The sequence below is a fragment of the Alphaproteobacteria bacterium genome (assembly GCA_024244705.1).
In the GTDB taxonomy this organism is placed as follows: domain Bacteria; phylum Pseudomonadota; class Alphaproteobacteria; order JAAEOK01; family JAAEOK01; genus JAAEOK01.
On the sequence record JAAEOK010000098.1, the window covers coordinates 1 to 115,343 of the forward strand.

General features: G+C 63.7%; 102 protein-coding genes, 3 tRNA genes and 2 pseudogenes (1 of these 107 running past the window's edge). 53 read left to right on the forward strand and 54 right to left on the reverse strand.

What is annotated here, in order from left to right; translation table 11 throughout:
- Positions 1-184: 184 nt before the first annotated feature.
- The gene (locus tag GY791_18010) at positions 185-610 is read right to left on the reverse strand and encodes a hypothetical protein (GenBank protein ID MCP4330325.1); all 426 of its coding nucleotides are present in this window, start codon (positions 608-610) and stop codon (positions 185-187) included.
- 355 nt (positions 611-965) lie between these two features.
- Between GY791_18010 and GY791_18015 the strand changes: the two genes are divergently transcribed.
- Both GY791_18015 and GY791_18020 read left to right on the forward strand, forming a co-directional pair.
- Positions 966-2,279, forward strand: a complete 1,314-nt coding sequence (locus GY791_18015; GenBank protein ID MCP4330326.1) for an IS1380 family transposase — start codon at positions 966-968, stop codon at positions 2,277-2,279.
- Between the two features lie 196 nt (positions 2,280-2,475).
- On the forward strand, positions 2,476-3,105 hold the full coding sequence (locus tag GY791_18020) for a nuclear transport factor 2 family protein (protein MCP4330327.1): 630 nt from the start codon (positions 2,476-2,478) through the stop codon (positions 3,103-3,105).
- A 529-nt stretch (positions 3,106-3,634) separates the two neighbouring features.
- On the opposite strand, the gene GY791_18025 is transcribed toward GY791_18020, so the two are convergent.
- Both GY791_18025 and GY791_18030 read right to left on the reverse strand, forming a co-directional pair.
- Positions 3,635-4,597 (reverse strand): AEC family transporter, encoded by a 963-nt coding sequence (locus GY791_18025; protein ID MCP4330328.1) that lies wholly within the window; start codon positions 4,595-4,597, stop codon positions 3,635-3,637.
- Between the two features lie 588 nt (positions 4,598-5,185).
- On the reverse strand, positions 5,186-5,611 hold the full coding sequence (locus GY791_18030) for a nuclear transport factor 2 family protein (GenBank protein ID MCP4330329.1): 426 nt from the start codon (positions 5,609-5,611) through the stop codon (positions 5,186-5,188).
- 277 nt (positions 5,612-5,888) lie between these two features.
- Here GY791_18030 and GY791_18035 point away from each other — a divergent pair, with 277 nt between their 5' ends.
- Positions 5,889-6,260, forward strand: coding sequence for a DUF4440 domain-containing protein (locus GY791_18035; GenBank protein MCP4330330.1), 372 nt, complete (start codon positions 5,889-5,891; stop codon positions 6,258-6,260).
- Positions 6,261-6,557: 297 nt separating this feature from the next.
- On the forward strand, positions 6,558-7,814 hold the full coding sequence (locus tag GY791_18040) for an MFS transporter (GenBank protein MCP4330331.1): 1,257 nt from the start codon (positions 6,558-6,560) through the stop codon (positions 7,812-7,814).
- 342 nt (positions 7,815-8,156) lie between these two features.
- Here the strand turns inward: GY791_18040 and GY791_18045 are convergent, their stop codons facing one another.
- The 11 genes and pseudogenes from GY791_18045 to GY791_18095 form a co-directional block, all read right to left on the reverse strand.
- The gene (locus GY791_18045) at positions 8,157-8,621 is read right to left on the reverse strand and encodes an L-2-amino-thiazoline-4-carboxylic acid hydrolase (protein ID MCP4330332.1); all 465 of its coding nucleotides are present in this window, start codon (positions 8,619-8,621) and stop codon (positions 8,157-8,159) included.
- Positions 8,622-8,945: 324 nt separating this feature from the next.
- Positions 8,946-9,581 carry a tyrosine-type recombinase/integrase gene (locus GY791_18050; protein ID MCP4330333.1) on the reverse strand — a complete coding sequence of 212 codons (636 nt, stop codon included), beginning with the start codon at positions 9,579-9,581 and terminating at the stop codon, positions 8,946-8,948.
- Positions 9,582-9,761: 180 nt separating this feature from the next.
- Positions 9,762-10,889 (reverse strand): PLP-dependent cysteine synthase family protein, encoded by a 1,128-nt coding sequence (locus GY791_18055; GenBank protein MCP4330334.1) that lies wholly within the window; start codon positions 10,887-10,889, stop codon positions 9,762-9,764.
- Positions 10,890-11,092: 203 nt separating this feature from the next.
- Positions 11,093-12,100: pseudogene (locus tag GY791_18060) on the reverse strand (IS1380 family transposase).
- A 716-nt stretch (positions 12,101-12,816) separates the two neighbouring features.
- Entirely contained in the window at positions 12,817-15,270 is a 2,454-nt protein-coding gene (locus GY791_18065) for an FAD-dependent oxidoreductase (GenBank protein MCP4330335.1), read from the reverse strand.
- 40 nt (positions 15,271-15,310) lie between these two features.
- Positions 15,311-17,638: a xanthine dehydrogenase family protein gene (locus GY791_18070; protein ID MCP4330336.1), complete on the reverse strand. Its 2,328-nt coding sequence runs from the start codon at positions 17,636-17,638 to the stop codon at positions 15,311-15,313.
- On the reverse strand, positions 17,635-18,123 hold the full coding sequence (locus GY791_18075) for a (2Fe-2S)-binding protein (GenBank protein ID MCP4330337.1): 489 nt from the start codon (positions 18,121-18,123) through the stop codon (positions 17,635-17,637). Before GY791_18075 ends, GY791_18070 begins: the two co-directional genes overlap by 4 nt.
- Before the next feature lie 26 nt (positions 18,124-18,149).
- The gene (locus GY791_18080) at positions 18,150-19,010 is read right to left on the reverse strand and encodes a xanthine dehydrogenase family protein subunit M (protein MCP4330338.1); all 861 of its coding nucleotides are present in this window, start codon (positions 19,008-19,010) and stop codon (positions 18,150-18,152) included.
- Positions 19,011-19,051: 41 nt separating this feature from the next.
- Positions 19,052-19,834 carry an SDR family oxidoreductase gene (locus GY791_18085; protein ID MCP4330339.1) on the reverse strand — a complete coding sequence of 261 codons (783 nt, stop codon included), beginning with the start codon at positions 19,832-19,834 and terminating at the stop codon, positions 19,052-19,054.
- Between the two features lie 24 nt (positions 19,835-19,858).
- Entirely contained in the window at positions 19,859-21,448 is a 1,590-nt protein-coding gene (locus GY791_18090) for a hydantoinase B/oxoprolinase family protein (protein ID MCP4330340.1), read from the reverse strand.
- Positions 21,445-23,457: a hydantoinase/oxoprolinase family protein gene (locus GY791_18095; protein ID MCP4330341.1), complete on the reverse strand. Its 2,013-nt coding sequence runs from the start codon at positions 23,455-23,457 to the stop codon at positions 21,445-21,447. Before GY791_18095 ends, GY791_18090 begins: the two co-directional genes overlap by 4 nt.
- 200 nt (positions 23,458-23,657) lie before the next feature.
- Here GY791_18095 and GY791_18100 point away from each other — a divergent pair, with 200 nt between their 5' ends.
- The 5 genes from GY791_18100 (at position 23,658) to GY791_18120 (ending at position 29,823) form a co-directional block, all read left to right on the forward strand.
- A complete protein-coding gene (locus GY791_18100; protein ID MCP4330342.1) occupies positions 23,658-24,614 on the forward strand; it encodes a LysR family transcriptional regulator in 957 nt (318 codons plus the stop codon).
- Between the two features lie 253 nt (positions 24,615-24,867).
- On the forward strand, positions 24,868-26,325 hold the full coding sequence (locus tag GY791_18105; protein MCP4330343.1) for a hypothetical protein: 1,458 nt from the start codon (positions 24,868-24,870) through the stop codon (positions 26,323-26,325).
- Positions 26,326-26,372: 47 nt separating this feature from the next.
- Entirely contained in the window at positions 26,373-27,056 is a 684-nt protein-coding gene (locus GY791_18110; GenBank protein MCP4330344.1) for a cobalamin-binding protein, read from the forward strand.
- 500 nt (positions 27,057-27,556) lie between these two features.
- Complete coding sequence (locus GY791_18115) at positions 27,557-29,056, forward strand: IS21 family transposase (GenBank protein MCP4330345.1); 1,500 nt, start codon at positions 27,557-27,559, stop codon at positions 29,054-29,056.
- A complete protein-coding gene (locus GY791_18120; protein MCP4330346.1) occupies positions 29,053-29,823 on the forward strand; it encodes an ATP-binding protein in 771 nt (256 codons plus the stop codon). Before GY791_18115 ends, GY791_18120 begins: the two co-directional genes overlap by 4 nt.
- Positions 29,824-30,141: 318 nt before the next feature.
- Here GY791_18120 and GY791_18125 read toward each other — a convergent pair.
- A tRNA-Ser gene (locus tag GY791_18125) sits at positions 30,142-30,232 on the reverse strand.
- A gap of 218 nt (positions 30,233-30,450) precedes the next feature.
- Between GY791_18125 and GY791_18130 the strand changes: the two genes are divergently transcribed.
- Genes GY791_18130 through GY791_18140 form a run of 3 tightly spaced genes read left to right on the forward strand, consistent with a single transcriptional unit; the run spans position 30,451 to position 31,430 of the window.
- Positions 30,451-30,996 (forward strand): DUF2975 domain-containing protein, encoded by a 546-nt coding sequence (locus GY791_18130; GenBank protein ID MCP4330347.1) that lies wholly within the window; start codon positions 30,451-30,453, stop codon positions 30,994-30,996.
- A 7-nt stretch (positions 30,997-31,003) separates the two neighbouring features.
- On the forward strand, positions 31,004-31,222 hold the full coding sequence (locus GY791_18135; GenBank protein ID MCP4330348.1) for a helix-turn-helix transcriptional regulator: 219 nt from the start codon (positions 31,004-31,006) through the stop codon (positions 31,220-31,222).
- Complete coding sequence (locus GY791_18140; protein ID MCP4330349.1) at positions 31,215-31,430, forward strand: hypothetical protein; 216 nt, start codon at positions 31,215-31,217, stop codon at positions 31,428-31,430. The genes GY791_18135 and GY791_18140 overlap by 8 nt, the downstream gene beginning before the upstream one ends.
- A 1-nt stretch (position 31,431) precedes the next feature.
- On the opposite strand, the gene GY791_18145 is transcribed toward GY791_18140, so the two are convergent.
- The 4 genes from GY791_18145 to GY791_18160 all read right to left on the reverse strand — a co-directional run bounded on the left by GY791_18145 (position 31,432) and on the right by GY791_18160 (position 35,084).
- Positions 31,432-31,923, reverse strand: coding sequence for a pentapeptide repeat-containing protein (locus GY791_18145; protein MCP4330350.1), 492 nt, complete (start codon positions 31,921-31,923; stop codon positions 31,432-31,434).
- A gap of 22 nt (positions 31,924-31,945) precedes the next feature.
- A complete protein-coding gene (gene choV / locus GY791_18150; GenBank protein MCP4330351.1) occupies positions 31,946-33,184 on the reverse strand; it encodes a choline ABC transporter ATP-binding protein in 1,239 nt (412 codons plus the stop codon).
- Between the two features lie 3 nt (positions 33,185-33,187).
- Complete coding sequence (gene choW / locus GY791_18155; protein MCP4330352.1) at positions 33,188-34,036, reverse strand: choline ABC transporter permease subunit; 849 nt, start codon at positions 34,034-34,036, stop codon at positions 33,188-33,190.
- Between the two features lie 112 nt (positions 34,037-34,148).
- On the reverse strand, positions 34,149-35,084 hold the full coding sequence (locus GY791_18160) for a choline ABC transporter substrate-binding protein (GenBank protein ID MCP4330353.1): 936 nt from the start codon (positions 35,082-35,084) through the stop codon (positions 34,149-34,151).
- Positions 35,085-35,385: 301 nt separating this feature from the next.
- Here GY791_18160 and betA point away from each other — a divergent pair, with 301 nt between their 5' ends.
- From betA to GY791_18175, 3 genes are all read left to right on the forward strand, one after another.
- A complete protein-coding gene (gene betA / locus GY791_18165; GenBank protein MCP4330354.1) occupies positions 35,386-37,146 on the forward strand; it encodes a choline dehydrogenase in 1,761 nt (586 codons plus the stop codon).
- 29 nt (positions 37,147-37,175) lie between these two features.
- Positions 37,176-37,769 (forward strand): transcriptional regulator BetI, encoded by a 594-nt coding sequence (gene betI / locus GY791_18170; protein ID MCP4330355.1) that lies wholly within the window; start codon positions 37,176-37,178, stop codon positions 37,767-37,769.
- Positions 37,770-37,914: 145 nt separating this feature from the next.
- Positions 37,915-38,226 (forward strand): hypothetical protein, encoded by a 312-nt coding sequence (locus tag GY791_18175; protein ID MCP4330356.1) that lies wholly within the window; start codon positions 37,915-37,917, stop codon positions 38,224-38,226.
- Between the two features lie 7 nt (positions 38,227-38,233).
- On the opposite strand, the gene GY791_18180 is transcribed toward GY791_18175, so the two are convergent.
- From GY791_18180 to GY791_18195, 4 genes and pseudogenes are all read right to left on the reverse strand, one after another.
- Positions 38,234-39,667, reverse strand: coding sequence for an amidase (locus GY791_18180; GenBank protein ID MCP4330357.1), 1,434 nt, complete (start codon positions 39,665-39,667; stop codon positions 38,234-38,236).
- A gap of 1 nt (position 39,668) precedes the next feature.
- Positions 39,669-41,477, reverse strand: a complete 1,809-nt coding sequence (gene lepA / locus GY791_18185; protein ID MCP4330358.1) for an elongation factor 4 — start codon at positions 41,475-41,477, stop codon at positions 39,669-39,671.
- Positions 41,478-41,561: 84 nt separating this feature from the next.
- Complete coding sequence (budA, locus tag GY791_18190; GenBank protein MCP4330359.1) at positions 41,562-42,341, reverse strand: acetolactate decarboxylase; 780 nt, start codon at positions 42,339-42,341, stop codon at positions 41,562-41,564.
- Positions 42,342-42,367: 26 nt separating this feature from the next.
- Positions 42,368-43,190: pseudogene (locus tag GY791_18195) on the reverse strand (formate transporter FocA).
- Between the two features lie 180 nt (positions 43,191-43,370).
- Here GY791_18195 and GY791_18200 point away from each other — a divergent pair.
- Positions 43,371-44,309 carry an AEC family transporter gene (locus GY791_18200; GenBank protein MCP4330360.1) on the forward strand — a complete coding sequence of 313 codons (939 nt, stop codon included), beginning with the start codon at positions 43,371-43,373 and terminating at the stop codon, positions 44,307-44,309.
- On the opposite strand, the gene GY791_18205 is transcribed toward GY791_18200, so the two are convergent.
- Together GY791_18205 and GY791_18210 are read right to left on the reverse strand one after the other, a co-directional pair.
- Positions 44,306-45,262, reverse strand: a complete 957-nt coding sequence (locus GY791_18205; GenBank protein MCP4330361.1) for a CPBP family intramembrane metalloprotease — start codon at positions 45,260-45,262, stop codon at positions 44,306-44,308. The genes GY791_18200 and GY791_18205 overlap by 4 nt on opposite strands.
- A complete protein-coding gene (locus tag GY791_18210; protein ID MCP4330362.1) occupies positions 45,262-45,855 on the reverse strand; it encodes a helix-turn-helix domain-containing protein in 594 nt (197 codons plus the stop codon). Before GY791_18210 ends, GY791_18205 begins: the two co-directional genes overlap by 1 nt.
- Positions 45,856-46,049: 194 nt before the next feature.
- Between GY791_18210 and GY791_18215 the strand changes: the two genes are divergently transcribed.
- Positions 46,050-46,943 carry a DMT family transporter gene (locus GY791_18215; protein ID MCP4330363.1) on the forward strand — a complete coding sequence of 298 codons (894 nt, stop codon included), beginning with the start codon at positions 46,050-46,052 and terminating at the stop codon, positions 46,941-46,943.
- A 10-nt stretch (positions 46,944-46,953) separates the two neighbouring features.
- Here GY791_18215 and GY791_18220 read toward each other — a convergent pair whose 3' ends face one another.
- The 4 genes from GY791_18220 to rpmI form a co-directional block, all read right to left on the reverse strand.
- Entirely contained in the window at positions 46,954-49,356 is a 2,403-nt protein-coding gene (locus GY791_18220; GenBank protein MCP4330364.1) for a phenylalanine--tRNA ligase subunit beta, read from the reverse strand.
- Entirely contained in the window at positions 49,353-50,429 is a 1,077-nt protein-coding gene (gene pheS / locus GY791_18225) for a phenylalanine--tRNA ligase subunit alpha (protein ID MCP4330365.1), read from the reverse strand. Before pheS ends, GY791_18220 begins: the two co-directional genes overlap by 4 nt.
- A gap of 79 nt (positions 50,430-50,508) precedes the next feature.
- On the reverse strand, positions 50,509-50,874 hold the full coding sequence (gene rplT, locus GY791_18230) for a 50S ribosomal protein L20 (protein MCP4330366.1): 366 nt from the start codon (positions 50,872-50,874) through the stop codon (positions 50,509-50,511).
- Between the two features lie 11 nt (positions 50,875-50,885).
- Positions 50,886-51,083, reverse strand: a complete 198-nt coding sequence (rpmI, locus tag GY791_18235) for a 50S ribosomal protein L35 (protein ID MCP4330367.1) — start codon at positions 51,081-51,083, stop codon at positions 50,886-50,888.
- A gap of 202 nt (positions 51,084-51,285) precedes the next feature.
- On the opposite strand from rpmI, the gene GY791_18240 reads away from it, so the two are divergent.
- The 4 genes from GY791_18240 to GY791_18255 all read left to right on the forward strand — a co-directional run bounded on the left by GY791_18240 (position 51,286) and on the right by GY791_18255 (position 53,818).
- Entirely contained in the window at positions 51,286-51,855 is a 570-nt protein-coding gene (locus tag GY791_18240) for a paraquat-inducible protein A (protein ID MCP4330368.1), read from the forward strand.
- The gene (locus tag GY791_18245; protein MCP4330369.1) at positions 51,852-52,256 is read left to right on the forward strand and encodes a GFA family protein; all 405 of its coding nucleotides are present in this window, start codon (positions 51,852-51,854) and stop codon (positions 52,254-52,256) included. Before GY791_18240 ends, GY791_18245 begins: the two co-directional genes overlap by 4 nt.
- 138 nt (positions 52,257-52,394) lie before the next feature.
- The gene (locus tag GY791_18250; GenBank protein MCP4330370.1) at positions 52,395-52,733 is read left to right on the forward strand and encodes a helix-turn-helix transcriptional regulator; all 339 of its coding nucleotides are present in this window, start codon (positions 52,395-52,397) and stop codon (positions 52,731-52,733) included.
- A 41-nt stretch (positions 52,734-52,774) separates the two neighbouring features.
- Entirely contained in the window at positions 52,775-53,818 is a 1,044-nt protein-coding gene (locus GY791_18255; GenBank protein ID MCP4330371.1) for a permease, read from the forward strand.
- Positions 53,819-53,941: 123 nt separating this feature from the next.
- Here GY791_18255 and GY791_18260 read toward each other — a convergent pair whose 3' ends face one another.
- The 3 genes from GY791_18260 to thrS form a co-directional block, all read right to left on the reverse strand.
- Positions 53,942-55,246 (reverse strand): MHS family MFS transporter, encoded by a 1,305-nt coding sequence (locus GY791_18260; protein MCP4330372.1) that lies wholly within the window; start codon positions 55,244-55,246, stop codon positions 53,942-53,944.
- 178 nt (positions 55,247-55,424) lie between these two features.
- Complete coding sequence (locus tag GY791_18265) at positions 55,425-55,946, reverse strand: translation initiation factor IF-3 (protein MCP4330373.1); 522 nt, start codon at positions 55,944-55,946, stop codon at positions 55,425-55,427.
- A gap of 119 nt (positions 55,947-56,065) precedes the next feature.
- Positions 56,066-58,027, reverse strand: a complete 1,962-nt coding sequence (gene thrS / locus GY791_18270) for a threonine--tRNA ligase (protein MCP4330374.1) — start codon at positions 58,025-58,027, stop codon at positions 56,066-56,068.
- Between the two features lie 140 nt (positions 58,028-58,167).
- Here thrS and GY791_18275 point away from each other — a divergent pair, with 140 nt between their 5' ends.
- Positions 58,168-58,950 (forward strand): alpha/beta hydrolase, encoded by a 783-nt coding sequence (locus tag GY791_18275; protein ID MCP4330375.1) that lies wholly within the window; start codon positions 58,168-58,170, stop codon positions 58,948-58,950.
- Here GY791_18275 and GY791_18280 read toward each other — a convergent pair.
- The gene (locus GY791_18280) at positions 58,935-59,834 is read right to left on the reverse strand and encodes an SDR family oxidoreductase (protein MCP4330376.1); all 900 of its coding nucleotides are present in this window, start codon (positions 59,832-59,834) and stop codon (positions 58,935-58,937) included. The genes GY791_18275 and GY791_18280 overlap by 16 nt on opposite strands.
- A gap of 76 nt (positions 59,835-59,910) precedes the next feature.
- On the opposite strand from GY791_18280, the gene GY791_18285 reads away from it, so the two are divergent.
- Both GY791_18285 and GY791_18290 read left to right on the forward strand, forming a co-directional pair.
- The gene (locus GY791_18285) at positions 59,911-60,681 is read left to right on the forward strand and encodes a hypothetical protein (GenBank protein MCP4330377.1); all 771 of its coding nucleotides are present in this window, start codon (positions 59,911-59,913) and stop codon (positions 60,679-60,681) included.
- A 104-nt stretch (positions 60,682-60,785) separates the two neighbouring features.
- Complete coding sequence (locus GY791_18290) at positions 60,786-61,289, forward strand: MarR family transcriptional regulator (GenBank protein ID MCP4330378.1); 504 nt, start codon at positions 60,786-60,788, stop codon at positions 61,287-61,289.
- A 213-nt stretch (positions 61,290-61,502) separates the two neighbouring features.
- Here GY791_18290 and GY791_18295 read toward each other — a convergent pair whose 3' ends face one another.
- From GY791_18295 to GY791_18305, 3 genes are all read right to left on the reverse strand, one after another.
- Positions 61,503-62,171: a glutathione S-transferase family protein gene (locus tag GY791_18295; GenBank protein MCP4330379.1), complete on the reverse strand. Its 669-nt coding sequence runs from the start codon at positions 62,169-62,171 to the stop codon at positions 61,503-61,505.
- A 78-nt stretch (positions 62,172-62,249) separates the two neighbouring features.
- Positions 62,250-66,791 (reverse strand): glutamate synthase large subunit, encoded by a 4,542-nt coding sequence (gltB, locus tag GY791_18300; protein MCP4330380.1) that lies wholly within the window; start codon positions 66,789-66,791, stop codon positions 62,250-62,252.
- Between the two features lie 14 nt (positions 66,792-66,805).
- Complete coding sequence (locus tag GY791_18305) at positions 66,806-68,263, reverse strand: NAD(P)-dependent oxidoreductase (GenBank protein ID MCP4330381.1); 1,458 nt, start codon at positions 68,261-68,263, stop codon at positions 66,806-66,808.
- A gap of 291 nt (positions 68,264-68,554) precedes the next feature.
- On the opposite strand from GY791_18305, the gene GY791_18310 reads away from it, so the two are divergent.
- Positions 68,555-69,388 carry an undecaprenyl-diphosphate phosphatase gene (locus GY791_18310; protein MCP4330382.1) on the forward strand — a complete coding sequence of 278 codons (834 nt, stop codon included), beginning with the start codon at positions 68,555-68,557 and terminating at the stop codon, positions 69,386-69,388.
- Here GY791_18310 and GY791_18315 read toward each other — a convergent pair.
- Complete coding sequence (locus tag GY791_18315; GenBank protein MCP4330383.1) at positions 69,366-70,373, reverse strand: complex I NDUFA9 subunit family protein; 1,008 nt, start codon at positions 70,371-70,373, stop codon at positions 69,366-69,368. The two genes, GY791_18310 and GY791_18315, sit on opposite strands and share 23 nt — an antisense overlap.
- Positions 70,374-70,533: 160 nt before the next feature.
- On the opposite strand from GY791_18315, the gene GY791_18320 reads away from it, so the two are divergent.
- The 9 genes from GY791_18320 (at position 70,534) to ptsN (ending at position 77,415) form a co-directional block, all read left to right on the forward strand.
- A tRNA-Leu gene (locus GY791_18320) sits at positions 70,534-70,620 on the forward strand.
- A 16-nt stretch (positions 70,621-70,636) separates the two neighbouring features.
- Positions 70,637-71,248 (forward strand): ribonuclease D, encoded by a 612-nt coding sequence (locus GY791_18325; GenBank protein MCP4330384.1) that lies wholly within the window; start codon positions 70,637-70,639, stop codon positions 71,246-71,248.
- 187 nt (positions 71,249-71,435) lie between these two features.
- The gene (locus tag GY791_18330) at positions 71,436-72,407 is read left to right on the forward strand and encodes a KpsF/GutQ family sugar-phosphate isomerase (protein ID MCP4330385.1); all 972 of its coding nucleotides are present in this window, start codon (positions 71,436-71,438) and stop codon (positions 72,405-72,407) included.
- Complete coding sequence (locus GY791_18335) at positions 72,404-73,087, forward strand: LPS export ABC transporter periplasmic protein LptC (GenBank protein MCP4330386.1); 684 nt, start codon at positions 72,404-72,406, stop codon at positions 73,085-73,087. The genes GY791_18330 and GY791_18335 overlap by 4 nt, the downstream gene beginning before the upstream one ends.
- Positions 73,084-73,917 carry a hypothetical protein gene (locus tag GY791_18340; GenBank protein MCP4330387.1) on the forward strand — a complete coding sequence of 278 codons (834 nt, stop codon included), beginning with the start codon at positions 73,084-73,086 and terminating at the stop codon, positions 73,915-73,917. The genes GY791_18335 and GY791_18340 overlap by 4 nt, the downstream gene beginning before the upstream one ends.
- The gene (gene lptB / locus GY791_18345; GenBank protein MCP4330388.1) at positions 73,892-74,782 is read left to right on the forward strand and encodes an LPS export ABC transporter ATP-binding protein; all 891 of its coding nucleotides are present in this window, start codon (positions 73,892-73,894) and stop codon (positions 74,780-74,782) included. The genes GY791_18340 and lptB overlap by 26 nt, the downstream gene beginning before the upstream one ends.
- Positions 74,782-76,215: an RNA polymerase factor sigma-54 gene (gene rpoN / locus GY791_18350; GenBank protein MCP4330389.1), complete on the forward strand. Its 1,434-nt coding sequence runs from the start codon at positions 74,782-74,784 to the stop codon at positions 76,213-76,215. The genes lptB and rpoN overlap by 1 nt, the downstream gene beginning before the upstream one ends.
- Before the next feature lie 126 nt (positions 76,216-76,341).
- Complete coding sequence (raiA, locus tag GY791_18355; GenBank protein ID MCP4330390.1) at positions 76,342-76,941, forward strand: ribosome-associated translation inhibitor RaiA; 600 nt, start codon at positions 76,342-76,344, stop codon at positions 76,939-76,941.
- Positions 76,942-76,950: 9 nt separating this feature from the next.
- A complete protein-coding gene (ptsN, locus tag GY791_18360; GenBank protein ID MCP4330391.1) occupies positions 76,951-77,415 on the forward strand; it encodes a PTS IIA-like nitrogen regulatory protein PtsN in 465 nt (154 codons plus the stop codon).
- A gap of 161 nt (positions 77,416-77,576) precedes the next feature.
- Here ptsN and GY791_18365 read toward each other — a convergent pair whose 3' ends face one another.
- The gene (locus GY791_18365) at positions 77,577-77,801 is read right to left on the reverse strand and encodes a DUF1150 family protein (GenBank protein MCP4330392.1); all 225 of its coding nucleotides are present in this window, start codon (positions 77,799-77,801) and stop codon (positions 77,577-77,579) included.
- A 2-nt stretch (positions 77,802-77,803) separates the two neighbouring features.
- On the reverse strand, positions 77,804-78,286 hold the full coding sequence (locus tag GY791_18370; protein MCP4330393.1) for an Hsp20 family protein: 483 nt from the start codon (positions 78,284-78,286) through the stop codon (positions 77,804-77,806).
- A gap of 449 nt (positions 78,287-78,735) precedes the next feature.
- On the opposite strand from GY791_18370, the gene GY791_18375 reads away from it, so the two are divergent.
- Positions 78,736-79,518, forward strand: a complete 783-nt coding sequence (locus GY791_18375) for an OmpA family protein (GenBank protein ID MCP4330394.1) — start codon at positions 78,736-78,738, stop codon at positions 79,516-79,518.
- Between the two features lie 238 nt (positions 79,519-79,756).
- Here GY791_18375 and GY791_18380 read toward each other — a convergent pair whose 3' ends face one another.
- Both GY791_18380 and GY791_18385 read right to left on the reverse strand, forming a co-directional pair.
- The gene (locus tag GY791_18380; protein MCP4330395.1) at positions 79,757-80,263 is read right to left on the reverse strand and encodes an EF-hand domain-containing protein; all 507 of its coding nucleotides are present in this window, start codon (positions 80,261-80,263) and stop codon (positions 79,757-79,759) included.
- 368 nt (positions 80,264-80,631) lie between these two features.
- Complete coding sequence (locus tag GY791_18385) at positions 80,632-81,456, reverse strand: carbon-nitrogen hydrolase (GenBank protein MCP4330396.1); 825 nt, start codon at positions 81,454-81,456, stop codon at positions 80,632-80,634.
- Between the two features lie 230 nt (positions 81,457-81,686).
- Here GY791_18385 and GY791_18390 point away from each other — a divergent pair, with 230 nt between their 5' ends.
- A complete protein-coding gene (locus tag GY791_18390) occupies positions 81,687-83,450 on the forward strand; it encodes a tetratricopeptide repeat protein (GenBank protein ID MCP4330397.1) in 1,764 nt (587 codons plus the stop codon).
- A 47-nt stretch (positions 83,451-83,497) separates the two neighbouring features.
- On the opposite strand, the gene GY791_18395 is transcribed toward GY791_18390, so the two are convergent.
- From GY791_18395 to GY791_18405, 3 genes are all read right to left on the reverse strand, one after another.
- Positions 83,498-84,376: an EamA family transporter gene (locus tag GY791_18395; GenBank protein MCP4330398.1), complete on the reverse strand. Its 879-nt coding sequence runs from the start codon at positions 84,374-84,376 to the stop codon at positions 83,498-83,500.
- Positions 84,377-84,571: 195 nt separating this feature from the next.
- Positions 84,572-84,647: transfer RNA gene (locus GY791_18400), tRNA-Ala, on the reverse strand.
- Between the two features lie 109 nt (positions 84,648-84,756).
- Positions 84,757-85,128, reverse strand: coding sequence for a TIGR02300 family protein (locus GY791_18405; GenBank protein ID MCP4330399.1), 372 nt, complete (start codon positions 85,126-85,128; stop codon positions 84,757-84,759).
- A 191-nt stretch (positions 85,129-85,319) separates the two neighbouring features.
- On the opposite strand from GY791_18405, the gene aroA reads away from it, so the two are divergent.
- From aroA to GY791_18475, 14 genes are all read left to right on the forward strand, one after another.
- Entirely contained in the window at positions 85,320-86,651 is a 1,332-nt protein-coding gene (gene aroA / locus GY791_18410; GenBank protein MCP4330400.1) for a 3-phosphoshikimate 1-carboxyvinyltransferase, read from the forward strand.
- On the forward strand, positions 86,648-87,283 hold the full coding sequence (locus GY791_18415; protein ID MCP4330401.1) for a (d)CMP kinase: 636 nt from the start codon (positions 86,648-86,650) through the stop codon (positions 87,281-87,283). The genes aroA and GY791_18415 overlap by 4 nt, the downstream gene beginning before the upstream one ends.
- 122 nt (positions 87,284-87,405) lie before the next feature.
- Positions 87,406-89,334, forward strand: a complete 1,929-nt coding sequence (rpsA, locus tag GY791_18420; GenBank protein ID MCP4330402.1) for a 30S ribosomal protein S1 — start codon at positions 87,406-87,408, stop codon at positions 89,332-89,334.
- A 247-nt stretch (positions 89,335-89,581) separates the two neighbouring features.
- The gene (locus GY791_18425; protein ID MCP4330403.1) at positions 89,582-89,863 is read left to right on the forward strand and encodes an integration host factor subunit beta; all 282 of its coding nucleotides are present in this window, start codon (positions 89,582-89,584) and stop codon (positions 89,861-89,863) included.
- 40 nt (positions 89,864-89,903) lie between these two features.
- Positions 89,904-90,272 (forward strand): LapA family protein, encoded by a 369-nt coding sequence (locus GY791_18430; protein MCP4330404.1) that lies wholly within the window; start codon positions 89,904-89,906, stop codon positions 90,270-90,272.
- A 5-nt stretch (positions 90,273-90,277) separates the two neighbouring features.
- A complete protein-coding gene (locus GY791_18435; protein ID MCP4330405.1) occupies positions 90,278-91,396 on the forward strand; it encodes an FAD-dependent oxidoreductase in 1,119 nt (372 codons plus the stop codon).
- Positions 91,393-92,106, forward strand: a complete 714-nt coding sequence (gene pyrF / locus GY791_18440; GenBank protein ID MCP4330406.1) for an orotidine-5'-phosphate decarboxylase — start codon at positions 91,393-91,395, stop codon at positions 92,104-92,106. Before GY791_18435 ends, pyrF begins: the two co-directional genes overlap by 4 nt.
- A gap of 103 nt (positions 92,107-92,209) precedes the next feature.
- Positions 92,210-93,034 carry a hypothetical protein gene (locus GY791_18445; GenBank protein MCP4330407.1) on the forward strand — a complete coding sequence of 275 codons (825 nt, stop codon included), beginning with the start codon at positions 92,210-92,212 and terminating at the stop codon, positions 93,032-93,034.
- A 76-nt stretch (positions 93,035-93,110) separates the two neighbouring features.
- Positions 93,111-94,019 (forward strand): hypothetical protein, encoded by a 909-nt coding sequence (locus GY791_18450; GenBank protein MCP4330408.1) that lies wholly within the window; start codon positions 93,111-93,113, stop codon positions 94,017-94,019.
- Positions 94,016-94,663, forward strand: a complete 648-nt coding sequence (locus tag GY791_18455) for a phosphoribosylanthranilate isomerase (GenBank protein ID MCP4330409.1) — start codon at positions 94,016-94,018, stop codon at positions 94,661-94,663. Before GY791_18450 ends, GY791_18455 begins: the two co-directional genes overlap by 4 nt.
- Before the next feature lie 58 nt (positions 94,664-94,721).
- Positions 94,722-95,936, forward strand: a complete 1,215-nt coding sequence (gene trpB, locus GY791_18460; GenBank protein MCP4330410.1) for a tryptophan synthase subunit beta — start codon at positions 94,722-94,724, stop codon at positions 95,934-95,936.
- Entirely contained in the window at positions 95,933-96,766 is an 834-nt protein-coding gene (locus GY791_18465) for a tryptophan synthase subunit alpha (GenBank protein ID MCP4330411.1), read from the forward strand. Before trpB ends, GY791_18465 begins: the two co-directional genes overlap by 4 nt.
- A gap of 45 nt (positions 96,767-96,811) precedes the next feature.
- The gene (locus GY791_18470) at positions 96,812-97,774 is read left to right on the forward strand and encodes an acetyl-CoA carboxylase carboxyltransferase subunit beta (protein ID MCP4330412.1); all 963 of its coding nucleotides are present in this window, start codon (positions 96,812-96,814) and stop codon (positions 97,772-97,774) included.
- Positions 97,771-99,081 (forward strand): bifunctional folylpolyglutamate synthase/dihydrofolate synthase, encoded by a 1,311-nt coding sequence (locus GY791_18475; GenBank protein ID MCP4330413.1) that lies wholly within the window; start codon positions 97,771-97,773, stop codon positions 99,079-99,081. Before GY791_18470 ends, GY791_18475 begins: the two co-directional genes overlap by 4 nt.
- A gap of 69 nt (positions 99,082-99,150) precedes the next feature.
- Here the strand turns inward: GY791_18475 and trxA are convergent, their stop codons facing one another.
- The 7 genes from trxA to GY791_18510 form a co-directional block, all read right to left on the reverse strand.
- Entirely contained in the window at positions 99,151-99,471 is a 321-nt protein-coding gene (trxA, locus tag GY791_18480; GenBank protein MCP4330414.1) for a thioredoxin TrxA, read from the reverse strand.
- Between the two features lie 84 nt (positions 99,472-99,555).
- A complete protein-coding gene (gene addA, locus GY791_18485; GenBank protein MCP4330415.1) occupies positions 99,556-102,966 on the reverse strand; it encodes a double-strand break repair helicase AddA in 3,411 nt (1,136 codons plus the stop codon).
- Entirely contained in the window at positions 102,963-105,962 is a 3,000-nt protein-coding gene (addB, locus tag GY791_18490) for a double-strand break repair protein AddB (protein MCP4330416.1), read from the reverse strand. Before addB ends, addA begins: the two co-directional genes overlap by 4 nt.
- Positions 105,959-106,669: a nucleotidyltransferase family protein gene (locus GY791_18495; GenBank protein ID MCP4330417.1), complete on the reverse strand. Its 711-nt coding sequence runs from the start codon at positions 106,667-106,669 to the stop codon at positions 105,959-105,961. The genes addB and GY791_18495 overlap by 4 nt, the downstream gene beginning before the upstream one ends.
- The gene (locus GY791_18500; protein ID MCP4330418.1) at positions 106,666-107,790 is read right to left on the reverse strand and encodes a phosphotransferase; all 1,125 of its coding nucleotides are present in this window, start codon (positions 107,788-107,790) and stop codon (positions 106,666-106,668) included. The genes GY791_18495 and GY791_18500 overlap by 4 nt, the downstream gene beginning before the upstream one ends.
- Entirely contained in the window at positions 107,673-108,158 is a 486-nt protein-coding gene (gene tsaE / locus GY791_18505) for a tRNA (adenosine(37)-N6)-threonylcarbamoyltransferase complex ATPase subunit type 1 TsaE (GenBank protein MCP4330419.1), read from the reverse strand. Before tsaE ends, GY791_18500 begins: the two co-directional genes overlap by 118 nt.
- Before the next feature lie 328 nt (positions 108,159-108,486).
- A complete protein-coding gene (locus tag GY791_18510; GenBank protein ID MCP4330420.1) occupies positions 108,487-109,395 on the reverse strand; it encodes a LysR family transcriptional regulator in 909 nt (302 codons plus the stop codon).
- Positions 109,396-109,505: 110 nt separating this feature from the next.
- Between GY791_18510 and GY791_18515 the strand changes: the two genes are divergently transcribed.
- From GY791_18515 to GY791_18525, 3 genes are all read left to right on the forward strand, one after another.
- On the forward strand, positions 109,506-109,988 hold the full coding sequence (locus GY791_18515; GenBank protein ID MCP4330421.1) for a DUF4437 domain-containing protein: 483 nt from the start codon (positions 109,506-109,508) through the stop codon (positions 109,986-109,988).
- Positions 109,989-110,226: 238 nt separating this feature from the next.
- A complete protein-coding gene (locus GY791_18520; protein ID MCP4330422.1) occupies positions 110,227-110,598 on the forward strand; it encodes a winged helix-turn-helix transcriptional regulator in 372 nt (123 codons plus the stop codon).
- Positions 110,591-111,094, forward strand: coding sequence for an SRPBCC domain-containing protein (locus GY791_18525; GenBank protein MCP4330423.1), 504 nt, complete (start codon positions 110,591-110,593; stop codon positions 111,092-111,094). Before GY791_18520 ends, GY791_18525 begins: the two co-directional genes overlap by 8 nt.
- A 129-nt stretch (positions 111,095-111,223) precedes the next feature.
- On the opposite strand, the gene GY791_18530 is transcribed toward GY791_18525, so the two are convergent.
- From GY791_18530 to ptsP, 3 genes are all read right to left on the reverse strand, one after another.
- Complete coding sequence (locus GY791_18530; protein ID MCP4330424.1) at positions 111,224-113,659, reverse strand: PAS domain-containing protein; 2,436 nt, start codon at positions 113,657-113,659, stop codon at positions 111,224-111,226.
- 91 nt (positions 113,660-113,750) lie between these two features.
- On the reverse strand, positions 113,751-115,151 hold the full coding sequence (locus GY791_18535) for an adenosylhomocysteinase (GenBank protein MCP4330425.1): 1,401 nt from the start codon (positions 115,149-115,151) through the stop codon (positions 113,751-113,753).
- A gap of 77 nt (positions 115,152-115,228) precedes the next feature.
- Positions 115,229-115,343, reverse strand: partial view of a phosphoenolpyruvate--protein phosphotransferase gene (gene ptsP, locus GY791_18540; protein ID MCP4330426.1) — the 3' portion only. The gene runs 1,691 nt beyond the window's last position; 115 of the gene's 1,806 nt are visible here — the last part of the coding sequence; its start codon lies beyond the right edge, outside the window; the stop codon is at positions 115,229-115,231.

Genomic DNA, 115,343 nt, shown 5'->3' on the forward strand with positions numbered 1-115,343 from the left:
GAAGTCCGGCCGCACCAAAATCGTCTCGAAGTGAAACCGGAGAACCCATGGCAAACCTCCATCCGTTTGCCATCTTGAATCAGAAAAACACCGTTCCGGAAAGCCCCTATATGAGTCCCACTCACAGAGACTTGGTATAAGGCCTCGCTGATCTACAGGCGTGAAGACAAGCCAAAGTATTGAACTAGTTACGCTTTACTCCAGACGCGAAGCCGGGCCTGGATTGCTCTGATGGCTTCCCTTTCTTTAGCCAACATTTGTTTGGAGGTTCATAGGCCCACGCTTTACATTCCGGTATATCTCTGCATTTGTCCTGGCACTGTCCTGGAAATCGCGTTGGCAAGGCAGGGCCATCAAAGTCGTCCCCATGTCGATCCATATCGTAGCTAATTGGGCTCATTTCCTGCCCGGCGCCCATGTCCGCCGCTTTTTCCTCCAGGATCTTCAAATCTTTGCGCAAAGCGGTAAGTTCGTTTCTTGAGACAGTCGTCTGATTGGAAATCTCCAACACGGTCTGATAGGCACTTATGCCGGCAAGGAATCCTAGGACGATCGCTCCGAGGAAGAAGACCGCGGGATGGTTCTCGATCCGTTCTTTCAGGGTTGCCATTGTGGAAGTCCTGAGTTGCCAGTGTCGTTCATTTTTTTGGATTTTGAATTCTTATAGGAACCCGGAGAACGCCGCTCCCATAGCACGATTTGTTCCTTCTCGGTACGGGGTCTGGCGATCGACAGAAAGGGATAGCGCATTGTAACGAATCCTACGCCTCGATTTCATGCGACTTGGGTCCACAAATTTCTAAGTCTTTGGCAGAAATTTCAGAGCGGTCAGCGTTAGACGCGGCGTCGGAAATTTCAAAACAAATCTGAACCCGCATTCGCCGGATGACATGGTAATTTTCTGTGATTTTGCGGCGATTCAGATATAATAATCAACATCTTAATATGGATCGCGCGAGGACATCATGGCGAACCCGGCGGGTGAATCTGGGAACCAGCCTTTGCGACTCGATTTCGACCGCCGCCTGAAGCTTGAATTCCACGGTTCGAGGATCACCACCGACGCCGGATTGCTTGCCTACCGCGAGCTCGATGACGCGCTCCGATTAACGAACATGGTCGGCGATGAACTCGTTGATCCGCGCACCGGCAAGAACGGCCAGCACGCGATGACGGGATTGTTTCGCCAATCCGTCTTCGGCCGCCTCGGTGGCTACGAGGACGTGAACGACGCCGACCGTCTGGGACGTGATCCGGCGATGCGATGGATTGTCGGCGGCCGGGCTGTTGCGAGATCAGCGGCATCGACCAGCCAGATGGCGCGCTTCGAGACGGAGTTTCTTGCCGCCGACGAGAACCTCGCCGCACTGGCCGATCTGTCAGGACAATGGATTGACCGGGTGCACGCCCGGCATCCGCCCAAAGCAATCGTGCTCGACATGGATTCGAGCGTCAGCCCGACCCATGGCGATCAGGAAGGCACCGCCTACAACGGGCACTTCGCCTGCACCTGCTACCATCCGCTGTTTGTGTTCAACCAATTCGGCGATCTGGAACGCAGCGAACTTCGTCCGGGCAACGTTCACAGCGCCGACGGCTGGCGCGGCGTTCTGGAGCCTGTCGTTGAGCGTTACCGGGAACGGGACCTGCGCCGCTACTTCCGAGGCGATGCCGCGTTCGCCTCACCGGACATCTATGCGTTTCTGGAGGCCGAGGGCTACAAGTACACGATCCGTCTCAAGGCCAACGCGATCCTTCAGCAAAGCATCGCCTACCTGCTGACGAGGCCTGTCGGCCGCCCACCAAATCATGTGGTTTGCACCCATGCCAGCTTCAGCTACCAGGCAGGGTCATGGGACAAGAAGCGCCGCGTCGTCGCCAAGGTGGAATGGCATCCCGGCCAACTCTATCCGACCGTCGGCTTCATCGTCACCAACCTGACCCGACCGGCCAAGCGCGTGGTCGCCTTCTACAATCAGCGCGGCACGGCCGAGCAGCACATCAAGGAGGGCAAGAACGCGATTGTGTGGACCCGGCTGTCGTGCCGGCGGTTCCAGAACAATGCCGTGCGGCTTCAGCTTCATGCGCTCGCCTACAATCTCGGTAACTTCATGCGGACGCTGGCTCTGCCGGAGGCGGTCGAACAGTGGTCGCTGACCAGCCTGAGGGAGAAGCTGATCAAGATCGGCGCCAGGATCGTCACGCACGGCCGCTACGTCACATTCCAGATGGCCGAGGTCGCGGTGCCGGGGGATTGTTCGCCGAGATCCTGCGACTGATCGCGGAACTCCGGCCACAGCCACCACCAGCGCTGGCGTGACGCGTCCGGTTGTCATGAACTCCAGCAAGAACCACGGGAGAGGTGCGACTTGTTAACGGAAAATAGAGCCGTCAGCGGCCGGGCAGGGCCATGCTTGACGCCAGCGGCAACATCGGCGGCTCATATCGTATTCCGGATTGCCGCGGGGAGCCCAAATGGCTACCCTGATGCTGCAACTGGCGTTCATCTGGGAAATGTCGGTTGAACTTCGTGCCCGCTGGCATCAGGCTGTCCTGAAGCAACGCAACTGGGGAAACTCAGGCAAATCATTCACCGGGGGCGACATGGACCAGACCGCCAAATACATCGAAATGATGAAGATCTATGAGCTTCTGTTTGCTTATACGCACGCGCTTGACCACACGGAGCCCCTGGACTTCGCCAATTGCTTCAGTCCGGACGGCATGCTGGGTCACGGCAATCATAGCATTCGGGGACGTGAGAAGCTGCGCGACCATGCCGAAGTGCATCGGGCAATTCCAACACGTCACTTGTCGGCCTCGCCTGTCTATCGCATCGCGGACGACGGCATGTCCGCAAAGGGTCAATCAACCGTCGTTGTCACCGTGGCTACGCGCCGAGGCTATAAGATATTCTTCTCAGGCCACTTCGACGACGAGTTGACGAAGGTTGATGGGACCTGGCTGCTGAACCGACGTTGGGCAGTGGATTCGCGCCTGCCAGGTGAGCCGGACTTTTCCGTCGGACCCGCAGACCCGGACGTCGCCGAGTTGCTTCAACAGGTCTATGACTCGTTCCATCGGCTGGGCCGCAAGACTGCTTGATCTGTGAAGCAGTCTTCGTGGGCGGCACCGTGGCAGCCGACGAGGCGCCGACGATTCACGAGGGTGTCACTTGGCAATCCAATTTAGAGCAAGGGCGCGATCAAGTGGACGCGGTTGTCGTGCCGGTCATTCACGGCCAACGCGGTGCGGCTCCAGCTTCATGCGCTGGGCTACAATCTCGGCTGAATGTACTTAGGTCTGTTTGTGGCACGATTCCGCCTATCTGGGTAGGACCTAGCCACGGCAGCAATACCCCCAGCTCTAGCCGTCCCAATCTGATGGTCCGCTTTCTCGCTGATGTCGTCGGCTTCACCCGTGGCAGCCGACCTAGCCGGTGCCGGACGAGATAGGCCGGAGATGACCCCAAGCGGACGTCCTAAACTGGAGCGTGGTCTAATCATCGCTTCTGGCTGCTGTTTGGAAGCTTGTTCAAGCAAAAGCTCTATATGGATGCCATATACAAACCGCGACCCTCTTACTCTATGAGGCGTCAAACTCCAAAAAGCAGGTCGTCGGACGGCATCAGGGCTCACAGGTCGCCGTGGAACACCGAAGGATAGATCGCTGCGAGCACCATGAGCCAGATCGTCATGGTGACAATCGCCGCCACGGTGGTGGCGGAAATCATGACCGCGGCACTTTTCTCCGCGACGTGATACTCATTCGCCAGGAAAAAGACACTCTTTGCGGTCGGCACCGCAGCACAAATGGTGGCGGCAATCAGATAGAAGGGCGCCATGTCAAGCGCGAGTCCGATGCCGAGCACAACTGCTGGCAGGGCGAATAGCTTGACCATCGAAAGAACGACGATGCGCCTGATGTCGTGCAGCATCTCCTTGAAATCGATCGATGCACCGATGGCAAACAGCGCGCAGGGCGTGAGCGCTGATCCCAGAATGACGAGGAAGTCTTCGACCGGCTTCGGCACGGGGATCGCGAAGACAACAAAGATAATGCCGAGCACCGTTGGCCACACCATTGGACTTAAGACGACATTTCGCGCGAGACGCCAAGGCGCTCTCTTTTCACCGTGTTCGCCAACACGCGTTGTCTCCAGGATCGCAGCCAACACCGGAAACAAAATGGCGGCATTGATCATGTTGGCGATAGCGGCGGGAGGGACGCCCTTGGCGCCGAAGAGAACATGCAGGATCGGCAAGGCAATAAACCCCGAGTTGATCCACACCGCCGCAAACGCCAGGATCGCGCGGTGAGCCAGATCGCCCCCCAGCCAGGACCGACCAACAAGGAAGACCAGCACGAGGACCAGGAGCGAACCGCCGCCAAAAGTGATCCAGAAATCCCAGTTCAAAAACGCCATGATCGGGTCGCCGGCAATGATGTGGAATATCAAGGCGGGCAGAGAGATGTGGTAGACGAACTGGACTAGGGGCGGCGCGATCGACGCGGGCACGACCCCGAAGCGCACGGTCAGGTACCCCACCGCGACAACTGCAAATACAGGCAATATCAGCCCAAGTAGTTCGAGCATGGCTTAGATTGAACCTAGCTTCTCCGGATAACCACCGTCTTGGGGCGAAGACCGTAGCACATTCGGCCTTTGTGGGAGAGGTTGACGGCGCGCCAAAGCCAGTAGCGTATGCCGTAGACCGTCAGGGCATCTAGTCAATGTGCCAGTGGTCGCTGGCCGGGGATCGCATGCGTTTCAGGTTCGCGGCGATGTTCGGAGCAAACTTGAGCACCTATCGACTTGCGGTTTCGTAGGAGATATCAACACTGCGCTCCGTCATCATCCCTTCGATATCACAATCGAGATGCATGAACCGGACATATAGCCAATGTACTTATGACCGAAGGAAGTTGTAGCTCTCGAGCGCGCCACTGCATGAAGTCTGCCTTTGGCTACTGTGTGAAAACGTTTGCTTAAGTCCCAGCGACGACAGATACATTCACAGAGCCATCGTTTTCAGCAATTTCAATATCAAACCGCGATCGTGTGGATTCGATTGTTGCGCGAGCTCATCAATTTTCAACGTTTTCACACAGTCAAGACCCAGTGCGGTCATGCCAGCGATCTCGTTAGCGTCGGCCAAGTAAACCGGCGGCTCCGAGTTTGAAACTAGGTCTTCGAACGGTTCAATGCTTCGAATATGCCCGGAGATTTGTCGCCGTGATGATGGACGACCTTCCAATTTCCGGCCTGCCGCCGATAGATATTCGTAACACGCGAATTCAAGCTTAACGGCTCCCCGGAAATGGAAAACTGCGCACGCTCGACACCCAGCTCGTAAGCGAACTCTCCGGCAATCCGAATTAACTGTTCCGTTAGTTCAACCCGACCACCTGTCGAAGACCGAGCGACTTGCTCAAACGATGCTCTGACCTGTTCCCACCCGATCTCCCGACCGCCAATCGGGTGCATGGTCGAAACAGTCGAACTGTGTGACCAGATGTCTCCCAACGAACTAGCATCTCCACCGAGCATTCGGTTCAGCGCTGCGTAGAATTTTCTCGATGCCGCGCGGACTTCGTCTTCTGCCGCCATGAATTGTAACCGCTCCCTGGCGAAAAATCTTGAAGTGGTCCCTTCTTCAGTGGTTCAGCGTGACTCCGTTTCATTCGAATCGCAAGTCGGTGGGCCTCTTCCACGCCCCGGCAAATTTGGCTTCAGCTTTTCCTTGATAATCGCTTTCGGCGTCGGGGCTGTGCAAGATGCTAATCACGCGGAGGGCTATGGTGTTGAGGGCGACATGGCCTACCGAATTGGTACTTTTGCCAACACAATCCAGTTTGTCGCAAACTACGACTGAAAGGAGAAACCCATGGATATGAAAAAGTTTCTAGAAGACTTTGACGCTGCGTATAACGAGGCTTTTAACCGAGGTGATGCCGCAGGCTGTGCCGCATTTTTTTCCGAAGATGTTATCTTGATGGCACCTGATCAACCGATGACTCGTGGCAAAAAGGCATTTGAAGAAACCTACCTTTCTCGGATGGAGCAAAGTACCGGCGGCACGCATAGCAATGAACTGGTGGAATACGGTGTCGAGGGTGACCTGGCCTATCAGATAGGAACCTACGCCGTGACAGGCACGAATCCACCGGAGCAGGGCAAGTTCCTCAATATTTTGAGACGCCAGGCAGACGGCACATGGAAGGTCACCGTGTCCATCTTTAACAGCGACGGGCCGTAGGATGATGCGGTGCCAACCTTGGCCGATGACCGTTCGTGGCTACTAGCGAACTAAACCAGTGGTCCAGACTTGGATCTGCTTTTGACCCGAAGGAGTCATCAAGCGATAGAGTCAATTGACCTTCTCGTTTTGCGCGCCGACCAGACGTTGCGCGCGTAACGGATCTGTTCCGGCGAGGAGTGACCCAACGAAATACTGAGGGCGCTTTGGTCCTACGACTTGACTCGCCAGACCTGACAATGACGAGTCGAAGGAAGAAAGACCGGGTGACGTGAAAATCATGGGCGAGGGGACGCAATGACGACGATCGCTAAGATCACGCTGATGTTCGTGGTCTTTGTCGACCTGATCGGGCAAGGGCTGGTTTTCCCGATCATCAACACTCTGATCATGGACCGGTCGTCCGGCTTTCTGCCCGAGAGCACGTCAATGGGCTTGCGCCATTTCGACTATGGCTTGGTCATCGGCATCTTCTTCCTCGCCTGGTTCCTCGGCGTGGTTTACGTCGCCAAAGTTTCCGATTCGATCGGCCGCAAGAACGCCCTGCTGATCTGCCTCGGCGGTGCTCTGACCGGCTATGCGATAACCCTTGTCTCGCTCTACGTAAACAGCCTCTGGCTGCTGATTCTCGGCCGGGCGATTACCGGCTTCACCGCCGGCAACCAACCGATCGCCCAGGCGGCGATGATCGACGGGAGCACCGACGATGCCGACCGCGACCGAAACATGGGCTTCATCGTCACCGGCATCAGCTTCGGTCTGGTCGGCGGTCCCATCATCGGCGGCATTCTGTCCGATCCCGACTTGCTCGGCAGTGTGGCGAGCCTCAAGCTGCCGTTCTACGCGGCGTTTGTACTGGTGCTGCTCGCAATCGCGCTGGTGATCGTTTTCTTCCGCGACATTCGCACGGAGCGCACACCCTTTGTCTTCCGGCCACGCGACATTACCGACAGCCTGTGGCGGGTCACCCAATTTCCGATCGTCATGCGGATTATGCCGGTCTATGCCCTGTTCATGGTCGCAAACGTCACTTTCTACATCTTCGTCGACAATTACCTGACGAGCGCGTTCGGATATGGCGTGCTTGGTGGCAGCGTGGCCATGTTGGTGATCGGCGTCGCTTTGGCGACAAGCAGTACTTTCCTGGTCAAGCCGGCGCAGTGGCGGTTCGGCAAGCAGCTCATCGTCGGCATGAGCCTGGTGACCATGGTGATCTGCTCGCTTGCTTTTGTGCTGATTCCGGTGGCGTTCCTGACATTCGTTCCGATCTTCTTCTTCTACTTTTTGTTCGGGGTGTCGTATCCGACGCTCCTCGGCATGTTTTCGGGCAGCGTGAGCGAGGCCGATCAGGGCTGGGTCATGGGTGTCACGACCGCGGTCTTTTGCCTCGCCGGCGGAATCATGTCGCTGTCGGGCGGCGGGCTGATGAGCGTCGACATCCGCTCGCCGTACTATATCGCGTCGGCGGCAGCAGCTCTTGGGTTGCTGTTCATGGCGACGACATGGGGCGCACCGGCGATGCGCAAATTATTGGCGCGACCCGGCGCATCATGAGGCCGCTAACGATGCGGGGGATGCCTAGAGTATGCTTTAGGCGTACGGAGGGCGCCTGGGATGAGGACCGGACATCCCGACGCCGCTGCTTTCCGCTTCTGGCACGATTCCGCCTATTTGGGCAGCACCTAGCCACGGCAGCAATACCCCCAGCTCTAGTCGTCCCAATCTGATGGTCCCCTCTCTCGCTGATGTCGTCGGCTTCACCCGCGTCAGCTGACCTAGCTGGTGCCGGACGAGAAGGGCGGGAGATGACCCGAAGCGGGCTGGCTGAGCAATAGGCGCGCAGGGCGCGCTTGTCCTGGAAGAAGCTGGTCCCCATCACCGTGTCCTCGCAACACGTCACTCATTGCCTGAGCGCCAGTTGTAGCAAAAGTCACAATGATCCGCTCCTTCAGCCAAAGTCTGATTCCGAGAGAATTCGATGCCGTAACCTTTGGCGAAAGGAGCGTCACGAGCGCAAGAAAGCAGCTTAACGAGTTCAGGTGGTAATCCGATCTTCTCGTAGAACTTGATATAATGACAACGCACTACCTTGAACTGTAATGTGCCCCCATCCTCCTCGATGTCCTCGATATCCATTGCATCCCCCCAGTAGTCCAAGATCGTTCTAAAATGATCAAGGCTGGGGCCGCCTTTTGCTTTGGCCTCGAACGCTTGGCCCTCTTCAAATGCCGCATTTTCGATTACAGTGGTCAAGACTTGTAATGCTGTCTTGGAGTCAACAACGTTGGTCATTTCTCGATAGATGCGCGCAATCATTTCGGCCTCTATTCTCCGGCGCTCAAGATGTTTGGATTCTTTCATGGCTAACGTTTCCTCCTTAGGATATCTTGAGTTTTGTGGATAGGCTCGCTTTGCAGCCAACTCATTCGGCCACTTTGCGGGGGGCGACAGGTATTCCAAATCCGCCACCGCCGGGTGTTTCAGTGACGATCATATCGCCCGGAGACACCTGATCCTTGACAGTTCCGGAAAGTACCACACGCCAATCCAAGACAAGATTTCTGCACCTAACGTTCTCGTTGACAGCCACGGAAAATCGTGGGTGTAGGCTACTGTTGTATGGCCGCTTGTGGCACTCAACTGCCGAATTGGGTAAGGCGGAGCACGACGGCTCCGCCCCTGGTTTCAGACTTCGACTTGCTCTGCGATTGCCAGTGCATCGTCAACTTCAACACCGAGGTATCGCACCGTACTTTCGATCTTTGTGTGACCGAGAAGAAGCTGAACCGCTCGCAGATTCCCGGTCTTTCGATAAATCAGTGTCGCCTTCGTTCGGCGGAGCGAATGTGTGCCGAATTGAAGCGGATCGAGACCAGCCAGCGCGATCCAATCAGAAACCAGACGCGCGTACTGGCGCGTCGACAGATGGCGATCGGTCTGGCCGCGCCCGCCAAATAGATACTCTCTGTGCCTTCTCGGTTTGGTCCGTAGATAGTCATCAATCGCGGCTCGAGTGTGGTCCGTAAGTTCGAACTTGACGGGTCGACCGGTTTTCCTCTGCCGGACTGTTGCCCGGTCCAGTGCATAGCCGTGAGGGGCGACATCCTCAACACGTAGAGCAACGACATCGCAGCCGCGAAGTTTGCTGTCGATCGCCAGATTGAATAACGCCAGGTCGCGAGCCCGTCCGGTCAATTGCAGTTGGGCTCTGATCGTCCAGACATGTTTCGGCTGTAGTGGTGGCTTCTGACCGGTGAGTTTTCCCTTGTTCCAGGGAACGCGCGCGGCACTGGTTTCGTATTTGTCTGTGTTTTCGAACATTGTCTTTCTCCTTACTCCAACATGGAGAAAGACAGGATATGATCCGCCCGGATTCGCTTGATCGGATCAGTCGCGAACACGTCGGCTTTCGGAGCGGAACAGCCACAAGGCCCGATGTTGAGCGCGACGCCTAGGCAGAAGTTGACCCAGAGGCGAAGTCCGTCGTCCACTGAGAGGGGCTCAAGTTTGCCCGATTAGTTCTGACAGATGTTGCCGGTAAAACGCTGCGTCCAGGTTCTGATCCGCTACCCACGCATGATCATAATATGTGCCCAGGTATCGCTCGCCTGGATCGCAGATGAGGGTGACGACACTTCCTCGTTCGCCGCGTGACCGCATCTCGTTCATCAAGTTAAGCGCACCAAAAACGTTTGTTCCTGTCGATCCGCCACACTTACGGCCAAGCACCGCTTCAAGCCACCAGATGGTTCCGATCGAGGCTGCATCCGGCACTTGGATCATCCGGTCAATCACCTCTGGTATGAACGAGGATTCAACCCGTGGACGGCCGATCCCTTCAATGCGAGAGGTTCTGGAGGTCGTTAGGTCACCATCGCCGGTGCAAAAGAAATCAAAAAAGACTGAGTTTTCAGGATCGACCACGCATAGCTGGGACTGAGTGAGGTACTCGCATTGATAACGGATGAACCGGCCGATCGTCGCCGCCGTGCCGCCCGTCCCGGCGCTCACGACAATCCATTTCGGGACGGGATGGCGTTCTCTGGCCATCTGCTCAAAGATGCTTTCTGCAATGTTGTTGTTTCCTCGCCAGTCCGTGGCATGCGCCGCATCGTTGAATTGATCCATATAGTGCCCGTGCAACCGCACTGCGAGAGCTTCGGCTTCGTCGTAAATGCTGTGCGGCGAAACCCGGACGCATTCGCCACCGAAGAATTCGATTTGCTCAATCTTTTGCTGCGATGTGGCCTCGGGCACCACCGCCATAAAGGGCAGCCCAAGCAATCGGGCAAAGTAAGCTTCCGAGATGGCGGTGCTCCCCGAAGAGGCCTCAATGATCGGCGTGCCTTTGCGAATGCGCCCGTTGCATAAGCCATACAGGAATAGCGACCGGGCCAAGCGGTGCTTCAGGCTGCCTGAGGGATGCGTGGACTCGTCCTTGAGGTATAGATCGATGTCTTCAAAACCCGAGAGCCCAACTTTGATCAGATGGGTATCCGCGGAACGATTGAAATCCGCATCGATCCTCTCAACCGCTTCGCTCACCCACATACGATCAGGAAGAGAGCACGATGCGTCCTTTGAGATGATCTTCGGGTTCCCGTTTGTTTCTGTAGGCTGGTCATTCATGGCCGCATCCGCCCGACATCAATCGTCAGCGCAGACTAACCGGATCAGGCGGTAGTTGGAACACGATCCGGTGGCCCAACTTCTGATATTGGCTACAAGCGGCGGTTCGGGCCCTTTGGCCGGCACGACCGCTTCGGCCCACAAACTAGACATTTGGCCCCTTTTACACCGCCCCGTGGCCCCTTATTGCTCCGCCGTTGACAGTAGAATGCGACCACTCGCTCGGCGGGCCGCGACAGGTTGGTGACGATGAACCCGACACGCGGGTACAGTTCTCCCGGATGCCACTCGACCTTGGAGACGACGCGACGGCGCTTCTTACAGCTTGCGGCTTGGTAGCTGAAGCTGGCGTGATACCGCCGCACCTCCTTCGGCGGTCTGCGAACGGGGCGCTTGAGCAGATGGCCGATGCTGTCTTGCAGCACCTTGTTGGCACGAAGCCGGATTGCGTACTTGAAGCCTTCGGCTTCCAGGAACTCATAGATGTCCGGTGAGGCGAAAGCGGCATCGCCTCGAAAGTAGCGCCGCAGCTTCCGATCCCGATAGCGGGCGACAACCGGCTCCAGAACGTCGTGCCAGTCATCGGCGCTGTGCACATTGCCGGGGCGGAGCACGCACCGCTCCAGGTCGCCGTACTGGTTGAACACGAACAGCGGGTGATAGCAGGTGCAGCCGAAATGGCCGTTGTGGGCGGTGCCTTCCTGATCGCCATAGGTCGGGCTGACGGAGCTGTCCATGTCGAGCACGATGGCCTTCGGCAGCTTGCGATCATGCACCTCGTCGATCCAGATGCCGGAAAGATTGGTGACAGCGGCCAGGTTGTCATCCGTGGCCAGCAACTCGGTCTCGAAGCGACCCATCTGGTTGGTTGATGCACCCCGACGCGAAACCGCCGTGCCGCCCACGATCCAGCGCATCGCCGGGTCACGTCCCAGGCGGTCGGCGTCATTCACGTCCTCGTACCCGGCGAGACGACCATAGACAGATTGGCGGAGCAGGCCGACGATCCCGTGCCAGCCATTCTTGCCTGTGCGGCAGTCGGTCAGAACATCGCTGGCCAATGCGGTCAGGCCCAAAACATCGTCGAGTTCCCGGTAGGCGAGCAGACCGGCGTCTGATGTGACCCGCGACCCGTGGAACTCAAGCTTGAGGCGTCGGTCGAAAACAGGCCGCAAAGGCCGCCGATCCGAGTCACCCTCCGGGCTCTGCATGCAACCCGCCCTCCACCTGATCTAACCCCATAAAACATATCACAGAATCAGATGAAAACGGTCTTAGAAGTGTTGGTCATTTGGGGAACGCGGGTTCAGATAATTCTCAGCCTGAAATCCCGAGCCGAACTCCAGGTCGAAAATCTTGCGCTACGGCATCAGATCGAGATTCTCAAACGCACCGCACCGAAGCGGGCACGCCTTACCAAGATGGACCGCCTGATCTTCATCTGGCTCCTACGGCTTTGGCCCGAGTCCGCACGGTTGATTCGGATTGTCCACCCTAAGACGCTGGTGCGATGGCATCGCGAAGGCTTCCGAGTCTATTGGTGCTGGAAGTCGCGGCGGCGTGGTGGTCGCCCGAGGGCGCCCGTTGAGGTGCGAGCCCTCGTTCGGCAAATGAGTACGCAGAACCCGCTGTGGGGCGCGCCAAGGATTCATGGTGAAGTCCTGAAACTCGGTTTCAATATCAGTCAAGCAACCGTTTCCAGGTACATGCCTCGCCGCCCTCCGGATCCCGATCACCAATGGGTGACGTTCCTTCGAAATCACCTTCCTTGCACAGCCTCGATCGATTTCCTTGTTGTACCTACGTTGACCTTCAAGATCCTGTTCGTGCTTGTCGTCTTGAGCCACGATCGACGGAAGGTGGTTCACTTCGGTGTCACGGCGAGGCCGACAGCCGAAATGCAGGACTCGGGCGGGCGATACTCGCATTACACCTTCACCCGCTCGCCCGTGGGATCGTAGAAGGCCCGGAAAGAGGCCTCGGCCGAGTAATGTTCGCAGGCGATCTCGATCTCGAATCGGGAATTCTCGATCAGTTCCTGGGTAACCCCGTCCGGATGACGCACATAGCCCATGCCCACCGCGCGTCCCAGGGTAAAGCCGTAGGACCCCGAACTGATATAGCCGACGATCTCGCCATCCAGGCGGATCAGCTCGTCATGGAACAGAGCCGGCTCGGGGTCGGTCAGCTTGAACATGACAAGACGCTTGTTGAGCACTTGGCCGCGTTGCGGCGCTATGGCATCGCGGCCCATGAACCCGCCGCGCGTATCCAGCTTCACCGTGAAACCGAGCCCCGCCTCGTAAAGAGTGTCGTCGGGCGTGATGTCGAACCCGTATTCACGGTAGGCGCGCTCGCAGCGGAGATGCTCGAGGGCATGATATCCGGCCATCCGCAAGCCGAATTCCGCGCCGGCTTCCATCAGAATGTCGAAGACATTCTGAACGAACTCGCTCGGGATATGCAGTTCCCATCCCAGTTCACCAATGAAGGTCAAGCGCTTGGCCATGACCCGTGCATCACCGATATCGATTTCCCGTGAGGTCAGGAACGGAAACGCCAGGTTGGAGAGATCGGCGTCGGTAATGCGGGCCAACAGGTCGCGAGATTTCGGGCCCTGCACGGAAAGCACCGAATAGGCGGAAGTAACGTCCGTGGTCGTCACATGTTCGTCCGGGTCCAGGTGTTTGCCGATCCAGGCCATGTCCCGCTGATGCGTGGCCGCCGAGGACACGATCATGTACCGGTCCTCGGCCAAGCGGTCGATGGTGAGGTCGGTTTCGACCCCGCCCTGCCGGTTTAGCATATGCGTGTAAACGAGCTTGCCGACGGCCACGTCAACATCGCCCGCGCACATCCGTTGTAGGAAGGCGCAGGCATCGTGGCCTTGCACCAGTGTCTTGCCGAAAGAGCTTTGGTCGAGAACAACAACATCCTCGCGGGCGGCGCGGCACTCCTCGGCGGTGTATTCGTACCAGTTCGGCCATTGGTGGGAGTAGATATCCCTGGGCTCGACGCCTTTCGGGGCGAACCACATGGCGCGCTCCCAGCCCGCCGTCTCGCCGAAACAGGCGTTGCGCGCCGCGAGCCGGTCGTGGAGCGGGCTTTTGCGGACCGGGCGGGCCGTCTGGTGCTGCTTGTTGGGCCAATGCATCTCGTAGATGGAGCCAAGGGATTCTCCCGCCCGGTCGTGCAGGTATTTCCTGTTGGCCTGAAACGGATGGAAGCGGGCGACGTCGACGTCCGACAAATCCATGACCGGCTCGCCCTCGACGATCCATTCCGCCAGCGCCCGCCCGGCCCCGGCGCCCATCTCGAAGCCCTCCGAATTGAACCCGGCGGCGACGAAACAATTGGCGACCCCGGGCGCCTCGCCCAGCGCGAACAAGGCATCGGGTGTGAAACTTTCCGGGCCGTTCATGAATCTTTGGATGCCCGCCTCCTCCAGGGCGGGAATGATCTCCATGGCCTTGCTGAACGGCAGTTCGAAATGGTCCCAATCCTCCTGCAATTCAATGAACTGTTGCTCGGCGGGCAGATTCTCCACGGCCAGCGGCTTGCCACGCGGCTCGAACGAGCCGATCAGCAGTTTGCCGGCTTCTTCCTTGATATAGACGTAGCCGTCGGTATCGCGGAGTACGGGCAGTGTCGGCGCGACGAGATCCATGGCTTCGGTCACCACGTACATGTGCTCGCAGGCGTAAAGCGGCACGCGAATGCCCAACTGCGCCGCCAGCCCCCGGGTCCATAGCCCGCAACTGAGGACCAACGTCTCACATTGGACGGCGCCGCCCGGCGTTTCGAGACGGTATTCACCGGACGCCAACCGTTCCAGCCGTGTCACCGGCGAATTTTCGAATACACGGGCGCCGCCTTGCTTGGCCCCGGCAATCAGGGACATCACCGTATCGACCGCGTTGGTCTGGCCGTCCTTGGCGATAAAGAGCGCGCCCTCCACCAGGTTCTCGTCGATGGCGGGATAAAGCTCCTTGGCCTCTTTGGCCCCGATGATATCCGCCTCGATTCCGAAGCTCTTGGCGATGGTGGCCGACCGCTTGATCTCGTACAGACGGTCCTTGTTCCGCGCGATGGCCAGGGTTCCGTTCTGTTTGAAGCCAGTCGCCTGGCCGGTCTCAGCCTCCAGGCCGCCGTAAAGTTCCACGTTATAGCGGGCCAATTCCGTCAGGCTATGGCTGGAGCGAAGCTGCATGATCAGCCCAGCCGCATGCCATGACGTGCCGCAGGTCAGCGCGCCGCGCTCCACGACAATCACGTCGGATATGCCGAACTTGGTCAGGTGATAGGCGATGCTGCTGCCGGCGATACCGCCACCGATGATGGCGACGCGGGCGTGTGTCGGCGGGGCCTCGTTCACGGACACCTCGCAGACTTCGCATGCATTGAGACCGTCCCGGAGGTTATCACCCGGCCGCTTCCTTCTCCCGCAACGCCTTGATCACTTTCTCCGGTGTGATCGGCAAATCAAAGATGCGGATGCCGATGGCGTCGGCCACGGCGTTGGCGATGGACGCCGCCACCGGGGCGAAGACCGGCTCGCCGATACCCTTGGCTCCGAACGGACCGAGACCGCTTCGCGATTCCAGAACGATTGCCTTGATCTCGGGCACGTCCTCCGATGTGGGGATCAGGTATTCGCTGAGCGAAGCATTCGTCAAGCAGCCCTTGTCGAGGATCAACTCCTCGCTCAGCGCAAAACCCTGTCCCATGAGCGCGCTGCCTTCGATCTGGCCTTCGACGGCGCGCAGGTTAATGGCCTGGCCGACATCGTGGGCGCCGATGCTCTGCAATACGCGCACCTCCCCGGTCTCGGTATCGACCGCCACCTCGGCGGCATGGGCTCCGTAGGTGAAATCCGGAAACACTTCGCCCTGGCCGGTCTCCGGATCGAGACCTTCGCTGACGGGGGCGCGGAAGATTGCCAGATTGTGGCGGTGAATGCCTGCCGCCGCGCACGACATGACCAGGTCCTTGAGGCTCATGGAGCGCTCGGGATTATCGAGCACGAAGACCTGCGAGTCGCACATATCCAGTTCGTCGGGCGCGACGCCGAAATGCTGGGCGGCTCGACCCAGCAGGTTTTCCCGCACCTGGGTTGCAGCCATCTTGGTGGCGTTGCCCGACATATAGAGGGCACGGCTCGCCGTCGAGGTGCCGGCCAGGGGCGTTATGGCGCCGTCGCCGAAATAGACGACCACCTGATCCATAGGCACGCCAAGCACCTCCGCCGTGATCTGGGCTAGGGCCGACGACTGGCCGGCGCCGATATCCGTGACCGCGCTCCGCACGATAACGGTGCCATCCATCTCGACCCCGACCCATGCTTCACTGGAATCCTTCATCCAGCGGATGCGGCCGTAACTCTGTTGATAGCAGGCAACGCCGCGGCCGATCCTGACCGGTCCCTTTCCGGGCGGGCGCTCGCCTAGGGCCTGTAACGCCTCAGTCGCGCACTGGTCCGACCAGACCGCGCTTCGGATGATCTGTCCGGTTACGTTGGGGTCGCCGGTCTGGATGAAGTTGCGACGACGCAGGTCCATCGCATCCATGCCCAATACCTTGGCGATTTCCTCGATCTGCCCCTCGCAGGCCAGGTTCGCCTGCATGGTGCCGAATCCCCTGAAGGCGCAGGTCGGCAGATTGTTGGTGGCGGCGGATACGGAGTCCACATGCAGGTTATCGACCTTGTAGGGGCCGGTGGCTCCGACCGTGGCATAGAGCAGGATATAGGGACTGAGCTTTGCGTAGGCGCCGGCATCGGAGGTTAGGCTGATTTCCAGCGCGGTGATCCTTCCGTCCTTGGTCACGCCTGAGCGGTGCGTCATGGTGAACGGATGCCGCGGCCCGTGGGATACGAACGATCGTTCGCGGGACTGCACCAGACGCACTGGACGCCGCGTGTCCAGTGCCAGCAACGCCAGCCAGACCTCGATGGTCATGACCTCCTTGCCGCCGAAACCGCCGCCCACGAACTCGGCTCTTAGGCGGACACGGTTGTGGGGCAGGCCGATGGCATCAGCGACGGCGCGATAATGCTCGACCACTTGCGTGCTGGAGCGGATGTTGAGGATGTCGTGCTCGTCGACCCAGGCCAGGGCCGCCTCGGGCTCGAGAAAGGCCTGCTCCTGGTATTGTGTCGTAAACGTGTTTTCGACGATCACATCGGCTTCGGCGAAGCCCTTTTCCAGATCGCCTTTGCGAATCTTATACCGTGCCACCACGTTGTCCTCGCCGTAGACGATGGGCGCGCCGGGCCTGAGGGATTCAAACGGATCGTAAATGCCCTCAACGTCTTCGTATTCCACCTCGATGAGCCGAATGGCCTGTTCGGCGACGGCAACGGTCTCGGCCGCGACCAGGGCGATGGGCTGGCCGAAAAATCGAACTTGGTCTTTGGCCAGGATCGGCTGTTTTGTGTTCTTGGTCATGCCGCCGGTCTGGCCGGGCATATCCGTCATGACGCCCTGCTCGGCGGGCAAATTCTCACCGGTCAGCACGCTATGCACGCCCGCCAGCTCTTTGGCCCGCGACACGTCAACGCGGTTGAGCAAGGCGCTGGCCCGGTCGCTGTGCAGGACGGCGGCATGCAGCATATCGGGCATGACGAGATCGCCCGCATAGGTGGCGGTGCCGTAGACCTTGGTTGGCGAATCCGTCCGCACCAGCGGCTTGCCGATCTGGCGAAGTCTGACGTTTGCCGCGGCGTGACTGGGATGCTCGATGCGGCTCATACGACGTCTCTCTGTTCGCGCAGGGTCCGGGCGGCGGAATGAATGGCCGAGAATATCCGGGTGTACCCGGTGCATCGGCACAGGTTGCCGCTGAGCCCCCGTTTGATGTCCTCGGTGGTGGGGCTCGGGTCTTCGTCCAGCAGGGCCTTGGCGGCCATGATCATGCCGGGCGTGCAATATCCGCACTGCGCGCCGCCGTGCTCGATGAAAGCCGCCTGTAGCGGATGAACGTCGTCCGGCCCGCCGAGGCCGGTGACGGTGGTCACCGCCCGGCCGTCGGCCCTCCAGGCAAGGGTCAGGCAGCTATCCACGGCTTCGCCGTCGAGCAGCACTGCGCAGGCACCACAATCGCCCTTTTCGCAGCCGCACTTGACCTCGACATGACCGAGTTCGCGCAAGACCTCCAGGAGCGTACGATGCGCGGGGACGGTGATCTCGCGAGCCTCGCCGTTGACATGAAGCGTCACTACTTTTTTCGAGGGCATCCCGCTCTTCTCCTCTTATGTCCGATTCAGGTGACCTGTTCCCATGCCTGCATCAGCAAGCGCCGCACCAGAACGTGGGCCGTGTGGAGCCGGTAATCGGCCGAGGCGCGGATGTCGTCGATGGGACGGCATGCGTCGGCAGCCGCGTGCGCCGCCGCATCGATCATCTCCTCCGTCAACGCCTTGCCCAGTAGGGCGTCCTCGGCGTCTTTGGCCCGAAATACGGTGGGCGCGACCGCGCCCAGGGCGATGCGGGCTTTCGAACACTTGCCCTCCTTGGCGGCCAGCGTAACGGCGACGCCGGTAACGGTAATGGCATCGCCCCTTCTACGTCCCAACTTGTGAAACAGATTGGCGGCGCCTGGTTCCGGCAGCGTCCACGAGACCGAAATCAGGAGTTCGTCAGGACGCTTGGCTGTCTTCTTATAGTCGAGAAAATAGTTCTTCAGGGCGAGGGTCCGTGTTCCTCTGCTACTGGCCAACGCGACCTCGGCGTCGAGGGACAGCAGCGGCGGAACGATGTCTGCCGCCGGCGAGCCGTAGCAGATGTTGCCGCCGATAGTCGCCGCGTTGCGGACCATGGAACCGGCGAAGACCTTGGCCGCCGCGACCAACGACGGGGCCGCCGTCGGCATGGCGGGATCGCGCAAGATATCGGTGAGCGTGGTTCCCGCGCCCACGACAGCACGCCCCTCGCCATGGTCGATCCGACGCAACTCGCCGATCTCCGACAGGCTGATGAAGCGGCCGTCGGCCTTGCCCCGTGCGCGGAGATCGGGAAGCAGGTTAGTTCCCCCCGCCATGGGCGTTCCGCCGCCGTCGGCGAGAGCCGCCAGGGCCTCATCGAGGGACTTCGGTTCCAAGAGCTCGAAGGTTGGTAGCATCATGTGCCTCCAGCAGGGTTCGTTATCCGCCTGGCCATTGCCCTTTACACCGCCCAGCCGCCGTCAATGATGAGTTCCTGGCCGGTCATGTTCTGCGACTCGTCACTGGCCAGGAAGACCACGGCATCGGCGATGTTCTGCGGCGTCGTCACCCGTTTCAGCGCCATCTCCTCGACGTATTCGTCGTAGACCCGCTGGACGGTCCAGCCGCGCGCATTCGCTTTCTCGCGGCAGAGCTTTTCCATGCGCGGGGTTTCGACGATCCCTGGCATGATGGCGTTCACGTTGACGTTGTATTCGCCGACATCGAGGGCCGCCGTCCGCGTCAGGCCGCGGATCGCCCATTTGGACGAGCTGTAGCCGGCGCGATAACGGTATCCGCGCACCCCGGAAGCACCGCCGATGGTGACGATCTTGCCGTAGCGCTGTTCGATCATGGTCGGCAGGACGTGCTTCATGGTCAGGAACACGCCGGTGACGTTCTTGTGAAGCAGATCGTTGAAGGCCTGGGCTTCGATCTCCCACACCGGCGTTTCGATGGGACCGGTGGCTCCCGCCGCATTGACCAGGATATCGATGCGTCCGCCGAAGAACGCCTTGGCGCACGCGACGACGCCCCCGACCTGTTCTTCGTCGGTCACATCGGCCGGCGCCACTTCCGCCCGGCGGCCCATGGCACGAACCTTCTCCGCCATCTCCTCGAGCGGCTCGCGCGTGCGCGCGGTGAGCACCAGATCGGCACCTTCGCGTGCCAGGGTCTCGGTAATCACGCCGCCCATACCTTGAGCCGCGCCGGTGATGATTGCTGTCTTGTTTTCCAGTCTCATGGCAATTCCTTTGATTCGATCCGATTACGCATTTGCCGCTCCGTAGCCCCCGCCGCCGCTGCTTTCCAAGGTCACGCGGTCGCCTTCCGTGAGACGGACGTGGGTTTTTCCCGCCAGTTCCAGGGTTTCGCCCGAGGCCCGTTCGAGGGTGATGCGAAAGGCCTCGCCCGGTTCCCCGCCCTGCAGGCCGAACGGCGGGATCCGGCAGCGTTCCACCATGGTCGTCAGCCATACTTCCGGCCCGGCGATGCGATAGACGCGGACCTGGCCGTCGCCGCCGCGGTGCCGTCCCTTGCCTCCCGACCCGCGCCGCAGGGCCTGGCGTTCGATCAGGATCGGATAGTTGGCCTCGATCACCTCGGCCGGCGTGTTCATGACATTGGACATATGCGGCCGCACCACTGGCATGCCATCTCGATCGTGACGCGCCCCTTCGCCGCCGCCGTGTACCTCGTAGAGCGTGGTCCATTGGCCGGTGCGGGGATCGCGGCCGCTGAACAGCAGCAGTCCCGACGTGGTCGAGCCGCCGGCGGTCAGGCGCTCGGCGACGACCGGCTCCATGGCCTGGAAGATGGCGTCGACGATCCGTTGCGAGGTCTCGTGATTGCCGCCGACCACCGGGCGTTCCCGCGGCGGGTTTACCAGCGAGCCCGCCGGGGTGACGATCTTCAGCGGACGAGCGCATCCGGCGTTGGGCTGAATGTTGGGGCCGGCGATCGCCATGATCGCATAGAACACGCTGGCGGCGGTCGTGAACGGCGTCGCATTCAGGGGGCCACGGGCGGCGCCGGCGGTACGGGAAAAATCGAAGGTCGCTTCGCCGTCGCCGATCTCGATGCGCACCCGCACCGCGATGGGCTCACCGCCGGCGCCGTCGTCGTCGAGCCAGTCCTCGCCCTCATAGACTCCCTGGGGAAGCGAGCGCAAGGCCGCCCGCATCTCGGCCTCGGATTGATCGTGGAGGTCGGCGATGGCGGCCCGCACGATGGCGACGCCGTAGCGGTCGAAGACATTGGCCAGGCGTTCGTCGGCGGCTCGGGTCGACGCCATCTGGGCCAGGATATCGCCCTCCCGTTCCGCGCTGCCGCGAACGTTGGCCAGGATCATGTCCAGCTTCTCGCGGTCCGGACCCTCGGCGGTAAACACGCGCAACGGCGAAATTCGCAACCCTTCCTGCCAGGCGTCGCGGGCGTCGGGAACGTAGCTGCCGGGCCTGGCGCCGCCGATATCGGCCCAGTGGGCGAGGCTGACGGCGAAGGCCTGCAACGCCCCGTCGGCGAATACGGGGCGCACGGCCTTGACATCGGGAAGATGATTGCCGCCCAGCTCCGGCAGGTTGAGGAACCAGACATCCCCCGGTGACAACCGCCCGGCGGGAACCCGCTTCAGGAACTCCTGTACGGTCGATCCCATGACGCCCAGGTGCGCTGGAATATCGCGTCCCTGGGCGATCAGATCGCCATTGGCGTCGGTCAAGGCCGATGACAGGTCACCGGCTTCGCGCAGCAGGGGCGAGCGCGCCGAGCGCATGACCACGAACGACATCTCCTCGGCAATGGCCGTGAGGGCGTTGCGGATGACCTCGATGGTAAAAGGATCGGGTCGCGCGCTCATGGTGCCTCCCCGGTATCGATATGGATATGTCCGTCATCGTCGTTCCGCGCGGTCGCGCCCGGCGGCACCACGGTGGTCGACCATTCATCCTCGATGATGGCCGGCCCTTCAGCCTTCCACCCGGCGGGCAGCGTATCTCTCTCGTAACGGGGTGCGGGCGTCGGGCCTTCCCCGTCGAACCAACACGCGGCAGTCACTGGTGCCTTCGCCGCGGTTTTCCCGGCCGCGGGAGCCACAATGTCATTGCCCGCCGGCACCGACAGGGTCAGACGTAGGGTTTCCAGTTCCCACGGCTCGTCCGTCACGAACCCGTAGAGCCGTTCATGCCTTGCCTTGAACCCGTCGCCGAGAGCGCTGGGGTCGGCCGGCGGCGCGAACGGCACCTCCACCGTATCGCTCTGCCCGGCGTAGCGGATCAGGGCGACATGATGGGCGACTACCGTGTCCGGATCATGGCCCGCCGCGGCGAGCGGCGCCGCCAGCCGGTCATACATTTTCCGGCGCATGGCCTCGAAGGCGTCCGCGTTCCACGCCGTGCTCGACATGCGCGCTGTGTGCTGCTCAGCGTAACTGAGTTCGGCGGTCAGGCAGCCCAATGCCGAGAAGACGCTGGAGAACTTGGGCACCACGACGCGGGCGATGCCGAATTCACGGGCCAGGGCGACGGCGTGCATAGGGCCGGCGCCGCCGAAGGCGATCAGGGCGCATGCCCGCGCGTCGACGCCGCGCTCGACGGTGACCCGGCGCAAGGCCCGGGCCATGCTGGCGTTGGCCACGCGGTAGACGCCGAGCGCCGTCTCATGAACGGATATCTTGAAATCATCCGCCATCTCCTGAATCGCGCCGCGCGCGAGCTCGGGATCGAGGCGGATGGTGCCGCCGAGCAGGCGTTCGGTATTAAGATAGCCGAGAGTCAGGTTGGCGTCGGTGACGGTCGGCCGGTCCCCGCCGAGGCCATAGCAAACCGGCCCCGGTTCGGCGCCGGCGCTGTCGGGGCCGACGCGGATTGCGCTGCCCACGGCGCGGGCGATGGAGCCGCCGCCAGCGCCGATGGACTCGACGGCGACCATGAGTTGGCGAACGGGCCGCTCGGCGAGACGCTGGTCACTGCCAACCTGCACCTTGCCGTCGATGACCACGCAGGTATCGGTGGTGGTGCCGCCCATGTCGAAGCCGATAGCCTGCTCCAGCTCTAGTTGCCGGGCGATTTTTCCGGCGGCGGCGACCCCGGCCGCGGGCCCCGACAGGGCAAGCGCCAGCGGCCGGTCCTCGACCGCCGCGATCGATGCCATGCCGCCGGCGGAGTGGACGAGATGGAGATTTGTCCCGCCCGCCGCGCTTTCACGCAACTTGTCCAGATATCCCGCCGTCAACGGCATCAGAGCGGCGTTCAGCACTGTCGTGTTGGTGCGCTCGTATTCGCGCGGCTCCGGGCTCATACGATGGGACAGCGCTACATATGGAATATGGGCCTGAAGCCGGCGGCCGAGTTGCGTTTCGTGTTCGGCGTTGGCGAAGCATTGCAACAAGCAGACGGCAACGGACTCGACGACCGTATCCTTGACGGCCGCCGCCACGCGCTCGGCCTCAACCTCGGTCAATGGCGTCAGAACCCGGCCCTGGGCGTCAACGCGCTCGGCCACCTCGAACCTGCGGTCGGCGGGCACCAACGGCGGCAACTTCGGGGTCACGTCGAGGCGATAGAGCGCGCGCCGGTTCTGGCGGCCGATCTCGATGGTGTCGGAAAAGCCCTCGGTGGCGATCAACGCCACCGGCGCCAGCCGGTCCTCGACGATGGCGTTGGTCGCCATTGTCGTTCCATGCATGAGATCCGAGACGTCGGCCCAGTCGATGCCCACGGCCCCGTATGCCGCGACGATGCTGGCCGCCGGGTCGCTGGCCTGGCTTTGTACCTTGGCGGTCCTGACCTCGCCATCGCCGGCGTTGACGGCGATGACGTCGGTGAACGTTCCGCCGATATCGACGCCGACTTTCCAGCTCCTTGTCATCGTTGGTAGTCCATTGAATTCTGGCCCGGCCCCGGCTGCGGGGCGCTCGTCGCGCCGTCTTGTCAATTCTCGACGGAATTCTGAATAGGTAAAATTCAATTTCTTTTATTTGTTTATAGCTTTTGGCTATGAATTAATCTGTCGTGCGGGCTGGCGCGACGGATTGCCACGGGTTGGCGTCTCCCGAAGGAGATTGGGCCATGCTGCGATACTCATTGAGACAGCTTGAATACTTTGTCGCGACGGCGGAGAACCGGTCAATCGCCAAGGCCGCCCGATCGTTAAACGTTTCCCAGCCGTCGCTGTCGAAGGCGATCACAACCCTCGAGAGACAGTTTGACGTGCAACTCTTTATCCGCCATCACGCCCGCGGCGTATCGCTGACGCCGGCCGGTGAACGATTGTTATCGGATGCCCGCGGCCTCTTGCGATATGCCGGCGAACTGCAACAGAACGTGCAGGAATCGAGCGACACGGTCAGCGGCCAGTTGGAGCTCGCCTGCTTCGCAACCGTCGCGCCGGTATTCATGCCGGCCCTGCTTGCCGATTTCTCCGAACGGTATCCGAGTATCGACATCAGGCTTCACGAGGGCAATCAGGACGATCTCGTTCGCGGGTTGGCCTCCGGACGCTTCGAGCTTGCCCTGATGTATGATTTGCTGCTTCCCGGCGACATCGAGATCGATATTCTGGCATCGTTCGATCCGTACGTCCTTCTGCCGCACGGGCACCGGTTGGCGAAGATGAAGAGAATTTCCCTGGCCAGCTTGAAGGACGAACCGTTGATCCTTTTGGATGTTCCGCCAAGCCGTGATTTCTTCACCGGCCTATTCAGAAATATCGGCATCGAACCCCGGATCGCCTTTAGTTCGCCGTCCATTGAGATGGTGCGGGGCCTGGTCGGCAGAAACCGGGGCTATTCCCTGTTGGTCACCCACCCTTACGATGACCATACCTACGATGGCCAAACCATCGTCACCCGCCCGCTGGCCGATGAAACCGTTCCCGGCAACTTAGGCATGGCCCGACTCTGCCAGTTGCGGCCGTCACGGGCGATGACGATATTTTCCCGGTTCTGCAAAGCTTGGTTCCTTCAGCGCCACGCCGGCCGCGGCCCCTGCCAAGCGGCGCCGATCCAGGAACCTCCGACGATTTGAGCGGGTAACGTCCGCCTCGCACCGAAAAATCCCGCCGAATCAGCTAATTCGCCGCGATCATAGCCAAAAGCTATGACGTGGAGAGATAAATTGAAATTTATCAATTCAAATTTCCGTCGAATATCGGAAGGTGGGAGTCTACCCCGACCCCGGACCGTGACACCGGCCGGCCGGGAATGGCGATCGACCGGCACGTGGCATCGCTGGAATGGGTATCCCGGGAGGCGGCGGGACAGGTAACGGAGCGGCAGGCATGAAAGGCTTTTCGGGAAAACTGGTGGGTTCGCTGTCGCCTATTACGGAGGAGGAGTGCGCCCGGATCCATGACGCGGCCGTCCGCGTGCTCGCGGAAGGCGGCATGCGGTGCGACGATCCGCGCGCCGCTGAAATGTTCGAGGCGGCCGGATGCACGCTCGCGAACGACCGGACGCTGGTCACGATTTCCGAGAAGGTGATCATGGACGCGCTCGCCCAATGCCCGGAGACCTTCACCCTACATGGGCGCAACGATCCCAGCCTCGATTGTTCAATCGGCACCGGCGAGGTCCACTTTTGTACCGTCTCCGGCCGTTATATCGAGGATTTCCGAACCGGCGAGCGGCGTCAGGTCACCCGCCAGGATGCCGTCGAGGGAACCCTGGTGGCTGAAGCGTTGGAGAATGTGCACGGGCTCTATAAACCGGTGATGTGGCTCTATGATGAGCCGAAGATCTGCAACGCGCAGATTCTGGTCGCCGAATGGATGAAGAACTCCAACAAGACGGCGACCTGGGTCTACAACACCGGCGCCGAGGATGAGATCCCCGATCTGATAAAGATCTGGCAGATCGCCGCCGGCGGCGAGGAGGCGCTGCGGCAAAAACCCCACCTGCTCGGCCACGTCGTCGTCAACCCGCCCAGAGTGATCGATATCAACTACACGAGTTGGCTGATCGGTTTCTGCGATGCCGGCATTCCCCTGTCCATCGAAAGCGCGCTCATGGGCGGCGCCACCGGGCCGGCGACCCTGGCCGGAATGCTGGTGCAGGCGATCGCCGAAATCCTTGCCCTGGTCGTTCAGGCGCAGAGTTACAAACCGGGCCATCCACTGGCCTTCTGCTCGTTCAATCCGGCCATGGATATGCGGACCGGCCTGTGGTCCTGCGGCAACCCGGAATATGGCACGGTCGGCGCCGGAATTTCGGCCATGGCCAAACATTACGGGGTTCCTTGCGCCGGGTTCGGCATGAGCGATTCATGCGAGATGGACCAGCAGACGGCCTACGAGAAGGCGCTCAAGATGTACACCTATGCCCTCGGCGGGATCAGCTACATCTGGGACCTGGGCGGCACCGCCGGCTTCAACTTCGTGTCCTGGCCGGAGATGGTGCTGGAGAACGAGATTGCCGGTTTCATCGGCCAGTACCTGAAGGGGATCGTCGTTGATGACGAACGGCTGGCCGTCGATGAGATACTGAAGGTGGGGCCGCTCCCCGGCAGCTACATGGCGGAGAAACATACCCGGGAATGGTACCGCGCGGAGTTCTTCATTCCCCAACTGAGCAACCGCGATTTCTTCGAGTCCTGGGAGCGCGGACATACTGAACTCAAGGATAAGGCCACGCAGAAGGCGGCGGAGATACTGGAAACCGCCGAATCGCCGGTCGCCCCCGAAATCTGCAGTGAAATCGACGACTATCTCGACTTCGTCGTCCGGCGCGACGTCAACTGACGGCTCCCGGCGCATCCCGGGAGAGCCCGTCTAGGAAGGGCAATGACATGAGCACGGCAATTGATGACGATTTCTTCGATCGAATCGCCGATACGGTCATCGACGGTGACGACGACGAATGTATTCGCCTGATTGAGGAAGGCCTGAAGAACGGCATGGACCCCCTGGATGGCGTCGAGAAGGGCCTGGTGCCGGGAATCAGACAGGTTGGAGTGGATTTCGGCGCCGGCGTCATCTTCCTTCCGGAACTCACCATGGCGGCCAAGGTCATGAAGGTGGGAGTCGCGATCCTCGATGAACGAATCAAGATCGGCGGCGCGACCAGGATGTCGTCGGGAAAGGTGGTCATTGGAACCGTCAAGGGCGACATCCACGACATCGGTAAATCGTTGGTGGCGGCCCTGCTTCAAGCCAATGGATACGACGTCGTCGATTTGGGCGTCGACGTAGACAACGATGATTTTATCGCGGCCGTCTTGGAGCACGAGCCCGACGTCCTGGGGATGTCGTCGCTATTGACCCTGCCCCTCCTGCAAATGGGCAAGGTGATAGAGAAACTGGATCAGTCCGGCATGCGGAACCGGATCAAGGTTGTCGTCGGTGGTTGTCCGATTACCCAGGGATTCGCCGACGAAATCGGCGCCGATGCCGTCGGCTTCGATGCACAGGACGCGGTGTTCAAGGTGGACGGGCTCATGGGCATCAACAGGCCGCCGGTGGGAGCGGGCTGAGCGCCTGCACCAAGGGTGGCACCCAGGCTGAAATGGATAGTCGAATTCGACCAGCGCTTTCACCCGTTCGGAAATGAAGCTGGCAGGGGTGTCGATTCTGGCCGGAAACTGACTGCAGAGATGTAACTTCCGTAAACCGAGATTCCCTGAGACTTCCTGGCTTTCGGTCGGTCAGAAGCTAATCTCGACCTCATGATCCAGACGCCCCTGCTGTTGCTTCGTGAGCTTGCCGGTTGCTTCAGATCCCGCGCTGAAATCGAACTCGAGAATCTTGTTCTCCGTCACTAGAGTGCTTCATGATTAGTTTGAAGCGTATCCGGAATTTCTGAAATAGTTTGCACATTCGTCTTCGCTGAAGGTTCCGCTGAGGTGTCCGAGCTGGCGCTGTAAGCGGCGGTGACAAATTAGTCCACGGAAGCGGGGGGATTTGTCCATCCGCGGGCAGAGTAACACTCTGCCAGCTGTAGCCTTCACTCCTTTTGGGGATGGAAGGCGGGAGGATGTACACCGTGGACCTATATCTGCGTGTTCGACTGGCGTGCCATGTTGATGGGTTGAGTCAGCGCGAAGCAGCAAGCCGGTTTGGCATAGCACGCGAGACGGTGAAGAAGATGCTGCGTCATTCGGAGCCGCCTGGCTACCGTCGCCGCCAACCACCGAAGCGTCCGAAGCTGGCCCCGTTCACGGGTATCATCGACCGTATTCTGGAGGAGGATCGAGCGGTCCACCGCAAGCAGCACCACACGGCGAAGCGGATATTCGAGCGTCTGCGGGACGAGCATGGCTTCACGGGTGGGCAGACCATCGTCAAGGATTACGTTCGCGAACGGCGCCGTCGTCTGCGGGAGATGTTCGTGCCGCTGGCACATCGGCCGGGGCAAGCCCAGGCGGACTTTGGCGAGGCAGATGCGATTATCGCCGGGGTCAAGCGGCGGGCGCATTTTTTCGCCATGGACCTTCCCCACAGCGACGCCTGCTTCGTTGCGGCCTTCCCGGCGGCGACGACGGAAGCTTGGCTGGACGGCCACAACAGGGCCTTCGCCTTCTTCGGCGGGGTCCCCCAGTCGATCCTGTATGATAACGACAAGTGCCTGGTGTCGCGCATCCTGCCGGACGGCACACGGCAACGGACGCGGTCTTTCAGCGGGCTGCAATCCCATTATCTCTTCGAGGACCGTTATGGCCGTCCCGGCAAGGGGAACGACAAAGGCAAGGTGGAGGGGTTGGTTGGCTACGCGCGGCGGAACTTCATGGTGCCGCTTCCCCGGTTCGAGAGCTGGGATACCTTCAATGCCCACCTGGAGGAGTTGTGCCGCAAACGTGAAGGCGACGTCCTGCGCGGCCACCGCGAGTCGATTGGCGAGCGCCTCGAGCGTGATCGCGAGGCGTTGATGGTGTTGCCGCCGGCGCCGTTCGAGGCCTGCGACAAACAGGCCACGCGGGTCAACTCCCTGTCCCTGGTGCGCTACCGGAGCAACGACTACTCGGTGCCAGTCGCCTACGGCCACCAGGACGTCTGGGTTCGAGGCTATGTCGATGAGGTGGTCATCGGTTGCGGCGGCGAGATCATTGCTCGTCACCGCCGTTCCTACGACCGGGAGGACATGGTCTTCGATCCGATCCACTACCTGCCTTTGCTGGAGCACAAGATCGGCGCCTTGGACCAGGCCGCACCGCTGGCCGGCTGGGATCTTCCCGAGGCGTTTGCAACCCTGCGCCACCTTCTGGAAGCTCGCTTGGGTAAGCCAGGCAAGCGGGAATACGTGCAGGTCCTGCGGCTTCTGGAGACCTTCGATCTCAGGGAACTCAATGGCGCCATCAAGGATGCCTTGCGCCTGGGTGCGATCAGCTATGACGCCGTCAAACACCTGGTGCTGTGCCGGGTCGAACGGCGTCCGCCCCGGCTCGACTTGGATGTCTATCCCTATCTGCCACGGGCTCGGGTGGCGACCACGGCCGCCGCCAGTTATATGAGCCTGTTGGCTGGAGACGCGCCATGACCGATAGGCCGCAAGTGTTGCTGGCCCATCATCTCAAGACCCTCAAGCTGCCGACCTTCCTGCGCGAGTATGACAAGCTGGCCCGCCAGTGCGCCGCCGAGGGCGTCGACCATGTACGTTATCTTGTCCGCTTGACCGAGTTGGAGTTGATCGATCGCGAACGCCGCATGATCGAGCGGCGGATCAGGCAGGCCAAGTTCCCCGCCGTCAAGAGCCTCGACAGCTTCGAGTTCAAGGCCATCGCCTCGCTCAACAAGATGTTGGTCTTGGAGTTGGCGCGATGCGAATACATCGAGCGTCGTGAGAATGTCATCGCGCTCGGCAACAGCGGTACCGGCAAGACCCATATCGCCCTTGGCCTTGGTCTGGCCGCCTGCCAGAAAGGCCTCACCGTTGGCTTCATCACAGCGGCGGCTTTGGTCCACGAGTTGATCGAGGCCAGGGACGAAAAGCGCCTGCTGCGCTTCCAGAAGCAGCTGGCAAAATACAGATTGCTGATCATCGATGAACTCGGCTTCGTGCCGCTCAGCAAAACCGGCGCCGAACTGCTGTTCGAGGTGTTCAGCCAACGTTACGAACGCGGCTCCACCCTGGTGACCAGCAATCTGCCCTTCGACGAGTGGACCGAAGTGTTCGGCTCCGAACGCCTGACCGGGGCCTTGCTGGACCGTCTCACCCATCATGTCCATATCCTGGAAATGAACGGCGAGAGCTATCGCCTCAATCAAAGCCGAAAACGACGAAAATCCCGAAAAACGCCTCCTTAACCACTGAGGCCATGGTTGACCCGGTGGGTCCACAGGCACCCCCCACGCTGCTTCGCTTCGCGTCGTGCAAAGCGCTACTCGAAGCAGCGCGGTTCCCTCCTAAGGACTACCGGGACAACCCGCAACACCACATTCGGCATCACATCAAGTGGACTAATCTTACGCCGCCCTGTGGAGTGACCCCCAGGGGCTGGACTAACTTTGCTCCGCCGTTGACAAAAGGTTCCGCACAGTTCGGATATTCCGCAGTAAAGGCCAAAACCTACGCCGTTCAAGGGACCTCGGTCCACGGAAGGAGAATATCCATTACGCACATAATGGCGGAGGGAGTGGGATTCGAACCCACGATACGGGGGTACCGTATACACGCTTTCCAAGCGTGCGCCTTCGACCGCTCGGCCATCCCTCCCCCTGAAGGGCGCCACGTATAGCAGGTCGGCCGGGCATGGCCAAGCGCGGGCGCGTTCCCGATACGGCGCAGTTCCGCGACTGCTGCTGCGGCGGCGTGACGGCGCGAATGGCGGGCAATCGGTCACCGGGCGAATGCCGAACGCAGCCATGATAATAGATCTTGCGAAAACCAGAACTTATCGTTAAACAATAATTTATTGCTGCGAAACGAACACCATGATCGAACCGTCCCAACTCCACAAAATTCAGCGCCTGAGCGCCGTGATGCGGGTGCTGACGGTCGCCGCGTTGGCCGTTTTGCCCGTGCTGCTGGCCGCGCTGTGGCTGTTCGCGCCGGAGATTTTCTGGAACACCCCTGAACTGCAAATGGTCCGGCGCAGCGACCCCGACCTGCCGCTCGGACTCCGCGTCGCCGCGGCCGCGGTGACCCTGGCCGCCGCGGGCCCGTTGCTGTTCGGCCTCGATCAATTGCGCCGTTTGTTCACACTCTATTGCACCGGCAAGGTGTTCGTCGCCGAAGGCGCCCGGCGGCTCCGCGCCTTCGCCTGGGCGGTGATCCTGATGGCAGTCGTCCAGCCGGTCGCTGGCGCCGCCCTGACCGTCCTGCTCACACTCGACAACCCTCCCGGGCAACGCATGCTGTCGATCAGTTTCGGCAGCGGCGAGATCCAGACGCTGTTCGTCGGCCTGCTGTTTCTCGTCGTCGCCACGATCATGGGCGAGGCGACCCGCATCGCCGACGAAAATGCCGAATTCGTCTAAGAAATAGATGGCGATCGTGGTCAATCTCGATGTCATGCTGGCCCGCCGCAAGGTGAAATCGAAGGACCTCGCCGCCCATGTCGGGATCACCGAGCAAAACATCTCACTGCTCAAGTCGGGCAAGGTCCGGGGCGTGCGATTCGCCACCCTGGAACGGATCTGCGCCTATCTCGACTGCCAACCGGGCGACATCCTCGAATACGATCCCGATGTCACCGATGACTAGGGCAGTGGTTACCGCCGCAGTGTTGGTTTTGACGTTCCTGGGCGCGGGATGCGACCGGCGCGATTGGGACGACGGGCTGGCGCGCCTGCCGCGTAACATGATCGAGGCGGCCTGCCTGTCGGCCGACAATTGTGTGGTCCAATGTGCGGGCGGCGGCACCAAGGGCCGCAGCTTTCCCCACCGTTGCGTCCAAGGTCCGGTGAATTAGGTCATTCGACCTTGCACTGCCCGACCGAGCCGACCAGACAGCGGACTTTGCCATCGATCCAGGTCGCGCCGGAGAAGTTCGCTTTTTCCACATTGGCATCGGTCAGGTCGGCGTCGCGCAGATTGGCCCCGGTGAGATCGACGCCGCGTAGATAGGCGTCGCGCAGGTTGGCCCCGCGCAGATTGGCATAGCTCAGATCGGCGTCACGTAAATTGGCGCCGGCGAGGTCGGTGCCCCGGAGCGAAACCAGAGACAGGTTGGTGTCCCGGAGGTTGCCCTCCCGCAGCACCGCGAAGCGAAGATTGGCCCCGCTGAAATCCGCGCCGGCCAAATTGGCGCCGCCGAGGTCGGCGCCGACCAACTCGACCCCGCTCTTGTCGCAGCCCCGCCAATCGACCGCGGGAGCCGGCGGATCGCCGCAGGCACCCAGGGCCATCGCCGGCGTCATGAGGGCGGCGACGGCCGGCAGGATAAGATGAAAGCGTGCGCGCATCGTCCTCTCACCGCTTCAATTGTCAGCCGCCGACCGCCGGTTCGTCGTCCGCGGCCGCCGCATCGGCGGCCACCTTGGCGGCCAAGCCGGATTGCCGCAGCATGCCCTGATAGATCTCGTCGTCGCCGACCACGCCGATCATGCGTTCGTCCTCTACGATGACCACCGGGGTGCCGGTTCGCGAACGGATCTCGATCGCCGTGTGCATGCGGAGGTCGGGGCCGGCGGTTACGACTTCCTCATGGCCCAGCTCGTCGAGGTCGAGCCCGGGATCGTAGGCGACGAGGCGGCCATCGGCGCCATCGACGGTGACCTTGACCGGCCGGTTTCGATCGTCGACGACGACGCGGCTGTGGCCCGACCAGTCGAGCCGCAGCTCGCCGCTCTCTTGCTCGATCCGCGCGACCGGCGTCATCAGCGAGGCGCAGCGCAGGACATGCAACGGGTTCATATTGGCGACGAAGTCGGCGACGTATTGGTTGGCCGGATGAAGCACGATCTCTTCGGGCTTGCCGTACTGAACGATGCGGCCGCCATCCATGATCGCGATATGGCTGCCGATCTTGATCGCCTCGTCGAGATCGTGGCTGACGAATATGATCGTCTTCTTGAGCGTACGCTGCAGATCGAGCAGTTCGTCCTGCAGGTGGTTGCGGATCAGCGGGTCGAGCGCCGAGAACGGTTCGTCCATCAGCAGGATTTCGGCGTCGGTCGCGAAGGCGCGCGCGAGGCCGACCCGTTGCTGCATGCCGCCGGACAGTTCATGGCCATACTTGTTCTTCCAAGGCTCGAGGGAGACCAGTTTCAATTTTTCTCCGACCGTCGCCTTGCGTTCCTCCTTGCTGACGCCGCGGAGTTCGAGGCCGAGGCCGACATTCTCCTCGACCGTCCGCCACGGCAACAGGCCGAACTGCTGAAAGACCATGGCGACGCGTCCCATGCGCAGGTGGCGCAAGACCTTTGCGCTACAGCTCGCGACGTCGATGGTGGTGTCGCCATCGGCGACCAAGACCTCGCCGCGCGTCACCTTGTTGAGGCCGTTGACGGCGCGCAGCAGCGTCGACTTGCCGGAACCGGACAGGCCCATCAGGACGCAGATCTCGCCTTCCTCGATGGCGATCGAGCAGTTGCTGGCGCCGAGCACGCTGCCGGTCTCCTCGAGGATCTCCTCGCGGGTCTCGCCGGCGTCGGCCAGCGGTAGCGCCGCCGTCGCGTTGTCGCCGAAGATGATGCTGACGTTCTTGAATTCGACCACCGCCATCGCTCAGTCCTCCTTCTTCTCGGCCGAACGCTGCTTGCAGATGCGGTCGAGGAGGATGGCAAGGATGACGATACAGATGCCGGATTCGACGCCCTTCGGAATGTTGACCGTGTTAAGTGCCTGGACCACCGGCTTGCCCAACCCGTCGGCGCCGACCAGGGCGGCGATGACGACCATCGACAGCGACAGCATGATGCACTGGGTGAGGCCGGCCATGATTGTCGGCATGGCGTAGGGGAATTCGACCTTCCACAGCAATTGCCGCTTGGTCGCGCCGAACGATTCGGCCGCCTCCTTCAGCGGGTCGGGCACCGACGATATGCCGAGATAGGTGAGCCGGATCGGCGCCGGGATGGCGAAGATCACCGTCGAGATCAGGCCCGGCACGAGGCCGAGGCCGAACAGCACCAAGGTCGGGATCAGGTAGACGAAGGTCGGGATCGTCTGCATCAGGTCGAGCACCGGGCGCAGCGCCGTATAGAGCCAGGGCCGATGGGCCGCGGCAACACCGAGCGGCACGCCGACAGCCATACAGACTGTGGTCGCGAAGATGATCAGCGCGAAGGTCTGGATCAGCGCCTCCCAGTAGCCGAGATTGGCGACCAGGAGCAGCGACAGGATGATACCGAGGGCGAGGATAATCGAGCGGTGCAACCAGAAGGCGAACGCGGCGACGAGGACCATCAGAACGAACGGATTGACCCACAACAGCACATCGGTCAGTCCTTCCATGACGAACCGCAGATTGTCGGTCACGTAATCGAGGACGGTCGCGAAATTGTCCTCGATGAACAGAATAAAATCATCGGCCCAGATCCCGAGCGGAATCTTGTGCGATGTCAGCCATTCCATTGTCCGCCTCCCCTGCTGGTGCCGGTCGCGGGCCGTTCATCGGCCCTTGTTTTAGCCCGGCTCAAGGCGACGGCGGCCGGGCCCATCCCGGACCGCCGTCCCGTCGCTTTTTCTACTGACCGAGCTTGGCCATGACCGCGGCCTTGGCGTCGCCGCCGTCATAGGTCGTGACACCGGCGAGCCACCCGTCGACCACCTGTGGGTTCGCCTTCAGCCACTTGGTGGCGGCGTCCGCGGGCTCCTCGCCCTCGTCGAGGATGCCGGCCATGATTTCGTTCTCCATGGCCAGCGAGAACACCAAATTGCTGACGAACTTGCCGACGTTCGGACAGTCGGCGACATATCCCTTGCGCACGTTGGTATAGACCGTGGCGCCGCCATAATTGGGGCCGAAGTGGTCATCGCCGCCGGACAGGTAGACCATCTCGAAATTGGCGTTCATCGGATGGGGCTCCCAGCCGAGGAAGACCACCCAATTGTCGCGCCGCACCGCGCGCTTGACCTGCGCCAGCATGCCCTGCTCAGACGATTCGACGAGTTCGAAACCCTTCAGCCCGAAAGCGTCGTTTTCGATCATGTCGAGGATCAGACGATTGCCGTCGTTGCCCGGCTCGATGCCGTAGATCTTGCCGTCGAGTTGATCCTTGAACTTGGCGATGTCGGCAAAATCCTTAACACCGCCGTCGGCGACGTGCTTCGGCACCGCCAGGGTATACTTCGCCCCTTCGAGATTGACACCGGTGATTTCGACCGAGCCGTCATCGCGATATTTGGCGATGTCGCCTTCCATGGTCGGCATCCAGTTGCCGAGGAATACATCGATATCCTTGTTCTTGAGGCTGGCATAGGTCACCGGGACGGAGAGCAACTCGGTCTCCGGTTGGTAGCCCAACGCCTCGAGCACGACCGACGATGCCGCCGTGGTCGACGTGATGTCGGTCCAGCCGACGTCCGAAAACCGGACCGTCTTGCAAGCCTCCGAATCGCCGGCCCACGCGTTGCCGGTAAATGCCAATAGTGTCGCGGCGGCGAGCACCGACCGTCTCATTCCGATACTGACCATGTTCAAACCTCCCTTTCCGTAATGTTTGCCCGTGCGGTCACGACCGAGGGGCACGATTGTATTAATGCGATCATCGCCCCCACACATCAATTAAGTAAATCCAATCGGGGCAACCCCCTCAAGGACATACCTTGACCCTGCACAAGGTCGGAAGCGCCAAATCAGCCCCGACTTTGCAACGAAATTCCAGGCTAGCGTAATTTAATTGGTCGTGCAATATAAATATTGTTTGTTTGAGCAATTAAACATAGTACAATCACTGTCACCGAAGGCCGCGCCGCCGTGAATGCGATCGCACCGGCGAGCCGACCCCGCGCCGCAGACACGAAATGTTTACGAAACCGAGGTCACCGTGGAAGAGTTCGATTACATCATCGTCGGCGCCGGCTCCGCCGGCTGCATCCTCGCCAACCGCCTCACCGAGGACCCGTCGGTCCATGTCCTGCTGGTCGAGGCCGGCGGACAGGACCGCAGCATCTATGTCCAGATGCCGACGGCGCTGTCGATTCCCATGAATATGGAAAAATTCAACTGGTTCTATGAAACCGAACCAGAGCCCCACCTCGACAATCGCCGCATGCACTGCCCGCGCGGCAAAGTGCTGGGCGGGTCGTCGTCGATCAACGGCATGATCTACGTCCGCGGCAATGCGATGGATTTCGAAAACTGGGAGAAGCTCGGCGCCAAGTGCTGGTCCTATGCCGACGTCCTGCCCTATTTCCGCCGCGCCGAGACCTTTGCCGAAGGTGGCGACGATTACCGGGGCGCGGATGGGCCGCTCCATACGATGCGCGGCCGGCGCGTCAACCCGCTTTACGAGGCCTTCGTCGCGGCCGGCGCGGAGGCCGGCTATGGTCGGACCGAGGACATGAACGGCTATCGCCAGGAAGGCTTCGGCGCGATGGACATGACGATCCATCGCGGCCGCCGGTGGAGCACGGCCAACGCCTATATCAAGCCGATCGCTTCGCGGCCCAATCTCAAGATCGCCCTCAATGCCTTCGCCGAGCGCATCGACATCGCGGGCAACCGCGCCGACGGGCTGAGCTATACCGTCGGCAGTGAGCGCCGCGAGGCGCGCGCCCGACGCGAGGTCATTCTTTGCGGCGGCGCCATCAACTCGCCGCAGCTCTTGATGCTGTCGGGGATCGGCCCCGCCGAGCAACTGCGCGCGCTCGGCATCGACGTCCGTGTCGACCTGCCGGGGGTCGGCGAGAACCTGATGGACCATCTCGAGGTCTATATGCAGCAGGAATGCACCCAGCCGGTCTCGCTGTACAGCGCGATGAACCCCCTCGGCAAGTTGAAGATCGGCGTACAATGGGTGCTGACCAAGGAAGGCCTCGGCGGCACCAACCATTTCGAAGTCGGCGGCTTCATCCGCAGCCGCGCCGGCGAGCCCTGGCCCGATCTGCAGTATCATTTCCTGCCGATCGCGATCTCCTACGACGGGACGACGATGCCGAAATGCCACGGCTATCAGGCCCATGTCGGGCCGCAACTGCCGAAGAGTCGCGGCTGGGTGCGGCTCGCCTCGGCCGCGCCGCGCGACAAGCCAAGCATTTTTTTCAACTACATGTCGGCGGAGGACGACTGGGTGGTCTTTCGCGACGGTGTGCGACTGACGCGCGAGATCTTCGCCCAGCCCGCCTTCGACTCGTTTCGCGGGCGTGAACTAGCGCCCGGGGCCGGGGTCGAGAGCGACGAGCAGATCGACGCTTTCCTCCGGGCCAACGTCGAAAGCGCCTACCACCCATGCGGAACCTGCAAGATGGGTGTCGACCGGACGGCGGTCGTCGACCCCGAATGCCGGGTCCACGGCATCGAGGCGCTTCGCGTCGTCGACGCCTCGATCATGCCCCAGATCACCAACGGCAACCTCAACGCGCCGACCACCATGCTGGCCGAAAAGGCCGCCGACCATATCCGCGGTCAGGCCTTGCTGCCGCGGTCCGAAGCGCCGTTCTACCTGGCGCCGGAGTGGCAGAACCGGCAGCGCGAGGTGGCGCCCCAGCGCGCCGCGACGGATCTGGCCGAGGCCGGCTGAAAACTGCCCACAGGGGAGGATTGGCAACATTGCCCAAAGTCGGAATTCAGGACATCCGCAGACAGCAATTCATCGACGCCGCCATCGCGGCCATCTACAAGCACGGCTACACCGACCTGACGGTCGGCCAGATCGCCCGCGAGGCCGGTCTCTCCGCCGGCAATATCCATTATTACTTCGGCGGCAAGAACGAGCTGCTCGAGGCCACCATGCGGTGGCTCCTGCGTACATTGCGGGTGGTCGGCATCCAGCGCATGGCGGCCGCGCGAACGCCGCGCCAACGGGTCGAGGCACTGATCGACAGCAATTTCGACCCCGTCCTGTTCACGCCGCAAAACGTCTCCGCCTGGCTGCATTTCTGGGCCGAAGCGCCGCATAGCGAAGCGCTCGGCCGGCTGCTCACGATCAACGCCGGGCGCGTGCGCAGCAATTTGCTGCAGCCGATGAAGCACATTCTGCCGTCCGACGAGGCCGAGCGCGTGACGACCTTGGTCCAAGTGATGATGGACGGCATCTGGGTGCAGAGTGCGCAGACGCCGGGCGGGATGTCGCCCGACGAGGCCGGGGCCATGGCCCGCGACACGTTCTCTCGGCTGATCGATCGGCAGGGCGCGATCACCTGAATGTCACGGTTCCGCGACTTTACAGGATTGGCCCTGGACAAGGTGGCACAATCGCCCACATAGAAAGCCTCTTGCGGGCTCCCGGGCATGTCATCACTGTGCCGGGCTCGTCGCCGTCGGTGAAATCGTTACGGGGCCTCTCCCGATGAGAGTGATCTGCAAACTAATCGCCTGGGTGTTCCTGCTCGCGGCCTTGTTCTGCCTCGGCTACGAGGTCGTGGCCTGGAACGAGACCGGTCAGTATCACATCGCCGTGCTTGGCCAGATCATCTTCGACTATGCGCCCAGCTTCCTGCCCAACCTGCAAGCCGGCGTGCAGCGCTACCTGCATCCGGCAATCTGGGAGCCCGGCATTCAGACCGTTCTGCTGTGGCCGGGATGGGCGGTTTTCGGCGTGCCGGGGATCGTGCTCTTATTGCTATGCCGGCGGCGGCGGAAACGCGTCCACCGCAAATAAATCCTTCCTAATCGAGCGCCGGGCGACGGTCGCGCCACGGCCGCGCCGCCTCGAGCTGTGCGGCGAGACGGAACAAGGTCGCCTCGTCGCCGAGCCGGGCACCGAAATGGACCCCGACCGGCAGGCCGTCATCGGTCCATGCGAGCGGGACGCTCATCGCCGGGCCGCCGCTGGCGTTGAACTGCGCGGTGAACGGAATGAAGGTAAACAATTTCTCGACGTAAAGGTCGAGATCGTCGCCCTGCATGTCGAGGGTGCCGAGCGGCGGCGGCGGTCCGCCCAGGGTCGGCGTCAGCAGCAAATCATAGTCCTCGAAGAAGGCGCCGAGGCGGCGGCCGATGCGATGCAGGTCGGCGATCGCGCGTAGGTAATCGGTGCTCGACCGGCCCTTCGCCTCCTCGATCCAGAGCGCGGTGATCGGCTCGACGTCGTCGGCGCGCTGCGCCCGACCGAGCGCGGCAAGGCGGCCGTCGACAACGTTGCGGGCATTGGTTCCCGCCACCACGCGCCAGCCGTCGACGAGGCTTTCGCCGTCGATTGCGGGCGTCGCCTCTTCGACGATGTGGCCGAGATCCGTGCACAGCTTGGCTGCATCCCGCGCCGCCGCGACGCAAGCCGCGGCGACCGGCGTACCGATCGGCGAGACGGTCGACAGCGCGATCCTGAGCCGCCCCGGATCGGCGCCGACCTCGTCGCTAAACGGCCGGGCCGGCGGCGGCGCGGCATAGGGATCGCCGGGCGCCGGGCCATGGGTCGCGTCGAGCAAGGCGGCGCTGTCGCGAACGCTGTGGGTCACCGCGTGGGCCATGCTCAATCCGGCCAACCCCTCGCCGACATCGGGTCCGTACGGGTTGCGCCCGCGTGACGGCTTGAGTCCGAACAGCCCGCAACACGAGGCGGGGATGCGGATCGAGCCGCCGCCGTCGGTGGCGTGGGCGGCGGGGACGATGCCGGCACTGACCGCGGCCGCCGAGCCGCCGCTCGAGCCGCCAGCGCTGCGCTCCTCGTTCCAGGGATTGCGCGTGGCCCCGAACAGCACCGGTTCGGTCGTCGCGTTGAGGCCGAACTCGGCACTGTTGGCCTTGCCGATCAGGACCAGTCCGGCGGCCCGCAAGCGTTCGACCAGGGTGGCGTCATGGTCGGCGACGAAGCCATCGAAAAGACGGCACCCCGACCAGGTCGGCTGACCGTCGCAGAGCAAGAACAAGTCCTTGATCAGATAGGGCACGCCGGCCAACGGTCCCGCCGGAACCCCATCGGCCAGGGCTTGGCGCGCCGCGTCCTCGGCCACGTGGACGACGGCATTGAGCCGCGGGTTGAGCGCGGCGATGCGGGACAGCGCCGCCGCCAGCACCTCGTCGGCCGTGACCTTGCCGCTCGCAATCAAAGCGGCCAGGCCGACCGCGTCGTATTCCCCGTATGCCGTGAATCCGTCGCTCATCTCATCCCTCGTCCGATTTGAGCGCGGCGATAAAGGCGCTCTGTGGAATCTCGACCTTGCCGATCTGGCGCATCTTCTTCTTCCCCGCCTTCTGCTTTTCGAGGAGCTTGCGTTTCCGCGTCACGTCGCCGCCATAGCATTTCGCGGTCACGTCCTTGCGCAGCGCCGACACCGTTTCGCGGGCGATCACCTTGCCGCCGATGGCGGCCTGGATGGCGACCTTGAACAGCTGTCGCGGGATCAGGTCGCGGAGCCGCTTGCACAAAGTCCGGCCGCGCGATTCGGCGTGGATTCGGGGCACGATCATTGCCAACGCATCGACCGGATCGCCATTGATCAGGATGCTCATCTTGACCAGGTCGCCCTCGCGGTAGTCGTCCATCTGATAGTCGAAGCTGGCATAGCCGCGGCTAACCGATTTGAGCCGGTCATAGAAGTCGTAGACCACCTCGTTGAGCGGCAGCCGGTAGACGACCATCGCCCGGCTGCCGGCATAGGTCAGGTCGATCTGCTTGCCGCGCCGTTCCTCGCACAGCGCCAGCACGGCGCCGAGATAGTCGTCCGGGACCAGGATCGTGGCCCGGATCCACGGCTCTTCGATGTGGTCGATCTTGACCGGGTCGGGCATGTCGGCGGGATTGTGCAGCTCGAGGCAGCCGCCGCTGGTGAGGTGGATGCGGTAGATGACGCTGGGCGCCGTGGTGATGAGGTCGAGGTCGAATTCGCGCGCCAGCCGCTCCTGCACGATCTCGAGATGGAGCAGGCCGAGAAATCCGCAGCGGAAACCGAAACCGAGGGCGGCGCTGGTTTCGGGCTCGTAGTGGAAGCTCGAATCGTTGAGCCGCAGCTTGGCCAAGCTGTCGCGCAAATCCTCGAACTCGCCGGTGTCGATCGGGAACAGCCCGCAGAACACCACCGGCACGCTGGGTCGGAAGCCGGGCAGCGCCGTCGCTGCTTGGCGCCGCGCCTCGGTGATGGTGTCGCCGACTTCGGTGTCGGCGACGGTCTTGATGCCGGCGGTGATGAAGCCGATCTCGCCGGGGCCGAGATGGGGCAGCGTCGTGCGCTTGGGCGTGAACACGCCGACCTGCTCGACTTCGTGCTCGGCGCCGGTCTGCATCATCCTGATCTTCATGCCCCGTCGCAGAACACCATCGTGAATGCGGACCAGGATGATGACGCCGAGATAGGGGTCGTACCAGCTGTCGACCAGCAACGCCTTGAGCGGATTGGCGGCGCCGCCCTCGCTCACCGGCGGCGGCAGGCGGTCGACCAGGGCCTCGAGCACGTCCTCCACGCCGCGTCCGGTCTTGGCCGAGATTTCGATGGCGTTCGACGCGTCGAGCCCGATCACGTCCTCGATCTGCTGTCGTACCCGGTCCGGCTCGGCGGCCGGCAGATCGATCTTGTTGAGCACCGGGATGATCTCGTGGTTCTGCTCGATGGCGGCGTAGACGTTGGCCAGGGTCTGGGCTTCGACCCCCTGGCTGGCATCGACGATCAGCAGCGAGCCCTCGCAGGCGGCCAGCGAGCGGCTGACCTCGTAGGCGAAATCGACATGGCCCGGCGTGTCCATGAGGTTGAGCTGATAGGTGTCGCCGTCGCGCGCGGTGTAGGTCAGGCGCACGGTTTGGGCCTTGATGGTGATGCCGCGCTCGCGCTCGAGCTCCATGGTGTCGAGCACCTGCTCCCGCATCTCGCGGTTGGTCAGCCCGCCGCAGACCTGGATCAGGCGGTCGGCCAGGGTCGACTTGCCGTGGTCGATATGGGCGATGATCGCGAAATTGCGGATATGCGAGATGTCGGTCATGGCGCGGTGCGGTGGCGGGACCGGCGGAACATAGGGCCCGAACGCATCCCGCGCAACGCCACCGTTGACCGGCGCCGGCCGGGATCAGTCCTTGACCTTTTCCACCTTGTCGATCTCGTCCGCGCGCGCGCCGCTCAGGTCGATCTTGGCGAACTCCGCGCTTCGCGGCAGCTGCATCTCGAAGACGGCGATTTCGTCGATGGCGACCGTCCCCGACCCGGTCGTCAGGGCGAGGACGTGGCCGCCGCGGGCGCGGTCAGCGGTCAGGAAATGGAAGTGGTAACCGGGCACGTTGAGGCCGGCCATGTAGTCCGGCGTGCGAATGCCGACGAGCGTGCCGGTGACGTCCGTGAGCTCGAATTTCACCTGCTTGCCGATGATTTCGGCGAGCGGCCGAAACGGTGGCGTCTGCTTCGGCACGCTGCGTACCACGAGGTGCGCAAAGCGGCCGTCGACGCGAATCGCGGTGAAATAGTTCGGCGCTTGCAACAGCCCGTCGAGACGGGCCTTGAACGCCGCCAGGTCGCGACCGCCCTCGACCGGCAGCGTGCGGTCGGCGGTGAACCGCGTGACGACCGCGAACGGGGTCTTCGCCTCCGGCGCCAACGGATAAGCGCGGCCGTCGGTCCGTACCTGATAGAAATCGCCGTCGGCGGCAACCAACTCGCCGTCGATCCGGTTCAGGGTGCCGAGCCCGAAATCTCCGTGGCGCGCCAGTTCGCCGATCGTCAAGTCGCCCTCGTAGAGGCCATGCAGCAGGGCATTGATCGTCGAATACTGGAACAGACGTGCGGATTCATCGGCCTGCGCCCCGGCGCTACCAACCACCACCAAGGCGAAGACCAAGAGTCGGAGCTTGAGCAATTCATGCGTCCTTTCGAAAAATCATATCAGCGCTCTGCCGCATCGTGATCGCGCTTACGCAAGTAGACGAACCAGTAGACGAGGCCGACCAGGACCGCGCCGCCGACGATATTGCCGAGGGTCACCGGTATCAGGTTGAGAATGGTGAACGGGGCGCCGACGAACGGATAGGCGGAATCGCCGGCGCCGATCGAAATCAGGAAATCGGCCGGCGCGTGGTCGAGAATCATCGTCGCCACTGGCAGGAAGTACATGTTGGCGACCGAATGCTCGAAGCCGGCGGCAACGAAGGCGGCGATCGGCGGCACGATGACCACGACCTTGCCGACCACCGTGTGCGCGCTGAAGCTCATCCACACTGCCAGACAGACGAGAACATTGCACAGCACGCCGAGGAAGAACGCCTCGACGAAGCCGAGCTCGACTTTGGCCTCGGCGATGCCGAGAGCCGCCACCGCCACCGCGCCATCGCCGAAGCGGTACTGGCCGGAGAGGAACACCAGGGCCGCCGTGCCGAGGGCGCCGACCAGGTTGCCTGGCATAGACGATAGCCCAGGCGCGCAAAAGTTCCCGGCTCGAGATCCGCCGCCCCGCCCAGGCCATGACCATCAGGTTGTCGCCGGTGAACAGCTCGGCGCCGCCGATCACGACCAGAATGAGCCCGAGGGAAAAGACGAGGCCGGCGAGCAGGCGAGCGACGCCGAACGGCAATCCGCCGCCGGCCACGACCGTGGTCGCGAAGATCGCCCCGAAGGCGATGAACGCACCGGCGAGGACCGCCAAGGCGAACAACGTCAGGGCGTCGCGCCGCGCTTTGTCGGCGCCGACCCGTTCGGCCTTGAGCGCCATCTCCGGCGGCAGCAGGGCGTCGATCACAAGCGGGCGGGCGTTGCCGTCGTCGGTCATGGCGGCAGGCTAGCGACCATGGGCACGCCGGGCAACCCGCCCTGCCGATGAGGCTCATGGTTTCGATTTGCGGCGCTGTCGTCATCCGGCCAAGATGGCCGATCACTGGAGCACCCGTCCCCGATGCACACAACGCTCGCCATCGTCCTCCCGGTTTTCGGCCTCATCCTCTGCGGCTATCTCGTCGGCCGTACCAGGCTGCTGAGCATCGACGGAATCAAGGGGCTGACGAACTTCGTCTTCTATATCGCCATGCCCGCCCTGCTGTTCCGGTCGTTGGCGACCTTGGCGCGGCCGGAGGGCGTCGATTTCAGCATCGTCTTCGCCTATTTCGGTTCCTGTCTGGTCGTCTTTGGCGGCGGTGTCTTGATCGGCCGCTACGTGTTTCGCAACAGCGTCGAAGAGCAGGCCATGCTCGGCATGAGCGCCACATTCTCCAATTCGATTCTACTCGGCATTCCCCTCGCGCTCGCCGCTTTCGGCGACGCGGCGCTGCTGCCGACGATGTTGATCATCGGCTTTCATTCGCTGGTTCTGATCGGCCTGCCGACGATCGTCATCGAGTCCCACCGCAGTCGCGGCGGACGCTGGCATCAGGTCATCCGATCCACCCTGTCGGCCTTGGTGCGCAACCCGATCGTGGTCGCGATGGTTTTGGGCGTCGTTTTCGACTCGCTGGGGTTGATCCTGCCGGATCCGGTCGACCGCTTTCTCGAGTTGCTCGGCCGAGCCGGGCCGCCAACCGCGCTGTTCACGGTCGGCGCGGCGCTCACCGCCTACAAGATCGGTGGCGATCTGCGCGAGGTGTCGGTGGCCATGGTGTTGAAGCTGGTCTGCCTGCCGGCGCTGGTGTGGCTCGGCGCGACCTATCTGTTCGCCGTCGAGCCGGCGTGGGCGGCGGTCGCGACAGTCATCGCGGCGACGCCGATCGGGGTCAATGTGTTCGTCTTCGCGAACACCTACGAAACCTATGTCGCGCGGGCCGCGGCCGGGGTCCTGCTGTCGACCGCGATCGCCTGGCTGACCGTCGCCGCCTTGCTCGCGATCCTGATCGGAAATTAGGCTCCGTCCGAAGCGCCCCGCCGGCGTCGGATGACGAGCGCGTAGTGGATCGCGCAGATCGCGAGCGAGGCCAGCAATCCGAGCCGGAAATCGTAGCCCGGAATGAAAAACAGCGACGGCGTTCGCAGGTCGGAGACACCATAGCCGACGATCAGGAAGAACGACGCGTTGAGGCCGAGATGGAAACCGGTGGCGTCTTCGAGGCCGTTGCCGCGCAGCGCCAGGTAGCCGAGATAGAGCGATATCACGGCATAGTCGGCGGCCGCCCACCAGCCGCCACTGCGGAACTCCTGATTGGCGAAATGAGCGACCGTGAACAGGGCGGCGGGCACGATGAGCCGGACCGCCCACAGCCGGGTCAGCCGGGCGACGCCCTGCAGGACATAGCCGCGGAACAGGACCTCCTCGGCGAGCACTTGAACCGGGACCAAGGCCAGGACGAAGGGCAGGAAGAGCAGGAACGCGGAGGCATCGAGGGTGTATTCGATCACCCCCGGCCAAACCGCGGATATGGTCACGGTCGCCACGGCGACCGTGACCAGGACGACGCCGGCGCCGGTCAGGCAACGGCCCCAGTCGAAGCGGGCGCGGGCGGTGAACAGCGTGTGCACCGGTCGGTGATGGAAGGCTCGCACCGCAACCAGCGTCGCCGGCAACATTGCCGCCACCGATAGCATGATGAAGATAAAGGCGAGGAGGTTCGGCTCTTCCGGGCTGCCACCTTCCTCACCCATCATCTGCCCCAACGGCAAGCCCAGATAAAAGGCGATGATGCCGACGATAATCTGTAATACGGCGGCGACGACGATGATGACGAACACCGACAACAGGTAGCGCCACCAGGCGTTGTCGCCGACCTGGGCGAGCTCGACGAAGGGCAGGTCGGCGGAGAGCGGTTTGGGCGGCGGCGGGACGGGCTCCGGTGAATCCGGATTGGCGGCGCGGAACGGCATTACGGCACGCTGATCCACAGCGCGACCGCATCGGTCTCGCCGGTCGAGACGCAGGCATGACCCATGCGTCCGTCCATGTAGATACTGTCGCCGGCGTGGAGCTCGGCCGGCTCGTAGAGTTCCGTATAGACGATGAGCGACCCCGTCAGGACGTAAAGAAAATCATCGCTGTCGTGACGGTCCCAATCGGGATAGTCCTCGAGTGCGCGCGCGGTGACGACGGTATGGAACGGCAGCAACGTCTTGTGCGACAGGTCCGCCGCCAGCAACCGGTGGCGGCAGGTCGGCGAGGCATAGGGCTCGCCCTCTCCGGCACGGGTAATGCTGCGCCGGCCGGTGGCGCCGGGGCCCGGGCCTGCGGCGACCAACTCGGTGATATCGCGTCCGAAGCCGCGCGCCAGTTTGAGCATCGCATCGTAGGTCGGCGACATCTGACCCTTTTCGATCTTGGACAGCGACGACCGCGACAGGCCGGTATGGGCCGCCGCCTGATCGAGCGTCCAGCCGCGGCCGTTGCGCAGCGCCCGCACGCGGTCGCCGAGCGCCTGGCGGGGACGATCGGCCGCAGGTCCGCCCACCGCCGGAGGTCGCATGTCAAACGGGGTTTGTGGGCTCATCGTGCGGTTCGATTCCCGGGTCCTTGGGCGGGACGCCGGCGCCCGATTCGTCGCCATGTCCCATACCATATCGGCAATATTGACACAAAATTCTCAACCGTGTATTACTTTTCAAGAATATTCTATTATAAGAGAATTTCGGGATTATACTCGGTGAATGGATCGGCGGTATGACCGACGGATGCCACAACGCGCGGGAAATCGATCGGCGCCATGCCCGCAGCCTGACCGCGGTCCTCCTCGCCGCCCTATTCGCCAGTTCGTCGGGAATCCTGGTCCGCCAAATCGAAGAGGCAAGCGGCTGGCAAGTCCTGTTTTACCGGTCATTGGCGTTCGCCGGCACCGTCCTCATCGTCATCCTGTGGCGCCACCGGTCGCGCACCGGGGACGCCTTCCGCGCCGTCGGCTGGCCCGGCGTGATCGCCGCCATCAGCCTCGGCAGCGCGTTCATCGCCTTCATCTTCTCCCTGCTGTGGACCTCCGTCGCCGAGGCCGTCTTCATCCTCAGCAGCGCGCCCCTGTTCGCCGCCCTGCTCGGCTGGCTGGTCCTGCGCGAGCGGATATCCGCCGTCATGGCGGCGGCGATGGTGGTGGCGCTCGCCGCGATCGGCCTGATGCTGGGGACCGGCCGCCAAGGGACCACGATCGACGGCGCGGCGGCCGCGCTCGTCGCCTGCCTCGGCTATGCCGGCGCGATCGTCGCCCTTCGCTTCGGCCGTGCCGTCGACATGATGCCGGCAACCTGCCTGTCCGGGGTTTTCGCCGGTCTGGTCTGCCTCGTCTTCGTCGGCGACTTGGCGATCGGCGCCCACGACCTGGTCGTGTCGCTGCTTCTCGGCAGCGCGCAGATCGGCCTCCAATACATCCTGATCACGGTCGCCGCCCGCGACGTGCCGGCGGCGCAAATCGCCCTCATCATGCTGATCGAGGTCGCCTTGGCACCGCTTTGGGTGTGGATCGGGGTCGGCGAGGTCCCGGCGCCGACGACGATGATCGCCGGCGCAGTCGTTGTCGCCGCGGTCGCCGTTCAGGCGGGGTTCAATCTGAGGCGGGACTCGGTTTAGGCAAGTCCGACTAGTCCCTGAGCGCGCCGCCGGTCTGCTTGGAAACGTTGGCGACGATCCTGTCCGAGGTGGCGTCGATATCTTCTTCGGTGAGCGTGCGCGCCGCCGATTGCAGGGTGACGGAGATGGCCAGCGATTTCTTGCCGTCGCCGATGCCGCCGCCGCCATAGACGTCGAACACCGAGACCCCGGCGATCAGGTCCTTGTCGGCGCCGAGCGCCGCCCGCACCAGCTTTTCGGCCGGAACCGCTTCATCGACGACGAAGGCGAAATCGCGCTCGACCGCCGGATAGGGCGACGCCTTCAGCAGCGGCCGCTTCTTGCCGTCCTTGGCGCGCGGCCGCGGTATCTTGTCGACGAACACCTCGAACGCCGCCATCGGCGCCTTGGCCTCGAGCGCGCGCAGGACGCGCGGATGGACCTCGCCGAACCAGGCCAGCACGTTGGGGCCGAGCCGCAGCCCGCCCGAACGCCCGGGGTGGTACCAGGACGGGGCGTCGGTCGAGACCTGGAGTTTGTCGACCGGGGCGCCGGCGGCGGTCAGTGCACCGATGGCGTCGGCCTTGGCATCGTAGACATCGACGTCGCGCGGCGCGGCGTACCAGTGGCGCGGTCCCGTGCGCCCGGCGCGCACCCCGGCGGCGACCAGATCCTGACCGGCCGGGGTGTCGTCGCAATATTGCGGGCCGACCTCGAACAAGGCGCCGTCGCCTTCGCCGTGGTTGTGATTGCGCGCGGCGGCGGTGATCAGGTTGGGCAGGATCGACGGCCGCATGACATCGAGATCGGCGCTGATCGGGTTGACCAGGGTGAGATCGGGATTGCCGCCGCCGAACAGCGCCGCGTGGTCGGCGCGGCAGAACGACCACGTCACCGCCTCGTCGTAGCCGCGCGCGGCGATCGCCCGCCGGACCTGGCGCGTGCGGCGCTGGGCCGGGGTCACCGCGACCGGCGGCAGGGCGGTGTCGAGGGTCATCGGCACCACCGGAATGCGGTCGTAGCCATAGACCCGGGTTATTTCCTCGATCAAGTCGGCCTCGGCGTCGACGTCGACGCGCCACGACGGCACCCGCACCTCGACCGTCGCGCCCTGGCCCTCCGGCGTGAAGCCGAGGCGCTCGAGGATCGATTTCTGTTCGGCCGCCGGGATGTCGACGCCACAGAGATGCTTAACCCGGTCGAGGCGCAGCGGAACCGTGTGGCTCCAGTCCGGCATTTCGCCGGCGATGGTCAGGGCGCTCGCCTCGCCGCCGCAGAACTCGGCGACCAATTGGGCAGCGACCTCGGCCCCCCACAGCACCGATTCCGGATCGACGCCGCGCTCGAACCGATAGCGGGCGTCGCTTTCGATCTGCAGCTTGCGGCCGGTCGCCGCCGTGCGCACGCGGTCGAACAGGGCGACCTCGAGGAACACGTTCTTGGTCTCGGCGGTGCAGCCGCTATTCTCGCCGCCCATCACGCCGCCGATGCCGTGCACCGCGTTGGCGTCGGCGATGATTGTCATCTCCGGATCGAGGTCATAGGCGCGCCCGTCGAGAGCGAGGATCGATTCGCCGGCGTTGGCGAACCGCATCGTCAGGTCGCCGGCCAGCTTGTCGGCGTCGAACACATGGAGCGGGCGGCCAAAATCTATGGTGACGTAGTTGGTGATATCGACCAGCGCCGAGATCGGCCGCAGCCCGACGGCGCGGAGTCGTTGCTGTACCCAGTCGGGGCTCGGTCCGTTGGTGACGCCACGGAACAAGCGCCCAACGACCATCGGACAGGCATGGCCTTCTTCGGCGGGAAGATCGCGGCGCCATTGGATCGGGCTGTCGAAGGTGCCGGTCACGGTTTCGATCTGCAGCGGCTTGAGGGTGCCCACCCCGGCGGCGGCAAGGTCGCGGGCGATGCCGCGGACGCCCAGGCAATCCTGGCGGTTGGGGGTGATGGCGATATCGAAGACCGGATCGTCGAGCCCCATCAATTCGGCATACGGCATGCCGACCGGGGCATCGTCATCGAGCTCGATGATACCCTCGTGCTCGTCGCTGACGCCCATTTCCCGTTCCGAGCACAGCATGCCATTGGACTCGACGCCGCGAATCTTGGCCGCCTTGAGATCGACACCGGTGCCCGGAATATGCGTACCGGCAGGCGCGAACACACCCTTCATGCCGGTCCGCGCGTTGGGCGCGCCGCAAATCACCTGAACCTGTTCCCCACCGCTGTCGACGAGGCAGACGCGGAGGCGGTCGGCATCGGGATGCTTTTCCGCCGAGATCACATAGCCGACGGTGAAGGCCGCGAGCGCCGCCGCCTGATCGACGACTTCCTCGACCTCGAGACCGAGCGCGGTCAACCGCGCGGCGATCTCGTCGCGCGTGGCCTCGGTCTCCAGATGATCCTTGAGCCAGGACAGGGTGAATTTCATGCCGACAGCCCACCGGTCATCGACGGCACGTCGAGAGGAACGAAGCCGTAATGGCGCAACCAGCGCAAATCGGCGTCGAAGAAGGTGCGCAGATCCGGAATGCCGTATTTGAGCATGGCGATGCGCTCGCAGCCCATGCCGAAGGCGAAGCCCTGATAGCGGGTCGAATCGACACCGCAATTCTCCAGCACCCGGGGATGAACCATGCCGCAGCCGAGGATTTCGAGCCAGTCGTCACCGGCGCCGATCCTCAATTCGCCGCCTTTGCGGATGCAGCCGATATCGACCTCCGCCGACGGTTCGGTGAACGGAAAGTGGCTCGGCCGGAAGCGGACCGGCACGTCGGCGACCTCGAAATAGGCGCGGCAGAACTCGATCAAGCATCCCTTGAGGTGACCCATATGGGTGGTCTCGTCGACGACCAGCCCCTCGAACTGATGGAACATCGGCGTATGGGTGATGTCCGAATCGGAGCGATAGGTGCGCCCCGGCACGAGGAGGCGAAACGGCGGTTTGGCGTTTTCCATGGCGCGGATCTGCACCGGCGAGGTATGGGTCCGCAGCACCAATTGGCTGCCGTCGTCTTTTTCCGGCAGATAGAAGGTATCGTGCATCTGGCGCGCCGGGTGATCGGGCGGGATGTTGAGCGCGGTGAAGTTGTACCAGTCGCTTTCGATGTCCGGGCCCTCGGCGATGGTGAACCCCATCTCGCCGAAGATCGCCGTCACCTCGTCGATGGTCTGGCTGATCGGATGGATGTGACCTTGCCGTTCGGGCCGGGCCGGCAGGGTGACGTCGAGCGTCTCGCCGGCCAACCGCGCGTCGAGTTCGCTGTCGGCGAGCGCCGAGCGGCGCGCCTCGATGGCCGCGGCGACCGCGTCCTTGAGCTCGTTGAGCGCGCGGCCCGATTGCTTGCGCGCCTCCGCATCGAGCCCGCCCAATTGCTTCATCAGGCCGGTCAGCCGGCCCTTTTTTCCGAGCGCCGAAACCCGCACCCGCTCGAGCGCATTGAGGTCGCCCGCGGCCTCAATCGCGGCCAGCAATTCGGTCCTGATGTCGTCCGGGTTTTCCATTCCTGCCTTCCACGGAATCGACGACGGCGAGGTCCGCCGATTGCCGGCCCCCGCTGCCGTCGATAGCTCTCCGCGTGTTCTAGGCGGCGGAGTCGAGGGCGGCTCGGGCCTGATCGACGATGGCCTTGAACGCCTCCGGCTCGCGCACGGCGAGGTCGGCCATGATCTTGCGGTCGAGGTCGATACCGGCCTTGTGGACGCCGTTCATGAACTCGGAATAGGTCAGTCCGTGCTCGCGCGCACCCGCGTTGATGCGCTGGATCCACAGGGCGCGGAAGTTGCGCTTACGGGTGCGGCGGTCGCGATAGGCGTATTGCAGGCTCTTCTCGACCCGCTGGTTGGCGGCGCGGAAGGTATTCTTCTGCCTTCCCCGCGCGCCCTTGGCTGCCTTGATGACCTTCTTGTGGCGAGCGTGTTTGGTCACGCCCCTCTTGATACGTGCCATGGTGCGTTTCCTTAGCGGTAGGGCATGTATTTTTTGACGATGCGCGCGGCGTCATTGGCCATGATTTCGGAGCCGCGATGCTGTCGCTTCATCTTCTGGGACCGGCGGCGCAGGAAATGGCGCTTCTTCGCCGGGTTCATCCGGACCTTGCCCGTAGCCGTAAAGGAGAATCGCCCCTTGGTACTGCTCTTGGTCTTCATTTTGGGCATTTTCATCTCCTGATTCGAAGTGTCGTTCCGGGGCGGCCGGGCATGCCCTTTGGGCCACGACGCGCCATGCCGCCCGGACCGGCCGGGCGAACGGAGCCGCCTTATAACGGCGGTAGCGGGGGAACGCAAGGCTTGCGAAGCGCCGGGTCGTTCCGTTAAGTGGCATCCGATCCCGATTGACCCGAGGCGCGGAAACAGCGCGATGAACAATGCCAACAATCCGGCCCGGCCGCTCGTCCGGCGCCTGGCCGCCCTGTTCGACGACCACCTCGCTTGGTGGCTCGGGGGAACGGCAATTCTCCTGGTCGCCGGGTGGCTGCTGCCGGTGATGACGGTCAAGACGATGGTCGTTTTCAGCGACCAGGTGTCGATTCTCGACGGCACCTTTCGCCTCCTCGACAGCGGCGACATCATGCTTTTCCTGATCGTCTTCGTCTTTACGATATTGTTCCCGGCGATCAAGCTGATCGTTGCCGCCACGGTGTTGCGCAAACTGGACCGCGCCTCCGGTCGGCTGCACCGTCTGCTCGGCTGGATCGAGGCGCTCGGCCGTTGGTCGATGCTCGACGTCTTCGTCGCCGCCCTCCTCGTCGTCGTGATCAAGTTGTCGATGGTTTCCGACGTGGTCATCCATTCGGGCCTGTACGTCTTCGCCGCCGCCGTCGTGCTCTCGATCGTCGTCGTCCGCCGTGTCGCCCGACGCGCGCGCACGGCGGCGATCGGTGCAGATGGCGGCGACCGCCAACCGCAAGTCTCGGGAGAACCGGAATGAAGATCGACGGCGGCTGTCACTGCGGCTACCTGACCTACCGGGCGGAAGTCGACCCCGGGGACGTCATCATTTGCCATTGCACCGACTGCCAAACCTTGTCGGGCACGGCGTTTCGAACCGTGGTGTTTGCTCCCGACAGCGATTTCGCCTTTGTCACCGGGGCGCCCAAGATTTACGTCAAGACGGCCGAAAGCGGGCGGCCCCGCGCCCAAGCCTTCTGCCCCGAATGCGGCACACCGATCTATTCGGCGGACCCCGGCGAGGGACCGAAACTGCTCGGCCTGCGTGCCGGCACGGTGCGCCAGCGCAACACCCTCCGCCCGGCCAAGCAGCTCTGGACCCGCTCGGCTCTCGACTGGATCGACGACGTGGCGGCGATCGAACGCGTCGAGCGTCAGTAGCCGATCCCCTTCCACGGCCGAGGCCCGAACCGAAGATCATGTCGGTGCCACGCTCGAGATCAGAGCGGCAGAGTTTCTTAAAACTCACTTGACATAACTATATATCTAGTTATATAGATTTCTGTTAGGAGGTCACCCATGAACGATCACCAGGCGGCGATTGGACTTTCGGCCCTCGGCAACGAGACACGCCTTCACCTGTTCCGGCTTCTGGTCAAGGCCGGGCCGGACGGCCTGACAGTCGGCCGTATCCAGCGGCACCTCGACGTGCCGGCCTCAACGCTGGCCCACCACATTGCCCGTCTGGCGCAGGCCGGATTGATCGAGCAGCGCAAGGACGGCCGTGAAGTCATTTGCACCGCCGGTTATCGGCAGATGACCGATCTTGTCGCCTACGTCATGCGCGAATGCTGCGAAGGACTGCCGATCGAACTCGGCAATATGCCCGGATCGGTCGAGATGGCGACGGCGGGCTGATTTTTTGCCCTTTAATTCGATTAAACTAAGGATGTAGATGTATGGCCGATTTTAGCGTTACAACGCGGGCTTCGGATGGGGGCCGGTCAGGCCTGACCCGTCTGGTCGACCCGGTCTGGGGCCTGACAGCGGCGATCGTCGTGCTCCTGCTTCTCGTCGACCGCGCTCAGGGCGTGGATTCGATTGCGTTCGTCCTCGGTGCCTTGATCGACATTCTACCGTTCCTGGCCGTTGCGATCGGCGCCGCCGCTTATGCCAAGGCGAGCGGGGCAGACGCGCTGATTGCTCGCGCCTTCCAGGGCCGGATCGCGTTGATGATCCTCGCCGCCGCGCTCATCGGCGCCCTGTCGCCATTCTGCTCATGCGGTGTCATCCCGCTCATTGCGGCGCTGCTGGCGATGGGCGTGCCGTTGGCCGCGGTGATGGCATTCTGGTTGTCGTCACCGATTATGGACCCGTCGATGTTCGTCCTCACCGCCGGCACCCTCGGCCTGCCCTTCGCGTTGGCGAAGACGGCGGCGGCCGTCGGACTCGGCCTGTTTGGTGGATTCGGAATCCTGGCCGGTCAACGCCTCGGCATGTTCGAAGCACCGCTTCGCGACGGGATCGCCGGCGACGGTTGCGCCGCGCGGCGTCTCACCACGCCCAGCGACGTCGCTTGGACCTTCTGGAACGCGGCCGATCGCCGCACCACCTTCGGCCGCGAGGCGCTGTCCAGCTTTCTGTTCCTCGCCAAGTGGCTGACAATCGCGTTCCTCCTCGAGAGCCTGATGATGGCCTATGTCCCGGCCGGCTGGATCGCCACCGCGGTCGGCGGCGACGGTGTCGGTCCGATCGTCATCGCCGCGCTCGTCGGCATACCGGCCTACCTCAACGGGTATGCGGCCTTGCCGCTGGTCGGCGGGCTGATCGAGTCCGGTATGTCGCCGGGCGCCGGTATGGCATTCCTGGTCGCTGGCGGCGTCAGCTCGATTCCCGCCGCCGTGGCCGTCTATGCGCTCGTCAAGGCCCCGGTATTCACCGCTTATCTCGGCTTCGCGCTTATCGGATCCATACTCGCCGGTGTCGTGTTCCTGGCGATTTGATCGGGCAAGATCTGGTCCGGTCGACCATGACCGCAGCGGAACGGCGTCAACTTCGGGCCCTCCCCTGTCCCCCCGACACCTCGCGCCAACGTTGCAGGGAAACGCCGAAACGACGACGTTTGTCTACGCCGGCAAGGGCCGACGCGCCATCTCACGCATACTCAGGACAGCTCCGCACGAGATCAAAGCGGCGGCGATCAGGTAATAGATCGGCGCGTAGGCATCGCCGGTGCGCTGGACCAGGTAGGTCGCTACCCAGGGCGTCGTGCCGCCGAAGATCCCGAGGCACAGGTTGTAGCCGATCCCGGCGCCGCTGCAGCGGACCTTGGCGGGCAAGAATTCGATCATCACCGGAATCGTCATCGCCCACCCCATGCCATTGATGACGGCGAGCGCGGTCTGCCCGAGAAGCACCATGCCAAGCGCCGGTTCATGCATCAGGGACCACATCGGCCAGGCCAGAATGACGGTGCCGATCTGAGCGATGAAGAGGACCGGCTTGCGGCCGATGAGATCGGAACAAAGGCCTGTAATCGGAATGAACAACGACAGCGCGACCAGACTGATCGTATTGATGTCCATCGCCTCGGCGGTGGTGAAATGCATCTGGTCGGTGAGGTAGGAGGCCGCGTAAACGAAGATGATGAAATATCCGACCGCGATCGGCAGGCACAGCCCGATGATGGTCAGGATTTCCCGCCAGTGGAAGCGGACGGCCTCGACAACCGGCGAGCGGGCAACATCCTCTGGCTTCGGCATCGCCGGCGATTCGCCGAGCCGGCGGCGCACGACGATACCAACGACCGCGATAACGCCGCCGAACAGGAATGGCAGCCGCCATCCCCAGTCGCCCATCACCGCATCGCCCAAGACAGTGCTCGTCAGCGACGCGACACCGGAGCCAAGAAGGCAGCCGGCAAGGTTGCCGAAGGCGATCCAACTGCCGATAAAACCGCGCCGTGCCGAGGGCGCCTTTTCGACCAGCAGCACCGCAGACGAGCTGTACTCGCCGGCGACCGAGATGCCTTGAGCAACGCGCAATAGGACAAGCAGAACAGCGGCGGCGACGCCGATCTGTGTATAGGTCGGCAGCAGGCCGATCAGAACCGTCGCGACCCCCATGATCGACATCGCCAAGATCATCGTTGGCTTGCGGCCCCTGCGGTCGCCGAGATGACCGTAAATGACGCTTCCGATGGGACGCGCCGCGTAGCCCGCTGCGAGCACGCCGAAGGCCGCGAGCAACGAGGCGACGGGATCGCTGGAGGGGAAGAATTCGCTACCAATGAAAACGGCCAAGAAGCCGTAGGCGGTGAAATCGTACCACTCCAGCACGTTGCCGATCGTGCACGCGAAAATCGTCCTCGGCGTCGCCTCGGTCGGCCTCGTATCGCTCCCGCCGGGCTCGTCGATCGCGTCTTTCATCATCGCCGACCCTCGTCCATTCCAGCGGCCGTCACGATGGGAGATCGGCCCGATTCGGAGATGTTTGGATCGGCGACAGAACTCACGCAAGCACGCTCCAGCCGATTGGACTCGGGCGGCGGCGCATCAAAGGCAACCCTGCGTGGTCGAATCTCGAAGCGAGAACGCGAGGCGCCGCTGACTAACGCGGCGCGATCACCATCACCATCTGGCGGCCTTCCATTTTCGGAAACTGCTCGACCTTGGCGATCTCGTCGAGGTCCTCGCGGACCCGGTCGAGGACGCGGGCGCCCAGATCCTGATGGGCCAGCTCGCGGCCACGGAAGCGCAATGTCACCTTGACCTTGTCGCCCTCGCCGAGGAACCGGACCATGTTCCGCATCTTGACCTCGTAGTCATGATCCTCGATCCCGGGGCGCATCTTGATCTCCTTGACGTCGATCGTCTTCTGCTTCTTGCGAGCTTCGTTCTTGCGCTTCTGGGTTTCGTATTTGAGCTTGCCAAGATCGAGAATCTTGCACACCGGCGGATCCGAATTGGGTGAAATCTCGACGAGGTCGAGCCCCGCCTCTTCTGCCATCTGTCGTCCCCGCGCGGCCGATACGAGACCGACATTTTCTCCGTTTTGGTCGATCAGCCGTATATCAGAGGCCGTGATCTGCTCGTTCGCCCGTGGTCCCTCCCGGACCGGCTGGGCGTTAATGGGTGGTCGTGCTATGTAGTTCCTCCTTCATTTCCGGCCCGCGGCCAAGCCCCCTTGCCAGGGACGCACGGCAACCCGCCCAAGGAATACCTCGCCTGGGCGGGTCCGGCGACCTTGGGTCAGGCCACGGGACTTCGAGCTTCTTCGCTAAGTGTAGTTACTGCCTCACCAAGGGCAAGGATTTCTTGCGCCTTGCCGCCGAGCCGCCGCAGCGCCACCGAGCGTTCCTTGGCCTCGCGGTTGCCGACGACAACGATCACCGGCACCTTGGCCAGGCTGTGCTCGCGCACCTTGTAATTGATCTTTTCGTTGCGCAGGTCGGTCTCGACGCGAAGCCCGGCCACGGCCATCTCGGCGGCGACATCGCGCGCGTAATCGTCGGCGTCACCGGTGATCGTCGCCACCACCGCCTGGACCGGCGCCAGCCACAGCGGGAACCGGCCGGCATAATGTTCGATAAGAACGCCGATGAAACGCTCGAACGAGCCGAGAATGGCCCGATGCAACATCACGGGCCGGTGCTTCTGGCCGTCCTCGGCGACATAGGTCGCGTCGAGGCGCTCCGGCAGCACGAAATCGACCTGCCAGGTCCCGCATTGCCATTCGCGGCCGATCGCATCGCGGAGCACGAAATCGAGCTTGGGGCCATAGAAGGCGCCGTCGCCCGGGTTGAGCTCCCATGTCATACCAGCCGCCTCGACCGCGTCCTTGAGCGCAGTCTCCGCCTTGTCCCAGGTCGCGTCGCTGCCCGCGCGCACCGGCGGCCGGTCGGCGAAGCGAATGATGACGTCATCGAACCCGAAATCGCGGTAGATACTCATCAGCAGGGTGCAGAATTTCTCGGTCTCGGCGGTGATCTGGTCCTCGGTGCAGAAGATATGCGCGTCGTCCTGGGTGAAGGCGCGCACCCGCATCAGGCCGTGCAGCGCGCCCGACGGCTCGTTGCGGTGGCATGAGCCGAACTCGGCCATCTTCAGCGGCAGGTCGCGATAGCTCTTGATGCCCTGCTTGAAGATTTGGACATGGCACGGGCAGTTCATCGGCTTGAGCGCGAGGATGTGTTCGTCATCGGCCTCGGTCGTAAACATGTTCTCGCGGAATTTCTCCCAGTGCCCGGAGGACTCCCAAAGCGCCCGATCGACCAGCTGCGGCGTCTTGACCTCGACATAGCCGGCCGCGTCGAGCCGGCGGCGCATATAGGCCTCGCAGGTCCGGTAGAGCGTCCACCCCTTGGGGTGCCAGAACACGCTGCCCGCCGCTTCCTCCTGCTGGTGGAACAGGTTCATCTCGCGGCCGAGCCGCCGGTGGTCGCGGCGCTCGGCCTCTTCCAATCGGTGCAAATAGGCGGCGAGTTGCTTGTCGTCGGCCCAGGCGGTGCCATAGATCCGCTGCAACATCTCGTTGCGCGAATCGCCGCGCCAATAGGCGCCGGCCACCTTCATCAACTTGAAGGCACGGCCCAGCTTGCCTGTCGACGGCAGATGCGGGCCGACACAGAGGTCGAGAAAATCGCCCTGGCGGTAGATGCTGATGGCTTCGTCCTCGGGCAGGTCGCGAATGATCTCCGCCTTGTAAAGCTCGTCCGCGCCCTCGAAATAGGCGATCGCGTCCTGACGCTTCCATATTTCGCGCGTGATCGTCTCGTCGCGCGCGACGATCTCACGCATGCGGGCCTCGATCGTTTCGAGGTCGTCGGGCGTGAACGGATCCGGCCGGGCAAAGTCGTAGTAGAACCCGTCCTCGATCGCCGGGCCGATGGTGACCTGGGTGTCGGGATAGAGCTCCTTGACCGCCTCGGCCATGACGTGGGCGGCGTCGTGGCGCAGCAGTTCGAGGGCGTCCGGGTCCTTGGCGGTGACGATCGATACGTGGGCGTCGCGGTCGATCACTGCGGCGAGGTCCCGCATCACGCCATCGACGCGCACGGCCATCGCCGCCTTGGCCAGGCCGGGTCCGATGTCGGCCGCCACTTCCGCGCCGCTCGGCGCACGGTCGAACGTGCGCACGCTGCCGTCCGGCAACGTCACGTTGACCGCGCCGCCGGTCGGCGACGCTTCGGAAATGGGTTGCGGCAGTTCCATGACGGGACCGGCTCCGGATTCCTCTCGTGGCATGAAATAGGGCGCCGGAAACTAGCGTAAAGGAGCCGTCGCCGCCACCACTTTTCAAGCCATTCGGCGGTCGGCTGGACTCGCCTCGCGCAATAGGTTAGCTGAGGACGATGACCGACAGCGACTCGCATGGCGCGGAGCCGGCGCCCCGCCTCGAACGGGCGGACGGCGGCTGGATATCGCATCGCCGCAACCCGGGCTCGGGTCCGGGCGTGGTCTTCCTGCCCGGTTTCCGGTCCGACATGGCCGGCACCAAGGCCGCCGTGCTCGACGCCTACTGCCGCGCGCGAGGCCAAGCCTATCTGCGGTTCGATTACAGCGGCCACGGCGAATCCTCGGGAAAACTCACCGACGGAACAATCGGTGTCTGGGCGGCGGACGCGGTCGAAACGCTCGATGCCTTGACCGAGGGACCGCAGGTGCTGGTCGGCTCATCGATGGGCGGTTGGACCATGCTGTTGGCGGCACTCGCCCGGCCGGAGCGGATCGCCGGGCTGGTCGGCATCGCGCCGGCGCCGGATTTTACCGAGGACCTGATCTGGTCGGTGGCCGACGACGCGATGAAGGCGGCATTGGAAACCGAGGGGGTGTGGCATGAGCCCTCCCAATACGACGACGAGCCGACGCCGATCACCCGCGCCCTGGTCGAGGACGGGCGCAATCATCTCTTGCTGCGCGCGCCGATCCCGCTTTCCTGTCCGGTTCGCCTGATCCACGGCATGAAGGACCCGGACGTGCCGTGGCAGACCTCGTTGCGAATCGCCGACCGCCTCGCCTCGACCGACGTCGAGATCACCTTGATCAAGGACGGCGACCACCGGTTGTCCGAGGCGGCGGATCTGGCGCGGTTGACGGATACCCTCGGCCGCTTGCTCGATCAGTTGTCGGCGTAATCGGCAAGCAGCGCACGCAGCCCGGTCCTGTAGTCGGGATAGCGCAGCACGACGCCGAGCTCGTCCTTGATGCGATCGTTTCGCACCCGCTTGTTGTCGCGATAGAAGCTCAACGCCATCGGCGACATCTCCGCCTCCGCTTGATGAAACGGGATCAGCGGCGGCGGCGCCACGTCCAACAGCTCGCAGGCGAAGGCGATGACCTCGTCGGGCGGCGCCGGGTCGTCGTCGCACACGTTGTAGACCCGGCCCGGGTTCGGATCGGCCATCGACCGCGCCAATGTTTCGGCGATGTCCTCGACCGCGATGCGGGAGAACACCTGGCCCGCCTTATGGATACGCCGGGCGCGGCCCTGTCGCACCGTCTCCAGCGCGTTGCGTCCGGGACCGTAAATTCCGGCCAGGCGGAACAGATGGACCGGACGGTCGTGGTCCCACCATAGATCCTGCCACTGCGCTTCCGCGGTCACCCGCCGCGCGCCGCGCGCGCCGGTCGGCTCCAGTGCCGAGCCCTCGTCGACCCAGCCGCCGCCGCGGTCGCCATAGACCCCGGTGGTCGATAGGTAACCGATCCAATCGACATCGCTCGCCTCGGCGAGATCCTCGAAATGATATCGCAGCACCGGGTCGCCGTCGGCATCGGGCGGCACCGAGCTCAACACATGCGTGGCATCGCTGAACAGGGCCGCGGCATCGGCGAGCGGGGCCGTGCCGTCGAAAATGTGAGCCTCGATCCCGGCCCCGCGCAGCGCTGCTTGTTTGTCGGCCGAGCGGCAAGTTCCGGCGACCGTCCCGCCTCGCGCCAGGACGCGGTCGGCCAGCGTCCGCGCGCTGAAGCCCAGTCCGAAGCAAAACAGGTGCGGCGCGGATTTTGGTCGCGGCATGGGATCGCTCCTTCGGCCTTGAAATCGCCACCAAGTCCATCAACTCTACGGGGACCTTCCAGCGAGAGACAAGACATTGCGCCCTCAGCGTTATCCCCTTCTTGCGGTTTGCCTGGCCGCGGCCCTTGGCGCGCCAACACCGGCGGGCGCGGCGAGCGAGCAAAGCGACGCACGGCGCTACGCCCAGTGCATCGAACAGGCCGAGCGCAGCCCCGACGCGGCGTTCGAGAACGCGATGGCGTGGAGTTACCAGGGCGGCGGTTTTCCGGCCCGCCACTGCGCGGCGACCGCGCTGCTCAGCCTCGAACACTATGCCCAGGCCGCGACTCGGCTCGAGCAACTGGCCCAGGACATGGTCGGCGACGAAGCCCGGTTGCGCCCCGCCGTCCTGCGCCAGGCGGGCGATGCCTGGATGCTCCATGGCGACCTCGGCCGCAGCGCCACCAACTACGACGCCGCGCTCACCTTGCAACCCGGCTACGACGCGGCGCTGGTCGGCCGCAGCACGGTCCTCGCCCTCGGCGGCAAATACTGGGAAGCGATCGACGACCTCAACGCCGTGATCGAGACCGATGCCAAAAACGTCGAAGCGCTGGTCATGCGCGCCACCGCCTATCGCTTTGTCGAGAACGCCGAGTTGGCGATGCAGGATGTCGAGCGCGCCCTCGCCTTGCAGCCCGACAATCTTGGCGCCCTGCTCGAGCGCGGCAATCTGTATCGGCTCATCGGTGACGACGCGGCGGCGCGGGCCGACTGGATCAAGCTGCTGCAGACCGATCCCGAATCGATCCCCGCCGATGCCGCCCGCGCCAACCTTGAAAAGCTCGACGTCAAGATCGAGGACTAACGACTGCGCGCATAGGGCCGCCAATCCCGCGAGCCGTAGGAGTGTCCGTCGTAGATAGAAACTGGAAACTTGACATATGTATGCAACACGCATATATTTATCTCATGACGGCACGAACGATGAATCTCTTAGGCGCGTTGGCGTTGGTCCTTACCGACGACATGCGTGCCGCCGTCGAGGAGCGCGCGACCCGCGGCGCCAACGCTCCGGCGGCGATCGTATCGATCGGCTGGGCCCCTGGCGAAACCATCGACACGCTGAGCCAGACGCTCGGCCTCAGCCATTCGGCCACCGTGCGCCTGATCGACCGGCTTGTGGCGGACGGCTTGGTCGAACGCCGGCGCGGCGCCGACGGAAGATCGGCAGCGCTTTACCTCACGGCCGCCGGGCGGCGCTGCCGCAAGTCCAGTCTCGCTGCCCGCCGATCGGTGCTCGCCGCGGCGCTGGCATCCTTGTCGGACGACGAACAGAGGCAACTGAGCCAAATTACCGAGAAGATTCTCAACGCCGTCACCCGCAACCGTACCCATGCCGATCACATTTGCCGCCTTTGCGACGAATCGGTGTGCCCGCTTCAAACCTGTCCAGTAGAGGCCGCCGCGCAATGAAACACCAACGACACCATTCCGATCGGGACATCTGGTCGCTGATGATCACGGGCTGGAGCCATGGCACGGTCACGCACCGGCCGACACCCGCGAAACCAACCGCAGCGTGGCGCCGGGACGCGTCGCCGTCGATGAAATCTCGAGAGCCTGCGCGGAAGCCGGAACCCTTTCGGCGGTTCCTCGCCATCGGCATGGCGCGAGGGCTTTAAGTCCTCAGAAATCGAGGTCGGCGTAGTGGTCCGGCGGCGGCAGGCCGGCGATCAGGTCGGCGAGGATGGCACGCAGGCTGGGCCGCGATTTCATGCGAACATACCAATCCTTGGCCAGCGGGTGCTCGTCCCACGGGATCTCGTCGATATAGTCGACCGTCGACAGATGGGCGGCGGCCGCGATGTCGGCCAGCGACATGGCGTCACCGGCCAACCAGCGGCGACGGTCCGAGAGATAGGCGATGTAATCGAGGTGGGTCTTGATGTTGTGACGGCCGGCGCGGATGCGATGCACCTCCGGCTGGCCTTGGCCGAGAAACCGTTTCGTGACTTTCTCGCCGACCAGGTTCTGCCCGACCTCACGATCGAACTTGAGGTCGAACCACGCGACCAGACGGCGGACCTCGGCGCGCGCCCGCGGCGAAAGGCCATAGAGGGGCGGATCGGGATGGACGTCCTCGAAATATTCGGAGATCGGCCCGGCGCCGACCACCGTGACGCCGTCGTCCTCGACCAGCACCGGCACCTCACCGGCCGGGTTGAGGGCGAGGAACTCCGGACGCCGCTCCCAGACCTTTTCCGCGCGCAGCGTGATCTCCACTTCTTTCTCCGCCGCGGCGATGCGGATCTGGCGGCAAAACGGCGACAGTGGCAGATGATAAAGCGTGCGCATGGCGGCGCGAGTCTATCGCGATATGCGGCGCCGAGGAAACGGTTCCAATGACCCCCGACCGGTCCCGGTCGGAGCGTTCTAGGCGCGGCGCTCGCCGGCGGCGGCCTCGGTGATGGGATGGTCGAGCCGCGCCACCATCTCCTTCGGCACCACCTGCCAGAAGTGGCGCAAGGCGCCGTCCCAATTGTGCAGCAGGCTGGCGCCATAGGTCGATTGCGTCTCCCGCGCATGGCGCACCACCATGTCGCGCAAGCGGTCGGCCCAATACGCCGTCTCGATTCGCTGAAAGACGACCGAATCCGGATTGATCAAGTCGGGCAGGCGATCGTCGACATCGTAAACGAAGGCCATGCCGCCGGTCATGCCGGCAGCGAAATTGTCACCGATCGCGCCGAGGATGACGGCGGTGCCGCCGGTCATGTATTCGCAACCGTTGGCGCCGCATCCCTCGACGACCGTGTCGGCGCCGGAGTTCCGCACCGAGAACCGCTCCGCAGCCTGGCCGGCGGCGAACAACACGCCGGCGGTGGCGCCATAAAGACAGGTGTTGCCGATGATCGTATTGCGTTCGGTCTGCAGCGGGCTGGCCGCCGTCGGGCGGACGACGATGGTGCCGCCCGAGAGGCCCTTGCCGACATAGTCGTTGGCGTCGCCGAACACTTCGAGCTTTAGCCCCTGCACCGCGAAGGCGCCAAGCGACTGGCCGGCGGAACCGCGCAGGCGCACGGTCAGGTGGCCCTCGGGCAGCGTGAACATGCCGAAGCGCCGGGTGATGTGGGACGAGATGCGGGTACCGATCGCGCGCTGGGTGTTGCGGATATTATAGGTGAGCTGCATTTTCTCGCCGTCTTCGAGGGCGCGAAACGCATCCTTGACCATTTGGGCGTCGAGGGTGTCGGGCACTTCGTTGCGACCTTCCAAGGTGCAGTAGCGCGGATAGTCGCCGGGATCGGCCTGGGTCAGCAGCCCGTTGAGGTCGAGGTCGTCGAGATGGGCGGCGCCGCGGCTGACCTGGAACAACAGGTCGGAACGGCCGATGATCTCCTTCAGCGACCGGAAGCCGAGCGAGGCCAAGATCTCCCGCACCTCCTCGGCCATGAACGAGAACAGGTTGACCACCTTCTCCGGGCTGCCGGTGAACTTTTCGCGCAGCCGCTCGTCCTGGGTGCAGACCCCGACCGGGCAGGTGTTGCTGTGGCATTGGCGGACCATGATGCAGCCCATGGCGATCAACGAAGTGGTGCCGACGCCGAATTCCTCGCCGCCGAGCATCGCCGCGATGACCACGTCGCGCCCGGTCTTGATGCCGCCGTCGACCCGCAGCTTGATGTTGTGGCGGAGCCGATTGAGGGTGAGCACCTGGTGCACCTCGCTGAGCCCCATTTCCCAGGGAACACCGGCATATTTGATACTGGTCTGCGGGCTCGCGCCGGTCCCGCCGACATGGCCCGAGATTAGGATCACGTCGGCCTTGGCCTTGGCGACGCCGGCGGCGATGGTGCCGATGCCGGTGCGCGAAACCAGCTTTACGCAGACCTGCGCGTCGGGGTTGATCTGTTTGAGGTCATAGATCAGCTGGGCCAGATCCTCGATCGAATAGATGTCGTGATGGGGCGGCGGTGAAATCAGCGACACGCCCGGCGTCGCATGGCGCAGGCGCGCAATCATTTCGGTGACCTTGAACCCGGGCAGCTGGCCGCCCTCGCCCGGCTTGGCACCTTGCGCCACCTTGATCTCGATCTCGCGGCAATTGTTGAGATATTCCGCGGTCACGCCGAAGCGCCCGGACGCGATCTGCTTGACCGGCGAATTGGCATTGTCGCCGTTGGGCCGGGGCTTGAACCGTTCCGCCCCTTCACCGCCCTCGCCGGACACCGACGCCGCGCCGATCCGGTTCATGGCGATGGTCAGGGTTTCGTGCGCTTCCGGGCTGAGCGCGCCGAGCGACATGCCCGGGGTCACGAACCGCTTGCGGATCTCGGTGATCGATTCGACTTCTTCGCTCGACACCGGCGCGCGGCTCGAATCGAAAGCCCACAAATCGCGCAGATTTATCGGCGGCAGGTTTTTCAGCCCTTCGCTGTATTTGCGATAGGTGGTGTAGGAATCGGTCGCCACCGCATGCTGTAGGGCGTGGATCAATGTCCCCTCGAAGCCGTGCGCCTCGCCGCCGCGGCGGTATTTGTAGAATCCGCCGACCGGCAAGGCGACGATGTCCTCGGCCCAGGCACGGCGATGGATTTCGTAAACCTTTTGCTGGATGCCGATCAGCCCGATGCCCGAAATCCGCGATGGCAGGCCGGGGAAGAATTCAGCCACCAGCGAACGCGACAGACCGACGGCCTCGAAGTTGTAGCCGCCGCGATAGGAACTGATCACCGAAATGCCCATCTTCGACATGATCTTGAGCAGACCGTCGTCGACCGCCTGCTTGAAGCGCTTGACGCAGTCGCCAAAGGCGATATCGCCGAACAGCCCGCGGCGATGGCGGTCGGCAAGCGCCTCTTGGGCCAGGTATGCGTTGACTGTGGTCGCGCCGACGCCGATGAGAACGGCAAAATAGTGGACGTCGAGGCATTCGCCCGAACGAACGTTGAGCGACGTAAAGGTGCGCAATTGCTGTCGCACGAGATGGCTGTGAACGGCGCCGGTGGCCAAGATCATCGGGATCGGCGCTTTGGCCGCGCTGGTCTCCTTGTCAGACAGGATGACATGCGTACAGCCGCCGCGGATCGCCGTCTCGGCTTCGTTCTCGATGCGGGTCAGGGCGTCGCGCAGCGCGCCGTCGCCGCCGGCGGCATCGAACGTGCAGTCGATTTCGAGCGCGGTGCCGCCGAGATAACCCCGCAGAGCATCGAATTCGGCGTTCGACAGCACCGGGCTCTCCAGCTGGAGGACGTCGCACTGGCTGGCGTCCTGTTCGAGAATGTTGCCGAGATTGCCGAGCCGTGTCTTGAGCGACATCACCCGGCGCTCGCGCAACGAATCGATCGGCGGGTTGGTGACTTGGCTGAAATTCTGCCGGAAGAAATGATGCAGACCACGGTAGCGCTTCGAAAGCACGGCGGCCGGCGTGTCGTCGCCCATCGAGCCGACCGCCTCCTTGGCGTCCTCGACCATCGGATGGAGGATCAGCTCGAGGTCCTCCATCGACCAGCCGACGCCGACCATGCGCCGCCGCAGCTCGTCCTTCGAGAACTCGGCGCCTTCCACGACCGCGGTCCTGATCAGGCTGTCGAGGACGATCGTGCGCGCAACCCACTCGCCATAGGGCTTCTGACCGGCGAGCCAATCCTTGATTTCCAGATCGCTATAGAATTTGCCGTCCTTGAGGTCGACGGCAACCATCTGGCCCGGACCGACGCGTCCCTTCTCGACCACCGTTGCCTCGTCGATCGACACCATGCCGGTCTCGGAACCGACGAACAGCATGCCGTCACCGGTCACGGTGTAGCGCATGGGGCGGAGGCCGTTGCGATCCATGCCGGCCACCACCCAACGGCCGCCGAAGCCGACGATCGCCGCCGGACCGTCCCACGGCTCCATGACCGAATTGCAGTAGGCGTAGAGGTCGCGATGGGATTGCGGCACGGTGGTCTTGTTGGTCCATGCCTCCGGGATCAGCAGCGTCTTGACATAGGGCAGCATATAGCCCGTTCGACTGAGCACTTCGAAAACCGCATCGAGCGCCGCCGAATCGGAACTGCCGGCCTGGATCACCGGGTGCAGATCGTCGATATGGTCGCCGAAATTCTCGTGCGCCATGCGGGTTTCGTGCGATTTCATCCAATTGATGTTGCCGGTGAGCGTGTTGATCTCGCCGTTATGGGCGATGACACGGAACGGCTGCGCCAGGTACCAAGTCGGGAAGGTGTTGGTCGAGTAGCGCTGATGGAACAACGCGAAATTCGAAACGAAGCGGTCGTCGAGCAAGTCGGGATAAAAATCGGTCAGTTGCTCGGCCAGGAACATACCCTTGTAGATGATCGAACGGCACGACAGCGAGCAGATATAGAAGCCTTTGATGTGCTCCTCGAGGACCCGCTTCTCGATGCGGCGGCGGATGACGTAGAGGTCGAGCTCGAAGTAATAGTCGTCGATCGCCTTGCTGTTGGCGATCATGATCTGTTCGATCTCGGGCCGCGTGGCATTGGCCTTTTCGCCGATCACCGCGACGTTGAACGGCACCTGACGCCAGCCGTAGATGTAGTAGCCGAACTTGAGGATCTCGTCCTCGACGATACAGCGGCACCGCTCCTGGGCGGCGAAATCGGTACGCGGCAGGAAGATCATGCCGACGCCGAGACGCCCGGGCAGTAATTCGTGGCCGGTGCGCTGAACGTGTTCCTTGACGAAGTTCTGCGGAATCTGGACATGGATGCCGGCGCCGTCGCCGGTCTTGCCATCGGCATCGACGGCGCCGCGGTGCCACACCGCCTTGAGCGCGGTGATCCCGGCCTCGACCACGGCGCGGCGCGGCTTGCCGTCGATTGCGGCGATCATGCCGACGCCGCAGGAATCGTGCTCGCGGCTCGGGTCGTAGGCGCCCGCTTCGGTCAGCCGGGACGAATTCCGTCGCCAGGTGTCGACGAACCCCTGACTGTCCACGTCGTTATCCATCCTCGGGTCCCCGGTCACGACGCGAGCGCCAGATCGGACCCGGCCTCGGTCGCGGCTGCCCTGGCTTCCAAGTACCGGTGAATCTGCGTGGCCGCGTCACGGCCGTCGCGGATCGCCCACACCACCAGGGAGGCTCCGCGGACGATATCGCCGGCGGCGAAAACGCCGTCGAGATTGGTCATCATCGTCCGGTGATCGATCCGTACGGTGCCCCATTCGGTTACGTCGAGGTCATCGGCGCCGAACAACAGCGGCAAATCCTCGGGATCGAACCCGAGCGCCTTGATCACCAGGTCGGCGTCCATCGTGAAGCTCGATCCCTCGATCGGAACCGGACGCTGCCGTCCCGATGAATCGGGCGCGTCGAGCCGCATGCGTTGGGCACGAACGCCGCCGACCGCGCCATCGCCCAGGAAAGCCTCCGGCGCCGACTGCCAGATGAATTCGACGCCCTCCTCTTCCGCATTCGCGACCTCACGCATCGAGCCCGGCATGTTGGCACGATCGCGGCGATAGAGACACCTGACCGATTTCGCGCCTTGCCGCACCGCGGTGCGTACGCAATCCATCGCCGTATCGCCGCCGCCGATCACGACGACGTCTTTGCCGGCGCCGTCGAGGCGGCCGTTGTCGTAGTCGGGCACCGCGTCGCCAAGGCCATGGCGGTTGCTCGCGGTGAGATAGGTCATCGCGGCGACGACATTGTCGAGACCGGCGCCCGGCAACGCGATCTCGCGGGCCTCGTAGACCCCGGTGGCAATCAGCACGGCGTCGTGCCGGGCGCGCAATTGTTCGAGCGTCGCGTCACGGCCGACCTCGAAATCGCGGTGGAACCGGATGCCCCCTTCGGCAAGCCGATCGGTGCGCCGGACGACGACCGATTTCTCGAGCTTGAAGTTGGGAATACCGTAAATCAGCAGGCCGCCGAGGCGGTCGTAACGGTCATAGACATCGATCTGGTAGCCGCTGCGGCGCAATTCCTCGGCGGCGGCCAACCCGCCGGGCCCGGCGCCGATGATGGCGATCGACTGCGGGCGCTCGCGGCGCGGCCGCAATGGCGCCACCCAGCCGCTCTGCCACGCCGTTTCGGTAATGTACTTTTCAATCGCGCCAATGGTGACCGTGCCGTGGGTCGATTGCTCGATCACGCAATTGCCCTCGCAGAGCCGGTCCTGCGGGCAAATTCGGCCGCAGATCTCGGGCATATTGTTGGTCGAGGCGGCCATTTCGTAAGCCTCTTCAAGGCGCCCCTCTGCGGTCAGCATCAGCCAATCCGGGATATTGTTCTGCAACGGACAGTGCACCTGACAGAATGGAATGCCGCATTGCGAACAGCGCGCCGCCTGCTCGGCCGCCCGCGCGGGCGAGAATTCGTCGTAGATTTCATCGAAATCCGTCCGCCTTTCCGCCGCCACGCGTTTCGGCGGTGTCGTCTGCGCGACGGTGACGAATTTGAGCATGGTAGGGGGCATGCGGACGCTCCGACGATCGGTTTGGTTCGCTGTTGGGACGCAAGCTCGGGCAACGGTGGATAATATGCGATCGGCCCCGCCGCGAGTCGAGCAAAAATCGGCAAAAAGGTATGACATGTTTACGACTTCTCGAATCAATACCATGAATTATGGTTAACTCTGCGGAAATTATTCGTCATAGATTGCTGATAGTCTCAATTTGGACCTAATATCTCATCTGGAGGCGCGGTGACTCGGATGGTATAAGCGCGCCACCGCCACTGCGCGCGGTCGTCGCCGGCAGGGGAACACGTGACACTGCTTCATATCGTGATCGTGGCCCTGATCCAGGGCATTACCGAATTTCTTCCCATAAGCTCATCGGCCCACTTGATCCTGGTGCCGGCGGTGACCGGCTGGACCGATCAGGGCCTGGTTTTGGATGTCGCGGTCCATGTCGGGACCCTCGGCGCCGTCATCGTCTATTTCTGGCGCGACCTGTGGGCGATGGCCAAGGGCTTGGCTCTACTCGCGGCCGGCCGGCCGACAATCGAGGCAAGCCTGGTCGGAAAACTGGCGATCGCGACGGTGCCAGTCGTCATCGCCGGGTATTTGGTTCACGAATTCGCGCCGACCCTGTTCCGTGGCGTCGAGGTCATCGCCTGGGCGACGATCGGGTTCGGCATCCTGCTCTACATCGCCGACCGCCGGGCCATGACCCTCCGTCGTCTCGACCACCTCACCTTTGGATATGCCGTGGTGGTCGGACTGTCCCAGGCCTTGGCCCTGATCCCGGGGACCAGTCGTTCCGGCATCACCATGACCGCCGCGCGGTTGCTCGGCTTTGAACGCACCGACGCGGCGCGCCTCTCCCTTTTGATGTCGATCCCAGTGATCATTGCCGCCGGCACCCTGTCGGGCCTCGACCTTTATCGCGCCGGCGACCCGACCCTAACGGTACAGGCTGCGGTCGCCGCGCTGCTGGCGTTCGTGGCGGCGCTGCTGGCCATCGCCGCGATGATGGCTTGGCTGCGCCGGCTGACGTTTACACCATTCGTCGTCTATCGCGTCGTCCTCGGCGTGATACTGCTGATCTGGGTTTATGTCTACGACGCGCAGCCGTTCACGCCGATCGCGGGCGGCTGAAGCGTCCGCCGGCACGGTAACGGTCCATATAGCTGTCGATCACGGCTTCGATCGGCGTTGCCCGGAGCCCGAGATCGGCCAGCGTGTCTGCGCCTTCGGCCACCACATTGTCGCGTTCGAGCATCGCGACTTGGTCGCGGGTCAACGGCGGTACCGGGAGATATTCGAGGAACGCCGCCTGCAACCGCGCGATGGCGAACGGCAGCGGCACCAGCCAGCGCCGTCGGTTGGTCCGGCGCAGGATCAACTCGAGAATCGCCTTCATGCTGAGGACTTCCGGGCCGCCGAGTTCGAAGGTCCGGCCCCGACCTTGCCCCGGCTCGAGGGCGCGAACGACCGCATCGGCGACGTCACCGACATAGACCGGCTGGAACTTTGGCCCGCCGTCGCGACAGAAATCGCGGCCGGTCACAGAGCGGCGGCCAAACGGCAGCTCGGGCGCCGCGCCGACAACCGGCAGCAGCCACGATAGGCGCGCCATGCCGGCAAACCGGTTGATGAAATCGTCCTCGGCACCGAACACCACGCTCGGCCTCAAGACCGTCGCCGAGGGCAGCGCCTCGTGTACGGCAGCCTCGCCGGCCGCCTTCGAACGCGCATATTCGGACGGCGATTTCGCATCGGCGCCGAGCGCCGAGACATGGACCAGCCGGTCGACGCCCGCCGCGGCGGCCGCCGCGGCCACATTGCGCGCGCCGTCATGGTGGATGGCGGCGAAGGTCCGCGCGCCGCGCTGGTAAAGGATACCGACCAGATTGATTACCCAATCGGCACCTTCAACCGCCGCCGCGACGGCGTCCGGATCGGTCACCGGCGCCCGCAGCGGCACGATTTGCCCGACATTTCCGGCCGGTTTGAGTAAGGCGGCCTCGTTCGGATGACGAACGGCGATTCGAACGACGACGCCGGCATCGGCCAAGCGCTCGACGACGTAACGTCCGATAAACCCGGACCCGCCAAAAACCGTCGCTCGCCGTATCGTCATTTCCTGTCTGCCACGCTTACCCAGGTGCGCGGGCGCAGACGTATGCACCCATCGACCTTAAGTATTATACGCGTGCGGCGCGGCCGGCCAGCGCGAAAACGCCGTTGACAATATCGGCGCCCCTCTGTACCGAATCGGCCCGTTCCAGATCGGATCAAATGCCCAGGTGGCGGAATTGGTAGACGCGCAGGTTTCAGGTACCTGTGGGGGCAACCCCGTGGAAGTTCGAGTCTTCTCCTGGGCACCATGTGTGCGATAGCGCCGTGACCATCGAGCTTCACAGGGGAGACCTGCCCGCGACGGTCGAACTGGGCCCGGTTGTCGCCGTCGACACCGAAACGATGGGCCTGCACCCGCATCGTGACCGCCTGTGCCTGGTTCAGCTTTCGGCGGGCGACGGCAGCGCCCACCTCGTTCAACTCCAGGATGACGCGTATCAGGCCCCGCGATTACGGGCGATTCTGGGCGACCCCGACCGATTGAAGCTGTTTCACTATGCGCGCTTCGATGTTGCCGTTCTCAAGCGTTATTTGGACGTCGATTGCGCGCCGGTCTACTGCACCAAGATCGCTTCGAAACTGTGCCGAACCTTCACCGACCGTCACGGATTGAAGGACCTTTGTCGCGACCTACTCGGTGTCGAGCTGTCGAAGCAGCAGCAATCGTCGGATTGGGGCGCCGCCGATTTGACCGACGAACAGATCGGCTACGCCGCGTCGGACGTTCTTCACCTGCACGCCCTCAAGGCGCGGCTGGACGCGGCGCTGGCGCGCGAGGGGCGATCCGAACTGGCGGCCCGCTGTTTCGCATTCGTGCCGGCGCGCGCGGCGCTCGATCTGGCGGGCTGGCCCGATGAGGATATATTCGCCCACTAGGCGGCCGATTTGGCTGATCGAAACGCCGCATTGCGTTGACCAAAAGGCCCCGCCAGAGTCATACTGCAGCACGATTTATCATTGCCTTTCGGTGCTTTACGGCGCCGTATGGGGCGCCCAACACCGAGCGGGCACCGGGCGGCGGGGGTGCGACGAGCTTCGGCTGGGTTTGGGAAGGCGGCGGGTCATGCCGAAGAACGGCCACATCAGCGAGGATATCGCAGCGGCGCGGGAAGCGCTCGGGCTCGAGGCCGACGGCCTGAACGCCTTGGCCGCCGCGCTCGATGAGAGCTTCGCATCGACGATCGACATACTGGTCGCCGTAACCGGACGGGTTATCGTCTCCGGGATGGGCAAGAGCGGGCTCGTCGCCCGCAAGATCGCCGCGACTCTGGCCTCGGTCGGCACCCCGGCCGCATTCGTCCATCCCGGCGAGGCGAGCCATGGCGACCTCGGCATGGTCACCGCCAATGATGCCCTGATCGCCCTGTCCAATTCCGGCGAAACCGAGGAATTGAGCGATTTGCTCGACTACGCCAAACGATTCGCCATCCCCGTCATCGCCATTTCCGGCGACGCCGACAGCACCCTGGCGAAGGCCGCGGATGTCGCGCTCATTCTGCCGCCCGCCGAAGAGGCTTGTCCGATGGGGCTGGCCCCGACAACCTCGACCACCATGATGCTGGCGCTCGGCGACGCGATCGCGGTCACTTTGATCAAGCGTCGCGGATTCACCGAATCCGACTTCCAGATTTTCCATCCGGGCGGCCGGTTGTCGCGCCGCCTAATGCAGGTTGCCGATCTGATGCACGCCGGTGACGAGCTCCCGCTCACCGCCGACGATACCGTGATGGCGGAAGCATTGATTCAAATGACGCAGAAACGGTTCGGCTGCGTCGGTGTCCTCGACCCATCGGGCGAACTCGTCGGGATCATCACCGACGGCGACCTTCGGCGGCATATGAGCGGGAACCTTCTCGCCATGAACGCGGCCGACATCATGACGCGGTCCCCGCTGACTATTCGGTCGAGTGCGCTCGCGAGCGAGGCTCTCGGCCTTATGAACGCGCGGCGCATTACTTCGCTGTTCGTCGTCGACGGACAGCGGCCGGTGGGGATCCTTCATATTCACGACTGCCTGCGGGCGGGGGTCGCGTGACCGCGGCGAGCGAAATCGGCGATAAGAAACCGCCGCAGCGCTTGCGCCACCTCACGGCGCGCGCGGCGCCATCGCATTTCAGTCGGAGCCACAGCTATGTCGTCCGGTTCTGCAAGATCGTCTTGCCGTTGATCGCCGTGGCGATGCTGGCGACGGCGTTCATGTGGCCCGGCTTTCGCGATCGCATGGCAAGCTTCGCCGGGTTCATTCCGGCCGCGATCAACGCCGCCACCGACGACTACCAAGTGCTCAGGATGAGCATCCGCGGCGTGGACAACGAAGACCGGCCTTTTACCTTCACCGCTGACACCGCAATCAAATACGATCCCGATATCGAGGAGATCGAGTTGCTGCGCCCGTCGGCGGATTTCGAGCTCGAGAACGGATCGTGGTTGGCCGTCATGGCCGATCGCGGGCACTATCTCAAGGAACGGAAAGCCCTTCTCATGCAGGACAACGTCAACATGTTTCATGACGAGGGCTATGAGATGAATACCAGCGCTGCCGTATTCAGCCTGGAGAACAGCGAAGCGAATAGCGATCAGCCGACGCATGGACACGGCGAATTCGGCGAATTCGATGCCCAAGGCGGCTTTCGGATCCTCTCCGACGGCGATCGCATTCTCCTCAAGGGGCCGGCCAAGATCGTAATCTACCCCGACCACGAAGACTCGCAATGAGCATGCGCCGGCAGAGAAATTGGCGCACGTATGTTGTCGCGGCGATCGCGATCGCGGCCATCGAGTTGGCGCCGGCGGCGGCACAGCAGGCATCGCTGGGCGAGGATGTCATCGATCTTACCGCCGACGGATCGATCGAATGGCTACGCGACAGCAAGGCGTACGTCGCCAAAGGCAACGCCCGGGTTCGCCGCAACGACATGACCATCTACGCCGATCGGTTGATCCTGCACTACCGCGACAAACCGGGCGGCGGATCCGAAGTCTGGCGCTACGAAATGCATGGCGACGTCAAGGTGGTCTCGGACGACGGGACCGTCAGCGGCGACGATGCCGCCTACGAATCGGACAGCGAGGTTCTGGTCGTTACCGGAACCAAGAACCCACCGACGGTGGTCAGCGAGGATACGACGCTGACCGCCAGCGAAACGATCGAATATTGGGAAACCAAAGACATGGCCGTCGCCCGCGGCAACGCAAAGATCGTGGATGAAGACCGCACGCTGTGGGCGGATATCGTGACCGCCCATTACCGGGGCGACGGTGAGGTTGCGCCAGCCAAACCGGACGGCGGAGAAAGATCGGACCTCAAGCGCTCGGAGGCTTTCGGCAACGTCAAATTCGTCTCTGACGACGACGTGCTCCGCGCCGACAAGGTGCTATACGATGCGGACGCCGATATGGCGCAGCTTTTCGGCTCGGTACGAATCACGAGCGGCGACAGTCAGCTCAATGGCGATTACGGCGAATATGATCTGGACGCCAAGATCGGCAGAATAACAGGCGGCGGATCGAAGCGGGTGCATGGACTCTTCAAAACCGACGACTAAGCCTCGGCGGCTGCCGCGTTTCCCCCGGCGAAAGCGACCGCCGGAGGACTCGCCCGACGCCGCCGGTGCGGCTCCTTCGGCACCTGTCGACGACGTCGGCGCGGGCGATTCGACCATAACGCAACCTCGGCTTGTCGCCGACAACACCGGTTTGGTGGCGACCGGTCTGAGCAAGACGATCAAGCGCCTCGAAATCGTGCGCGATGTCGACATCAGCATTGGCCGCGGCGAGATTGTCGGGCTCCTCGGCCCCAACGGCGCCGGCAAGACGACCACGTTCTACCTGCTCACGGGCCTCATTCCAGCCAATCGCGGAACCATTGTGCTCGACGGCATCGACGTCACCGATCTGCCCCTCTACCGCCGCGCCCGCATGGGTCTCGGCTATCTACCCCAGGAATCATCCGTGTTTCGCGGCCTCTCCGTCGAAGAGAACCTGTTGGCATTGCTCGAGGTTACGGAACCGGACCGCGAGGCACGCCAAACGATCGCCGATGAGCTTCTGGAAGAGTTCGGCATATCGCGCGTCCGCCATGCCGCCGCAATAGCGCTGTCGGGCGGTGAGCGGCGCAGGGTGGAAATCGCCCGCGCTTTGACGACGCGGCCGAATATCCTGCTCCTCGACGAGCCGCTCACCGGCATCGATCCGATCGCCATAGGCGAGCTGAAGGATCTCATTCTCCAGCTCCGCGATCGCGGTATCGGCGTCCTGGTGACCGATCATAATGTCCGCGAGATGCTGACCATGGTCGACCGCGCCTATATAATCCACAATGGTGCGGTTCTCGCTGCCGGTGTCCCCGGGGACATCGTCTCGAACGAAGACGTGCGCCGGGTTTTTCTCGGCCACCGCTTTCGACTGTGATGGCGATAAAGACACAGCTCGTACCGCAGCAGACCGTCTCGCCTGTGGTGTCGCCGCAGATGCGTCAGGCGATTGCAATGCTGCAACTCTCGACGCTCGAACTGACCTCCGCGATCGCCGAGGAAATCGAACGCAATCCGCTCCTCGAATGGGCGGAAGCGGATTTCGGCGCCTCGGGCGCCGTTGCCCAGGGTCCGGGTGGCGGCGATCGATCGCCGCCACCGGGGACCGCAGCCACGGGTTCGGGACGGCCAAATTATGTGACGGCGCTGTTCGGATCGTCGGTCCGCAAGCCGGCGGCCGAATCCGGCGAGGCGGAAGGCCGCGGCAGCGGTATCCGTTCCGGCGATCCCACCCTGCAAGAGCACCTCACCCAGCAGCTCCACGAAGCGACGCGCGATCCGGTCGATCACGCTATCGGCGGCTTCCTGATCGGCAACCTGGACGACGCCGGCTACCTGAGGACGTCTCCGCGCGATGCCGCCGTCCAGCTTCAGTGCGAAGAGGCTCGCGTCGCGACGGTCCTCGAACGGGTTCAGCGTTTCGACCCGCCTGGTGTCTTCGCCCGCGATCTGGCGGAATGTCTGGCACTGCAACTGGAGGAGCGCGGCCGCCTCGATGCGGCGATGGGCCGCTTGATCGGCAACATCGACGTTTTGGCCCGGCAAGACCGAGCGGCCCTGAAAAGAATCTGCGAGGTCGACGATGATGAACTCGACGGCATGATCGCAGAAATCCTCGCCCTCGATCCCAAGCCGGGCCTGGCGTTCGATACCGAAGTCACCACCACCATCGTACCCGACGTGTTCGTCACCCGGACCGGGAATGGCGAATGGCGGGTCGAATTGAATTCCGACACCTTGCCGCGCCTGATTATCAATAACGCTTACCGCACCGAGATATCGCGCAGTCGGGGGCGGCCGGAAAAGAGCTACATCGCCGAATGCTTTTCGTCGGCCAACTGGCTGATCAAGGCGCTCAATCAACGGGCCGAAACGATTCTGAAGGTGGCGAGCGAGATCGTCGTCCGGCAACAGCGATTTCTCGCCGGCGGCGTGGTGGAATTGCGCCCGATGGTGCTGCGCGATGTCGCCGCCGCGATCGACCTTCACGAGAGCACCGTCAGCCGGGCGGCGAACAACAAGTACATGGCGACGCCGGGCGGCGTCTTCGAACTCAAATACTTTTTTTCGTCCTCGATCGCGCGATCCGACGGTGGTGAAGCGGTATCGGGCAAGGCAGTGCGCCACCGTATTGCCGAACTGGTCGCCAACGAGGATCCGGCATCGGCCCTGTCGGATGCGAGAATCGCCGAAATCCTCGATCGCGAAGGCATCGCTATCGCCCGCAGGACAGTGGCCAAATACCGCAAAATCCTGGGTCTCGAGCCTTCCGCGGTACGCCGCAGGCGAAAGCGAACGGGCCCACGATAGCCATGCAAATCGATCGTCCGGCCAGTGTTGACTCGGTCATACGGCATGCGTATGTTCCGCGCCTTGCGGATGCCCGGCCCCCCGCAGATTCGGTATAGGCGGCCCTGGGCAAGGACACAGATACCCATGCACCTTTCGGTTTCGGGCAAGCAAATGGACGTTGGAGGAGCGTTGAAATCCCACGTCGAGCAAGGGCTTGCCACCACTGTCACAAAGTACTTCGACAACGCCATCGAGGCCCATGTGGTATTCTCGCGCGTCGCCCATCAGATACGCTCCGACATCTCGGTCCATGTTGGCCGCGGCATCATCGTCCAGGGCCACGGCGAATCGGCGGATGCCTATTCCGCTTTCGATGGGGCGTCGGACCGGATCGGCAAGCGGTTGCGGCGCTACAAGGGTCGGTTGCGGGACCATCATCGCAATCGCGGCCCGCAGGTCGACACTCAGATGGCCCAGCAATATGTCCTGGCCGCCAACCACGACGAAGACGATGGCGAGCCGACGGGCGACGAAGCGAGCCCAATGGTGATCGCCGAATCCTCGACCCAGATCGCCACCGTGACGGTCGGCGAGGCGGTCATGATGATGGATTTGGCCGAATTGGCGGCGATGATGTTTCGCAACGTCGCCCATGGCGGATTGAACATGCTCTACCGGCGACAGGACGGAAATATCGGCTGGGTCGATCCACGAGGCAATCGTGAAAAAACGAAAAATATTTAAGGTCGCAACATGAACATTGGTGAGCTTGTCAGCCCGGCTCGGGTTCTCCCGGCGCTCAGGGCCAGCAGCAAGAAACAGACTCTGCAAGAATTGGCCCGTTTCGCTGCGAAGCACCTCGACCTCGACGAACGAACGGTCTTCGACATCCTTCTCGAGCGCGAACGATTGGGCACGACGGGGGTCGGGCACGGCGTCGCCATCCCGCACGGCAAATTGTCGACCCTTGACAGATTGCATGGCTTTTTCGCCCGCCTCGAGTCGCCGGTCGGGTTCGATGCCATCGATGAACAACCGGTGGATTTGATTTTTCTTCTGTTGGCCCCCGAGACCGCGGGCGCCGATCATCTGAAGGCGCTGGCCCAAGTATCGCGACTGCTGCGCGACCAGAACGCGTGCAAGAAATTACGCGAATCCGAATCCACCGACGGGATTTACGCGCTGCTGACGGAGACCGCCGCCAGCGAAGCGGCCTGACCTCGACCGCATTCTCAACTTCAAGCGGAACCGCCTCACCGGGCTCGAGGGCGCGCGCAAGACGTTCCCGACCGGTCGCCCGGACGACGCCTCACCAACCATTGACCGGCCGGCTTGCCGGCGGTTGATCGTCACCCGATGATGATGACCCCGGCCACCGATCAGTGGACGCTGACGGCCTCGAAATCGTTCCGCCTGGCGGCCACGAAAGCGGTCTCACGGTCTTCGAAGACGGCGAGTTCGGAACCGTCCGCGCCATGAATGGCAAAGACCAAACGACCGTCGACGGTTATCGGCTTGACGTAGGCCAATTGATTGAGCCCGAGCACGGCAAATTTCTCGGGCGACAGATGGTGGCGGCCGGGACTGTGGCTGGATGTCTTCATGATCATGACTCCGCGCTGCGCTCGTCGGTCTCGACCTCGATCGTCCGCCCCGGGGTGCCATCGCCGCCGCCGGAATTTGCATTGCGAATGGCGATATTCTTGACCCGGCTTTTCGGATCCGGCCGGCGAAGGTCGATGTTCAGCAATCCGCTGTCGAGACTGGCATCGATGATATCTATGCCTTCCGCCAGGACAAAAGTGCGCTTGAATTGGCGGGTGGCGATTCCGCGGTGCAGATAGAGGCGGTCCTTGTCTTCGCCGAGGCGACCGCTGACGATGAGTTGGTTGTTTTCGAGCTGGACCACCAAATCGTCCTGACCGAAGCCCGCGACAGCCAATGTGATGCGCAGGCCGGTATCGCCAATTTGTTCAATATTATAAGGAGGATAACCGTCAGCTGGCGCCTTGGCCAAGCGGTCCAGGACCTCTTCGAACTGGTCGAAACCCAGCAAAAGCGGGCTGTTGAACATCGATACGCGAGACATGGCGCACTCCTCTCAATGAGCGAGTCCCCGCCAACGGCCCAGAATTGGCGCCCTCGGCAGGTGTTACAAAAAAGCAACACACGATAAAATATGGGGCATCGAATCCGTCATTCAAGTTGACGGACAGAAATGATGGCTTTAGCACTGAGTTGAATGTGCCTATTTCCCTATTTGACGGCACGGGTGATATACCGCATGATAGTGCCGCAATTGTCATCCGTGACAAGGAAATAGGCGGCTGGATTAGGAATTGATCGTAGCCTTCGGTATTTGTATGAGGTTGCGAGTGCCCGCCACGACGGGACGGCAGAAACACAGATTGGTTGGGACTGCGTGACGGATTTGAGTTTCATAAGGAGGGGAAGGTACGGATCATGAGAATCGTACGCACTTTTGTGGCGGGAGCATTGCTTGCAGCCCTCGCAGCCTGTAGCGGGAATGTGTTCCCGTTGGGCAATACCTATATTAGTGATCAGCTGGATGCGACCGAAAGCATGGCCACTTCTGGCTCGGCTTTCGATAAGGCCCTGCATAAGGAGTATATGTGGGTTGCCCGTACCGAGCATGCCAGCGGCGAGCCCGCCAGCAATGTCGGCGCGCTCATGTTCAACAAGCGATCGGCAACCGCTGGCAGCGGCCAGAGAGTTGACCCGATTGACCCCGCTTCGGTCGCGGTCGACGATCCGGAAATCGTTGACGGCTACAAGCGTTTGACCGCCGCGGCTGCGGCGGGCGGCGCCGACAAGGCCCCGGCCGACATGGCCAAGGCCCAAGCGGCGTTCGATTGTTGGGTTTATGCCGTCTGCAATCGTCAGAGCGGCATCGCGGAAGAGTGTAAGAAGCGCTTCCTCGACGCGATGGCAGCCGTTGAAGCGGCGCTCGCCCCGGCAGGTCCGCCGATGGCGTCCAACTTCATCGCTTACTTTGACTGGGATTCGTCTGCCATCCGGCCGGACGCCGCACAGGTCCTCAACGAGGTTCTGCGGGCTGCTGGCGGCATGGAAGGCTCGAAGGTCTTCGCCACCGGTTACACCGATACGTCAGGCTCGCCGCAGTACAATCTCGGCCTGTCAGAACGGCGTGCGGTTTCGGTACGCGATTACCTGATCAATGGCGGCCTCGGTTCCTACCGGATCTTCATCGACTGGCGCGGTGAAGCGGATCCGCGGGTGCCCACCGGACCGAACGTCCGTGAGCAGGAGAACCGCCGGGTGGAAATGAGGCTGCAATAGCACCTTAACCATCCAAGCATAAAGGGAACGGCGCCGGTCCTCCGGCGCCGTTTCTTTTTGTGCGGGACCTTCTGGACGGACCGTCATCGGGGAGCGGGCGGCGAACGAGGGCCGGGACGCCCGATGCTAAACCACAAGCACCTAGAGCGCCTGGAACTCGAGACCCTGCCGGATCTCGTCACACATCAAACGATTTCTTGAAGAGGGCGGAGCCGCGCCCGGCGTCAACCCGGTACGTCTACCAGTCGGTTAGACCGTCAAGGCCGAAGCCGCTCGTCTGCGCCCCGGCGGCGCGCCGATAGCCGACGACGTGGGCGTCGAGAAATTCGTCGAGTGAAAGACCGTTGTTACGATCCGCGTCCGCCGCCCGAAAATCCGATCGCCCGTCAGCGCCGAGCTCATCAAGCGACAGGACATTGTCGCGGTCCTGGTCCAACGCAGCAAACATCTGAAAAGCGGACAGACGAATTTCGGTGAGATCGATGCGACCGTCACGATTGCGGTCGACACTTGCGAACGCCGACGAGGTCCGATCCGTCGCGGCAATGTCGTCGGCCAGCGCCAACGACGCGAAGGCCGCGCAGGCGGCAAGCCCGATTGCCATGATGCCGATCGAACGGCGCCACTGCGGTCGCAGGTAAGGCGCTGCGGCGGGTGCTGCGGGTACTGGAATTCGCCGCTCGGGATAGAGCACGATCACTTCGGCGGGGCCGCGCGGCGACCGGCCGAACCGCAATGCGGGCACGCGTTTTAGACTTTCGTCGGTGTTATATTTCGCGGCGTTGCACATGAGAGCCCATGGGTTTGCACTCTACCCGTGGATTACACCACCAATTTGTTAAGAAATGTTAAGACAATGTGGTAAGTTTCCTGTGTTCTTTTTTGGACCGCCCCATCGTCGGACCGCACCGGATGGGCGCGATCGCGTATGAGACGGTTAACCCGAACCTCCGGCCCGCAATCCGCTCACCATGTCGAACGTTTCCGGTTCGCCGTGGCGTTCCGCCGGGATCCGGCCGAGCCCGGCGCGGTGGTTGATCCAGTCATCGAAAGCGAAGGGGAAGTCCGGCCCGAAAATCGTGACCGGGCCGAGGGCCTCGTCGGCCGATTCTGTCATGCGCCGTCCCCGGGATCGGTGAGTTGGGAATCGCTTGTCGCATAGAGATCCGGCCGGCGGTCGCCAAGGTGGGTCGACACCTGCCGCACAGACTCGAAATGGGCACGATCGAAGTCGGCGAAGATCATTTCTTCGGCCACCCCGGCGCGGGCGAGGTCCGCGCCGTCGGGGCCGGCGATGCAGCTCAAGCCGACATAGTCGAATTCGCCCTCGGTGCCGACATAATTGGCGTAGGCGACGAACACCTCGTTCTCCTCGGCGCGGGACGGCACCACCCGAGTCGCGATCGAGACGAACGGCGCCATGTTGGCGGTCGGAACCAAGATCGCCTCCGCGCCGGCGAGCGCCAGGGCGCGTGCCAGCTCGGGAAACTCGATGTCGTAGCAAATCGCCACCGCCAGCCGCCAGCCGCCATAGATCACCGGTCGGGCAAGCGCCGTGCCGGCCGAGAACATCGCCCGGTCGACGGCGCCGAACAGATGGGTCTTGCGATAGTCGCTCACCATGTCGCCGTCGGCGCCGATCAGTTGAATCGCGTTATAAACCGCGCCGTCCGTGGTCAGTTCCGGATAGCCGTAGAGCAACCCGATCTTGTTGGTCCGAGCGATTTCGGCGGCCGCCCGCGCCGCCGGCCCGTCCGCCGCCTCGGCCCGCGCCCGCACCGCCTCGGCGCCGATGTTGTAGCCGGAGAGAAACATCTCCGGCGTAATCAGGATATCGGCGCCCTCGGCCGCCGCCTGCCCGGCCGCCGCTGCCAGTCGATCGAGGCCGTCGGCGACGGAGCCGCGGTTGGGCGTAGTTTGATAGAGCGCGACTCGCATGACCCGTTCAGCATAGTGCCAGATTGCGGCCCTGGTCACGGGCCATCGACGGGCGAGGGATGCAGCGCGGCATAACGTCGAACCATGGCGACGTGTTCCTTCGTCATGAGACTGCCTCGACGCGCCAATTCACTTCACGACGGATACCAAAAGGGGCCTTCCGCCCCGTCTCCACAGAGATGGATTTCACTATCCGGCCCCGCTACTCTCGCCGCCGAAGGAGACTGGGCATGCAGCGCCGATTGGCTGCCATTCTTGCCGCCGACGTCGTCGGTTATAGCCGCCTCATGGGCGCCGACGAGAGGGGAACGCTCGAGCGTTTGAAATCGCTGCGGAAAGACCTCGTGCAACCGAATATCACGGCGCGTAAGGGACGCACCGTCAAGCTCATGGGTGACGGGCTCCTGGCCGAATTTCCCAGCGTCGTCGAAGCCGTGCAGTGCGCAGTCGACATCCAAGAGAAGATGATCGGCCGCGAGACCGATCTGCCCGACGAACAGCGGCTCCGGCTTCGAATCGGGGTCAACTTGGGCGACATCATCGTCGAAGGCACCGATATTTACGGCGACGGCGTCAACGTGGCCGCCCGGCTGGAAGCACTTGCCGAGCCCGGCGGTATTTGCGTTTCGGGAACCGTGTTCGACCACGTCAGAGGGAAGGTCGCCGTGGAATTCGCGGACCTGGGAGAGCAGAAAGTCAAGAACATCGACCAACCGGTCCGGGTCTATGGGCTTGTTCTCGATGGTGGCGCGGACACCGGCGAAGCGACTGCCACGCCCGCCGCGGCGACAGGCCCGCTCAAACAGCCCGACAAGCCGTCCATCGCCGTCCTGCCGTTCACCAATATGAGCGGCGACCCGGAACAGGATTATTTCGCCGACGGCATGGTCGAAGACATCATTACCGGCCTCGCACGCATCAAATGGCTGTTCGTCATCGCACGCAATTCGACCTTCACCTACAAGGACAAAGCCGTGGACGTGAAGCGGGCCGGACGCGAGCTCGGCGTGCGCTATATTCTCGAGGGAAGCGTTCGCAAGGCATCGAACCACGTGCGCGTCACCGGCCAGCTCATCGAGGCGGAGACCGGCAGCCACGTCTGGGCGGAACGCTACGAGCGCTCGCTCGACGACGTCTTCGCGATCCAGGACGAACTGACGATGAGCGTCGTCGCCGTCCTCGAGCCCAGCCTCCGCCAAGCCGAGATCGAGCGTGTCAAGCGCAAGCGGCCCGACAATCTCGATGCCTACGACCTCGTGCTCCGCGCGCTCCCGCATATCTATCCGGCCATGCCCGAGAACGCGGCAAAGGGGCTGCCGCTGCTCGAGCAGGCGCTCGAGATCGAACCCGACTACGCGCTCGCCCATGGTTTCGCCGCCTGGGGCCATGAGATCGTTTATGCGCGCGGCGGCGGGCGTGAGGAGAACCGCGTCGGAGCGATCCGCCACGCCCACGCGGCGATCGGCCACGGACGCGACGACGCCATCGAGCTGTCGCTCGGCGGATTTTCCCTCGGTTTGGTCGCGCACGATCGCAAGGCCGCGCGCCAAGCCTTCGAGGCGGCGTTGGCGGTCAGCCCGTCCTGCGCGCTCACCTACAACTTGGGCAGCGTCGTGACCGTCTTCGACGGCGATGCGGACCAGGCCATCGAATGGGCCGAACGTGCGCTCCGTTTAAGCCCGGTCGATCCGATGAACTTCGCCCCTTGGCTGTCGATTACTTATGGCCGTTTCATGCGGGGGGATTTCGAGGCCGCGGCGGAGGCGGCGGGCAAGACCGTCCAGTCGAACCCCTATTTCAGCGCGGCGTATATGTTGCTGGCGGGGACGCACGCCAAGCTCGGGCGGCACGACGCCGCCACGGCGGCCGTGACGCGGGTCCTCGAATTGGAACCGGGATTTACGATCAGCGGCTATTTCGCGTCGTTCGACATTGACCCATCCCTTGCCGGGCCCTTTGGCGACGCGCTGACGGAGGCGGGACTACCGGCGTGAGCTGCGGCGGCCCATAGCCGCGATGACCGTAAGCGCGGCGTCCGGTTTCAGGTTTTCCGTCCGCCCAGTTTCGACAGGATCACGCCGGCGACGATCAAGACGGCGCCGATGATCATGTTGGAGGTCAGGGGCTCGCCGAGGAAGATGTGGGCGTTGACGAAGGTGAATACGATGGAGAGGGTGAACAGAAGCGTCGCCGAAACGGTCGACACCCGGGCCGCCGCCTCATACCACAGATAGTAGGCGGCGGCGGTCGGAAACACGCCCAGCAATACGAGCAGCAAGATGTCATCTGTGGTCGCGTCGAACGGATAGAAGAACACCAACGGCGTCAGCACGACCGCGGACAAAATAAACACGTTGAAGAGGAAACTGATCCGCTCGATGGTGCTCACGGTCGTGCTCAAGGCCTTGCTGCTTCCCATCAGGAAAATGGCCCAGGTAAGGCCGGCGGCGACCTCGAGGATGTCGCCCTCGATCCCTTCACCTCCGACGGAAATGTCGTGCCTGACAGTAAGGTACACGCCGAGCAGGGCGATCATTGTGGCGACCACCTCCGTTCTTCCAATGCGCTCTTTCACGACCACGAACAAGAAAACCAAAACGAAGAACGGAGCCGTGTTCTCGAGCATCATCGCATTGGATGCGCTGGTGTGCTCCAAGCCGATATGAAAGAAAATGTAGTTGGTGGTGGCGCCGAAGGTCGTGATCAGGAAATTCCGGTCGGTGAAATCGATCGAAACTGGGCGCTTGTAGGCCCTCATGATGAGATACAGCACGAAGGCGGCGATATAGAGTCGCAGAACGGCGATCGTGATGCCGGGCAAGTCGCCGGTGAGATAGCGGACGATGACGCTATGCGTGCCCCAGAAAAAAGCCGCCAGGAGACCGAATAAGAAGGCTTGAACGACGAGGTTGGGCTTCATCGTGTTTGCGGTTCCCTGTATCCGGGTCGGCAATCATTGCGACGGGGACCGCCACGTAATCATGGCCCGGCGCGGGTGTCACCACCGGCGTTGGCGCGCCGATTCGCCGGGCAAGGGCAATCCACTTATCGTTGATGATGACCGGCGTCGCGAACGGACGCCGACGTTGTTTCGACCGAGGGTCGCGAAGCAGGATGGTGGAGCCGAGGGGAATCGAACCCCTGACCTCTACAATGCCATTGTAGCGCTCTCCCAACTGAGCTACGGCCCCGACCGATGGGATGGGTGCGGCGCAATGGCGCCGAAGTGCCGAGAAAATAGTGAAACGCGAGCGCCGCGCAAGGGAAAAACGCATCGGCGGTGACGCCGGGCGGGGCACGCTACTCCTTGTCTTCGGCCTCGGTGTGCTCGAGCACTTCGGCCATGTCGTCGTCATCCTCGCCGAGGTCGGAGGTATCCTCGATCACGTCATCGTCCGAATCGTCCTCGACTTCGGAAAGCTCCTCGTCATCGTCGTCATCGTCTTCGACGACAGGTTCGTCCTCGTCCGGGTCTTTGTCCGGTTTCTTGGCCTCCTCGACAGGCTTGACTTCGACCGGGGCCGGACGGGTAGTGCGCCGGCGGGTAACGAAATCGTCGGCGGCATGCTCCGATCCGCATTTCGGGCAGGTGATTGGATTCGCGCGCATGTCGTAAAACCGTGCGCCACAGCTGAGACAGATTCGCTTGGCACCCCATTCGGCTTTTGCCACCGTGATCCCTCCGAAAATGTGCTGAATGCAGAGAGGACAAGGGCGTGCCAATTGCCATGTTCGCGAGCGCCTGTCAAACCACAATCGCAGCTTTGCTCTGTCGCGATGGGCGCCAGTTTGTGATAGGGACTTCCTCGAACCAATCGGCGGCCGGCGCAAGACCGCCATCGAGCATATCCAGGGTGCCCGCCATGGCCGTTTCGGCCCAACCCAGCCAGCGACTTAGCGGTACGATCGCCGCTCCCGGTGACAAGTCGATTTCGCACCGCGCCCTTCTGCTCGGCGCCTCGGCGGTTGGCGAAACCACCATCCGCGGCCTGCTCGAAGGTCACGACGTGCTGGCCACCGCCGGCGCGCTGCGCGCCATGGGGATTTCCATCGAGCGCGAGGGGTCCGGGTTGTGGCGCGTCGTCGGGCGTGGCGTCGGTGGCCTGCGCGAAGCGGCAACCGCGCTGGACCTCGGCAATTCGGGGACCGGCGCGCGCCTGCTCATGGGCCTCGTCGCCACCCAACCGATCACCAGTATATTCATCGGCGACGAATCGCTGTCGCGGCGGCCGATGTCCCGCGTCCTCGATCCGCTGAGACAGATGGGCGCCACGGTCGGGGCCCGCGGCGGCGACCGGCTGCCGGTCACGATGACCGGCGCCGCCGCGCCCCTGCCCATCGCCTACGAGCTTCCGGTGCCATCGGCCCAGGTAAAATCCGCGATCCTGCTGGCCGGTTTGAACACGCCCGGCGAAACCGTTGTCGTCGAACCGACGCCGACCCGCGATCACACCGAACGGATGCTGGCCTATTTCGGCGCCGATCTGAAAACCGAGACCGCCGAGGACGGCGGTCGATGGACGACGCTGTTTGGCCAACCCGAGCTGGCCGCAAACGAAGTCACCGTCCCCGCCGACCCGTCGTCAGCCGCCTTCCCCACCGTCGCCGCACTGATTACGCCCGAATCGGCGATTCGCATTACCGGGGTCGGGGTCAATCCGCTGCGGACCGGGCTGTACCAGACGCTGATCGAAATGGGTGCCGATATCGAGTTCACCAACGAACGCACGCTGGCCGGTGAACCGGTGGCCGATCTCTTGGTCGCCAGCAGCGCGATGCACGGCGTCGACGTCCCGCCGCGCCGCGCCGCATCGATGATCGACGAATATCCCGTCCTCGCCGTCGCCGCTGCCTGCGCCCGCGGCACATCGACGTTCCGCGGGATCGGCGAGCTCCGGGTCAAGGAAAGCGACCGTATCGCCGCCATCGCCACCGGTCTCGCCGCCTGCGGTATCGCGACCGAGGTCGCTCCGGACAGCCTCACCATCGAGGGGTGCGGCGGACCGCCCCCCGGCGACGGCGTCGTCGAATCCCGGCTCGATCACCGCATCGCGATGGCCTTCCTGGTGCTCGGCCTGGGTGCCGCGGCGGCGGTCGCAATCGACGATGCCGACCCGATCGCCACCAGCTATCCCGATTTCACGGCGCATCTAAAGTCGCTCGGCGCCCGCATCGGCGGTTCCGAAGCCCCATGATCATCGCCGTCGATGGCCCCTCCGCCGCCGGCAAGGGCACGTTGGCGCGGCGGCTGGCAGCCCATTTCGACTATGCCTATCTCGACACCGGGTCGCTCTATCGTGCGCTCGCGCTATCGTTGCGCGCCGCCGGGACCGACCCGCAGGATGCCGACGCGGCCGCCGCTGCGGCGCGCGCGCTCGATCTCGATCTCGTGGATTCGCCGCGCCTGCGCGACGATGATATCGCCGCGGTGGCGTCGGTCGTCGCTGCCTATCCCGAGGTGCGCCGGGTGCTGAACGACGTCCAGAGGCGTTTTGCAGCGAGCCCGCCCGGCGGCAAGGCCGGCGCCGTGATCGACGGCCGCGATATCGGAACCGTGGTCTGCCCCGACGCGGACGCCAAGATATTCGTCACCGCGTCGGCCGAGGCGCGCGCCCGTCGCCGCCACAAAGAGTTGATTGACGGGGGTCAAAACAGTATATATGCCCGCGTTCTGCAGGACTTGACGGAACGCGATGCCCGCGATAGCGGGCGGGACGTGGCGCCATTGAAGGTGGCAATAGACGCTTTCATGCTGGACACCACGGACCTGGATGCAGACGCGGCCTTCGAAGCGACCCTGGCATACCTGAAATCGCGGAACGGATAGGAAATCGCCTAAGGCGGTTTCGCACCGCAGTTCCGAGCGGCGGCCGGGTATGGCCGCGGATTATTGTTGTAAGACCGCCGGATTCAACCGGCTGGCCTGAATACCGAAAGGAACGACGCCACATGAACACATCCCCGGAAACCCAGGATCCCGGCAGCGCGATGAGCGACGACGATTTCGCCGCCCTCCTCGACGACGGCTTCGATCAGAAACGCGGCTATGAGGGCCGCGTGGTCAAGGGCACCGTCATCGCCGTGGAGAACGATTTCGCCCTCATCGACGTCGGGTTGAAGTCCGAAGGGCGGGTGCCGCTGCGAGAGTTTTCCGCCCCCGGCCTGCGATCCGAAATCAAGATCGGCGACATGGTCGAGGTCTATGTCGAGCGGTTCGAGGACCGCAATGGCGAGGCCTTGCTGTCGCGCGAGCGCGCCCGCCGGGAAGAGGCATGGACGCAGCTTGAGCGGGCCTTCAAGGACAATCAGCGGGTTACCGGCGTTATCTTCGGCCGTGTCAAGGGCGGGTTCACCGTCGATTTGTCCGGCGCGGTAGCCTTTCTGCCGGGCAGCCAAGTAGACATCCGGCCGGTACGCGACATTACGCCGCTGATGAACCAGGAGCAGCCGTTCCAGATCCTCAAGATGGACCGCCAGCGGGGCAACATCGTGGTGTCGCGGCGGGCGGTGCTCGAGGAGACCCGCGCCGAGGCGCGGGCCGAGCTGATCTCCAACCTCAAGGAAGGCCAAGTGCTGACCGGTATTGTCAAGAACATCACCGATTACGGCGCCTTCGTCGACCTCGGCGGCGTCGACGGACTGCTCCATGTGACCGATATCGCCTGGCGCCGCATCAATCATCCCAGCGAGGCCTTGCAGATCGGCCAAAGCGTTCAAGTCCAGGTCATCCGGTTCAATCCGGAGACCCAGCGCATCAGCCTCGGCATGAAGCAACTCGAGGCCGATCCTTGGGATGGGGTGGTGCAGAAGTATCCGATCAGCACCAAGCTCAAGGGCCGGGTCACCAACATCACCGATTACGGCGCTTTCGTCGAATTGGAACCCGGGATCGAGGGTCTGGTCCATGTCTCGGAGATGAGCTGGACCAAAAAGAACGTGCATCCCGGCAAGATCGTCTCGACCAGTCAAGAGGTCGAGGTGATGGTGCTTGAGGTCGATTCCGAAAAGCGGCGCATCAGTCTCGGCATCAAGCAATGCCAGGAGAACCCGTGGGCCGAGTTCGCCGACAGGTTCGCCGTCGGCAGCGAGCTCGAGGGTGAGATCAAGAACATCACCGAATTCGGCCTCTTTATCGGCCTACCCGGCGACATAGACGGCATGGTTCACCTGTCCGATCTGAGCTGGGGTAAATCGGGCGACGAAGCTATCAGCGGCTTCACCAAGGGCGAAATGGTCAAGTTCAAGGTGCTCGACGTGGACCTTGAGAAGGAACGCATCAGCCTCGGCATCAAGCAGCTGAGCGACGATCCCTTCACCTCGACCACCGCCAACATCAAGAAGAACGACATCGTGACCTGCACCGTGTCCGAGGTGACGCCAGCCGGAATCGAGGTCTCTTTGGGCGACGGTGCCACCGGCTTCATCCGCAAGTCGGACCTGTCGCGCGACCGCAGCGAGCAGCGCCCGGACCGTTTCGCGGTCGGCGAGAAGGTCGATGCGGTGGTGAGCTCGGTCGATCAATCGACCCGCCGCATCACTTTGTCGATTAAGGCGAAGGAGGTGCGCGAAGAGAAAGAGGCGATGGCTCAATACGGTTCGTCTGACAGCGGCGCCAGCCTTGGCGACATTCTTGGCGCCGCGCTTAGCAAGGCCAGCGAGAATCGGGAGACCCCCGAATCGGAGGAGCCGACCGAAACCGAGGCAACCGACGACGCAGCGGAAAAGGCCGCGCCTGAGGCCGCTTCGGACGATACGGCGCCTGCGGACGCGTCCGACGAGGCCAAGGATGCGCCCGAAGAGGCCGCGGATACGCCCGAAGAAGCCAGCGATGGGCCCGAGGACGCCGAGGACGCGCCCGACGAGCCAAAAGACGCATAACCGGTACCGCGGCGGGGGCGCGGAGCGCCACGCCCCTGCCGCCCGCTCGGCCGCTACTGCGGCTCGCGAATCTGCTCCGTATGCGTCCTTTCGGCGCTGGAAAACCTTTCTTTCAGAGACACTTATGCTTGACGGTCGGGGGGCGGTCTGGCACCCTTAACACTGCCTGGAAATCCAAAAAAATCGGCGGGTCGTGGTGTGCGTTCTTGCGGTACACCGCCCGACCAGTTAGGCAAAGGGGAGTCGCATGACCAAGTCCGAGCTTATTATGCGTTTGGCTGAGCAAAACGAGCATTTGCTGCAACGTGAGGCGGAACGAATCGTATCGACGATTTTCGATGAGATCGCTGCCGCGCTGGAACGGGGCGATCGCGTGGAATTGCGGGGATTCGGGGCGTTTTCGGTCAAGCGCCGGCCGCCGCGCGTGGGCCGCAACCCGCGTACCGGAGAGACCGTGCATGTCGAGGAGAAGCATGTTCCTTTCTTTAAGACCGGCAAACAGTTAAGGGAACGTCTCAACCGCCCATGACCGGCGGCACGAAAAGGAGCGGCGCGGCCGTGCGACCATCGTGAAGCTCATAATCTGGATAATTGCCGCTATCGTGACGCTCGCGGTTACGGCCTTCGCGGTGAGCAACCGGGCGCCGGTCGAAGTTGATTTCTGGCCGCTGCCCTACGCCGCGATCCTACCCTTGTTCGCGGTTCTGCTGGTCGCCGTTGTCCTCGGATTTCTATTCGGCGCCATTACTACCTGGTGGTCGGGCCGAAAATGGCGGCGTGGCGCCCGCGAGGCACGCCGCGAGAACGATCATCTGCGGCGTGAACTCGAAGCGGTCAAGCGCGCCGCCTCGGCGACCGAGCCGGGGCGTTCACCCCTACCTTCCACGAACTCCGGTGCACCGCCCAGCCTGCCACCCAGCCGCGCCGCCCAAGGCTGATCGCAATGGAGGTCATTGTCGTCGGCGCCGGCATCATGGGCCTGGCGACCGCCTGGGCTTGCCACAGGCGCGGCGATTCGGTCCGCGTCTACGAGCAGGGCCCGATTCCCAATCCTCATGCGTCGTCCGTCGACGAGCACCGCGCGATTCGCCAAATCTACGGCGACAAGGAAGGCTATGCGCGGATGATCGGAGGCGCCTTCGAGGCCTGGGATTTGGTCTGGCAGGACCTGGACGAGCGCCTCTATGCCGAGACCGGCATCCTGACCCTGGTTCGCGGCCGCGACAGCTTTGGTTACCGATCGATCGCCACCCTGGATCGGGTTGGCATCGACTACGAGCGCCTGGAGCCGGTGGAATTGGCGGCACGGTTCCCGCTCATGCGCTTCGACGGCGTCGATTGCGGGCTCTATTTCCGTCGCGGCGGGGCATTGCTCGCCGGCCGCATCATCGAGCGCCTCGGCCACCATCTCGGCACCCGCGGCGTCACGATCCACGCCCATAGCGCGGTGACCGCGATCGGCCCGGATGCCGCCACCGTAACGCTCGCCGACGGACGGCGCGACCACGCCGACCGGTTGGTCGTCGCCGCCGGTCCGTGGGTCGGCGACCTGGTCCCGGATTTCGCGGCGCGGGTAACGCCGTCGCGCCAGATCGTGGCTTATCTGACGCCCCCCGACGACCTCGCCGCGGCCTGGGCGGCGGCACCGATATTGGTGGATATCGGGCCCGACGAAGGTCTCTATCTGGTACCACCGGTCGGCGGCACGTCGATGAAGGTCGGCGACCACGGTTTTTCCTTGTCCGGCCATCCGAGCGCGGATCGCGAAGCCGCCCCGGCGGAGACGCGCGCGATCTACCAATTGTGCCGCCGGCGAGTGGCCGATCTCGACCGCTTCCGTCTCGCTTCCGGCCGGACCTGCTTCTACACCATTTCGCCCGATGAGAATATTATCGTCGAGCCGATTGGCGACCGCGTCTGGGTAATGACCGGGTTCTCCGGCCACGGCTTCAAGTTCGGTCCGTTGTTGGGCCTGGAACTGGCCGACGCCATGGCCGGCGGGCAGGAACCGGCGGCGCTCGGCCGATGGGCGGCCGGTCTCGAAGGCGCGCGCCCGGGATGAGCGCGGGCGCCCGCATATTCTGCGCGATCGACACCGCCGATGCGGTGCGGGCGGTGGAACTCGCCGACGCGCTCTCCGATGTCGTCGGCGGGCTCAAGCTGGGGCTCGAATTCTTCGCCGCCCGCGGCCCGGCCGGCGTCGCTGCGATCGCCGAACGGCGCCTGCCCCTGTTCCTCGATCTGAAGCTCCACGACATTCCCCATACCGTGGCGGCGGCGGTCCGCGCCTGCCTCCCGATCGAGCCCTTCCTGCTGACCATTCATGCCGGCGGCGGTCCAGCGATGATCGCCGCCGCCGCCGAGGCGGCGCGCGAAGCCGCGGGTACGCGGCCGCGCATCATCGCCGTCACCGTTCTGACCAGCCTGAGTGACGACGATCTCGACCGTGTCGGACAATCCCGGCCGGCGCTCGATCAGGTCCGGCGCCTCGCCGCTCTGGCCCAGGAATCGGGCGCCGACGGGGTCGTCTGCTCGCCCCGCGAAACCGCCGCCCTGCGCCAAGATTGCGGCGAGGATTTCGTTCTCGTGGTGCCCGGTATCCGGCCGCCAGGCGCCGCGGCGGGCGACCAGAAACGGGTCACCACACCGGCCGAGGCGCTGGGTGCCGGCGCCAGCTATCTGGTCATCGGCCGTCCGATCACCGCCGCCCCGGATCCCGCCGCCGCGGCTCGCGCCATCATCGCCGGAATCGATTCGGGCAGCGGCGGGTAGTGTGGCGGTAAATGGGGTCGCTGGACGCCGCCAATCGCGCCACTTATTGTCCTGCCAGCAATTATCGGTTTAGGGGAATATTGGCGTCTACAATGGGGTCGAAATGACGCTTTCCAGTACGCCGCCCGCGGCACCGCGCTCCCTTCCCGTCGGCAGGACGGTGGCGACCATCTATCGCACGTTGCTCGACCTGGCGCCGCAGTTTCCGCGCATCGTCGTCCTGCCGATCGCGCTGTCGACCATGCTTGGCGTGTTCGACGCCCTCCTCGGTTTGGATCCTATCTTGTCGACGCTGATTTTTTTGATTCCCGGCAATATCGTCTACACCCTGTTTGCTGTCGCCTGGCACCGACTGACCCTGATCGGTGCCGAGGCCGCCCATGTCGCGTCTTGGGACCGATGCCATACGACCTTTTTTGTCTATGCGCTGGTCCTCAGCCTCCTCGACTTTGTCTTCTTGTTGCCCGGCATTGTCGGACCGGACGGCACGGATTCGGCCGAGATTGCCATGCTGGTACTGCTGTGGACTTTTGCTCTAATGCCCCTGACATTGTTCCTGCTGGTCCGTCTATCGTTCGTATTCCCGGCCGCCGCGGTCGGTGAATCGTTCGGATTCGCCGATTCATGGCGCACCACGCGGGGCCGGTTTTGGCGAATCTCCGCCATTTCAATTCTGGTCGGATTGCCCTTCATAATTGCGATAATGGCCTTCATGGCCGCGGATCCGACGGTCTTCGACGGTGCGGCCGGCGAAGAGATCAGGGCCGCGCCGCCGCTTTCCCTCGGAGTCATTTTCGAACAGGCAATCGGTGCCCTGGCCGGTTACGCGTTCATTGCCACCGCGGTAACCGGCCTGTCGATCACCTTCCGTACCTGCACCGGCTGGATCGCGGCGGCACCGCCAACGACGCCGCCCGCGACCACCTAGAGCCTTTTGGCATCGAGCGCGCTATATGGAATGATGGGCGGGCGACGATCAGCCCATTCCGGTGGAGCCGAATCCCATGACAGTGACCTCTACGCCGCCGCCGACCGGGCGGAAACTCGCCATCGGCGAGATATTCAGCAACACCTATGGCACCTGCTGGCGGTTGATCGGCAAGCTCCCGGGCGTCGCCGCCTGGCCGTTCCTGATTGCGATCGTCGCCTTCGCGGTGCCCCTGGTCATGCTCTACAGCCCGGCGGCGGTGAGCGCTTCGACGATCTTTGAGATCGCCCACTATCTGATTATGGCGATGTCGTACACGCTGTTCGCGGTCGCCTGGCACCGTCTAGTGCTGCTCGCCAGCGCGGCGGAGACGAGTTCCCCGATGGCGTGGCGGCGCCGGCACACGGTGTTTTTCGGCTACCAGATTCTGCTCTACGTGGTGATGGTCGTGCTGACCCTGCCGGTCACCGTATTCATGGCGACTTTGGTCGAGCCGTCGCCAGGCGGAGAGCCCGGGATATCACCGGAATCCATGGAGACGGTGTTCACCATCCTGCCGATCATGTTCGTCGCGCTCCTCGTCTTCTATTATGTTTTTTTCCGGCTTTGTTTCGTGTTTCCGGCCTGCGCCGTCGGCGAGCGTTACGGTTTGGCCGATTCGTGGCGCCACACCCGGGGCAACGGTTGGCGCCTCATCATCATCTCGATATTGGTCAATTTGGCGATGGTTGTGGTCCTGGTGCCGGTGGTCTCCGTTCTCGTCGCACTGATTTCGGTCGTCGCCTATTCCGGCGCCCAGGGCGGTGACGCGGCGATCATCGTGTCGGCGCTGGTCATCGGCGGCGTCTATACCATCGCCGCGTTCGTCGCCTTGGCCCTCAACGTGACATTGATCTCGCTTTCCTTCCGCGCCGCCACCGGTTGGGTGCCGGGACCGCCGGCCGCGGCGCCGGCGGTGTGGTCGAACGGCAATGGCGGCGCATGACCGTGGCGGCCAAAATCTGCGGCATCAACGACGCCGCCGCGATGAACGCGGCGGTGAGCGGCGGCGCGCGCGCCGTCGGCCTCGTTTTCTATGCGCCATCGCCACGCTACGTGACACCGGCCCAGGCCGCCGCGTTGGCCGGCACGGTACCGGAGACGGTGGACAAGGTCGGCCTCTTGGTCGACGAGGAAGATGACGTCATCGCCGCCATTCTCGACGCGATCGGTCTCGATCTGCTGCAACTCCATGGCAGCGAGTCGCCGGACCGTGTCGCCGCCATCAAGTCCCGGTTCGGCCTGCCGGTGATGAAGGCGGTCAAGGTCGCGGGCGCGGCCGACCTCGAGCGGGTTGCCGCCTACGAGGCCGTCGCCGACCGTATCCTGTTCGATGCCAAGCCGCCCACGGAGATGACCGACGCCTTGCCCGGAGGCAATGCGTTGTCGTTCGACTGGCACCTCCTCGACGGGCGCGCCTGGGCCTTGCCGTGGATGCTGTCGGGCGGGCTCGACGCGGCCAACGTGGCCGCCGCGGTGCGCATCAGCGGCGCCACCTACGTCGATGTCTCGTCGGGGGTCGAGGACCGGCCCGGGGTCAAGAATCCGGAGAAGATTCGCGAGTTTCTCGCCATCGTCGCGAGTCTTTGACCTTTCCTTCGGCCTGTGCTTCATTCCGCCGCCAGAGCGATCACCCTGGCGGAGCGCCATGCCAGCACAGATGAACACCTACCGGGCCGGACCGGACGAGCGCGGTCATTTCGGCATTTATGGCGGCCGATACGTCGCCGAGACGCTGATGCCGCTGGTGCTGGCGGTCGGCGCCGCCTATGAAAAAGCGAAGGCCGACGCCGCGTTTCAGGACGAATTCGCGCGCTACCTGCGCGACTATGTCGGGCGGCCCAACCCGCTCTATCACGCGGCACGGGCGAGCGCTCATTTCGGCGGCGCCAAGATCTACTTCAAGCGCGACGAGCTCAACCATACCGGCGCTCACAAGATCAACAATTGTCTCGGCCAGGTGCTGCTCGCCAAACGCATGGGCAAGACCAGGATCATCGCCGAGACCGGGGCCGGCCAGCACGGCGTCGCGACGGCCACGGTGGCGGCGTTGTTCGACCTGCCGTGCACCGTCTATATGGGCGAGGTCGATATCGCCCGGCAATCTCCCAACGTCTTCCGCATGAAGCTTCTCGGCGCCGAAGTGGTGCCGGTGACCAGCGGCAGCGCCACCCTCAAGGATGCTCTCAACGAGGCGATGCGTGATTGGGTGGCCCACGTCGACGACACGTTCTATGTCATCGGTACGGTTGCCGGGCCGCATCCCTATCCGGCGATGGTGCGCGACTTCCAGTCGGTGATCGGCAACGAAGTGCGCGAACAGATTCTCGAATTGGAAGGCCGCCTGCCCGATACCCTGGTCGCCTGCATCGGCGGCGGGTCGAACGCGATGGGGCTGTTCCATCCCTTCCTCGACGAGCCCGACATCGCCATGATCGGTGTCGAGGCGGCGGGCTTCGGCCTCGACAGCGGCAAGCACGCGGCCTCGCTCACCGGCGGCCGTCCCGGCGTCCTGCACGGCAACCGCACCTATCTGCTGCAGAACGCCGACGGCCAAATCCAGGAGGCGCATTCGATATCGGCCGGTCTCGACTACCCCGGCATCGGCCCCGAGCACGCCTGGCTCCACGACACCGGCCGCGTCAGTTACGTCGCCGTTACCGACGACGAGGCGCTGGCGGCGTTCCAGCATTGCTCCCGGCTCGAGGGCATCATTCCCGCGCTCGAGCCGGCCCATGCCTTCGCCCAGGTGGCCAAGATCGCGCCACAGCTACCGCCCGACCATCTCATTGTGATGAATATGTGCGGACGCGGCGACAAGGACGTGTTCACCGTCGCCGAGGCGCTGGGAGTGACCCTGTGAACGAACGCCTCGCGCGCCGCTTCGCGGCCCTTGAAGCGGAGGGCCGCGGTGGCCTTATCCTTTTCATCACCGCCGGCGACCCCGACCGTGAGACCTCGGCGTCCATTCTCAAAGGGCTCGCGGCAGCGGGCGCCGACGTTATCGAGCTCGGCATGCCGTTCTCCGACCCGATGGCGGACGGTCCGGCGATTCAGGCCGCCGGGTCGCGCGCCCTCAAGGCCGGCGCCGACATGCGCCAAACGCTCGACTTGGCACGCGAGTTTCGCGCTGCGGACGACGAAACACCGGTCGTCCTGATGGGCTATTACAATCCGATTTATGCATATGGCGTCGCGGCCTTCACGGCCGACGCCGCGGCGGCCGGAATCGACGGCCTGATCATCGTCGATTTGCCGCCGGAGGAAGAGGATGAGCTGGCACCGGTGGCGCGGCAGGCCGGCATCGACATGATCCGGCTGATCGCGCCGACCACCGACGACGCCCGCCTGCGCACCGTCCTCCAGGGGGCCGATGGCTTTGCCTATTACGTCTCGGTCACCGGCGTCACCGGTACCGTATCCGCGGTCGAGGCGGATATCGAACAGGGCATCGCGCAGCTACGGGGAATCACCGAATTGCCGATCGCCATCGGCTTCGGCATCAAGACGCCCGACCAGACCGCCGCCATGGCCCGGCTCGGCGATGCCGCGGTGGTCGGCTCGGCACTCGTCCAGCGTATCGCCGACGGCCTCGACGCGGAGGGCAGGCCAGAACCGGATCTGGTCCAAAATGTGCTAGGATTCGCAGCCCAACTCGGGGCTGCGGTCCGCGGCGGCAATGGCTCCGGTTAGTGTGATCGTCACGCGGTCGCGAATCGACCCGGCACGGAAGCGAAGATGAACTGGCTCACCAATTTTGTCCGTCCCCGAATCCGCGCCTTGGTCAGCAAGACCGAAGTGCCCGAGAACCTGTGGGAGAAGTGCCCCGGCTGCGAGCAGATGCTGTTCCATCGCGAGCTGGAGGCCAATCTACGGGTCTGCCAGCACTGCAACTACCACATGCGGATCGGCGCCGCGAAGCGTCTTGATATGCTATTCGACGACGCGACCTACGCACTCATCGAGATGCCCAAGGTCGAGCCCGACCCGCTCAAATTCCGCGACCGCAGGCGTTACAGCGAACGGCTGAAAGATGCCCAGGCCAAGACCGGACATTCCGACGCCCTGATTGCGGCCCAAGGTACCATCGGCGGCATACAGTCGGTTCTCGCGGTTCTCAATTTCGAATTTCTCGGCGGATCGATGGGGCTGGCCGTCGGCGAAGGTTTGTTGACGGCGGCCCGCCAAGCGGTGGCGTTGAAGGCGCCCTTCATCGTCATCTCTGCCTCGGGCGGCGCGCGGATGCAGGAAGGGATCCTCTCGCTCATGCAAATGCCGCGCACGGTGATCGCCGTCAATCAAGTGCGGGATGCGGACCTGCCCTATATCGTCATCCTGGCCGACCCGACGACCGGCGGCGTATCGGCATCGTTTGCCATGCTTGGCGATATCACCATCGCCGAGCCGGGCGCGGTGGTCGGATTTGCCGGCTCGCGGGTCATCGAGGAGACCATTCGCGAAAAGCTGCCCGACGGATTCCAGCGCGCCGAGTATCTGCTCGACCACGGCATTGTCGACATGGTGGTCGATCGCCACAAAATGCGCGACACGATGATCCGGCTGCTTGGTTTCCTCACCCCGCAGGACATCATCGCCCTGCCGGCGATGAAGTCGGAGCGGAAGACGAAACCGGACGCGAAACTGGAGCCTCGCGCCGCGGACACCGCCATCGCCTCTGAGCCCGAGGGGGAAGAGAGCTGAAGCTCGACACGCTTCCCAATGCGGCGGCTCGCCGCGACATCGTGCTGGACCGCCTGTTGGCGCTGCACCCCAAGATTATTGATTTATCACTCGACCGCGTCCACCGCCTGCTCGACGCCCTCGACAACCCGCACCATCATCTGCCGCCGGTGGTGCATGTCTCCGGCACCAACGGCAAGGGATCGGTGCTCGCCTATTTGCGTGCGATTCTGAGCGCCGCCGGCTATCGCGTGCACGTCTACACGTCGCCCCATCTGGTTCGATTCAACGAGCGCATCGTTCTCGCCGGAACGACGATCGAAGACGAATATTTGATCGAACTGCTGGACGAAGCCGAGCGGGCCAACTTCGACCAACCGATCACCTTCTTCGAGATCACCACAATTGCGGCGATGTTGGGGTTCGCGCGTAATCCGGCCGACATTCTGTTGCTGGAAACCGGACTCGGCGGGCGCCTCGACGCGACCAACGTGATCGACCGGCCGGCGCTTACCGCCCTGACCCCGGTGAGCCTCGACCACCAGCAATATCTCGGCGACACCTTGACCCAGATCGCGGCCGAGAAAGCCGGTATTCTGAAGCCGGGTGTGACCGCGGTGATCGGCCCGCAGCCAGCCGAGGTCCTGTCGCTGATCGATGACCGCGCCGCCATGCTCGGCGCCCCGGTTTCCGCCTATGGCCGCGATTGGACGGTGTCCGAAGCCGGCCCCGGGTTTCGTTTCGACGGCTCCGAGTGGCGGCTTAGTCTGCCCAGTCCGGCCCTCCCCGGGGGCCATCAAATCGCCAACGCGGCGACCGCGATCGCCTGCCTCGAACACCTCCCTGCCTTCACCGTTCCGGCGACCGCGATCCGCCAGGGCCTGTCTCAGACGGTTTGGCCGGGCCGCCTCCAGCGCCTCGATCACGGACCGCTGGTCGGCACCCTACCGCCGGGTTGGGCGCTGTGGCTCGACGGCGGACATAACGAAGACGCAGCCCGCGCCTTGGTCGGAACCCTGGTGCGATGGAACGACTGCCCGCTCGATCTCGTTGTCGGCATGATCGACAGCAAGGACCCGCGCGCTTTCCTGGCGCCTTTCGCCAAAATCGCCCGGCGCGCCTATGCGGTGACCATTCCCGGTCAGAGCGCGGCTATCGCCGCCGACGACCTGGTCCGCGCCGCCGCCGATTGCGGCCTCGAGGCGGCGCCCGCGGCGACCGTGGCCGACGCCGTGCGCGGGCTTGTCGCCGCCAACGATACGCCGGCGCGGATCCTCATTTGCGGCTCGCTCTACCTGGCCGGCGCGGTGCTCGGTGAGAACGCGTAATTCTGTCCGAGGGTCCGTTAGAGTCGATTTCTTGGCTTCGCGCCACGCCCGGAGCGGGGTAGGCGGGACTCAGATCGCGGACTCGACCCAGTCGTAAAGCTGGCTCTTGGGCACGCTGCCGACCTTGGTCGCCGCCACCTGCCCGTCCTTGAACATCATCAGGGTCGGGATGCCGCGCACGCCATATTTTTGCGGCGTGGTCGGGTTCTCGTCGATGTTCAACTTGGCGACGGTGACTTTTTCCGAAAGATCGCGCGCGAGATCCTCGAGCGCGGGCGCGATCTGAAGACAGGGACCGCACCACTCGGCCCAGAAATCCACGATCACCGGCCCGGACGCGTTGAGGACATCGTTCTCAAAGCTGTCATCCGTCACTTTCGTCGTTGTCATCGCGATTCCCCCGGATGGAATAGTGGCGCGGTGAGGACATATCCGTTCCGCTTATCAGAAATCTAAGAAGGCGCCCGCAGCGCGTCAAGGCACGTCGCCGTCGAGGGCCTCGTCCGGCACCGCCATCAGGCCCGGTCCATCCGTCCACAGCAGCGCACAACGTATTGATTTGGAAGGGTAAATTTCCCTCAACAGAGCACGATAGTTGGCCATCTGCGAGAGGTAAATCGGCGGGATATCGGCAATCTCGCGAGGCGGCGCTCGATTGGTCTTATAGTCGACCACCAGAACCTCTGTTTCAGTCACCGCGAGGCGATCGACCCGACCGCTGACTACCCGGTCGCCGACGATTCCGGTCAGGGCAACCTCGGCGCGCGAGCCCGGTGCAAAAAGCGGCGCGAATTGGGGATCATCGAGGACGGCCAGAGTTTCCGCAACAATCGCAGTGCGCACCTCCGGGTCGAGATCGTCGCCACGCCGGGCGAGCCAACGCCGGCACAACGGGGCGCGTTCCGCTGGCGCCGTCTCGGGCAGCAGCTCGAGCAGCTTATGGATAAGCAGGCCGCGGCGAAATATGTGCCCGCCGTCGGCCAGCGGCGAGACCAGCCCCGGTTCCGTGCCGTCGCCCCGCGCCGGCGCCAACGGCCGCGGCGGCGACGGTTCGGCGGGAGGCAGGGTCGTCACCCAGTCGGCGATTGGTGTCGGCTCCATTGGACCAACCGCGTCCGCCGTCTTTTCCGCGTCCGCCGTTTGCTCGGTTTCGATATACAATCCGGCGCCGTCACCGACCGGAAACGGGGACCCCACCGGTGGCGCCATTCCCGCCCTGGCCAGCTCGTACCAGTTGCCGGCAGGTGCCGCGCGCCGGGTCTCCCAGCCGCAGATATAGAGCCGGTCTTCGGCCCGGGTCATGGCGACGTAGAGGAGGCGGCGATATTCTTCGATACGCCGCGCGTCGGCCTCGCCGCGAAGTCGGGCGGCGATCGCTTCGTCGTCGGCTTTGCGGGGCGGCCACAGCACGACGTCGCGGTCCCAGAACAAGCGCACGCCACGCTCGCTCGGCACCTGCAGGGTATCGGGCAGGATGACGATCGGCGCTTGCAGCCCCTTGGCGCCATGAACGGTCATGACCCGGACCTCGTCGCGCCGGCCCTGTTCGAGCTCGCGCTTGACCTCGCTCGACCCGGCGCCGAACCACGCCAGAAACCCTTGCAACGACGGTGGATGACTGCGCTCGAAGACCAGCGCCAGGGAGAGGAACTCCTCTATCGCATCCGCCGCCTCGGGGCCGAGCCTGGCGAGCAATCGCTGCCGCCCGCCGCCGGAGCCGAGGAGCCGGGCATAGAATTCAAACGGTGGGACAAAATCCGCTGTCGCCAGGAGTTGCGCCAGGCGACCGTGTGCCGTCGCGAAGTCTTCGTTGTCGGCACGGCGCGCCGTCAGTTCCGCCCACAGCGTGCGGTCGCCACGCCCGGCCGCCAAATCATAGAGCCGCGTCTCGCTCAGCTCGATAAGCGGGCTCCTGAGGACGGTCGCCAGCGTCAGGTCGTCGCCCGGCAACAGCAGGAACGCGCCGAGTGCGACCAGGTCCATGACCGCGAGCTGCTCGTTCAGGATCATGCGGTCAACGCCGGCGACCGGGATCCCCCGGTTCTTGAGTTCACGGACCATGCGGGCGACGAAAGAACCGCGGCGGCGAACAAGAATCATGACATCGCCGGGCCGCACGGCGCGGTCACGGGCCGGCAAGCGCTCGCCGGTCTCGATCCAGCCGGCAATGCGGTCCGACACCATGGCCGCGACGCGCTGTTCCGGATCGGTTTGGACGTGACTGTCGACCGGCGGTGCCCAGGCTTCGATCTCGGGATCTTCGGGAGGTGCCGCCGCGGGCCACAACTCGACCCGGCCGGCCTGGCCGAGGCGCGATGGCCGATGACCGAGAGTAAGACCGGGGCCGACGACGCCGTCGCGGGCAGTATCGTGGGCAAACACGGCATCGACGGCGTTGAGAATAGCGGCGGCGGAACGAAAGGAGATATCCAAATCAACCTCATCCCACGCCTGCCCGGCGTGGCCCACCAGCTCGGCGAACCGGGCGCGGTTGGCGGCGAAGCCGGCCGGGTCGGCGCGCTGGAAGCTGAAGATCGATTGCTTGGCATCGCCGACCGCGAAAATCGTGCGCGGGCTTGCCTCCGTATCGCGCGTCTCGCCGGCGAAGAAATCCCCGGCCAAGGCGGCGACAATCTGCCACTGCTCCGGATTCGTGTCCTGCGCCTCGTCGATCAGAATGTGGTCGATACCCTCGTCGAGCTTGTACATCACCCACGACACGGCGCCGGCGTTGCGCAGCAGGTCCCGGGTCAGCAGGACGAGGTCGTTGTAGTCGAGTGCCGCGCGCCGCGCCTTCAGGACATCGTAGGCATCGAGGATCGCACCACCGACGCGGATCAGAGCGGCGGTCGCCGACACCGTGCGGTGTACCCGCCGCGACGCCTCGACCGCTTCGATGCGATCCGCTTCGGCGCCCAGCACCGCGTCCGCCTGGGGCGCGCGCGATGCCGCCTCCTTGCCGATCAGCGTCTTGCGCCGCGAACCCGCTGCGGTCAGGAAGGCGGCGACATAGGTGTCCCAAGTCGCCACCCGGTCGTCGCGATCGCCGAGCCAGGCGGCCACCACCGCGCCCCGCCCCCGATCGGTCTTGGTGCTTTCCATCAGCGCGGCGGCGGCGGCGGTCAGTGCCGGGCCGTCGACGGCATCGTCGCGGCACGCGCGCCGGAGAACATCGGCCTCGGTTTCGGTCGGCGGCACGCCGAGTCGCAGGTAGAGATCGCCGATCAGGCGTTCGGCCCCGCCACGACCGGCGACAAGATCGCGAAAGCGGCCACGTTCGGCGCTCAGCGATTGGATGAGCTCATCGAAACGGTTTTCGTGGGCGACACCGCTCAGCACGCCCATGGCCTCGGCCAATCCGCCGTCGTCGCCAGCCGCGGCAAGCAGGAATTGCGCTTTGGCCTCGTGCAGCACTTCCGACGCCGTGCGTTCGTCGAGGACCTCGAAATGGGGCGCAATGCCGGCCTCGAGCGGGAAGCGGCGGAGGATCGACTGGCAAAATGCGTGGAGCGTGTCGATTTGAAGGCCCTGTGGGGCATCAATGCCGTCGGCGAACAGACGGCGCGCCGTTGCCATCATCCCGAAGTCGGGGGTCAGTCCGGTCAGGTCGGTCAGCGTCGCAGCCAATTCAGATTCGTCGATGACGGCCCACTCCGCCAATTGGCGGTTGATGCGCAGCGCCATTTCGGCGGCCGCCGCCTTGGTGAATGTCAGGCAGAGGATCCGGGACGGTGCGGTGCCGGCCAGCAGCAACCGCAAGACGCGGTCGGTGAGCACCTTGGTCTTGCCGGTGCCGGCCGAAGCGGTGACCCAGACCGAGGCGTCGGGACGCGAGGCGCGGCGCTGATCGGCGTTGGCGCGGAAGATTGGATCGGCGGCATTCATGGCTCGCCGACCGGGGCGCCGACCGACCATTCGAGGACCCGCGCCAAATGGGCATAATCGTTGTAGCGCGGCGCCGCCATCGGCCGCGGGACCGGCAAATACGGCGTTTCCGGATCGTCGAAGCGGCGGACGAGGGCAATCAAGCCGGCGCGCGCCGCGGCCATCGCCGCCTCGGGGTCGCCGTCGAAATCGCGGATCGTGCCGGCCGGTGCGCCGCCGCCGAGCTGCCAATAGGCAAGTTCCCTAGCCACCGCCGCGGGCACACCGTCGAAGCCATCGGCCGCGGCGATGACTGCTTCGAGCGGCAATTGCGGCGCCAACCCGGCGCGCATCTCCCGAACTTGCGGTACCGACCCGGTCTTGTAATCGATGATCGCCAGACCGCCGTCGGTGAAACGATCGATCCGGTCCGCCGTCGCCCGCAGCTCGAACGGCGCGATATCATCGGTCAACTCCGCCCTACCCTTGACCTCGGACCGGCTATCGGCGACCCGGACCCGCCGCGCCGCCTCTTGGCCTATGAACCAGCCGGCAATGCGTTCGAAGCGCGGCCACCAGAAGGCGCGCACGCCGGGACGGTCGCGGAAGGCACGAAAGCTGGCCTCGCCGATCTCCAGCAGGCGATCGAGTGCATCGTCGGGAAGCGCCGCGGGATAGGCTTTGAGGAATCGGTCGAGCGCATCGTGGATAATCGTTCCCCGGTCGGCGGCGTCGGGCTCGGCGTCGATCGGGTCGAGTGGCCTCAGCCGCAGGATATGGCGGGCATAGATCGAATAGGGATCGCGCAGCCAGCTCTCGATTTGGGTCACCGACAGCGATCGCGGACGCGTCGCCACCGGCGGCCGCGGTTCCGGCCGTGGCTCCGGGCGGTAGGCCGCCGGCCGGTCGAGCTGCCGCCACCACTCGATCAGGTGCCCGGCGCGGCGGAGCCCTGCCGGATTGACCCCGGCACGGCTGAGCGCGACGTCGAGCCGGGACAGCCAACGCGATTCGACCGTCGGCGTGCCGTCCACCCGCTCGGCCCGGGTAAGGAAGACCTCGGCGGCGCAGAACGCCTGGCAGAAATCGTGGGCCGCCAGGCCGATCTGGCGTTCCAGCGGTGGCAGGCCGAATTGCTTCCGCATTGGCCGGCTCATCCACGGATCGGCGCGCACGTCGGCCGGCCACGAGCCCTCGTTCAAGCCGCCGAGGACCAGGCGGTCGACCTGCTGCAGCCGGGCCTCGAGCGGGCCCCATATCGCCAGCCGAGGGTGACCGCCAAATCGGGGCCGGACGACATGGCCGGCCATCAGCGCGTCGAGCAAGGCGGGGTATTCGGCCCCGGCCATGGTGGGTTGGCCGGCCGCCGCCGCGGCCAGTTCGGCGACAAAGTGGGCCGCCGCCTCCCCCGTCTCGCCCGACCACAGCCGCGCCGCACCGCTCTGCTCGGCACCAGCGGCAAGCCATTCGGCAAAAGCGACATGCGCGTCGACCAATTTGGCGAGGCGAACGCGGCGGCGGCCGACGGCGCGGACAAAGGGCGCGCCACCCGCCTTCAATTGGGTCAACCAGCGACGAAGGTCGGCATAGCGCGGTCCCCTCATCACCCGCTTGAGGCCGTCGAAGCCCGGCGCCGGGCGTGGCCCGCGCAGGACCGCCCGTTCGAGCTCGCGCGCACGGGCGCGGAATGTCTCGGGTGCCACGCCGCCCGCCGCCAACGGATGCTTGAGCACCGCCAACAGGTCGACCGGGGCGAGGTCGCCGGCGGCCATCCGCGCCGTCAGACGGAGAAATACGCCGACCGGTGTCAGCGCCAGCGGAATCCCCGCCGAATCGTCGACCTTGACGTCCCAGCGCAGCAATTCAGCCGCGACCCGGCGCGCCAGAACGCGATCGGCGGTGACCAGCGCCGCCGTCTTGCCCGGGGTATCGAGCACCTCGCGCAAGACCAGGGCGGCGACCCCGGCCTCCTCCTCCCCGGTCGCGCAGTCGACACGGAAAACGCCTTCGAGAGCCGCCGCGGCGGCGGCGCGGTTGATATCGCCGGTCGGCGCGGCGGTGCCGGCGGCCGGGCGCAAGGCCGCGCTTACCAACGCCGCCCGCGCCGGAGAGCCGGTGGCGTCGACCGCCCCGGGCCAATCCGCGACCGCCTGGCGGGCAACGCCGATGTGATCGAGCAGGCGTGCCATCGCCGCCTGCGGGTGGGTCGCCGGCAGCTCGCTCCAATCCGTATCGTCGAGGTTCGGATCGAGGCCGGGCAGGACGACCGCGCCGCGCGGTAGCCCCGCCACCACTTTGATGAGGTCCGCGGTGGCCGGCACGGTACCGGTCGACCCGGCGGCGATCACCGGCGCCGGCGGCGGCGATCGGCGCCACAGCTCCGACTGGGCCTCGAGCAGGCGATTGCGCCGCGTCGCGGCATCGATCTGGCCGTGTTGGGCGAGAACATTGGGCCAGTGCCGGGTCAGCAGGCGAAGAAACCGCAATACGACCTGCCAATGCGCCGCGTAATCATCGGGCACCAAGTCTTCCAGCCGGTCAAAGCTCAGTCGCTCGATCTGGACCTGATCGAGGAAGCGGGCGAGCTCGGCCGCCAGCCGGGCGCCCTGGTCGGCGGTCAGCGGCCGGTGACCCGTCGTGCCGCCTTGGCGCGCCTTCTTCAGCCCCTTCTGCTCGGCGCCGATCAGGCGGCTGAGCAACAGGCGCCGCTGCAGATCGCCGATCGCCGGCGGCACTTCCAGAGCGATGTCTTCGTGTAGGTCGGCGGGCTCCAACCACAGCGCGTCCTCCTCGACATCGCCGATCGCCGAGAGCCGTGGCAGCAAGGTCGGCCGGCCCGCGCTCTGGCGCAGGAATGCCTCGCTCAGGGCGCGCACGGCCCGGCGCGTCGGCACCAATACGACGGTGTCGGCGAGCCGTTCGGGATGACCCGCGGTATCGGCCAGGAGGCCCCGCGCCAGCGCATCGGCGAACGAACACCACGGCGGAATGGTGTAAACCGCTGGTGCACCGCTCATGGCAAGGCGGCAAGCCGGGTTTCGGCAAGGGTCAGGGCGGCCGGTGTGCCGACGTGGAACCAGGCGCCGTCATGGACCAGGCCGTGGAGCCGGCCGGCATCCTCGGCCCGGTCGTAGAGCCGCTTGAGCGAAAACGGTGCGACCGCGACGCCGGCGAATAGGCGAGGATGGAGAATCTGAACGCCGGCGAAGACGAACGGCGCCGCGGCGCCGTTGCGTGACGCAAGACGGCCTGAGGCCGCCACCTCGTAATCGCCCTTGCCGTCGTAGCCCCAGGCCTCGGCGACCGGTACAACGAGGAGCAGCGCATCCATCAGTGTCTCGTCCCATGACGCGGCGAGGCGGCGGAGGGTCGGCGCGGCGCCATCGGTCCATAGCGCGTCGCTGTTGACGACGAAGAACGGGGCGGCGCCGAGCAGCGGCAATGCGTTTGCCACGCCGCCGCCAGTGTCAAGCAATTCGCTTTCATGGCTGATCTCGACACCGGGTGCCTGCCGCCCGGCGAGACGTTCTTCGATCTGTGCCGCCAGGTAATGGGTATTGACGATGGCCGATTCCACGCCGGCGGCGGCGAGATGAGCCAGCACGCGATCGACAAGCGATATACCGGCGACCTCGATCAGGGGCTTGGGTAGCGTCTCGGTCAGCGGCCGCATCCGCTCGCCGCGCCCGGCCGCCAGCACCATCGCCCGGGCCGGACCGGTCATCGGCTTTGGCACGGCGGCGGCGCGACGTGCAGCGTCGGCGGCACCCGTTCGTCGATCCAGCGACGCAGCTCGGCGAGGGCGGGATGGCTCAGATTGCGCTCCAACAAGCGCCAGACACGGGGAATATGGCGCAGATAGATCGGCTTCCCGTCGCGCCGGTCGAGGCGGGTGAAGATCCCGATCACCTTGGCGTGTCGCTGAGCGCCGAGCACCGCCATACTGGCGGTGAAGGCGTCGCGGTCGAGCTCCGGGAAGGCTTCGAGGTAGCGCGCGTGCATGGATTCGATCAGTACGCCCGATATATCCCGACGGGCATCCTCCAGCAGCGACACCAGATCGTAGGGACAGGGTCCGATCACCGCATCCTGGAAATCGAGCAAGCCGCAGGCGGCCAGCCCTTGGCGGCGGTCGACGCGAAGCAGGTTGTCAACATGGTAGTCGCGCAGGACCAGCGAATCCGGAACGCCCCGCGCCACTGGTAGCATCTGGCGCCACAAATCGAGATAGTCGCTGCGGTCGGAATCGGTGACCGGCGTTCCCGTCACCGCCGGCAGGAACCAGTCGACGAGCAGCACCGCCTCGTCGAGCAGGCGCCCATCGTCGTAGGGCGGAACCGGGGCGTCGACCGACCCCGCATGCCGGTGCAGGGCGATCAGAACGTCGGTCGCCAGCGCGTAGAGGTTGGTCTCGTCGCCACCCTCGGCGAGGACGCGGGTAAAGGTCGCGTCGCCGAGGTCTTCGAGCAACAGGAACCCGTGCTCCGCATTCTCGGCCAGAATATCCGGCGCGCTGAAGCCGAGCCGGCGCAGATGGCGGTCGACAACGACAAACGGGCGGACATCTTCCTGCGGCGGCGGCGCGTCCATCAGCATCGCCATGGCGCCATCGTCCTTGATCAACCGGATATAGCGCCGGAACGAGGCGTCGCCGTCGAGCGGCCGGCGTCGGGCCGAGCCCCAACCGGACGCGGCGAGGAAGCGATCGATGAGCTGTGCGCGGGGTGTCACGCCGGCGCATCCGCGATGATCGGCTCGAGCCGCCGCGACCACGAGCCGGGGCCGGACAGTCGCATCGTGCGGCGATCCGTGTCGGCATCGAAATCGAGCTCGATCCACAGACATTCCAGTGGCAGTGACACGCCCAGACGCTCCGGCCACTCGATCAGCGAGACGCCGCCGGCGAACGCTTCTTCGAGGCCGATTTCGAGCGCCTCGCGCGCCGATCCGAGCCGGTAGAGATCGAAATGCCACAACGTGAAGTCCGCCACATCATAGGTCTGGACCAGCGTAAAGGTTGGACTCGGCACGTCTTCGTCGGCGCGACCGAGGGTTCGAACGACGGCGCGCGCGAAAACGCTCTTGCCGCTACCGAGGGGTCCGGCAAGGGCGATCACGTCACCGGCTTCGAGGCACGGCGCGAAGCGGCGCGCAAAGTCACGGGTGGCCGCTTCGTCGACGAAAACCAGTTTGGCGATTTGGTTCGTTGGCATTGCCACCTGTGCGCCGAGCCCGATTTCCGGCCCATCCATCCGCCGCTTGGCGGCTTCCGGACGGGCCGAATCGGTGCCGCCGCGCGGTCTTGGTTGGTTCGTCCTTCGCGCCCCATCATCCGGTCCGCCAACGCCATGTCAAGCCGGGCACATCGCGCCGATGGTGCCGTTACCGCGTGGTTCGGCGGGACGCCTCTCAAGGTCCGGCTGCATGCCGGGGATGTGGTACGCGGCCCTATCCGCCCCGCCGGCGGGGTCGTCATCGTGTCTCGGCGATGAGCCAAATTTCGAGCCCGACCAATCTTCGGACAATTCGTGGATTCTGGCGCTACGCCGCCGCACTTGAACCCGGCTCTATTCGTTGCGCGAGAAAATCAACAAACACGCGAACCTTGGGCGCCAGATGCCGGTTGTGGGCGAAGACCGCGTGGATCGGGGTGCTAGGCGGTATCAATGGAAAGTCTTCGAGCAAGGGCACCAGATGCCCACGTTTCAGGGCGTGGCCGATGATCCACGTCGGAACCATGATGATCCCCAGCCCGGCGAGGGCGGCGTCACGCAGGAATACGACGCTGTTCGCGTTGAGGCATCCCGATATCGGCACGTCAATCACACCCCGCGGCGACTGGAAGCTCCAACGGTTCTTTCCCAATTGAGTGCGGAATGACAGACAACTATGCGCTTCGAGCTCGCTGGGATGCCGAGGCGTGCCTCGCTTTGCAAGATAGGCGGGGCTGGCGCACAGCACCGAGCGGCTCATCGCGATCTTGCGCGCGATCAGGCCGGAATCGTCCAGATGACCCATACGTATGGCGAGATCGATGCCACTGTCGACGAGATCCATCGCGCCGGCGCCCAAAGAGAAGCGAAGCTGTATCGCGGGATAGCGGTCGAGGAATTCCGGCAGAATGGGCGCCACAAACGCGACCGCGAAATCCGCTTCCGCGGTGACGTGCAGGCGACCTGACGGCGTGTCGGTAAGCCGGCTCAACGCCAGTCGAGCCTCGTCAAGATCGGCGACGATGCGACGCGCGTGTTGGAAATACATGTTGCCGGCCTCCGTGAGGCTCTGCTTGCGCGTGGTGCGGTGGAAGAGGCGCGTTCCGAGTTCGCTCTCCAACTGGGATACTTGGCGGGAAACCGAGGACGGCGTGATGCCAAGGAAGCGTGCCGCCGCGGAAAAGCTCCCGTCTTCGACGACACGAACGAATAGCGGCATATGCGAAAGTTCGCTCATTTATGATATATTCGCATATATCTTTTGCGTTCTTCGATATTTTTCATGGAATTCGAATAGATCATGTTACGGCGTGCGACTCAACCGGAATCATGAAAGGAACATCACCAATGTCTGCCAGGAAAACCAAACCCATGATCGGTCTGCGGGAATTCGCCGCCGCCATCGTGATCGGGGTCTTTGCGATCGCACCGGCCACCGCATTCTCAAAATCGATCACCGCCGTCGAGCACGAAATCGGCGTGCCGGTCGACGACCTGAATTGGGTGCCATTCGCCGGAGGGACTGGACAGATGGCGCTGCTTTGGGAAAACACGGATAGCGGTGAGTATGCCATGCTCCTGAAGTTGCCGTCCGGTTGGACCCCTGGGGCGCACAGTCACAGCGCGGCCTATTACGGCGTCACCCTGCAGGGAAACTGGGTGCATACCTTCGGCGATGGCGACAGCAGAACATTGCCGCCGGGTTCCTATGTCGTACAACCCGGCGAAGCGGTGCACGACGACGCCTGCGCGGGCCCGGAAGACTGCATCCTCCTCATCCATCAGCACAAACCGTTCGACTTCACGCTGGCCCATGCTGCCACTGACTAGTCGAAACCTCCGACATTTCCCCGCGATGGGTCCGGTCCCGGGGGAATGTCGGCTTGTGCCGAAGCGCTGTCCGCTCAGTGGCGCCACCTTTGCGACAAAGCGCGGGCGGGGCACCGGAATCGGTTTGCCCCCATGGGTGGCGATGCAACCAGGCTTCGAGCCGTACTTAACAACCATCGAGCAAAGAGCCTGCAATAATCCTATTGACAGGATTGCGTAATAATATAACTAATATGTTATGGAACAATTAGGTTATATAAATCCGCAGGCGAATCTCGACGTGGTGTTTGCCGCGTTGGCCGACCCTACGCGGCGGGCAATATTGTCGCGACTTGCCGACGGTGAGGCTTCGGTGAATGAGATCGCAGCACCGTTTGAAATAAGCCAACCAGCGGTCTCTCGGCATCTGAAGGTGCTGGAACGGGCAGGGTTGATTGAGCGGGATGTTGACGAACAACGCCGCCCAGCGAGATTGAAGGCTGAAAACTTGGCGGTCGCCGTCGACTGGCTGGCCGAATTCAGAGCTTTTTGGGGGACCAGCTTCGACCAGCTCGATGAGGTCCTGATGCACATGAAACAAGCCGCAGCAAAGGATACAGGCGATGAGTGAATTACCCGAGTACCTGCTTGACCGAGTATTCGATGCGCCCCGTGAAATGGTCTGGCGAGCATGGACCGACCCCGAATTGCTCTCGCGTTGGTATGGCCCCGGGGTAGAAACGATCATTCATGAATTTGATTTGAAACCCGGTGGGATGTGGCTCAACGAGATGAAATGGGGGGACAAATCCGATCTTAGCAAAATCGTATTCCAAGAAGTCGTGCCGGAAGAGAAGCTGGTTTGGCATCACTCTTCCACAGACTCCGATTGGAACATCATCACCAATCCCATGATGACGGACTGGCCTCGTGTGCTGTTGACGACCGTGACATTCGAGGACCTGGGCTCCAAGACCAAGGTGCGGCTGACGATGGTGCCCATCGAAGCGACCGACGCCGAAATCGCCTGTTTTGCCGGGGCCATGGCCGGTATGGATAAGGGCTGGGGCAGCGGCTATTCAGTACTGGATGAGCTGTTCGCAGAGCTACAGGCCAAAAATACATAGCTGAGAGCGAATGCTGCTCGGTGCACCATGTGTTCCTGCCGAATCAATTCTGTTGCGGGTTGGGCGAGGCGGTCCGCGAGGCGCCGTCCGAAACGACGCGATCCTACCGTCTCGCCAAGGCCGGACCCCTCAGCCGACGGCCGGTATCGCCGTCGGCGATTCGTCCGTTGCCGACCGCGGCGGATCGTCCGGCAGGACGCAGGTCACCGTCGATCCCTCGCCCGGCAGCGAACTGATCTCGACCCGCCCGCCGTGAAGCTGGACGATCTGCTTGACCAGCGACAGCCCTAGCCCGACCCCGGCGGCACGACCGTCCGGGGTCCTGCCGCGCTCGAATTTCTCGAAGATTTTTTTCTGATCGGCGGCGTCGATACCCATTCCGGTGTCGGTGACGCCGATCGCCACTTGGTCGCCGTTGCGCCGTGCCGATATGGTGATGCGGCCGCCGGCGCCGGTAAACTTGACCGCGTTGCTGACCAGATTCATCACCGCTTGCTTGAGACGCCGCTCGTCGCCGACGATGTGTCCGAGATCCGGGGCGAGATCGAGGTCGAGTTCGGAGTTCGCCTGGCGCGCCCATTGGGTGCCGAGATCGAGAGTGGCCCCGAGCATGGTCGCCAGATCGATCTCGCCGAATTCGAGACTCAGCCTGCCGGCCTCGATCATTGACAGGTCGAGGATATTGTCGATCAACGCCAGTAGGCCCTGCGACGATTGCAGGATGCCGCCGACATATTCCTGTTGCCGTTCGTTCAGCTCGCCATAGAAATTCTTCTCGAGGATCTCGCTGAACCCGATGATCGTATTGAGCGGCGTGCGGAGCTCATAAGAGACATTGGTCAGGAATTCGGTCTTGAGGCGATCGGTGGTCTCGAGCGCTTCGGCCTTATCGCGCAAGGCTCGTTGAACGCGAGAGGAATCGGTCGAATCGATATAGCTCAATAGGGTTCCGCCGTCGGGCAGAGGTACGAAGGCGAGATTGAGCACCGTGTCGTCGGTCCGTTCGAGTTCGCCGGAATAGACTTGGCGATCGGTCACCCGGGCGACCACCCGTTCCTTGTAACTGTCCCAGTTTTCCGTCTCGATGAAATGCCGGGAGCGGTCGACGACCTCGCCAAAATGGGGACTGCTATCGAGGAAACTTTCCGGCAAGTCCCAGATGCGGGCAAAGGACGAATTGAACAATTTGATACGACCGTCGCCGCCGACCACCGCCACCCCCTCATAGAGATGGTCGAGGGTTTCTCGCTGAACGTCGATCAGGGTGTTGTAGGACCGTTCCAAGGCCAGCCGGTCGGTGACGTCCTCGTATAGAAACAGCAATCCGCCAAATGGATGGGGCGTCGTCAGGGTGCGCAGGGTGCGGCCGTCGGACAAATGCATCAGGTCTTCGACCGGGTCGATAAGGGTCATGAACTGGCGTTCCTGCTCCCTCTTCCAGGCCAAAAAATCGGCGAATTCCGGCAATCGCCGCCGCACCCGCAGCGCCTCCAAAACCTCGCCCATGGATGGCTCGGCATAGAGAAACTCGCCGTCGAGTCCCCACAGATTGACGAACGCGCCGTTGAAGAACTTGAGCCGCTTGTCGGGGCCGTAGATCGCGACCGCGGTCGCCATGTGCTGCAGCACCTCGCCATGGGCGTCGACATGGCGTCTGAGCTCGACGCTTGCCTCCTCAAAGCCGGTGTGGTCGATCGCCAGACCAAGGACCATCGATGTCCCGGTCAACGGCTGCTCGGTGATTTCGAGCAAGCGGCGGGAACCGCCGATGACGACGTGCTGGTTCTGCGACAACGGCGTACCCATGTCGCGCGCATCGTGCGCCAGCGCCTTGCCGCCGTTCTCGATCGCCGCGGCCGCGATCTCGCGCCCTTCGGCGACGACCTGTGCGACGCTGTCGGCCTCGACCGCGGCGACGTAGGCATCGTTGCAGTCGATGATCGACAGCTCCTTGTCGCGGCACCAGATCGGAAACGGCAAGGCGTTCAAGGTTTCGCGGAGGATATCCCGCTCGACCACCGCATCATGGCGCAAACGGAATTCGTCGCTGATGTCGCGAACCCGAACAACATCGACCTCGCGATCGACGGGGATCGCAACCCGTCGACCGACCAGCGCGAAGCGGCGGTCGTTTTCGCCTTCGGTGCCACGCGCATCGAGCGCGAAGCCGACGCCGTCAGCGCGCAACCGGTCAATGGCGCCGCCAAGATTTGCGCCGTCGACGGTCTCCAGCGACCGGCACAGGGCGGCCACATCGATCGTTTCATCCGAACCCAAACCGAGCAACGCGCCAAGCCCTAAGGCCGTGACCCCGCCGTCGGGGCGGAATACCAACAGCGCGTCTTCCGGCGATTCCCGGGTGAGCGCCGCCGAGGCCAGTGGGATGAGCAAATCCCCGTGCTTGGACAAGCGTCGCGCGCTCACCGAATAGGCCGAGACCGCCGCGACCGCAGCACCGACCGCGAGCAGCGAGAGCAGCCACGGCGCGGACACACCGCCATCGGCTGCCGCGGCGGGAGCGGAGAACAGCAGGAACGGGGCGGCGAAAGACAGCACGCGCCGCATCGTGATGGCCCATCGAGCGTTTCGTATCACGATGGCCAGTTTAAGCGCGGCGTGCGAAAGCGACAAGCGAAGGCGACGGCCGGCCGGCGCCTCAGTACCTGTAGTGGTCGGGTTTGAACGGACCCTCCGCCGGAACGTCGATATAGGTGGCCTGCTTTTCGTTGAGCCGGGTCAGGTGAACGCCGAGCTTGTCGAGATGGAGCGCGGCAACCCGTTCATCGAGATGCTTGGGCAGGATGTAGACCTTGCGGTCATAGTTTTCCGGCCGCGTCCACAACTCGATCTGCGCCAACACTTGGTTGGTGAATGACATGCTCATCACGAAGCTGGGATGGCCGGTCGCGTTGCCGAGATTCACCAAGCGGCCCTCCGACAGCAGGATCAGCCGCTTGCCGTCGGGGAATTCGATCTCATCGACCTGCGGCTTGACGTTGTGCCATTTGTAGTTCTTGAGCGCGGCGATTTGGATCTCGGAATCGAAATGGCCGATATTGCAGACGATGGCACGGTGCTTCATGGCCCGCATATGATCGATCGTGATGACGTCGATATTGCCGGTCGCGGTGACGAATATGTCGCCCAACAACGCCGCTTCCTCCATGGTCACGACCTCGAACCCTTCCATCGCCGCCTGCAGGGCGCAAATCGGGTCGATCTCGGTCACCAGAACCCGGCACCCGGCATTCTGCAGGGATTGCGACGAGCCCTTGCCGACCTCGCCGTATCCGCACACCACCGCGACCTTGCCCGACATCATGACGTCGGTGCCGCGGCGGATACCGTCGACCAACGATTCGCGGCAGCCGTAAAGGTTGTCGAACTTCGACTTGGTGACGCTGTCGTTGACGTTGATGGCGGCGAACCGCAACCGGCCGTCGCGTTCCATCTGGTAGAGGCGATGGACCCCGGTCGTCGTCTCCTCGGTCACGCCCTTTATGCTTTCGGCCAAGGCCCCGTACCAGCCGGGCGATTCGGCGATCCGCTTGGCGATGGTGGCATAGAGGACCTCCTCCTCCTCGTTCTGCGGATCGTTGAGAACGGATGGGTCGTGCTCCGCCATTGCACCGAGATGAACCAGCAGGGTCGCGTCGCCGCCATCGTCGAGGATCATGTTGGGGGTCTCGGCGGTGCCCCAATCGAAGATCCGGTGGGCGTAGTCCCAATACTCCTCGAGCGTCTCCCCCTTGACCGCGAACACCGGGGTGCCCCCGGCGGCGATGGCGGCCGCGGCATGGTCCTGGGTCGAATAGATATTGCAAGACGCCCAGCGCACGGTCGCGCCGAGCGCCTCCAGGGTCTCGATCAGCACCGCGGTCTGGATCGTCATATGGAGTGAGCCGGCGATGCGGGCGCCGGCCAAGGGCTGCGACGGGCCGAACTCCTCGCGCACCGCCATCAGGCCGGGCATCTCGGTTTCGGCGAGATCGATCTCCTTGCGGCCCCAATCGGCCAGGCCGATATCGGCGACGATGTAATCGGCGGTGTCAGTCATAGGGTTTCTCCCAGGGGAATTTCGTGCGCGGTGATAGCAGGCGCGACCGGCCGCCTCAAGCGCCAATCAGGATCGATTCAGGCCAATGCGTTGAAGTCGTCGAGGAGCGTCGCGATGCGGCCGTAATCCCACTGGTCCATGATCAGCCGTGCGCGCCGTGTCGCGGCATTCAGATCGAGGTTACGGATGCGC

Coding starts and splice junctions, on each gene's coding strand:
- GY791_18010 (MCP4330325.1), bottom strand. CDS start 610: ATGGCAACCCTGAAAGAACGGATCGAGAACCATCCCGCGGTCTTCTTC.
- GY791_18015 (MCP4330326.1), top strand. CDS start 966: ATGGCGAACCCGGCGGGTGAATCTGGGAACCAGCCTTTGCGACTCGAT.
- GY791_18020 (MCP4330327.1), top strand. CDS start 2,476: ATGGCTACCCTGATGCTGCAACTGGCGTTCATCTGGGAAATGTCGGTT.
- GY791_18025 (MCP4330328.1), bottom strand. CDS start 4,597: ATGCTCGAACTACTTGGGCTGATATTGCCTGTATTTGCAGTTGTCGCG.
- GY791_18030 (MCP4330329.1), bottom strand. CDS start 5,611: ATGGCGGCAGAAGACGAAGTCCGCGCGGCATCGAGAAAATTCTACGCA.
- GY791_18035 (MCP4330330.1), top strand. CDS start 5,889: ATGGATATGAAAAAGTTTCTAGAAGACTTTGACGCTGCGTATAACGAG.
- GY791_18040 (MCP4330331.1), top strand. CDS start 6,558: ATGACGACGATCGCTAAGATCACGCTGATGTTCGTGGTCTTTGTCGAC.
- GY791_18045 (MCP4330332.1), bottom strand. CDS start 8,621: ATGAAAGAATCCAAACATCTTGAGCGCCGGAGAATAGAGGCCGAAATG.
- GY791_18050 (MCP4330333.1), bottom strand. CDS start 9,581: ATGTTCGAAAACACAGACAAATACGAAACCAGTGCCGCGCGCGTTCCC.
- GY791_18055 (MCP4330334.1), bottom strand. CDS start 10,889: ATGAATGACCAGCCTACAGAAACAAACGGGAACCCGAAGATCATCTCA.
- GY791_18070 (MCP4330336.1), bottom strand. CDS start 17,638: ATGAGCCGCATCGAGCATCCCAGTCACGCCGCGGCAAACGTCAGACTT.
- GY791_18075 (MCP4330337.1), bottom strand. CDS start 18,123: ATGCCCTCGAAAAAAGTAGTGACGCTTCATGTCAACGGCGAGGCTCGC.
- GY791_18080 (MCP4330338.1), bottom strand. CDS start 19,010: ATGATGCTACCAACCTTCGAGCTCTTGGAACCGAAGTCCCTCGATGAG.
- GY791_18085 (MCP4330339.1), bottom strand. CDS start 19,834: ATGAGACTGGAAAACAAGACAGCAATCATCACCGGCGCGGCTCAAGGT.
- GY791_18090 (MCP4330340.1), bottom strand. CDS start 21,448: ATGAGCGCGCGACCCGATCCTTTTACCATCGAGGTCATCCGCAACGCC.
- GY791_18095 (MCP4330341.1), bottom strand. CDS start 23,457: ATGACAAGGAGCTGGAAAGTCGGCGTCGATATCGGCGGAACGTTCACC.
- GY791_18100 (MCP4330342.1), top strand. CDS start 23,658: ATGCTGCGATACTCATTGAGACAGCTTGAATACTTTGTCGCGACGGCG.
- GY791_18105 (MCP4330343.1), top strand. CDS start 24,868: ATGAAAGGCTTTTCGGGAAAACTGGTGGGTTCGCTGTCGCCTATTACG.
- GY791_18110 (MCP4330344.1), top strand. CDS start 26,373: ATGAGCACGGCAATTGATGACGATTTCTTCGATCGAATCGCCGATACG.
- GY791_18115 (MCP4330345.1), top strand. CDS start 27,557: ATGTACACCGTGGACCTATATCTGCGTGTTCGACTGGCGTGCCATGTT.
- GY791_18120 (MCP4330346.1), top strand. CDS start 29,053: ATGACCGATAGGCCGCAAGTGTTGCTGGCCCATCATCTCAAGACCCTC.
- GY791_18130 (MCP4330347.1), top strand. CDS start 30,451: ATGATCGAACCGTCCCAACTCCACAAAATTCAGCGCCTGAGCGCCGTG.
- GY791_18135 (MCP4330348.1), top strand. CDS start 31,004: ATGGCGATCGTGGTCAATCTCGATGTCATGCTGGCCCGCCGCAAGGTG.
- GY791_18140 (MCP4330349.1), top strand. CDS start 31,215: ATGACTAGGGCAGTGGTTACCGCCGCAGTGTTGGTTTTGACGTTCCTG.
- GY791_18145 (MCP4330350.1), bottom strand. CDS start 31,923: ATGCGCGCACGCTTTCATCTTATCCTGCCGGCCGTCGCCGCCCTCATG.
- choV (MCP4330351.1), bottom strand. CDS start 33,184: ATGGCGGTGGTCGAATTCAAGAACGTCAGCATCATCTTCGGCGACAAC.
- choW (MCP4330352.1), bottom strand. CDS start 34,036: ATGGAATGGCTGACATCGCACAAGATTCCGCTCGGGATCTGGGCCGAT.
- GY791_18160 (MCP4330353.1), bottom strand. CDS start 35,084: ATGAGACGGTCGGTGCTCGCCGCCGCGACACTATTGGCATTTACCGGC.
- betA (MCP4330354.1), top strand. CDS start 35,386: ATGCGATCGCACCGGCGAGCCGACCCCGCGCCGCAGACACGAAATGTT.
- GY791_18175 (MCP4330356.1), top strand. CDS start 37,915: ATGAGAGTGATCTGCAAACTAATCGCCTGGGTGTTCCTGCTCGCGGCC.
- GY791_18180 (MCP4330357.1), bottom strand. CDS start 39,667: ATGAGCGACGGATTCACGGCATACGGGGAATACGACGCGGTCGGCCTG.
- lepA (MCP4330358.1), bottom strand. CDS start 41,477: ATGACCGACATCTCGCATATCCGCAATTTCGCGATCATCGCCCATATC.
- GY791_18200 (MCP4330360.1), top strand. CDS start 43,371: ATGCACACAACGCTCGCCATCGTCCTCCCGGTTTTCGGCCTCATCCTC.
- GY791_18205 (MCP4330361.1), bottom strand. CDS start 45,262: ATGCCGTTCCGCGCCGCCAATCCGGATTCACCGGAGCCCGTCCCGCCG.
- GY791_18210 (MCP4330362.1), bottom strand. CDS start 45,855: ATGCGACCTCCGGCGGTGGGCGGACCTGCGGCCGATCGTCCCCGCCAG.
- GY791_18215 (MCP4330363.1), top strand. CDS start 46,050: ATGACCGACGGATGCCACAACGCGCGGGAAATCGATCGGCGCCATGCC.
- GY791_18220 (MCP4330364.1), bottom strand. CDS start 49,356: ATGAAATTCACCCTGTCCTGGCTCAAGGATCATCTGGAGACCGAGGCC.
- pheS (MCP4330365.1), bottom strand. CDS start 50,429: ATGGAAAACCCGGACGACATCAGGACCGAATTGCTGGCCGCGATTGAG.
- rplT (MCP4330366.1), bottom strand. CDS start 50,874: ATGGCACGTATCAAGAGGGGCGTGACCAAACACGCTCGCCACAAGAAG.
- rpmI (MCP4330367.1), bottom strand. CDS start 51,083: ATGCCCAAAATGAAGACCAAGAGCAGTACCAAGGGGCGATTCTCCTTT.
- GY791_18240 (MCP4330368.1), top strand. CDS start 51,286: ATGAACAATGCCAACAATCCGGCCCGGCCGCTCGTCCGGCGCCTGGCC.
- GY791_18245 (MCP4330369.1), top strand. CDS start 51,852: ATGAAGATCGACGGCGGCTGTCACTGCGGCTACCTGACCTACCGGGCG.
- GY791_18250 (MCP4330370.1), top strand. CDS start 52,395: ATGAACGATCACCAGGCGGCGATTGGACTTTCGGCCCTCGGCAACGAG.
- GY791_18255 (MCP4330371.1), top strand. CDS start 52,775: ATGGCCGATTTTAGCGTTACAACGCGGGCTTCGGATGGGGGCCGGTCA.
- GY791_18260 (MCP4330372.1), bottom strand. CDS start 55,246: ATGATGAAAGACGCGATCGACGAGCCCGGCGGGAGCGATACGAGGCCG.
- thrS (MCP4330374.1), bottom strand. CDS start 58,027: ATGGAACTGCCGCAACCCATTTCCGAAGCGTCGCCGACCGGCGGCGCG.
- GY791_18275 (MCP4330375.1), top strand. CDS start 58,168: ATGACCGACAGCGACTCGCATGGCGCGGAGCCGGCGCCCCGCCTCGAA.
- GY791_18280 (MCP4330376.1), bottom strand. CDS start 59,834: ATGCCGCGACCAAAATCCGCGCCGCACCTGTTTTGCTTCGGACTGGGC.
- GY791_18290 (MCP4330378.1), top strand. CDS start 60,786: ATGACGGCACGAACGATGAATCTCTTAGGCGCGTTGGCGTTGGTCCTT.
- GY791_18295 (MCP4330379.1), bottom strand. CDS start 62,171: ATGCGCACGCTTTATCATCTGCCACTGTCGCCGTTTTGCCGCCAGATC.
- gltB (MCP4330380.1), bottom strand. CDS start 66,791: ATGGATAACGACGTGGACAGTCAGGGGTTCGTCGACACCTGGCGACGG.
- GY791_18305 (MCP4330381.1), bottom strand. CDS start 68,263: ATGCCCCCTACCATGCTCAAATTCGTCACCGTCGCGCAGACGACACCG.
- GY791_18315 (MCP4330383.1), bottom strand. CDS start 70,373: ATGACGATACGGCGAGCGACGGTTTTTGGCGGGTCCGGGTTTATCGGA.
- GY791_18330 (MCP4330385.1), top strand. CDS start 71,436: ATGCCGAAGAACGGCCACATCAGCGAGGATATCGCAGCGGCGCGGGAA.
- GY791_18340 (MCP4330387.1), top strand. CDS start 73,084: ATGAGCATGCGCCGGCAGAGAAATTGGCGCACGTATGTTGTCGCGGCG.
- lptB (MCP4330388.1), top strand. CDS start 73,892: ATGGACTCTTCAAAACCGACGACTAAGCCTCGGCGGCTGCCGCGTTTC.
- rpoN (MCP4330389.1), top strand. CDS start 74,782: ATGGCGATAAAGACACAGCTCGTACCGCAGCAGACCGTCTCGCCTGTG.
- raiA (MCP4330390.1), top strand. CDS start 76,342: ATGCACCTTTCGGTTTCGGGCAAGCAAATGGACGTTGGAGGAGCGTTG.
- ptsN (MCP4330391.1), top strand. CDS start 76,951: ATGAACATTGGTGAGCTTGTCAGCCCGGCTCGGGTTCTCCCGGCGCTC.
- GY791_18365 (MCP4330392.1), bottom strand. CDS start 77,801: ATGAAGACATCCAGCCACAGTCCCGGCCGCCACCATCTGTCGCCCGAG.
- GY791_18370 (MCP4330393.1), bottom strand. CDS start 78,286: ATGTCTCGCGTATCGATGTTCAACAGCCCGCTTTTGCTGGGTTTCGAC.
- GY791_18385 (MCP4330396.1), bottom strand. CDS start 81,456: ATGCGAGTCGCGCTCTATCAAACTACGCCCAACCGCGGCTCCGTCGCC.
- GY791_18390 (MCP4330397.1), top strand. CDS start 81,687: ATGCAGCGCCGATTGGCTGCCATTCTTGCCGCCGACGTCGTCGGTTAT.
- GY791_18395 (MCP4330398.1), bottom strand. CDS start 84,376: ATGAAGCCCAACCTCGTCGTTCAAGCCTTCTTATTCGGTCTCCTGGCG.
- aroA (MCP4330400.1), top strand. CDS start 85,320: ATGGCCGTTTCGGCCCAACCCAGCCAGCGACTTAGCGGTACGATCGCC.
- GY791_18415 (MCP4330401.1), top strand. CDS start 86,648: ATGATCATCGCCGTCGATGGCCCCTCCGCCGCCGGCAAGGGCACGTTG.
- rpsA (MCP4330402.1), top strand. CDS start 87,406: ATGAACACATCCCCGGAAACCCAGGATCCCGGCAGCGCGATGAGCGAC.
- GY791_18425 (MCP4330403.1), top strand. CDS start 89,582: ATGACCAAGTCCGAGCTTATTATGCGTTTGGCTGAGCAAAACGAGCAT.
- GY791_18435 (MCP4330405.1), top strand. CDS start 90,278: ATGGAGGTCATTGTCGTCGGCGCCGGCATCATGGGCCTGGCGACCGCC.
- pyrF (MCP4330406.1), top strand. CDS start 91,393: ATGAGCGCGGGCGCCCGCATATTCTGCGCGATCGACACCGCCGATGCG.
- GY791_18445 (MCP4330407.1), top strand. CDS start 92,210: ATGACGCTTTCCAGTACGCCGCCCGCGGCACCGCGCTCCCTTCCCGTC.
- GY791_18450 (MCP4330408.1), top strand. CDS start 93,111: ATGACAGTGACCTCTACGCCGCCGCCGACCGGGCGGAAACTCGCCATC.
- GY791_18455 (MCP4330409.1), top strand. CDS start 94,016: ATGACCGTGGCGGCCAAAATCTGCGGCATCAACGACGCCGCCGCGATG.
- trpB (MCP4330410.1), top strand. CDS start 94,722: ATGCCAGCACAGATGAACACCTACCGGGCCGGACCGGACGAGCGCGGT.
- GY791_18470 (MCP4330412.1), top strand. CDS start 96,812: ATGAACTGGCTCACCAATTTTGTCCGTCCCCGAATCCGCGCCTTGGTC.
- trxA (MCP4330414.1), bottom strand. CDS start 99,471: ATGACAACGACGAAAGTGACGGATGACAGCTTTGAGAACGATGTCCTC.
- addA (MCP4330415.1), bottom strand. CDS start 102,966: ATGAATGCCGCCGATCCAATCTTCCGCGCCAACGCCGATCAGCGCCGC.
- addB (MCP4330416.1), bottom strand. CDS start 105,962: ATGAGCGGTGCACCAGCGGTTTACACCATTCCGCCGTGGTGTTCGTTC.
- GY791_18495 (MCP4330417.1), bottom strand. CDS start 106,669: ATGACCGGTCCGGCCCGGGCGATGGTGCTGGCGGCCGGGCGCGGCGAG.
- GY791_18500 (MCP4330418.1), bottom strand. CDS start 107,790: ATGTCTGTGGATCGAGCTCGATTTCGATGCCGACACGGATCGCCGCAC.
- tsaE (MCP4330419.1), bottom strand. CDS start 108,158: ATGCCAACGAACCAAATCGCCAAACTGGTTTTCGTCGACGAAGCGGCC.
- GY791_18510 (MCP4330420.1), bottom strand. CDS start 109,395: ATGAGCGAACTTTCGCATATGCCGCTATTCGTTCGTGTCGTCGAAGAC.
- GY791_18515 (MCP4330421.1), top strand. CDS start 109,506: ATGTCTGCCAGGAAAACCAAACCCATGATCGGTCTGCGGGAATTCGCC.
- GY791_18520 (MCP4330422.1), top strand. CDS start 110,227: ATGGAACAATTAGGTTATATAAATCCGCAGGCGAATCTCGACGTGGTG.
- GY791_18525 (MCP4330423.1), top strand. CDS start 110,591: ATGAGTGAATTACCCGAGTACCTGCTTGACCGAGTATTCGATGCGCCC.
- GY791_18530 (MCP4330424.1), bottom strand. CDS start 113,659: ATGCGGCGCGTGCTGTCTTTCGCCGCCCCGTTCCTGCTGTTCTCCGCT.
- GY791_18535 (MCP4330425.1), bottom strand. CDS start 115,151: ATGACTGACACCGCCGATTACATCGTCGCCGATATCGGCCTGGCCGAT.